This is a genomic window from Pseudovibrio sp. Alg231-02, assembly GCF_900143565.1.
Lineage (GTDB): Bacteria > Pseudomonadota > Alphaproteobacteria > Rhizobiales > Stappiaceae > Pseudovibrio.
The window spans coordinates 1-115,343 of sequence record NZ_FREX01000006.1; the positions used below are offsets into that span (position 1 = coordinate 1).

Genomic DNA, 115,343 nt, shown 5'->3' on the forward strand with positions numbered 1-115,343 from the left:
CGGTTGAAGAAGGTATGGACAGGTAACGTAAACCGGAAATCTTCAATACCGATCAGGGAAGCCAATTTACGTCGCTGACATTCATAAAAATGCTTAAAGATGCTGATGTTGCCATCTCAATGGATGGCAAGGGCGCTTGGCGGGACAATGTCTTTGTTGAGCGACTGTGGCGATCCATCAAATACGAAGAGGTCTATCTGCATGCTTATGGCAATGTCCCAGAGGCAAGAAACGGTATCAGGAGATATCTGGATTTCTACAATTCCAAGCGCCCTCATTCATCGCTTGACCGCAAGACACCGGATCAGGTCTATTTCAACCACCACCCTCAACTGAATATCGCTGCATGAAAGCAGGCCGGGTCCACTTATAAAACAGCACAGAACTGTTCAAACAAACCGAGCCACCTCTCTACTACATGTCAGAGGATCTCGAAGCCCAGATCGCTAAGTTCGTCGAGTACTACAACAATCATCGCTACTACGAGAGGCTTTGCAACGTCACACCGGCAGATGCTTACTTCGAGTGCAACAAACAGATCCTGGAACGAAGGAAAACCCTCAAACAGAAAACACTGCAAAACCGACGCTTACACTACTACGCAAAAGCCGATTAACATCAACACACAAACTGGCCAAATGCTCCACTATTCAAAAGTCAATGTTGTCTAACTTCATATGATGACGGACACCAAAATCGACCTATAGTTGAAGTCCCGCACTGGCTGCTGGCAACTAGATTTAGGTTGAACGTTCGTTGTTGGTCAGCTGGTACGTGCCAGGAATGTCTAGAAGTTTGGGCAGAGGTCTCAACAGGTGGATGCAACACTTTAATTTTTGAATAAAGATGGAGTGTTCGACATGACGTATCGCCGCCGTATTTACTATTCTGCCGCACAACGAGCACAGATTTGGGATCGATGGCAGCGGGGAGAGTCGATGAGTTCGATTGGTCGTGTGTTTGACCGGCAGTCCTCCTCGGTGTTTTCTGTCATTTCCCCGACCGGAGGCCTCCGCCCTGCCGATCGGCATCGTGGTAAGCTGGCGCTGAGTTTGAAAGAGCGTGAAGAGATATCGCGTGGTCTCAGCATCAACGCATCTTTACGATCTATAGCCCGCCAGTTGAGCCGCACTCCGTCTACGATCAGTCGCGAGGTACAGCGCAACGGAGGTCGGGTTACTTATCGCGCAGCAGCGGCTGATCAGGCTGCCTGGGACCGCGCTCTACGGCCCAAGACATGCAAACTTGCTTGTCATCCTTCATTGAGCCACGCAGTATCGGAGAAACTGTGCAGCAAGTGGTCTCCAGAACAGATTGCCGGCTGGCTCAAACGTAGCTTTCCAGGAGACGTAACCAAGCAGGTGTCCCACGAGACGATATATCGAAGCCTTTACATACAGGCTCGCGGCGTATTGAAGAAAGAACTGCTGGACCACCTGCGTGCTAAACGCACGATACGCCGATCCAGACACGCAAGCCTCAAACGAAATAGTCTAGGCCAAATTAAGGATGCCGTTTCGATCAGCAAAAGGCCCGCTTGCGTCGAAGACCGTGCAATACCGGGGCATTGGGAAGGTGATCTGATCGGAGGATCCAAGAATAGCTATATCGCCACTCTTGTTGAGCGGCAAACACGCTATGTCATGTTGATCAAGGTTGCCAACAAAGACACGAGCAGTGTTATCTCCGGGTTGATCAAACACACCCACAAATTGCCAAAAGAGCTTTACAAATCCTTGACTTGGGATCGAKGCAAGGAGATGGCAGATCATCTAAGCCTGACATTAGTAACGGATGTTGCTGTATACTTCTGCGACCCACATTCACCGTGGCAACGCGGATCAAACGAAAACACGAACCGCTTGCTGCGGCAGTATTTGCCCCGAGGCACTGACTTATCTGTACACACGCAGCCTGAACTTGATGCAATCGCAAGACAACTCAACGAACGACCACGCAAGACCTTGCAATATCAAACTCCAGCTGAGAAGTTATCACAGTGTGTTGCCGCGACCAGTTGAATCCACCACCCGTCGCTGCCATTCAGGCCGTTCAATCAAGGGCTGAGTACAGTTTAGATAAGTGTTGCGTGATCTCTGAAACGAAATTTCTTTAAAATCCGCCCTCAAAAGAACGCAATACTATCTCTACTTTTGAACGCGATCAAATATCGTGGGGATTATCCGTTCGAAGTCAGTTTGCGATATAGTTTCTATGGCGTCCAATCGCTGTTTTCTTTTAACTTCTCATAAAGAGCGGATTGTTTTTGTTGGGCTTCAGACAATTCTTGTAGTGTGAGCTTCTTCAAGACCCTATCTCGAGCACGTGCCGCTAACTCAAACCCTCTCTTGTGAGCTACCATAGAATACCAGATATATGCTTGTGAATAGTTTCTATCGATACCTACACCTTTTTCGTAACTGTCTCCGAGAGAAAATTGTGCTCTGGCATAACCTTGCTCAGAAGCAAGTTTGTACCATTTTACCGCTTCAGCATCATCTTGTGGTGCACCCATTCCTCGGGAGAGCATGACACCGAGATTATGTTGTGCCTTGGCAACGCCCTGCTCAGCGGCGAGCGTGATCAACTTCGCAGCCTCCACATAGTCTCTTGGTACGCCTTCTCCTTTGAGGTGCATGTACCCGAGATAACTCTGAGCTGCGGCATGGTCCTGCCGAGCGGCGAGCCTGTACCACTTTACTGCCTCTGCATTATTCAGTTCTACGCCTTGGCCATTGTCGTACATAGCGCCCAGATAGGTTTGAGCGGCAGCATGGCCCTGCTTGGCAGCGAGCCCGTACCATTTTACAGCCTCCGTATAATCCTTTGGTATGCCATCTCCATCACCGTGCGCACGGCCAAGTTTATATTGAGCTTCAGCGTCGCCTTTTCCAGCGGCTCGAACTATAGATTGAAAGTATTCACCACTGAGCTTTTGTTTGACAATGACTTCATCTTGTTGGGCTTGCGCTAAATCTTTCCGGTTGAGCTTCCTTGCGGCCAGATCTCTCGCTTTTTCCGCCTTCACAAACCCATTTGCGGCTGCAATAGAATACCAGACATATGCTGGTATATAGCTTTGAGCGACGCCGTAGCCCTTCGCATACATACCACCGTAATTATATTGCGCCCTTGTATGGCCTTGTTCGGCGGCGGACTGATACCATTCGATCGCCTCTTCATAATTTTGAGCAACGCCTTGTCCATTGGCGTACAGCTCTCCGAGATTATTTTGTGCCTGAGAATGGCCCAGCATAGCAGCGTGCTTGTACCATTTTGCTGCCTCTTCATAGTTTTGCACTACACCTTGCCCAATGGCATACATATATCCAAGATTATATCGCGCTGAGGTGTGACCCCGTTCAGCAGCCAGCTTGTACCATTTTGCCGCCGCCTCATAGCTTTGAGTGACGCCTCGGCCATTCTTATACAAATCTCCAAGATAATTTTGTGCTTGCCATTGCCCTTGCTCAGCGGCGAGTTTGTACCATTCAGCTGCCTTTGCATAACTCTGAGCGACCCCTTGGCCACTGGTGTAACTGACTCCGAGATTGTACTGTGCAAAGGCGTAGCCCTGCTCAGCGGCAAGTTTGTACCATTTTGCCGCTTCCGCATAATTGCGTGGTACACCTGCACCAATGACGTACATAAACCCGAGATTATATTGCGCAATGGGATCACCTTGCTCAACAGCCAGTTTGTACCATTTCAGAGCCTCAGCAAAATCCTGCTGTACGCCTTGCGCATTTTTGTGCATGTCTCCAAGATTATTTTGGGCTGTGACATGACCTTGCTCAGCGGCGACCTTAAACCACTTTAGAGCCTCCACATAACTCTGTGGCACGCCTTGCCCGGTGAAATACATAGCGCCTAGACTATTTTGCGCATCGGCATTGCCCAGTTTAGCGGCGAGCTTGTACCATTTTAGAGCTTCTACAAGATTTTGTGGTACGCCCATTCCGTTTTCATGGATGTACCCGAGATTATATTGCGCGTCGCTGTCACCTTGCTCAACTGCGGCCCTGAACCATTTCTCCGCCTCAGTGTAACTCTGTGCTACGTTGTCTCCTTCATCATAGGCGACCCCAAGTTTATACTGCGCTGCGGCATCACCTTTTTCTGCGCTTTGAGTAATAGATTGAAAATCTTCACTATAAGCAGGAAGAATCTCCGAAAATGACGTGGCCATAACAAAGGCCCATAAGCTTATTTTGGTAAACAGCGATGACATACTTTTCTTCTAAATCTAATATGGAATATACAGAACATTGATTAGTAGAGATATTTAATGCTCACAACTGTTGGAGAGTAATAAAGTCTCATACTCAGTAATAATGATTCATACTAAAGAATATAGTATCATACTGACGAGAAATTGGTGGACTTTGCTGCCATTCGCTGACTGTGTGAAATGAGGTAAGCGAGAGCTTGTTGCCAGCAACGAGGGCCACTAGCCGCCGTTGGGGCGTTTTTAGCAAGGGTTGAACCAGTTCCACCAAGAAGCTTCTTCAGTAGCTTCTGTAAACGATCTGTAACTACTCAAACGGCCCCTTTGCTGACATTCAGCCCACTTCAAAATCTACTTACTCGCCTCCCGAAAGTTGACATTGGTCGATGGCGCAGCATTTTGGGTTCGTAAGTGACTGTGAAGCGGGACAGATAGCTAACGTTCGCATCATACTTTCCAATAAGCGTTTTAGAGACCGAACGCCCCGAACAGTACGGCCTCCAATTTTCACACATTTTTGGATGTTTTCTACTTTTTAGAACTAGGGGCGGAGCCTCGGCTAACAAGGATCCGCCGGTTGGAAGATTTTATTGATCACCTGATACCCACAGCGCCAGTTTACCCTTCACATGTCCTGTCTCCAGCTTTTCATGCGCACGAACCACATCGCCCAATTCGAAAAACTCGGTATGAGGAAGGCTCAACTCGCCAGCCTCAACCAAATTAACGATTTCCCGAATTTCCGCGCCGAAACTCGCATCGTCGACAAAAGCCAAAATTTTCTCGACACCGCGTTCTTTCGCTTCAGCGATTTGAGCTTCGACATCTCCGTCATCCGTCAATGTTGCGATATTAACGAGCCGACCGCCTCGCTTTAACAAGGCCACAGGATCAGCAAGCGAGTCGGCGCTTATGGTGTCGACGATCAAATTCAAGCCATTTGGAGCCCATTTGGAAATTTCGTCGCTAATACTTTGAGTTTTGTAGTCAATCGGGAAATCGGCTCCCAGGGACTTAACATAGTCCAAATTGGCGCCACTGCAGGTGGTGGCTACCTCTGCGCCAGCCCATTTTGCCAATTGAACGGCAAAACTGCCCACACCACCGGAAGCACCATTGATGAGTATCTTCTTGCTCTCACCCTTCCTGAGCGCACCTTTTTCAGCCCCGAACAGTGCCTGCCAGGCCGTCACACCTGCAGTCGGAATGGTCGATGCAGATTCCAAGGTCATATCTGCAGGGATCAGCGCAACCCGGCACTTATCGACCACAAGGTACTCTGCATAGGACCCAGGTTTCCCCGCAGAAAACATATTGGTTGCGGAAGCAACTCTATCGCCCTCAGAGAACTCGGTGACGTTTTTGCCTGTCGCCACCACGACACCCGAAGCGTCCACCCCGAGAACCAAAGGGAACTTGGCGTTTGGCATCGCCGAGGCGAGGTGTCCTTCTCGCATTTTCCAATCTGCCGGATTGACCCCCGCGTAGGCCACTTTGATCAGCACGTCGTCGGCTTCAAGGTCTGGAATGGGGAGTTGCGCGATTTCGAACATTGCTGCACCGCCCCATTGCTTAATTACTGCTGCTGTCATTGATTTTGTCATGTGTCTCTCCGAACATTATTTATCTCGATCCCCAAGGGGATTGGTTTCAATCAACTGAATTTTCAATTGAGTCTGTGATTGCGCCAAGGGTCCGCTGGTGATCACGTCGAACTAGCGGTTCTTTCCTTGGCGCATTGTGACGGTTACCTGTCAGAACCGCATCAACCACTCGGCCAGAGCCTTGCCGATTTCATCGGGATAGTCCTCTTGAACGAAATGCCCCCCTTGGCCAAGAAACACCGTCTCAAGGTTATTCAGGTTCTTCTGCAAATACTCGGCTTGGGCCATCGGAAGTATCGCGCCTGGATCGACGTGGAACATCAATTTCGGCAGATCACTGGCCAGCAACCACGCGTTATTTGCCGTCGCCACCTCATAGACATCTGCCGGTTCGCCAGCGATTGGAATTTCGCGTGGCCAGTCCAACAATATTTTCCGGCTCTCGGCTGTTGGGTAATAGCGGTTATACTCTGCCATAACTTCATCCGAGAGCGGTCCATTCGGGCTGCCGTATCGCATAAATTGATCCAGTAAAATGTTCTGGTTCATGATCATTTCTTCGCCAACACCGGGCGTGTTCACATTGTGTACGAATTCCGCGAAATCGCCCAGTGACTCGTAGCTTTCGTAGGGAATAAAGCCCGGTGTCATCGCCTCCATAAAGGCAATTGCGGACACACGTTCGGGACGCGTGCGCGCATAGTGCCAGCCCAGACCTGACCCCCAATCATGGATCACCAACACGGCATCCTTCAAATCCAGAGCGTCAAGAAAGGTGAACATATATTCCGCGCTGTCGGCATAGGTATTTTCAAGTACTGGCTTGTCGCTATCGCCCATTCCGATCAGATCAGGTGCAATCACGCGGTGTGTGGCTGACAGGTGCGGGATGATGTTGCGCCAAAGATAAGAAGAGGCAGGGTTGCCGTGCAAAAAGACAACGGGGCGCCCTTCGCCCTCATCAACATAAGCGATCTTCTGGCCCAGCACTGTCATATAACTTTTGTCCTGCGCTTGATGAGTGTCCGCGAATGCGGGCAGCGGCATTACGGATGCGGCTGTAACCAAGGCGGCAAATTTTAGTAAGGTTCTGCGTTTCATAGATATCTCCAGTTTTCTGTTGAGCAATATCTATGTTTCAATTACCTCTTTATAAATTGCATAATTTCGAACACGGTGTTTGCCTGATGAAACATAGGGGATGCGAAATGCGGTCCATCGACTGGGAAATGATGCCTTTTTTTCTGGCTGTGGCGCGCAAGGGAAGCCTGCGCGCTGGGGCTGAGATGCTGAACGCCAATCATGTTACGGTGAACCGCAACATCAAGGTATTGGAAGCCAGCTATGGCGTTCAGCTTTTTACCCGTTCTCGCCGCGGTTTTGAGTTAACCGAAGCGGGAGAGGCTCTTTTGCCAATGGCGGAAGAAGCCGAGCAGGTATTTCTTGGAGCGCGTCGCCGGGTCGAAGGCTTGGATAGAACCGAAACTGGAACGATTAAATTTTCTCTGCCGCCTGCTATGGCCCTTGATGTCGTCGCGCCGATACTGGCGCGGTTTCATCAGGCCTATCCAGGCATCGATGTGGAACTGCGATTGACCAACGCGCAAGAGGATATCAATCAAGCGGAAACGGATGTCTCTCTTCGAGCGGCATATGAGGTAACCGATGACGTCACCGCGCGCAAACTTTACCCCATGGCAATCGGGATCTACGCCAATCAACAGTATATTGATGAGGTTTTACCCACTGCCGGACCCGAGGGTGCCGGATTGAGTTGGGTTGGTTGGACGAAATCACGTGAAAATCCGGCGTGGCTGAAGCAATCTCAATTTCCTGCCGCCGATATTCGCTACTCCTCAAGCGAAACATATATGCACATTAGCCTTCTAAGGCAGGGATGTGGAATGTCATTTCTGCCTGTTGTTTTTGAACATATTTTCCCCGATTTGCGCCAAGTGCCAAATACCGAGATTGAATTTGATCGCACCTTATTCATCTTGCTGCACTCAGAATTGCGACGAACGGTTCGGGTTCGCAGGTTCGTGGATTTTTTGGCGGATGGCCTTGGTGAACTGAAGCCCAAGATGCAAGGCGCACTTTATCAGAAGTAGACCAAGCGCTACGAACCTGAAAACGGCAATCAAATCTTTGCCAATGACCGGCCTGTACGATGGCCAAAGTGCAGCTTCGGGTAACAGGTCTCAAACCCGACCTTGGATGCGGCGTATCACTTTATGATACAGGCCCAACTGGACCGAGCGTGCACATTTAGGCGTTACGAACAACAACAAGGGAACATTGAATCTCATTCACCCAAGTTTGGTGATTTTGAACTGGTAAGATGCGGACTTTGCTGACGTTCAATGCACTGCGAAAAATCCGGCCAGTGAGAGGCCGTTGCTAGCGTCGAGGGCCAGGAGCTGCCGTTCGACGACTTCTATCTGTCCCGACCTGCATTTATAATCCGCTCGACCTGCAAACATCGCGATTTTGAGCCCGAATTAAATGCGTCTATCTGAGAGCTCAAACCCAGATTATTTGCGAATGAGCTCACGCTGTTTGCAACCAGCCTGCAATCATGAGCTCGAACCCACATTAATTGCGAACAACGAAAACAGAATTTATGATCAGTGATTTATACCTCATAGATAACCTAATTAAGCGGACTACCTTAACTGGTCCGGATTGGAAATCATCCAGAAACACGTTTTCTTCAGCACAATCTATACGATGATTTCTAAACAGGGTAAGCAGACAATATTGTTCAATGAAATCAGTGCGAATTTTCGAGTTTCCTGACCATCTGCCAAACCACCGTTTGCTATACGGTCCAAAGACAGCTCGGAGCCCATTTGGTCAGATGCCGCGCTCTCGATCAACGGCAGCTATTCGTTACGCAGTGACCTTTGTTGACGGTCTCTCTCTTAACAAGAAGGCTAACAATGCTGCCCCAACAGCCAACCAGATCGAACCGATCCAAACCAGGTTGTAGCTTGCCGTTGCGGTAAAAACGTAACCTCCGATGAACGCCCCCAATGCTCCACCAATAGCATGTCCGGCTGATATCAGGCCCATAGCCAAGCCCATCATTTTGATCCCGACATGGCTTGCCACCAAGCTGGCGGTCACAGGCACAGTCGAATAATCCACTGCCCCGAACAAAATAGCGAACAAGAACAGCATTTCGATAGACATGCCAGGAAGACCGCTGAGTAGGATAAATGTCAGCGCACGAAGGAGGTAAATAGCCGCCAGAAGCATCGAACGATTGACCTGATCCGTGAGCCAACCGGCTGCGATCATCCCGACAAGGTTGACCAGAGACAGCACACCATATGCCGTAGCACTTGGGATTGGCGGAAACCCGCAGAACGATGCAAACGGCAGCAGGTGGGTTTCGATCACGCCCGTCGTGGTGAAACCACAAATCAAAAAGCTCCAGAACAGCAGGTGAAACGCGGGTTGGCGCATAATTACCGCAAGGTCCTGGCGAAGAGTTGAGGTTTTTTCGCCCGACTCGTTCTCTCCATGTTGTGGGGTGTCCGCGCGCATACTCATTCGGATACAAGGGATCAGGGCAAGACTGCTGAGTGACAGGACACCAAAACTCCAACGCCAGCTTGCGAAGGCCAGCAAGGCGGCGATCAGTGGCACGATCAGAAACTGCCCGCCCGTCGCGCCGGACGTCCCGATCCCTGTAGCTAACCCTTGGTTTTCAGAGAAATTGCGGGTGACAGCGGTTGCTACAACATGGGTGGCAACGATGCCAAAACCCATGGCGCTGAAACCGGCAAACCCGATAACAAACATCAGCTTTCCATTCATCATGGCGACCATTGCGCAGCCAATACCCAGCAAGCCCATGCCAAGGTTGAGTGTGAATTGTGATCCGCGACGATCCACAAGACGTCCGGCAAAGGGGGCAACGATAGCCATAGTTACGAGTGCCGCCGCACCCACACCGGAGATGTAGCTGCTGCTCCAGCTAAATTCTGTTTGCCAAACCGGCATGATTAGCCCAAGGGCGGCGCGGCTTGAAAATGCCAGTGAAAGTGCCAGGAAGCCGAAGAGAACGACGGTCCAGTTTTGGCGCGATGGTGTAATGTTGGTCGTGGACATGAACGCCTCCTTGTTCTGCTGAAATGCCATGAGCACAGAGAAATGCATAACGAGAAACTGGCTAATTCACTTTAGCTGAGCTAAAGTTATTTATGGCTATTCGCATTCAGGATCTCTACACTTTTCACGTCGTCGCGCGGACGGGCGCAATGCAAGATGCAGCGCATGAACTCAGCGTCACCCCCGGCGCAATAAGTCAAAGAATACGCGCGGTTGAAGAGCGCTACGGCTTGCGGCTCTTTACCCGCAGTAAGAACGGCATCGCGCTGACCGAAGCCGGGCTTGCCCTCCAGTCGGATGTCAGTGCCGCATTTTCCCAGATCGAAAATGCGAATGAAAAGCACTTCACAAGCTGGAAAAATATTGTGCGGATCAGCTCATCTGCGACGTTTGCGCATTCCCACCTCGTCAGTTCCCTTGGGCGATTTGCAGATGCCTATTCCACAATCAAAGTATCCGTTGAGTTAGAGGATCGTCTGGTTGATCTCAAGACGGAGCCAGTCGATCTGGCAATCCGCCATGGGCTGGGCCGATATGCGGGCGTGCGTTCTGAATGGCTTTGTTCGCCAGAATTAATTCTGGTTGCCAGTCCTGCACTACTTGGCAAGCACGGTCCTCTCGATACCCCTAACGACTGCCTCCGGTACAAATTACTTCCTGAGGCGACGGGAAAAGACTGGTTGAAATGGTTTAAAGCCCATGGAGTCGATGCGAAAGGGGCTACCTATGGCACGACATACGGCAACGATTTTCTAACCGTGAAAGCGGCTGTTGAAGGTCAGGGCCTCGCCTTGCTAAACGATATTTATGTGAAGGAGGCATTGGCGACGGGCCGATTGGTTCGCGCCTTGGATAGCGCTTGGCCAACAGCCTTTGCCTACTACGCCGTCGCACTCGAGGAAACTTTTGAAAGACCATCTGTGTCAGCGCTCGTAAATTGGCTGAAACAGGAGCTAGGTTAATCGCTTACCATGTGAAGCTGCCATTGGCGCAGCCGCGGCGAAGGTCCGATTTGCCCGCTCTGCTACCGTTCGCAATTAATGTGGGTTCGGACTTATGATTGCAGGCTGGTTGCAAACAATGTGGGCTCATTCGCAAATAATATGGGTTTGAGCCCTCAGATAAAGTCATTTAATTCGGGTTCAAAATGAGGATGTTTGCAAGCCGAACGGATTATAAATGCAGGTTAGTACATCTATCAAGGGTTGCGCAAGGCTTTGCAGATGAGACTACGGTCTCTTTCTGAAGAGCTCTTCTCAGCATATGATTATGTGAAGCGCCCGATAAGATAAGGGGCATTTTGAGCCCAAAGCGGCTCTGGAATGGAGTTGTCCCCGTTGTCCCCCTCAGATATATCGTTGAGGTTTTTGCATCTATCTAGGGCAAATAGAAGCACGAAATCTGATCTCGACCATGTGTAAAAAAGTATAATGTTTTCATTGGATTAAATGCGGAACCGTATCAGTAAGAAAACACTAACCAAATGTTAACGCGCTCTTTTCAATGTATTTTTCCAATAAAAATCTATTTATAATTTGAAAACTGAAATTTTTAAATGAGACCTATTCGAATAAAATATAGTGCAATTTAACAATACTAATATCTATGGGCATATTTCTATTGGTAACGAAGTAATATTGAATACATTTATTTATTGTTATGAAAATAGTTAGCCTCTTTTAGATGATGGGTAATAGCTTCACCTTATAAATCAGGTGAATATTTCGTAAGGTAAGATTGTTGGAGGCATTATATGTAGGGGCGTATAAAATGAACTCATTGACTGTTGCACTAGAATTTATTGAATCTGTTAATAATGAAGAGACACCTGATCTTGTTTCTAAGTGTCTTGCTGAACTTGGTCAGTCTTTTGGCTTTACAAGTTTTTGCCTTGCTGCGATCCCCGAAGCTAACGCATCCTTTGATGGGGCTATTATGTTGAGTGGTTGGCAGCCTGAATGGCAACAACGTTATCTCGACCGTGATTACGTACAAAACGATCCGATTGTCGCGAAAGCGCGTACTGCTAATCGTCCATTCCTTTGGTCCAGCGTTGCTCGTGATAGCAATCTTTCTGCAGCTGCACAGCAAGTTCTGTCAGAAGCGCGCGATTACGGAATGTATGACGGAGTGTGTGTGCCAGTGCGTGGCCTGCAGAACTATCAAGGCATGCTGACTTTTGGTGGACCAGAAGTTAGACTGAATGAACGCGAAATCAGTGTTCTTCATCTGGTTGGTATTTATGCGAATAATAAAGTGCGAGAACTAGCTGGTTCAAACATCAGTCGTCCTCGTCATCGCATTACTCCTCGTGAACTTGAGTGTCTGAAGTGGGCGGCTGCAGGCAAGACAAGTTGGGAGATCAGTCAGATCCTAAACATCTCTCAGCATACTGCGGACTGGTATCTGGCTTCGGCTGCCAGAAAGTTGCATGCTTCGAACAGAACGCACGCGGTAGCTGAGGGTTTTCGGTTCGGCCTTATTCAATAAGTCTAAACGACACTTACTTATGCTCTCGGCAGGGTTCGCACCGCGCTTCCTGCTGTTTGCACTTTTACGGCATCCCGATTGTCCCAATTCAACCGATCTGTAAGGTGCAGCTACTCACGAGGCGATTAAGGCGTTGACTGTAAGCTTTTCTTTGAGTGCTTCGTAAGTGGCCGATGAAGGTTGTAAAGTAGCTCCCGCTGGTCGAGTTTTGTCTCCAGATCAACGTCCCCCTTGCAGCTGAGAAGTTTGCCGAATGTGTTGCAACGATTAGTTGAGCCCACCAGACTTTACTTCCATTCACTGCACTGCGTGAACTGAGGTAAGTGAGAGGCTGTTGCCAGCATCATGGGCCAACAGCGGACATTCGGGCGTTTCAAGCAGTGGTTGAGCTAACTCACCCAGAAGCGTCTTTAGCTATCTTCATGAAGTGCCTGCAATTCTCTAAACAGCCATTCAGGTAGCCTGCCGTTCGGCCTAATTTTCACTCCTGTCGTCGTGATCATGGGCCAAAACACTCCCTTACTCAAATCAACCGATCTGTCCATAAGGCTTCGATGGGGAACAAACTTGTATTAATCTACAATGAGAAAAGTCAATGTCTTGCAGAGTGCCTTTACGGTTAGCGGAGCCATGACTTATTAACGCTATCTCTGGAATTTTCTAGTGTAATTTAAAAGTTGATTGAAACTTCATACATAGAGTCATCATAATTTATTCAACCTTCATACAACAATACAATCTTACATTGAACTGCTTTTCATAGTTCGTTTGTATGCGAGGATTTTAACTTAACTTCGTCGGGTAGTTTAGGAACATAGGAGTGAAGGTCATTTTTTCAGCTTCATATATTGGAAAAAAAAATATCGTCGAAACAATTGATGAGTTTGAAATTGGCCTTTCTGTGCGAGATCGGGACGGTGAAACGCATATCAAGGCCTATGTCCAGCACCTAGAGGAACATTGGTGCGGCGTAGGCGTCCGCATTGTCTTTCGTGGTGGCGGTTCATGTGAATTGCAAAGTAGTTTTGGAATCGATCGCTTGGGATACGCACTTGAAACCGATTTCGGTCTGCAGTGCGAGGCAGTTAATGTAATCGGCCGCCTATTGTCAAACCATCTGCCCGCGCAAAACTTTCTTTCTGAGCTAAAGAACCGACTTGATAATAGCCTGACGCGGATTAGACACCGTTGGGCGCATAACGCTGCGAATGGGCATCGAATTGATCGCTTTTCAATCTATTTTTTCGCCTCTCCGAGACTTGTCCTAGCAGCGCCCTCTACGGCAATGGGACGATGGGACATTCTTGGTGTTAAAGAAGGAGAACAAGATCGCAAAGCATTTGAAGACTTCCATAGTCTATACGATGATCCCAAGAAACTTGGACCAGTAACCCAAGAACACTTAAAGGAAATTTCAAGCTTCAGTGGTCATGAGAAGCTCAACCTTTTGAGTGGAACAAAAACGAGCGATTACCATGCGGCATTTAACGCCTTTGAAAAGACACGAAGATACAAGACCTACGGACATACCGTGTGTTCGGGATATCCTGCGGCTAACGCAACAGCATATGCAGCTCGCTCCGATGGTAGTGATTGGCGCGGCGGCGTGTATTTCGAAAATGGCGATTACGCATCAGTTAGGTGCGGGGGCCACTATTTCGTCTTGAGATCTCGTATTCACGAAGCAAATCTCAATTTTGAGATCGATTGGTCGTCGAAACTTAACAAGTTTGTTTTTTTGGGAGGGAACAACTCGAATAGTTCCCAGGGTCTCTCTGGAGGCTTTACTAACAAAGACCGCTTTGTATCCCTCGAAAGCATGCATACAGCCTTCAGAGCACTTCTGGAAAGAGTTATTGCACTCGATCCTGACTGGCCTATCTGGCTGGAGGAGATGTTTGTTGGGCCCTTTGATCCTAAACATCCGGTCCTAGAAGGACTGGGGGTGCCCTTAAGACATCAAAACATGGTCGGAACGCTCATCGATAAAGGCTATAGCTCGCTAAAGAAAAAGACTGAGAACTTCGCAGCAAAAAAAGTAAAGATAGCAGCGGAAAAACAAGCCGCTATCGACTTGCCCAGCCAAATTGCTGACGGTGCGGTATTTGGAGATTTCAACACAGAGGGCCTGAAATTCTTCGAACAAGCTGAAATCAAAGGTAATGCCAGATTGTTTATGGCACAAACGGTTAGTAGTCGAAGTGCCAAGCGCCGCAGACGAGCGATGATCCCATACATGGGTGCAGACAACAGCCTACCTCTGACACCAAAGCATGTATCGCGTATGCTGTTATACAATAGTCCTAAGGCTCTACTCTTGATGCCGAACAACATGCTTGGTGTCGAGCGTCGGGATCTGCTTGAAGCTGCCTTTCGTACATACTTCGAATTACCAGCTGGAGCTGAGAATCCGTTTCTTAAAGGGGATGAGAGTATTCTCTATCTCGATGTTGAAGGTTGTGGAGATGAGGCCATACAGATACGTGTCACGCGAGTGGAAAAGTCTGGCGGCTACGATTTCGTGGCATTCTCCGTTGTTGAGAATAGTCATTCGCTACGCTTTTATGGCGTCAAAAGAAGCGGAGCCGGTTTATCCATACTAACCACGCCAAATGGCCGACAATCCTACTTGCGGCCTTCCTACTTCAATGGAAAAAGCGATTTGCCACCTCGGGAAAAAGCGTGGCTTGAGGCTGGTATCCGACGTGCCTTCCCTCTGAAGCCAAGTCAGGTTGATGAAGTACTTGCTATCCTTGAGAAAGAATGGATTGCCCTGTCAAAGATCTATCCGGGGTGTCCAGAAGAACAAGTACTAAGGAGTGTCTCCTAGATGGCAATCAACGCGATGACCGTAAGCGCAGGTCGTGCACTTGAGGTACTGAAATCTGCTTGGGATATGCAGCTAAATACAGGCAAAGCTTTTTCCTGGATGATGCATGGCCCCCCCGGCGTAGGAAAAACACAGGTTGCGGAAGCGCTCGCCTGCTATGTTGGCGGTAAACTTTACGATGTGCGTTTGACCCAGATCGACACGGCTGATTTGCGCGGTTTACCCTATTATGATCACCAAAGCCGCACCACCCAGTGGTACCGCCCCGAAGATCTTCCACGCTGTGAGACCCCTGCGGTGTTGTTTCTGGACGAAATCACAGCTGCGTCCCCCTTGCTCCAACCCACAGTGTATGGTCTCTTGCAGGAACGCCGCGTTGGTGTGCATGTTATCCCAGATCAAACTTTGATAATTGCCGCTGGCAACACTGTTGATGATGGTGCCATTGCCTATGAAATGGGCTCTGCAATTTCAGATCGTCTGATTCATATGATAGTACAGGCTGAACCCGAGGACTGGTTGAAGAGCTTCGCACTTAAAAGCGGACTTCACCCGGCAGTCCCCGCCTTTATTAAATCCCGTCCCGACTTACTAGAGACCCTTTCTGCCTCTATGCAAGCAGAGCATATGATAGCCGCTACACCGCGATCTTGGGAACGTGTCAGTCATATTATGACCCATGTTGCCGATCGGCAGAACCGTATGGTCATGGTAGCTGGTGCCGTGGGAACTGCCGTGGCGAGCGAGTTTCTTCGCGCCGCTGATGACATCGAAGCCAGCGTCACTATTGAAGCGCTTGTTGAGGCTCCCCGTAAATCCCGAGCACCTCTTTATCCCAACACCTTACACGGACTTAATGCGCTGATATTTGGATTGGTGGGCTACTTGAACGACAAAAACATCGACGCAGTGATCGAGTGCACTCTAGACATTGGTGAACTGCAAATACTGAACCCGAAATCTGTTGAGCTGAAAAAAATTCCTTTGCGGGAGATAGCAACAGCTGGATTTGAAATGATCATTGAGACTAGTCTACAGAAGGGGCTGGCCGACCATATTCTCTCAAATCCTGCTTATCATGATCATCAAAAAAAACGTGAAGCACAAGGGTTGGCGTGACAATGTCAACTTACCACTCCCAGCGCGCGACTGCTGCGCTTCAGAAGCTTATCGAGTTTGATCCTACCTTCGGCTCCCTGTCTCTTTGGTGCTTGCACCGGGATGCCACTGCTGAAGAAACCCTCATTGTAATGCGAGATGCTCAAGGAGAAGCATCTATCGCGTCAGTCAGGTACGAAATAGCGCCAGCCTATACAGATGGCAGGGTGATCTATTATGGCTCCCAATTCGAGAGATGGAATCTCGAAGAACAAATGGCAGTGTGCGCCCATGAGATCTTGCATATCGCTTTTCAGCATATACCACGAGCACGCAAACTCTTATCGCGCTTTGGTACTCAGTATTCCCGCCAGATCTTCAACATTGCTGCAGATGCCCTCATTAATGAGAGTCTGACACAAGCCGGTTATCGATTACCACAGCCACATGTATCATTGAATGCTATTCTGAAGGATGTTCTCCATTCTAATCAGAGAGCAGATGCGGCCCTAGCCACGCTGGATGTTGAAAGCCTCTATGTCCAGCTTTTTGATATTTCTGAAAAAGGAGGAAAGCAGGCACTCGCTCTCAATGTACTCTCATCCAGACTAGCTCCGGATGTTTCAGCTGATGGCAAACTTAGCGCTGAAGATGAGTTGTCCTCCGCCGAATGGCAGCAAAGACTTGATCGTGCTCTTAGATCGGGGGCAAGTGCAGGCAGAGGTCTTGGTTCGATCAGCACTAGGTTAGGCGATATTCCGAAATCCTTTACGCCATGGGAAGTGATCTTGCGTCGCATGGTAACAAAGATGGTAACTTACATGCCTCAATATCGCTTTGAGGCACCCACAAGGAGATGGCTTGCATTAGACGCAGAAGCCCAAAAGACCGGCCATTGGTCACCAGCTTTCGAGCCAGGTAGACGTAAAGCCCTCGCCAAACGCGGAAAGGTCACTGTTTGCGTAGATGTTTCAGGCTCAATCTCGCAATCAATACTGGCACGATTTGCCAGTGAAATTGAGGGTATTTCTCGTCGTACCGGCGCTGAAATTATTCTGATCATCTTTGACCATGGTATCCAACTGATCCATGAGCTTACAAAACACAATTTGCTTGAAGAGTTGAATGGCCTAGATTTCCATTCTGGAGGTGGCACATCCTTTAAAGAGCCGATAGAAGAAGCTCTCAAACATGATCCTTCGATCATTGTGGTTCTAACTGACCTAGTCGGTCAGTTTGGTCCTAAACCGGGACGCACTCCGGTGGTTTGGGCATGTTGTCACGGTAATACTGAAACTGTACCATTTGGACGCGTAATTTATTTGTCTCGATAAAGTGGCAACAAAGATATCTCCTCTCCACTGTTTTCAATGCGCTTCTTGGTAGTTCGATCTTTCAGCAACACAACATAGTTCGCAACCGCCCGAAACGCGTTTCGTGACTTCAATAAATGGGGATTTTACGAGTAGCGACGTTACTGCAGATCGTCCTAATTTTTTGGACGTGTTTTAGCTTTGTAAGCTTCGAACTAACACGAATGGCAGGTGAGATTGCTACGAACCAGCCTCATGTGCGGATCAACCGATCTACTCGCTAAGGTACTCAGAAGCATCTCCCAGCAGCCTACAGCAACCTATGAGTGAAACACGCGAATGTCGGGTTTTGAGCCTCTGTGTCGGTTATGAACTGCTGTTTACCGATGTTTTCGCAGTTGCAGCGAAGGTCGGCTTTGTCTGCACTGGTGCCCCTGAGTATCTGTGTCGCAACCGGCAAGGTGTTATCAGAAGGCTCCGAAGCGAAATCGACTAGCGGTTGAGAGCAAGTTGAGAAGGCTTACAATCCATATGAGCGTCAATGTCCGCAAATGGTCAGGTGTGTTGCTGATAACCCATGACCGCAACGTGGCCGCGATTGCAAACACAAATATTGAGTTGGATGACAGTGCTACTTTGGAAAACAGTTAGGATTGGATTTGAAAGAGAACCGGGCTTGCGAACCTGCGCACCTGAAGTGCGCACTTAGGCCGCGCACCCAAACCTTAAGGTTCGCACTCCCAGAGTGAGCTTTCGGAGTAAAGTATTATGATTGAAGTATTTATCTTTCAATGAGTTAAATGGCATTGTTGCGTTGCAGCGTATCTGTGCTGCTGTGTGCGAACTGCGAACCCAGAGTGCGCACCCAAAATCCAAAGGTTCGCACTTTGAATTGGTTTTCCTGACTTCTGACGTAATTTCATAAAGACTATTATTCAATAAGTTAGAGAGATAATATCGCATTGCGGTACTTCCATGGCCTTTAGGTGCGAACCGCGAACCCAAAGTGCGAACCCAAAATTTTCCTCTGTAACTGGCGATCTGGGGCGCAAAGCCCCACCGCATACGATTGCGGCTTGGAAGGACCCAAAAGCCGGGGTCGCGGATGCATGGTATGGGATTGTGCCGAGGATATTGCACGGCTTGACTGCGGCTGGAGGAGGAGGCCGCAGCGTTGCCGAGCATAGCGATAACCTGCCCGAACCAGCCTGTTTCTGTCGCGCCAGAAGTGCAGGGTCATTTGTTGGGGAGTGCGGGGCAAGGCAGCTGAACCCAGCCCAACGCGGTTACGAGACGAAAGCAGGCGGGACTGGACGACACCGGCAAGCAAGGCGCCTCTTGTTTTTAAGCATGCACCGGCCACATTCAGCATGCACCAAGATACACACGAGATTAGCGGTATGACACCTATAAGCCCTTGATTGTGCGTATGGGTATGGCTTTGTGCGGTACCGGGATAGGCGCGAGTAGGCCATGTGTAGGAGACACAAGCGACAAGAGGAGCAAGCGCCATGCACGTGAACTACATCTACACCGAACACCCCCAATGGGGGACGGAAATCCTACGCTACACAAACGAGGAAATGCGCGAGGTCTTCGGTGACAAGCTCACTGAGGAAATCTGGGCCGGCAAGATTATCCTGCACAAGGGCGGTGCCTACCTGGACATGCTGTCAGCCGTGCGCGAAAAGCTGGCAGCAGAAATCGAAGCCTAAACCACACAAGACTGGGAAGAAGACTAGCCCCGCCACAAGTGCGGGGTAGGGATCGTGAAAGATGGGCAAAGTGCCTGTCCCTAACGGAGGAAGGGCTTATGAGAACCAGTACAATCAGGATTGTAGTACAGCAGCTACCCAGAGCGGGGTTTGACGAACACAGGTCTTATGAGGCGTGCGACCCAATCGCCTCCGAGCTAGACGACAAGGCCGCTGTTAAGGCCCGAGTAAATGCAGACAGCATGACCCTAACAGTAGAAGTGAACACCGACCAGCTCCTCGACGCAGCGACCACACTTCGAGAGCTTGGTCTGATTTGAACCAACTGGTTGTCAGTGCATGGATTATAACCCCGCCTCAGCGCGGGGTTTGCTGGTTGGCAAGATTGGATTAGCCAGAAGATTCGTTTGTGGTAAAGGAGGCCAGTACACCCCTTCCCGGTCTATGGGTTTAGTTATTGTGAGCGCAGAAGTTCATCATTTTTTCACCACGAGTCATTGGGTGTGGGCTGCACTCCTCACATTATGAGCTTGTGCTCGTCTCTTGGATGTCAGTGTAAACACCAAGGAAATAGAGATGATAATGCAAAGGCTTGAACTTGCACAAAGAATAATGAGTGACTTTATTAGAACCAAATCAGAAGCTGAGCTACCGGTCTCAATGTGTTTTGTAGATACCGGGGTGCAAGAGCTGGTTATTGGCTTGGATTTGAAGCGTAAGATGAAACATGAAGAGCTTATTGCTAGGGTTCAATGTTTGATTGGGAAAACACCAATACGGTTGGAGGCAGTTTCGCCTCAGAGGATGAGCCACAATAATCAACTTCAGGTTCGTCCGGTTCAAGGTGCTCTACAAATGGAAGGTGCTGACCGAGGTATTGGAACGATTACTGCACCTTGTACAATTATTGAAGATTTTGGTTTTCTTGTTTCCGGACATGTTGCAAAGGAAGTCGATCAGGCCATTTATCAGACTGGCTCTCCTGATGAGATCGGAACAGTAGCGTTCATATCAGACTACATGAATGGCTCGTGCGATGCTGCATGGGTTCTTGCCAATGAAGCGGGTAAAGAACTTTTCAGCCAAGGTATCATTTGGAGAAAAGGTGGGACAATTGACAACCCAAACTTCTTTGCAATTGATGAAGTATGGTCTTCCGAAAAATACGAGATCGGTCAAAACGTATTTATGGCAGGGTCAAATATTGAAGATGTAAAGGAAGGAGTAGTTTTGGGGAAAGACGCGACTGTGAGATTTTCGGATGGTGGCACGCTTACCAACCAAGTGATCACTTCTTACTCGACAACTCCAGGTGATAGTGGAGCGCCGGTTTTCGTACCGCTTAGTTCAAGCCGGTCAAACAAGAAAGTCGCATTTCTTGGCATTAATGCCGGGATCACAGATCCTGATAACCCTCCTTTAGATCTAAAGAAAGGTAGCTATGGTGTATTTTCTCCCTGGGAAGCCATTCAGTATAATATAGGCATTACAGATGGTGATATCATTACTCCTTGGGAGGTATAGATATACGTCTAAAAGCTTGAGAGGCACTGCGCCTCCCAAGCCAGAATATTCCATGAGAGGCAGGACCTCTCGGTATTCCATATTTTTTAGTCTTTTGAGACTTCCAGTGCGCAAGGATCAAGCAGTTCGGAGATCCTCTCGCTACTTGCCTGCGCATTTTCTATGTGATTGCGCACAGTATCAAACAGCGTCAGCAACGCTTCATATTCCTGGGTATGCTCCATGCGCTCGCTCATCACCACGCTCATGGAATAAACTAGATTTTTGAGGTGGTTGGTCGATAGTCGAAGCTGATCCACTTCATTGCGAAGGGACGTATGGGCACTACTCTTTTTACCAGTTTCAGTCATCATAAAGCCCTCTCTACTGGGGTGTTAAATGAACCACTCAGCAGAAGGCTTGTGACAACCCACTGGTGAGCGGGAGGTTCACAACCTGGTAGAGTCAGGCGGGTTTATTCCCCCGCGAAGGGGTATTGTATTCACCGCCCTCCCGCCCATAAGCGAGAGTTTGCGTAAGGAGGGCTAACTCCAAACACAAATTGACCGCCGAAATAACGGCAGCGGTGACCGCTACTTGTGAGAGGTTTCGACGCCTCAAGATGACCATGCGATGATTGGCGCAAGGTGTCAATGCAAGGAAACCGAATTCCTCCACAAACCCATAGCATTAGCCGGTCATGAATGTAGAGGGTAGAAGTGCCGGTGACTTCACCTTCACCTGTTTATAGCGCGTTGTATGGTGAGAACTGCCGCCACAGCACGGCGATGAGCGGTAGAACGGGTCAGCCCGACTTGAATGCAGATGGGTCGCCAGCGGAAACCTTCTGCCCGCATCCAGAGTATTTTCCGGTCATCAGGCTCAGAGATGTATCGTAGCCAATCGATGGCTTCTTCCATGTGCTGAATGTCTTTGGCGCTGGGCACCGCCCGGATTTGGGTTTTGTTGTAGCCATACGCCTCATGAACATCATGGATGACTTGCGGCCAGATGTTGCCATCCCGCCGTGGTGTAGATCTTGGCGGATTTGGAAGCCGTCGTAATGTGCTGGCCGCAAGTTCAAGCCGGTCGACGATCTGGGTGGTGGTGAGCGCCATACGATCCTCTAGGTGGATGCTTTTGAGGTGACTTGCGCTTCCAATACGCTGTGCAGCACACGGATGTGGAAGTCCCGCGCTGCCATGATGAGCTCAGTAAGGGCAATCAGTTGGCCAGGTGTGGGAGCGATCGTTTTGGAACTGCGCCGCCAGGCCTGACAGGTAGCGAAGATCACATCGGTTGGATAGCTGCCCAGATCCTGGATCCAATCTTCAATCAGCTGTGTGATGGCCTCTGGTGAGAGCCGTTTTTGCGGATAGTGGTTGAGAAGCTGACCAACAGCCAGGCTCACTGGTTTTGACCCACCAGGTGCGTTGGCCTGTGTGAGTGTGCTGAGCAGTTGCTCCAGTTCCTCAATCTCTTGAGCCGTTCTTGGTGTTGGTCGTCGTTCTGGCCGGGAGACTATCAGCTGCTGTAACAGCCTCATCCCAGGCTCTCTGCCAAACATGGGAAATGGATTTTTTGCGTTTGGAGGGTTCATGGGATCGAACAGATTGCTCATGGGATTTCTCCTTGGCTGGTCTTTGAGGTTTTGCCCGATGTTGCTCACAGGTCGGGTTTTGGGGGTAAGGGGGAAAAGGTTCTTTTGATGGTTCTAAATGACGGTTCAAGGGGGCACCACGTGCCGGTTGGTGCGGCACCACGTGCCGGTTGTTGGCAGGGCCTTCCGGCACACCATGCCGCTTGTGTGTTCTCGGTTTGGTCACCTCCAGATTTTCTAGCGCAGGATGGTCATTTTGATCGGGAATGGCCCTGCGCCCGTCAAAGCCAGTAAGGACGAAAATGTCGGACCTGCGAGAGCCATTGGCACGGCGACGTTGGTAGCGGGTGATCAGACCCAGCGCTTCCAGATCATTCAGGCAATTGCGCAGCTTGCGCTCCGAGCAGCAGCAGGCCTCCTGTAGCGTGGCTTGCGAGGGCCAGCACAGACCGTACTCATCTGCAAAGTTGGCGATGGTGATGAGTATAAACTTCTCGATTGGATCGGTGATGTCGCTCCGCCCGTAGGCCCAGGTGATGGCTTGAACGCTCATAGGTTTGAAATCCTGTTCTCTCGGATTTCCTTTTGCTTGAGCCATTCAATGACAGAGGTGCGGCGATAAAACACCCGGCGCCCAGTACGCACACACGGCGGACCAATGCGCATGGTCTGCCAACGGCCCAGCGTGTCGACACAAACGCCAAGCTCTTTGGCCAGCTCAGCGCGGGTCATCCAACCATCGAGGATGGCCTTAGGTTCTGTTTGTTCAAGTTCCAGGGTAGGGACGTTGTCTTCCATGTGCTCCTCCAAAGCAGAACCGCTCGGGTTCAAACAGTTTGCGGAAAAGCTAAGCATGGAAGGCCAATAGGCGCGTAGGCGTTGATGGGCGTTCATAGGCGTTCAAACGCCTGGGCATTGCCTATTGAGGCGAAGCAGGTTTCTGAATAATGCAGCTCAACATGTGAAAAGAGGCACAAAACTCTTCTCGTTTAAATCATGAGGGTTTGGAATATCCTATAGATATCAATGGGTAGTTTTAGAGTTTCGGGTGCTGCCAAACCTTCCAGTATTTCAAAAGGTTGACGCATTGGTCAAATCAACTTTGTTGAAACAACACAATTGAGAGATTGGCCTGTTGTTAGCCGGTAAAGGTCTTAAGTTTTGCTGGAAATAGCCTGACCTAAACAGCAGGCTGAATGCGAACTACATGCGGTGATGTGTTCTTTGATGAGGCCCAATAGAAGCTGGATGCCACAAGGCAGTACTCAAACAGCAGATATTAGACGCAGGTGATTTGCCTCGCGCCTCAACTTTTCTTCTTCATGATGTCTGGGTTGCGAGAGGGGAGGGAAACCAATGACACTGCCATCAAAAGAGTATTTCACTTTAATTGAAGCCGGCGCGCGATGGGGAACTCCATTAGGCACCCTTGCAGGTTGGGCAGAAGTTGGCCGGTTTCGCATTGTCACCAGTACGCCGCATATCGCTTGCGGTGATCGGCGCGTTTTTGGCATGGTGGAGCTGTTTGGATCAGACCTGTTCAAGATGCTGAGCACGACAGGAAAGCGCTCCCGTTGTTGTTTGGTCCAGCGTGTGATCCCGTTTCATCAGGATTGTACTGAGCTGCTTTATGTGACCAAGCCAAAACAAGGCTTGAGGGTCCAGCCCGATGAGCTCTGGATTCCGGCGATTGATCTTTATCGCTTTGAAGAGAAATACGGCCTTGCCCAGCGTGCTAGCAAGGGGGGACGTGAGCCGAAGTATGATTGGGAAGGAATATGGGCGCCGCTTTGCGCGCATATCTTTGCTGAAGGCGTTCTCAAATCCATGCAGGACCTCGCAAATGAAGTGCAGGCCTGGTTTATTGAGGCGTCTCCAACGGGAGAGGCACCTGATATGAGTACCATCCGCCGCCGTATTCGCCCCATTTGGGAGGCACTGAAGAAGGAGCAGGAGAATTAGAGGGAGGTGCTGGTATGTTTGTGCGAGGGCTGGTGGTAACCTGCTGTGCCTGTTGGGATGGTTTTTGTCTTACGTATTCGGCCACCGCATTAACGCTTTCACGTAATGGAGATTCCATCAGATGGGCGTAGCGCTGGGTTGTGCCCATTTGGGTGTGACCCAAGAGCCTGCCGATTACTTCCAGTGAGGCACCACCAGAGACGAGCAGAGATGCAAACGTATGGCGTAGGTCATGAATGCGCACATCGCTGATCTCTGTTTGCTTTAAGATGCCCTGCCAATACCGACGCATTTCATGAACGGGCTTGCCAGTCCCATCTCCCGGAAACAGCCAGGGGCAGTCCTCTGGTACAGTTGTTAACCGCCGTCTCACTAGGTCAGCCACTTCTGCGGAAATAGGCAGGCGATGGGTGCGCTTCTGTTTGGTAGTTGTGGCCCGCTTAAACCACGTGAGCAGTTCAAGATTGAAGTGTTCAAAGCGAGCATGGCGAACTTCTCCAAGGCGGGCGCCAGTTAGCAAGCACAGGCGGATTACATCTGCTCCGCGCTTGTCTTCACTGTTTTCTAGCGCTTCTGAGAGACGGTTGATCTCGTCAAAGGACAGAAACCGCTCACGGGCATTTTCAGGGCGTTTGTGAAATCCTTGAGCGGGGTTATCAGAGCGCATCTTCCATTGAACTGACAGATTAAACATCTTGCGCAGGATCTCACCAAGCCGATTGGCGCGGATTGGTGTCGGGCAAGGGGCAGATCTGCGCAGTAGTTTCTTGGCAGGACGATGGCGTCCAGCAGCCATCTCACGCAAGAGCCTGTTGACGTCTGCTGGAGAAATCTCGCGCACCAACCGATTGCGCCACTGCGGCAGTACCAGTTTGGTCAGCATGGAAATCTGGTCAGAGCGGTTACGGGCGGCAAGCTTGGGCAGATGCTCGTCGATGTAGCGCTCAACCAAATCGCTTATGCGGGGCACAACACGTTCTGCTTCGCGGTTGCCCAGCGGGTCGCACTCCATCTCAATCTCACGGCGGATAGTTTTGGCGCGTTCGCGGGCTGCTACCACGCTCCAAGCGGGCCACATGCCAATGGTGTAACGGCGCTGGCGGCCATTGACACGGTAGGAAAGATTGAACGCTTTGGAACCAGATTTATAGATTACCAGCGCAAAACCCAGGACCTCAGTGTCAAACAATTGATATTGGCGCACGGTGGGTTTTGCAGCGCGTGCTATCTTTTCTGTAAGGCGTTGACGACTAGGCACAATTCACTCCCCCTCACATAACATCCAAGTAATGCGTAGTGTGCCAGCTCTTGCAAGATCGAAGTCTCCTGGTACAGCACATGTACTCGCGGGGAAGCGTAAAGGCAGCTGCCTCTAGGCGTATAGGCGTTCATGGGTGTTAATAGGTGTTGGAAGGAAAAAGTGCTAATGAAAAGAACAATCGAAGTAGCGTTAAATCATGCATGCTTTGGCAAACAGGTACTTTGTTTAAATTTCTGTTTTCACAAAGTTAACTAGTAGATAGGAATATGTAATTTTAGTTGTATTTCAGGTGATCAAATTGCGTCTAAAATGGCTTCGATTGCTGGCACAAAAGCACATTGACCTTGAGATAAGTAACTCACCGAAGCTAAGGACGCGTATTGTCGAACGACCTGGTTTATGGATGACCTCCGCAGAGCTTGGGTTGTTGCGGAATGATCTTCGCTCGATCGCAGCCAAGACGTTGGCTGCTAAAGACCTTAATTATGGTGTCTTCTCTGCAGACTTGAGTGTTTTTGAACATTTGGTCATAACGGTTGTCTACCGAATAGAAGACCATCGGCCCATTGCCTTTAACGCCTTAAGGCTAATGCCCTGCGATTTAGGAGCTGAGAAGCATGAGGTCCTGCATCTTGGATTGGTTATGGTCGACCCCGACGAGCGCAGCCACGGACTATCATGGGTGCTTTATGGGCTAACTTGCTTTCTTCTATTTTTGCGAAACCAGTTCCGTCCCCTATGGGTTTCAAATGTCACACAGGTACCAGCCGTTGTTGGTATGGTGTCTACAACGTTTTCAAAGGTCTATCCAAATCCTGCACGAAAGACCCGTCAAAGCCTGAAGCATCTTTTACTGGGCAGGGCAGTCATGAAACACTATCGCTATGCTTTTGGTGTTGATAATGAAGCAGGCTTTGATGAAATGCGGTCTGTGATTACCGACGCCTATAAAGGTGGGTCAGATAATCTCAAAAAGAGATTTGAAGAGGCTGCACCTCATCGTGATCCTATATTCAATGTCTACTGCCAGACGACACTGGACTATGAGCGCGGCGATGATGTCCTGCAGTTGGGCAAGATTGATCTGGCTGCAGCTCAGAGCTATCTCCGGCATCAGGTTCCACGTAAGTCTTTGCGCTCTCTGCTTACGGCAGTTGGTTTTATCTTGTTACAACGGCTTTTTTTGCCTGTGTTTCACTGGTTTGATACTGCGCGTAGCTGGAAGACATTAAGGCCTTTTGAGAGATGAGTTTACCCTTTTCCTATGATGAATTCACAGGTCGAAACATCGGTTTCCTTACCCCTGATCAGCAAGAGAAATTAGCTAATGCAACCGTTTTTGTTTGCGGTACAGGAGGTATGGGCGGGGCCTGCATCATGTCGCTGGTTCGGGCCGGGGTTGGCAGGCTTATCATTGCTGATCTGGATGGTTTTGAAGTTTCCAACCTGAACAGGCAGCTGTTTGCAACGCTGGATACCATTGACCAGCACAAGGCCGAGGCAACCAAAGAAGCCTGTCTGAAGATCAATCCACAGGTCAGGGTCGATATCCATCGCGAAGATTGGCCAGAGCATATCGATAGTATCATGCACAGTTGTGATGTGGCTGTTAATGGTTGTGATGATCTCGGCGGCTCGCTCCTACTTTATCGAAGTGCTCGCAACCACGGCAAAACCGTGATTGATGCTTATGCGTCCCCGCTGCCTTCTGTTTATGTCACAGCACCCAAAGACCCGATGCCGGAAGAGCGGTTGGACTATCCAACCATTGGGACTGACTGGAATGACTTGACTGATGAGCAGCGAACCCTGTCTTTTCTGCGAGAGGCAGAGCATATTGTTTTGCACTCTTCTTCCCGCAACTATGTTGATGTGAAAATGGCTGGCGAAGTTGCTTCCGGCAAACGCAGCCGCATGTCGTTTGCTCCTATGGTTATTACCACTGGCATGCTGATGAGCTACGAGGTCTTCGCTGTGCTTTTGGGACAGGTCAGTTCAACGGGTTGCAGAGGTTATTTTTTCAATCCTTACAGGGCACGTGTTGAGCATCCAAAACCCATTTGGCAAACCATATTCCTTAGGCCTTTAGTCCGCCGTTTCCTAACAAAGATGCAGGGGACCTAACATGCCTCCGGCCAACCTTCTCGTCGACAGCGTGATATCGATCTCTGCCTTTTTCGGGGCATTTGTGGTGATCATCGTATTGAAACCGCGTGGTGCCCAGGACTATCTTGTGAGCCGTTTTTTGTTTGTGCTCTATCTGGTTGCCGGACTCATGCTTGTGCGTACAATCGACTGGTATACGGGGAGTGCTTTTTTCAAAGTTGCAACACTGATTTTGGCGAGCCTTATTCCATTAAGTATCTTGCTACTTACAGAAGCTCTGTTGCGGCGACACGCACCTCTCTGGAGCAAATGGGTGACAGCTTCAGGGACTGCCCTATTGCTCATTCTCTCAGTTTTTTCGCAGACATTTGTTGGGCCTGTGTCCACTATTGCACTGTTCACGTTTCAGGCTTATGCGTTTGGCCTTGCTGCTTATCTCATTGTAACGCGTGACAAAGCTTCTTTAACGGCAGAAGAAAACAAGACCATCTCGCGCTTTGCTTTGGCTTTGGTTCTTATCCTTCCTTTGCTGATAACGGACTTCCCCCAGCTAAGTTCGCTGTTTCCTGCAAGGCTTGCGGGCATCGCTGTGCTTTTCAGCTGTTGGTTGGTCATGAATTTAAGACGGTCACAGTTCATCCGTTGTGATGCAGTGATCACCTTCGGGGTGACTTTAGCAATAACGTTCGGCGTCACTTGGTGTCTCGGTCAGGTGCTTCCACTTGATGCAAGAACACAGATGCAAGTGGCAAGCATGCTACTTGCCTTCCTGATGCTCTTTACCCTGTTGCTGGAAGCATACTGGTCGTGGACAAATAAGCGAAACCATGGGTTATTGCATCATGTGGTTGGAGGTTCGATCGCGAGCCTGGACAGCTTTTTGCGTTTCAAGCAGGACAATTCTCTATTGGGAAATGCCTTGGTATTGCAGCCGTCAGACCTTGGTGACTTCGATCTGGATTTTCTACGGGAGCTGTTTAGCAATAGCCCAGTCTTACGCAGGCCGGATAACACAACTGATGCCGAGCTGTCAGAGCGGGCCAAAGAACAGATGGACTGGCTCTTCAAGAAGTACGACGCCACCCATATCCTGCTGGTTGGAGAGAACCCATTGCGGTTGCTTGCTCTAAGCCTGCCTCAGATTACCAATTCTTCGGGTGGAGAGTTGGAGTTTGAGGTGTTCCAGCGAACGGCCTACCTGATTTCTCAAAGTGAAAATGTGAAATGATAGAGATTGTTGAGCGTAATCTGCGCTCGTTTTACGAAGTTCCCTTTAATGCGTATGCCGCTTGCAATCCCTACGTCTCACCTATGAAGAGCGATATCCATCGCTTTCTGTCAGTAGACCAAAACCCGCTGTTCGAAAGCGAGAATGATTTCACGTTTTTCACAGCGATTAAAGATGGGCAGCCCATAGGCCGGATTACAGCGCATATCCACCGTGCCTCGCACGCTCTGCACGATCCTGATTTGGCCTATTTCGGCTTTTTCGATACGGTCAATGACAGCGATATCGCAGATCAGTTGCTTTTCAGAGCAGAAAATTGGGCCCGCGGCAGGGGCTTAAAGCGTATTTGTGGCAACTTTAATCTGACAGCCATGCAGCAGATTGGCGTGCAAACACAAGGTTTTGGTAACGCTCCTTACACTGACATGATCTGCGGTCCCTCTTATCTCCCAGATTTGCTTGAGGAAAACGGATATAATCGCACCTTTCCCATGAGTACGTTTGAGCTCGACCTCACTGCCATTGAGGAGGCCCAAATGGGAAGTGCCGAAAAGCAGCAGGCGTTATTGGAGCAAGGTTTTCAGTTTGTCCCGATAACACGTCGCCATCTGACAGAGCGGCTGGAAGAGGCGCGGCAGATACTAAATGAGAGCTTTGCCGATAACCCGATGTTCGTGCCGGTAACAGCAGAAGAGTTTCAGTTTCAGGCCAAAGAGATGAAGTGGATTATTGATCCAAGAATTTCCTGCTTGCTGCATTACAAGGGCGCGCTTGCAGGTGTTGTGATTGCTATTCCTGACCTTAATCCGTTCCTAAAAGATACAAAGTCGCGATTTGGCTGGTCTACACCGTGGCATTTTCTCATGCATCGGATGAAGCGTAAGCGCGCTATCGTTATCTTGCAGGGCGTCCTTCCCCGTTTTCAAAGCATGGGCGTAAACCCGATGATGCTGGCGCATGTCATGACGCAAATGAAACGGGCAGGGTATGAGCGTGCCGGCGGCACATGGATCTCAGAAAGCAATCATGCCAGTTTGCGACAGGTGGAAAAAGCTGGTGGGCAGCCACTTCACGGTCTGCACCTGTTTCAGAAAGAGCTGATTTAGATGGAACATATTCTCACCGCAGATCAGTTCAAGGAGCTGGTTCTACAAGCAAACCTCGCACCTTCCGTTCATAACGTGCAGCCCGCCCGCTGGCGGCGTGCTCCCGGAGGTCGCATTGAAGTCATCGCTGATCTCACGCGTGCACTCCCTGCGGCTGACCCGCATAATCAGGATGTTGCGCTGTCTTGCGGCTGCGCCATTGAAGGTATGTTGATAGCGCTTTCTGCAATCGGCTTAGCTGGATGCGTTGAGAATATGGCCAATCTCTCCGCAGAACGTGGTGACCTAGCTCCTGTGGTGGCGACAATCAAAATAGTGCAGGGCGGGCGTGACTCATTATATCCTTTTATGGCGCAGCGCTACACATGGCGTAGTGCGTTTCAACCCTCACAACCCACTGAGTTGGACGCCTTGCAAAGCTGGGACCACAGGGTATCAGACGCAACTGTAACCACGGACCCGAGCGCAATTGCTATGCTTTCAGTTCTGAATGATAAGGCCAGCCTGCGCTTCATGAGTGAGCCGCGGTATCGTGCCGAGCTGGTCAGCTGGATGCGTTTGCAGAAGCGTCATTCTCGGTATGCGCTGGATGGAATGAACCTTGAAGCCCTGCATATGAGCGTGTTTGAGGGGATTGGCGCTGGGCTGGTGCTAAGCCCTTCTGTCTTCCCGTTTCTGCGTCGCCTTGGGCTTGCTTCAGGCATTGTGAGCGAAGACAAGAAAACTACTAGCGTCAGCGCCATTGCTCTTTTTCACCGGCCGAGAGAAGAAAACCGCATAGTCTCAGGGCGTGCGTTTTATCGGTTCTGGTTGAAGATAACCGAGTTGGGCTTTACGGGTTGGCCCATGGCAGCGCTTGCGGATGATGAGGCCACCAATCAAACCTGCTGCAAACACTTTGGCATTCCTGAGGATCACCAGTTCATCAATGCAATGCGATTAGGCAAGGTCTTTGAGCAACCACAGGTTCGGGCTCGCATTCCGGCAGAGCACCTCATATGGGAGAGCGAGTAAGATAGGAGCCTCTTTGCAGATTGCCCCTGTCTTACTCTGCTAAGTGAATGCTTATTCTGCGATAGCGCTGCCGCCATCCGGGCGATTGATATCGAGCAACAGCTTTTCAGTCTTCGCATCTTCTACTTTGCGGATAAGCCGCTTGGCTTCAGCATTGTCACGCAGTGTTTTGGTCAGATTAACTGTGGTCTGCAGCAGCATCACCAAACCCATAGCAAGGTAGGCTTTGACCCAGATATCAATCTCAGAAAAGATGATACCCGCAGCTGTCATGCCCAAGGCGACTGCAAAGCTGAAGTAAGAAAAATTGATCCACATTGGAGTATGTTGATTGAAATTCTCGTTCATGATTATTTTCCTGAATAGTGTTAAAGTAAATAAAGGCGGGACAGATTAAATATCTGTCTGCTTGGTTCTGGCGCGCAGGCGCTCCAATACATCCTGACCTGAGGTTTTCAAAGCAACGCCACATCCCGCAGCCGCAAGTTTCTCGGTGACATATTCCGGGCTACCTTTTTCTTCCAGGTCCTTCATCGCTTTTAGTGTGTGGTCTACATGGGATTGCCGCTCTTGCAGGCGTTTCAGCGTGGCAGTTGCATCAACCAGACTGGATGTATCGCCCTCTGGCAGCTTGTGATGCAGCTTTTGTGCGCTGTCTTTAACCTGTGCAATGCGCTGGCCTTGCTGAAGGGTGCGAAGCTGAGCCTCGGCAGCATGTAATTGCTTGCGCAGGTCCTTGATCTGCTGATCAAATTCACCAAGCAGATCATGAGACTGCTTCTTCTCATCCTCCAGAATGGCGATGCTTTCTGCACCTTCCTGAGCCAGTGTATCCTTGCCCTTTTCAAGAGCCGTTACCACCCGTTCTTCCAGACCGCCAATCTTACTGGCGAGGCCTTGATGGCGTTTGCTTTCCGTATTCGCCTGTGCCATCGCCAGTGCCAGCGCTTTACGCATGGTCTCAACTTCCGTTACCGCCTCTTTAATCTGCTGGCGCAAAAGCAAAAGCGCGTGCTGGTCCATAAAGTCTTCACTGCGCTTGTTAGCTGAGCCACGGATTAATGTCATAACTTGCTTGAACATTTCGCCTCTCCGTAATATGAACATTGTTCATGATTTGAAAATACACGAAAATGAACGTTGTTCAAGTAAAAAATGAACGCTGTTCAAAAAGTGAGAGGTTGGCATGATAGGAAAGCGGGAAGCCAAGAAAGCAGCCATGAGAGAGAAGCTGCTTTCAATCACGCGCCAGCACGTGGTTCAGCATGGCCTGGCCAATATTCGTGCGCGCGATATTACCGCAGAAGCTGGTTGTGCACTCGGCTCTCTTTATACTGCATTCGATGATCTGGACGACTTGATTATTCAGGTAAACTCACAAACATTACAAGAGCTTGGCGAGCGGATAACGCAAAGCGTTCAAGCAAAGGACACTCCTGCTGATGTACTTGTCACCGCCGCAGTTGCCTATATGGAATTCGCCTACGAGAACAGAAATCTCTGGGAAGCTTTGTTCGACCATAAAATGAAGGAAGGCATACCAGTTCCAGAATGGCATTTACAGGAGCATCTGGTGCTCTTCAAGAACATTGCTGAGCCCCTTGGAGTATTGCGTTCTGACTTGCCCCCGGAGGAACTTGCCACGCAGGCTAAGACTTTATTTGCGGCAATCCATGGGAATGTTCTGCTTAGCGTGCAGGGCCGGTTCATTGCCGTTGAGAAAGAGGCCCTCAAACTCCAGATTGTGAATCTGACGCAGATAATTATTAAGGGCATGACAAGATAGAGTCTGGATCGTGAATTGGAAGATACCCAAATACCTACGTCAACACCACGTCAACCGCTGTATTCATTTTGAGCTGTACATGACATCGTTTTATATTGTTCGGCGTCGTTGAAAGTCGCAAGAGTTGCTAAGCTGTTTCAGAAACTTGCTATCTAACCTATTGATATTATTAAATAGTAGATTTTACTAAATTAGAGGCTCATAACCTGAAGGTCGTAGGTTCAAATCCTACCCCCGCAACCAAAGATTAAAACCCGTTATCAATTCGATGACGGGTTTTTTGTTGTCTAAATTTTGAAGCACGACAACTCCGATTACCGCACCCTAGCCCTCAGCTTTAAATGACTTGTCGCTATAGATGAAGCGGGGGCCGCGGCCGTAGCTGGAGGCGGCGTCGCCGGCGTTGTAGAGCTCGCATTTGTCCAGAGACAGGCAGCCGCACCCCATACAGCCTTCCAGCTGCGCTCTCAGGTTCTCCATGCGTGCAATGCGCTCATTCAGATGAACTTTGAATTGCTGGCTTAAGCGTTGCCACTCTGCTTTGTTTGGCGCACGGTCTGGAAGAAGTGTCCCGAGTTTACTACATCTGCCGTGACTTAGTTTGATAGGTAAGAAAGGTCGGAGTTTAACATCTTCAAGCACAGGGGCAACTCCCCCTCACTTCTTCCCCCATGCCAGCAGTGGTCCGAAGGTTACCACGTAGACCACGAATGCCAGGATCCATGCTAGCGCTGACACATCGTAAAGCCTTGTTGCGAGGTCTGGGAATAGGCCTGCGGAGAAGCGGAGGAGGACTGATGTGGCCATTGCGCAGTAGAGGAAGGTGGCACCGCGGCTTGCTTTTAGCTCCTGACCAGTATGGCCGAGGGTTGCGCGGGTCATGACGGCCAAGGTCATCATACCCAAAACACCAGCCATAAGCAGGTGTTGGGCTCCGGTGATGTCCAGCAGGTCTGGCAGTAGGATGGCAAAGCCAAGTGCAAGCAGACCCAGCGGCATAAACAGATAGCTTGTATGCAGCACCAGAACCAGAGGTTCTTTGAAAGTATACTGCCCTTTCCAGCGAACCAGACGTGCAAAGTGCAGCGCTCCGGCAACGAGAAGTACCACACCTGCCAGCCAATGATCTTGCAGCGCAGTCCAGACAAGCAGTGCGATCAGGAGGGCAAGCAGTGAGATCTTGTCGAACACCTGCATTGGGCTCGCTGGCAAGTTCTTGCTGCCTTGCTTCACCAGCCAGTTACGGGTGAAGGAGGGAATAATCCGGCCACCGATCAGGCCAACCATCAGAACCATGGTGGAGATACCCAGACGCATACCATAGCCCTGCGCTGCGTACCCATCGCTCCAGGCTTCCCAATGGAACAACAGATTGGATGCAATGAGCACGCCCAGCAAACCCAGCACGATCAGATTACGCCAGTTTTTGCCTGCCATAATTTCACGCAGACACGCAATGGCCAGCACCAATGGCATTGCAACATCAAGCGCGGCAACAACGCCTGCAGGAAGATAAGCGCCGAACAGGATCGCGGCACGGCCAATCACCCAAAGGCTGAACAGGACTATGAGTGGCCTGCCCACAATAGGCATACGCCCGGTCCAGTTGGGAATAGCGGTCAGCAAGAACCCTGCAACAACGGCACTTAGATAGCCGAAAAGGAACTCATGAGCGTGCCACGAGACAGGATCAAACGCAATCGGCAGCTCGATGTGCCCGGAAACGAGTGGTATCCAGAGCAGCATAAGCACGATTGCCCAGACTGCGCTGGCGAGGAAGAACGGCCTGAACCCATAACTGAATAGTACAGGGCCTTGCCAGGATCTGACTTGTTCCATAGTGGTCGACATGAGGCGCTCTTTTGGCTTTATTGATGCGCGCGTGCACATTCAGTGATCGATGCGTTAGAGCGCGTTCCGTTTGATTGCATTCAATCAGACGACAAGAATTCGCTCCACCAAAGATGCTAGAGCGCGATGCGTAAATGAAAATGAACGCAACGTGCTCTAGCTTTTACAGTCAGCTTCATCAATCTAACTCACCATGTCCTTGACTATTATTAAGTGCATTCTGCATTTATAGCATGCTCTCGAAAAGCGGGTCCGGTTTTCGGGTGAGAATATGCCTGGTCTAGAGCGTGTTCCCGAAAAGTGGTTCCGGTTTTTGGATAAGAATACGCGCGAAATTAAAGAGTTAGAGCTTGGTGCGTGAATGCATATGAACGCAACATGCTCTAATGAGAGGAGAGTGTCTCGATACGCCAGCTCGTCCAGGATATCTCTTAGCTGGCTTATGGCCATACAAGCACTGAAACCACCACATGGCATCCCATGCAGTGTTGAACCAGAATTCCCGGAAGTCGGGATGAGCAAGGCGGTAGGCAATACCTGCGCTACTTGTTTAAAAATGTTTCTTCAGCATTGGCTACACGCCTTGCCCGGGCTTTCTTATAATGAACTACGTCGCCTCTTTTGCCTATAAGGCACGATAGCCGGTTTCCCGGAAAGAAAGTGGCTTATCCAGACACGTTTCCATGCCCAAACAGTTCCTCCGTCTTTGACAAACACATCTGCAAAAGCAGGTTTTACTGCCGGTACGTCTGCATCCGTCACCGCGTGATACCCTATAGTCCTGGGCCCTTCCCCTCAAACCATGCGGTCACGTTTGAAGTTCGGTTCACCGGACCACTGAAAGGTGCGTTACGTCTTCCAACAGCCCAACCCAACCTACGACAAACTGACGGTCGCTCCGCCAGCAGCCCGTTACGTAGGCATAGGTTCAGAGTATGGGAGGAAAACACGAGGGGGATAAGTTTACCCTTAAAACCAGTCTAGTTTTCAGGTGTTCCAACACCTGCAATCCTGTTGCCTATGTTGTACTTGCCGCGAGGCTTTCTCATGGGCAGGCGCCGCACTTCTTCCAGCGTTTGTGCATCATAAACAATGACAGCCCCATCCTCTTCCCAAACCGAAACCAGGGCGTATTTGCCATCATCTGTGAACTCCACATGGGCCGCACGGGAGCCTTTTTGAGGGCGCAGGGTCTTTACAATCTCAAGGCTCTGCTTGTCTATCACCTGGATCGCGTCTTTGTCTGGACCAAAGAAAACATCTACCCAGACATAGGGTGAGTTCTCGTGCGTCCGGGTGAAGAAGCCGGAGCCGAGCATCTCAATCTGTTTGATGGTCTCCCATGACTTCATGTCTACAATGGAAACCAGCGGTTCTCTCAGATGCGGGGTGGCCATGACGGTCCGCTCACCCATCTTCCAGGTAGAACCTGAACCCAGATGTGGCAGGCCTGCCAAGTCCAGATCAGCAATCTTGTGTCCGATAACCAAATCAACCACCTGTCCACCAATGCCACTGGGGGAAGCACCCATCACGTATTCATCGCTTGGGTCGAGATAGAAATCTTCAACCAAACTTTTGACCGTGATCTTGCGCAAAGGGAACGGGTCTTTGTTAGGCGCAGGCCCCTCAACACGCCAGTCATGGGCAAATCCGTAATGCGGCGGATTAGGGCCATAAAACACTTCCCAAATGGAGGGCGCATCCTTCAGCGCCAACACAAAGCTCTTGCGTTTGGCGGCGAGGTAAACAGCGGAGACACGGCTTGGTGTGCCGTCCTTGCCTTGAACATGCTCTAGTTTCTGCGGGCTCAAATCATCAGCGGAGAGAATGACAAAGGTGTTGGGCAGATAATTCGCCACGGCAATCCACTTGCCATCGTGGCTCAAAGCAATATTCCGGCTGTTCAGCCCGGCACGAATACGGCTCACCTCCTGTAACGCGTAAAGGTCATACTTCAGGATCCAGCCATCGCGGGACATGATGTAGACGTAGCGCCCATCAGGGGAGAACTTGGGCTGCCCGCGTGTCCCGAATGGAATCTTGAAACGCGTCAAAACCTCGAAGCTGTCGCCATCCACCAGGCTGACAGAATGGTCGAGCGTCTCCACGACCAATGTCAGGTTCATCGGGTCGGCAGACCAGACAGGCTTCACAGTCGCTTTGTAATCATCGTTGGCAATCAGGCTCGCGGAAATCTGCTCAATCGACCATGTCGGTGCAGGCTTCAATGGCGTCTTGAGAAAAGCGCTGAGTGCATCAATCTCCTGGTCGCTCAGCATATCCTGAAAGGATGGCATCTCAGTTGCATTTCGCCCACGTTTGATTGTGTCTTGCAACGCCGTGCCGCGCATACTTCCCAAAGTTTCGGGAAGCAGAGCCGGACCGATCAGGCCCAAACGGTTCTCACCGTGGCACTCTACACAATGCCTTTGGTAAAGAGCGACAGGGTCGGCAAGGCAAGCAGATGCTGAAAGAACAGCCGAACCAAGAGCAACAAGGAGCCTGATCATTGAATAAACTCGAATTAGGGGAAAGTACCTCTGAAGCGCAGTCGCACTGCTGGTTCAAAGCCACGCAAAACAAAGGCAAAGCAGTTCATGCGTTTCACCTTAAATGCGAACTGCTTTAAGGGGTGACGGTCACCATGCCTATCATCTTCTGCGTTTCCCAATGCGGTCCACACAGATATTGCTGCGATCCCGCGCTCAGGAATGTGAACTCGAAGATCTCTTCAGGAAACAATCGATCGGACTCTTTCTCACCCGCCTCATTCAAATGAACGGTGTGGCTTGTCCGCTTATCAACATTCACCCAGCGAACGGTGGTGCCAACAGGGACAGAAAGTTTCTCAGGGCAGAACCGATACTTGTACATCTTCACGATTGTAACGCCATCCGCCTCAGCTGCCGGATATCCAAACATATCGACATAACGAGCTTCTGCTTTTGCACACAGTGCAGCAGCTTTGTCATCCGCCGCAACGGCAGGTGCTACCATAAAAAGACCCAGAAGAAGTGCGGAACAGTGAAGAAATCTTGAGTACATAAAGCGCCCCCTTGCAAATGCATATCCAAAAATCAGTTACTATTATTGACAAGGATACGCTCGGAAAAACTTAGAGCAAGTTCTGCATATCTCTGAAAAGTGGAAACCGGTTTTCGGATAAAGATACGCAAAAGCAAAAGAATAAAGGAGGATCCAACCTCCAGAAAAAAAGGTGGCCAATTGCTCGGCCACCCTTTGTGTTTTCTTAGCGTCCTACCACATTGATTTGGGCAGTTTCGTCATCCAGTGCCAGACTGGTGTTCAACGTCACGTGGTGGAAACGTGCAGCTGAGAAGTCATCATGGATAGCAAAGCCAACTGTGTAGGTCTTGCCAGCTTCAAGCAGCACATCACCTGGCTTGTCGCTTGCCAACGGACGGGAGAAGACCACAGTCCACATGCCAGCAGAAAGCTTGGCAGAAGCAGTGATATCACCGTCGTTTTGGACGCGACGCTCAAGCAGGTAGCCATTGGTTGCGGAACCGTCAGCATAGACGCGCATCAGATCCATGAAGGTGCCGTCAGCCAGCAGCTGGTCGATCTCTTCAGCAGATTTCAGCTTGTTCCAACCACCTTGAGCCTTACCACGACGCCCTTTGATCTCGACCTTTGTCCGGGTCTCACTCAGGTACTTCTGGATGGACTCTTTCGCCTTCAGCATCTCAGCAACATCACCGGAAGCAGCGATTGCTTCAGGGCCCGGATCAAACGGCATGTAAGTGTTGTCTGCATGGCATGTTGCCCAGCAACCAACCTGTTCACCCATCTTGATACCGGTGCCGGAGATCATCATGGCAACCTTGATCTGGTTTTCAGGGTCCATCTTGCCACCGTCAACAAATGGTGCAGGTGCATGAGGAGCATCTGGCCACTGCAGGCGGAAGTAGACATTCTCATCATCATGAGCAGCCTGCATCGTTGCGTTGATCACACCACGCTTCCCAGGAATAGGGGTCGGCTCGGTGTTGTCAGTGCCTTTGACGATCTTGTTGCCAATGTTGTTCAGCTCTTTCGCATGACAGGTTGTGCACTGGTCACCACCTTTTGTCAGCGGACGAGCACCACCGTGCTGCTTACCGTTCTGCACAAACTCGAAGGAAGCCTGACCAGGGTAGAACAAAGTCATGTCTACGCTGTCCACTCCGCTCCAGTCGATGTTGGCACCAACAGTGTCGCCTGCATCAGCAGCAGGTGCGTCACCGGCAGCTTTTGCACGTTCTTCAGCAACGGCCGCGTCAACAGCTGCAGCAATCTGAGCCTGTGTAGCTTCCTGCTGCGCTTTCTTCGCAGTGCTTGCAGCCTCAGCTTCAGCAGCTTCTTTGGCCTCAATGCGAGCGAGGCTTTCCATGTATTCTTTTGGAATTTCGCGAACGAAGTTCTGGTTTGGTGCTTCGATCATTTCCAGATATTCGTCAGAGGCACGATCACGAACGTTGGTGTGCGCAATACCCTTGTGGCAATCAATACAGGTCTGTCCTGTCTTCATCGCATTCAGGTGCTGCTGACGAGCGCGTGGCTTCTGGAATTCCGGCATCATGGATTCAAAATCATGACAGTTGCGGCATTCACGAGAGTCAGAGGACTTCATCCGTGACCATTCGTTTTTAGCCAGATGCAGACGTTTGTTCTCGAATTTCTCACGTGTATTGATCGTGCCGACCAGCTTGCCCCAAACTTCTTTGGATGCCTTGATCTTGCGGATGATCTTATGTGTCCAGTCTTTAGGTACGTGACAGTCTGAGCAAACTGCACCAACACCTGACCGGTTTACGTCGTGGATCGTGCCCTGGTATTCCTGATAGACGAAGTCATTCATCTCGTGGCACGAGACGCAGAATTCTTTTGTGTTTGTCGCTTCCATGGCGGTGTTGAAACCACCCCAGAAGATAATGCCGACGACAAAGGCCGCCAAGAGGCCACCTACCGGCATTCCCCATAGGAAATACCTGCGCCAGATCGGCTTTTTCTTTTCCGTATCGTTGGACTGGGTCATTTCCAGGCTCCGTTTTGGATTTTCTGTCGACCCATCCTTGCCGGGTCGTGTGCGGTCGGCTTTCAAGATACGGGGAGCAAATCCGCCATCTCCGACTGGTGTCCAGCCGTTGCAGTCTCGATACCGCTGATAAAAAAGAAGGGCGGGCGTGGTGCCCGCCCCTCAAAAGGATCGTTAGATCACATTAGGTAACGTGGTTCGAACGGATATGAACGTTGAACTTACCGGTTGGAGCGTAAAGGCCCTTAATCCGGGTTTTCTCTTCAAGGGTGTCTGCGTCGTAAACAACGATTTCACCGTTTGGAGCAAGAGAGTCGCCCATATTCCAGTTGGATACCCAAACTTCAGTACCATCTGCGTTGAACTCGAAGTGAACAGCAGCATTGCCTTCTGTTTCAGTAACCTGGATTGTTTTCACAATCTCACCGGTTTCTTTCGAGATCACCTGTACAGCCTGCTGTACTTCTGGATCTGGGTGTTTGGTCTGGTCAGCCCATACGTACTTGGATTTTGGATGTGTACGGATGAACAGGCCTGGGCCGTCAGTTTCAACTTCGTAACACTTCTTCCAAGCTTCATCCGGACGTCCTGCTGGGTCGTTTGACCAAACAGAAACAGTACCAACGCCGAGGTGGGTTGTACCTGCAACCGGACCACACTTAGGATCGTTCCAGTTAGCACCCGGACCTGGGTGTGGAAGAGCAGCAACGTCGATCATAGCTTCGAGCTTGCGCTCTTTGGTGTCGACAACAACCATTTTGTTCGATGCGTTAGCAGCGATCTGGAAGTAACGGCCTGTTGGATCGAAGAAGCCGTCATGCAGGAACTTAGCGGAGTCGATTTTGTCGATACGAAGGTTGTCGATATCGGAGTAATCAACCTGCCACATCTGGCCAAGTTCTTTAACAGCAACCAGCCATGTAGGCTCATTTGGAGTTGTGTAGATAGCAGCAACGCGGCTTTCTTCTACATAATCTCCGTCCACGTTCACGCCGCGGGTTGAAACAACCTTAAGCGGTTCCATGGTCACTGCGTCAGAAATCACGAAGTGTGGAGGCCAGTAAGCACCACCAATGATGTATTTGCCATCGCCGGATACGGCAACGTCACGTGCATCATAAGCAACGGTAACTTCAGAAACGAGCATCTTGTCTGGTGTCTGCCAGAGGTCGATTTTCGTCATCTTGCCATCACGGCCCATGGTGTACCAGAAACGACCTGGATTCTCAGGCTCTGCCAGTTTGTGGTGCTCGGATGCTTTGATCACGTGCACTGCATAACCGGTAGGAATATGAACCAGAACTTCTTTGGTGTCGCCGTCGATGACTGCAACTTTACCTGCATCACGCTCGATAACAACGAAGAAGTTTTCCCAGTTGCGGCCATGCATAGGCTTGGTTGGGTAATCTTTTTCTTCGACGTAAACCTTGCGGGTTTCCTTCATCTGAGCAAGTGACATCTCAGGTGGCTTTGGCGGATCCAACATAATGTAGGTCGCCATGTCTTTGATTTCTTGCTCGCTCAGGATTTCCGAGAAGTTGTTCATGCCGCCTTCTGTGCCCCAGGCGATGATCTTCTCAAGGCGTTCCTGACCTAGCTGAAGGGTACCACCTTCAGTGACGGTGCCGTCTTTGCCTTTTTTCTTCCAATGCGGCTCAAGGTTTTTACCTGTCGCGCCCTTGCGCAAAACGCCGTGACAGCCTGCGCACTGCTCAAAATAAAGCTGCTTAGAACGTTCAAAGGCTTCTTCGCTCAGTGTTGGACCTTCAGCAAATGCAGGTGCAGCTGCACTACCAAGCAACATCGCGAAGCCGGCCGCTAAAGCGTACCCTGACCCACGTCTCTTATTTTGTAACATTCTCAATCTCCAATGCTGGTGAGACGAGGTCACAGTGAATTGAACGGCCGCTGTCCTCCTTGACTAATGTTAAGCAAGAAAACTTAGAACCCCGCCCTGAAACATCACGCCTCAAAAAACCGCCGAAAACTCCCCATTTAGCCAAACTTGCGACAGAACGTCTCAACCGGGCTTTTCATTCAGTGGACAATAACCATGCGTTGAAACAGCCTTGAGCTGGAACTCGGCATTAAAACAGATAACGTATTGAAGTAATTGACTTTAATTTTATGAGCAGCTGTCGTGTGTGGCAGTCAAGGAGAATGACGAACGATCGTTCAGCTGATTCTTGCTTTTGAGACTCCAGTTTTGCGTACTTCCAAAAACAGGCCCACAGACTCGCACATAGTTTTCAACTTCGATCGAATTAAACGTTTATATTTTGCAGCGCTCTCTGATATATCTCTGGTGTGAGTGATTCTTTGAGCGTCACTTTTTGAGAGATAGTCGTTGTATTGAGGCGTTTTGAATGTTGGAGTTGGGGACCTGTTATTATCCTGAGCAATGGCCAGAAGCCATTTGGGCTGATGATGCGTATCAGATGGTTGAGCTTGGGTTGAAATGGGTACGTATTGCTGAGTTTTCGTGGGCTTTGGTTGAACCGGAGGAGGGGAAGTTCGATTGGGCTTGGTTGGACAGAGCTGTCAACGTGCTCGGTCAAGCAGGGCTGGATGTTGTTATGTGTACACCAACCGCAGCTCCTCCCAAATGGCTCATCGATAAGCATCCAGAAATTCTTCCCGTCGATGAAAACGGAGTAACACGAAAATTTGGAGCGAGGCGCCACTACTGCTTTTCAAACCCAATTTATCTTGAGTATGCGACAAAAATTGCGGAAGCATTTGCTCAAAGATATGGTCAGAATCCGTATGTCAAAGCCTGGCAGATTGACAATGAGTACGGGGATCACGACACAATTCATAGTTATTCGCCTGCAGCAAAGCGGGCCTTTGGCGAGTGGTTAGAACACCGTTATAGCTCAATCGAGCAGCTAAACGAGGCATGGGGAACATGCTTCTGGGGTATGAAATACTCCGCATTCTCTCAGATTGAGCTGCCGAACAATCTGGTGGAGGAGCCAAGCCCAACTCATTTGTTGGATTACTATCGCTTTTCCTCTGATCAGGTCGTTAAGTTCAATCGGGCTCAAGTAGATACCCTTCGGAAATTTGTTGGAAGCTCGCCAATCACGCATAACTTTATGGGCCACAATGCGGACTATGATCATTATGCCGTTGGTGCGGATATCGACTTTGCCTCTTGGGACAGCTACCCCATGGGTGCACTTGTCTACTCGCCGAAGGAAGATGCTGAGAAAGCAAAGCTTCTGCGGGTTGGTTTGCCAGATCAACCTGCGTTTAATCATGATCTGTATCGCCATGTTGGCAAAGGTAAAGCCTGGGTGATGGAGCAGCAACCCGGACCTGTGAACTGGGCGAAGCATAACCAATCTCCTCAGGATGGCATGATCCGCCTTTGGACGTGGCTGGCTTATGCGCACGGCATTGATGTTGTCTGTTACTTCCGTTGGCGCCAATCAAAATTCGCGCAAGAGCAGTTTCATACAGGTCTTCTCTTGCCGAACAATGAGCCCGATCAGGCTTTTAGTGAAGTGGCTCAAGTGGCGAACGAGTGCAAACTGCTGCCCGAAGCCGGTGAAAAGCAAAAAACACAGGTTGCGCTTGTCCTTGATTATCCATCTCGATGGGCAGCTCGTACCTTACCTCAGGGAGCTGACTACTCCAGCGCGAAAGTTGCGATGGATTGGTACGCAACACTCTCCAGGATGGGCGCGGATGTCGATATCATTGGCCCGCACTCCGATCTCAGTGATTACAAGCTGATCATCCTCCCGGATATGATCATAGATAATCCGAAATTTACTTCGCGATTAAATGAGGCAGCCGCCAAGGTCTTTCTGGGGCCGCGCTCTGGCAGTAAAACTGAACACATGCATGTTTCGGAGCCTTTGCCACCAGGCAGCCTCAAAGAGCTCATCAACCTTGATGTTGTGCGGGTGGAGTCTTTGCCTCGTTACAATCAAGATCAGTTTGTTTTCGAGGGGGAGCATGGAAATGTTACCAACTGGCGGGAGAGCATTAAGGCCTCTGAGGAGGTCTTAGGGCACTTCAGGTCCGATTATCGCGATGGGCATCCGGCATTGGTTGGTAATCAGAAATGCATCTATGCAGCGGCACACGTTGACGATGCTTTGCAGGAAAGAATAGCAGCTTATCTTGTGAAATGGGCGGACGTTGAGTTGCATGCAGGCCTACAAGAAGGTCTCCGTATTACGTGTCGCGGACAGCTTAAGTTTGCGTTCAACTTCACCAATGAAACCAAGTATCTGAATCTGCCGGAAGCGGCGGTGATCTATGTAGGGGCAGAGCACATATCGGCCTTTGGAGTTGTAATCTGGTCAGACAGTCCGATTGAGTGAGTAAGGTGATCAAAACATAAGTAGCTTTACATATAAAATTAAACGTTTATATTTTGAGTGGCCTTGCTCAGCTTCGGGGGGAGATCCATGGCAGGCGTAGATATCAAGCAGCTTTACAAAAGCTTCGGCAAGACAGAAGTGCTCACCGGGATCGATCTGAGTATCCGGGATGGAGAGTTCGTCAGCTTCCTTGGTCCGTCTGGATGCGGAAAGACGACGCTCCTGCGTTCCATTGCAGGGCTTGAAGAGGTGTCTGGTGGCTCTGTCAGGTTGGGAGAGCGTAACATAACGCAGTTGCCGCCTGCAAAGCGGGATATTGCGATGGTGTTTCAGAACTACGCGCTCTATCCGCACATGAACGTCTACAAGAACCTGTCTTTCGGTCTTTCCTTAAATGGTGTCCCTAAAGTGGAGATTGAAGAACGAGTACAGACTGCCGCACGAATTCTGCAAATTTCCGACCTTTTGAAACGCCGCCCAAGACAGCTTTCGGGTGGACAGCGTCAGCGCGTGGCTATTGGGCGTGCCATTGTCCGTGATCCTAAATTATTCCTCTTGGATGAGCCTCTGTCCAATCTGGATGCAGGTCTTAGAGTGAGCATGCGGGTGGAACTTGCCAGTCTTCACCGCCGTCTGGGTGTGACTATGATTTACGTCACGCATGATCAGGTAGAAGCAATGACGCTTTCTAGTCGTGTCGTTGTTCTGAACAAAGGAGTGGTGGCACAGTTCGGTACACCGCTTGAGTTGTTTTATGCTCCGCAAAACCTGTTTGTTGCCGGTTTCATCGGTTCACCCAAGATGAACATGATGAAAGTAAACGCCAATGCTATCAATGAGATGAGTATCGCACTCACATCAGAAAGCATTTCTGGCTCTATTTCGTTTCAGTTAAGTGCTCCCGTGCAACAAGTCCCCGAACAGCCTCACACTTTTGGTATTCGCCCAGAAAATGTGGGGCTGGTTGAGGAAGCCGAGTCTCATATGAGCGGCAACGTGGAACTGGTCGAACGATTGGGAACAGAAAGCCAGGTTCATGTTCGTTTGGACTCTGGTCAGGGGCTCACGGCCGTCACCAGAGGAACGCATCCGGTCAATATGGGCGACAGGGTCCATCTCAATTTTCCAGCAGAGCACTGCCATCTTTTTAGTCCTGAGGGGGAGGCCTATCCACGCAAGTTGGATGGGGAAACGCGTTCATTGATTGAACGTCAGGAGACTGCAGCACTTTGCATTGCATAGAAGGAGGAGAGGAATGAAAAAGCGTCTGAAACAATTAGCGATGGTGACAGCAGTTACCTCAATGGCTTTGGGAGGAGCCAGTGCTGCATTCGCAGAAGAGGTGCTCCGCTTTGCAACATGGAACAGCAGCGAGAACCTCGCTATTCTACAGGAAATCTCAAAGCGTTTTGAAGCTGCAAATCCCGGCGTAAAAGTGCAGGTAGAATCCTACGGTGATGGTTATGACAAGAAGCTCATTGCAGCATTCGGGGCCGGAAACCCACCTGATGTTATGTACATGTGGAACTACCCTAAATACTACAAGTCTCTGATGCCTCTTGACGAGTTGATGGCGCGTGATGCTGAGAGCATGGATCTTGAGGATATTCCTGCGGGCCTAATCAATACCACGCGGATAGAAGGCAAGGCCTACGGCATTCCTGCGGGCTTCACCACTCATGTCGTCTTCTACAACAAAGATATGTTTGAAGCTGCTGGTGTTGCCGAGCCAAAAACAGGATGGACTTGGTCAGATCTGCGTGAAAAAGCCGCGCAATTCCGCGACGAGGGCAGTAAGACCTATGGTTTTGCTGTGGAAGCCAAGCCAGATCCATATGACTATGAGCAGTTCTTCTGGTCCAACGGTACGCGCTTTATTGCGGAAGATGGCAGTTCAGTTGATGGATACATGAACAGTCCGGAAGCTGTCGAAGTGCTGACCATGTTTGCTGAAATGGCGAAAAACGAAGAGGCAACGGTTCTCGGCATTGGTGATAGCACCTCTGGCTCTGCACTCTTTAAAGGTAGCAAACTGGCCATGTTCCAGAGTGCGATGTGGTCCAAGGGGGGCATTGACAAAGCAGGCATAAACTATGGTGTTGCCATGTTACCTGCGTTTGGTGACAAGCCTGTTCATTCATCAATCGGCGCCTCTGCTATGTCCGTCGCGAAGGCGACGAAAAATCCTGAGCTGGCTTGGGAATTTGTTAAATTCTACGCCTCCCCAGAGGCCGTCAAGTTGCGTGAAAACGACTTACCAATCCGCACAAGTGTCGCTGAAGAGATGAACCTTACAGCTGACCCGATCTACAAGCCATTTTTTGAAATGCTGGCCCTTTCTGATCGGGAATCCAACGCGTTTCTCAAGCACAAAAACTGGAGCAAGATCCAGACTAATCTTGAACGTGCGATTGAGGCGACCATGATCGAAAAAGGTAACGCTAAGAAACACTTGGACAGTGCTGTCGCGCGCTCTAAGCGTCACCTGAAATAAGAATTGTTGGGGGAGGGAGAGATGTCTACATTGGTCGTGCAGGATGAAGCATCTGAGGAGCGGCATCGCTTCATCGAAAAGCTAACACCATATCTATTCATCTCTCCCTGGATCTTGGGCTTCCTGTTTTTCACATTGGGGCCGCTCATCTTCTCGTTCATCATGAGCTTTTATGACTGGCCTGTGGTGGGAGAGCGTACATTTGTTGGGCTACAGAATTACGAGGTGATGCTGACAGAAGATCCGCTGTTCTGGGACAGTCTCTGGATTACCGTCAAGTTCGGTCTGTTCTTCGTGCCATTTAATGTGATCCTTGGATTGTTGCTGGCTGTACTGCTCAATCAGAAAGTCTTTGGCACAGGCGTCTTTAGAACGATCTTCTATCTGCCCTCGGTAATCTCCGGCGTTGCGCTGGTAACCATCTGGGCGTGGATCTACAGCCACGAATACGGCATCCTGAACTTTCTGCTTGGATTGGCAGGTATCGAAGGGCCGAATTGGTTGGGGGATCCAAACTGGTCGCTGCTGGCTATCGTGATTGCATCTCTTTGGGGCCTGGGCGGCACCATGCTCATATTGCTGACTGGCCTGCAATCCATCCCGAAAGAACTTTACGAGGCGGCCAAAATGTCTGGTGTGCCAGCGTGGGCACGACTTATCTATATTACCATCCCAATGCTCTCACCCATGCTGCTTTTCACTGTGATCACGTCGATCATCTCAGCCTTTCAGCAACTCACAATTGCGCTGTTGCTTACCGGTGGTGGACCATTGGAGAGCACCTATTTCTTCGCCATGTACATTTACGACAATGCCTTCAAGTATTTCGAGATGGGTTTTGCTGCTGCAAACTCATGGGTCATGTTCCTGATCATTCTTGTCCTGTCCATGTTGGTCCTGAAATCATCTTCCGCGTGGGTTTACTATGAAGGGGAGATGAAGAACTCGGAGGCAGCTGATGACTAGAGCTCTCACATATGGCGCCCTGCTGTTTCTCTCAGCAATGTTCATCATACCGTTCTATTGGACATTCATCACGGCAGTAAAAAGCATTGGCGAGCTCTATCAGTTCCCGCCAGTCTTCTGGCCCGATGAGGTTATGTGGGATAATTTTGTCACCGCTTGGTTCAAGCAACCATTCGATGTCTATCTCAAGAATTCTGTGATTGTGGTGATCCTTTCCACCATCGGGCAATTGTTTTCCTGCTCTCTGGTAGCTTTCGGTTTTGCCCGCTTCAAGTTCAGAGGCCGAGATGCCATTTTCGTCCTGTTGCTCTCCACCATGATGATCCCGTGGGATGTGAAAATGATCCCGCTTTACATGGAGTTCAACATGCTCGGCTGGATCAACACACTCAAACCACTGATCGTTCCGGCCTACTTCGCAGATGCGTTCTTCGTGTTCCTGCTGCGCCAGTACATCATGACTGTACCCATCGAGATTGACGAAGCCGCCCGCATGGATGGCGCCAACTCCTGGCAAATCTATTGGCGTATTCATCTGCCGTTGATGATGCCTGCTCTGGTGTTGGTTGGCACGTTCCACTTCATGAACGCGTGGAACGACTATCTCGGTCCGCTGATCTATCTGAACGACCAATCCAAATATACACTCACGCTGGGCCTTTCCATGTTCAAAGGTCTGCATGAAACGGACATCACGTCCATCGCGGCCATTACTGTGGTTCTTTGCATCCCGCCGCTGATCCTGTTCTTTTTTGCGCAGCGCTACATCATGGACGGCTCAATCGGCTCCTCGGTGAAAGGATAAGGCATGACGCTATTTGACTTCGACCGCGTGCCATTCTCCCGCCACCAGCGCTTTACAACGCTCTCCATGATGTGCGGTCAGGATGATGAACAACGCTGCTATCTACGCTATGTCGCTGGTGGAGATGAGCGACCAAGCCTGGGCCGCTTGTGCAAGCTGGAGTTTCTGAGCAAGGATGGCACAGTACTCACCCCTCAGTTCACGCTGTCTCCACATCGTCTGGATGTTGATCTGTTCTCAAATGAGAGAAAGCAGGGATATGTCAGCTTCTGCATTGGTGAGGGAGAACTGCTACATATCAAAGGGCAGGGCGTCTTACTGAAGTTCACCTTGGAAGGCTCCCGCTATGATTACGCTTTCCAACACCCCAACGGAGACCAATGTATCGTTGCAGCAGGTGAAAACCTGCGCCTGACACCGTTCACAACAGCTGGTGATGCCGTTGTTGAAGGCAACTGGCGCCGCGATCATGCAGACAACGTTTCCCTGATCTTTTCTGGAGAGCAGTTTGAAGGTGGTATAATCCTTCACCGCCGCCTCTGTCCTGAAGTCGAGAAACAGTCCTTCGAAGAAGCTCAGGCAACATCTCGGCAAGCCTTTTTCAACTGGCATGGCAAGCAAGACCAAAGTGAAGCGGAGCAACTCGCCACCTACCTCCTTTGGGCAAACACTGTTCCTGCAGAAGGAGCGCTAACGCATCCGTCTACCTACATGTCCAAGAACCACATGATCAATATCTGGAGCTGGGACAACGCCTTTTCTGCAATCGGGCTTGCTGGTATCGATCCTGATCTGGCATTTAGTCAGTTCGCTGCAATTTTTGACTGGCAAGATGACAGCGGACTACTGCCAGATTTTGTGCACGATGCTGGCGCTTCCTTTGCATTCACAAAACCACCCGTCCACGGTTGGGCACTCCTGCACATCTTTGAAGCCTATCGTGATTGCTTTAACTCAGAGCAGCTCGTGTATCTCAGAGACAAGATGGAACGCCAGCTCAGCTATTGGCTCACGCATACACGCGCAAGTGAACAGGAGCTTCCCAGCTACTTTCACGGCAACGACAGTGGCTGGGACAACGCCAGTTTCTTCGATCACGGCGGTCCGGTCGTTGGACCAGACCTGCCAACATTCCTATGCCTGACAGCCACCTGCATTGCGCGGCTCTACCGCACATCAGAAGACCCGAATACCGCGAGTAAGTTTGATTATGTCAGCAAACAAATGAAAGACCTGATGATAAACCAGCTATGGAACGGCAAGACCTTCGACTTCCGCAAACCTGCTCAGCCAAACTTGGTCTTGCCAGACACTAGCCTAGCGCAGTTTATGCCTCTTCTGCTTGGCAGTGATCTGCCAAGAGAGATTGCAGGCAAACTCATAGAAAGGTTCAATACTCAGGGCTTTCTCACAGAATGGGGACCTGCTACTGAAAACCCGCAGAGCACGTATTATGAAGCCGATGGGTATTGGCGTGGGCCAATATGGGCTCCAACGACACTGCTGATCTTTGACGGTTTATGCCGGCAAGGCGAAATCCGGCTGGCTCACGAGCTGGCAAAGCGGTTCATGAAAACCTGCGAGGCCTCAGGAATGGCGGAAAACTTTGATGCCTTGACTGGAGCCGGTCTTCGCGACAAAGCCTTCGCTTGGACATCTGCCGTTTATCTTCGTTTTCAGAATGTGCTTTCTAAAGCGCAACTGACCCCAGCTTGAGTACCCTATGGCGCAAAGACCGACGATCAAAACAATTGCTAAGGAAACCGGGCTTTCAACGGCAACAGTATCGAAAGCACTAAATGCCTCACCGCAGGTGCGCCCACGCACACGTGACAAAGTACTGCAAGCGGCTAAAGAGCTGGGATACGAACTTAACATCAGTGGAGTTCAACTCCGGACTGGCAAGACCTATCAGATAGCCATGATCACAGTCATTGCATCACCTGATGATGACGAATGGGCAGGTGTTGGTTACACGCAGCTGATCAGCGGAATATCCCGTGCAATTGAGCATACGCCTTACAGAGTTGTGCAGCATCAGGTTGCCAGTTTTGATGATAGCTTTGAGGTTATAAAACGCATCATTCAAAACAAAAAAGCCGATGGAATCATCATCTCCGGGACGAGAGCAAATGATCCGCGCATCAGCTTCATGCAAGAGCAGGACTTTCCGTTTGTTACCTACGGAACCAGTGACGCCAGCGCACCCCATGCGTTTGTTGATACCGATAACCGCCGTATTGTGACGATCTGTGTTGAGCGTCTGCTCTCCAAAGGTCATCGCCGCATCGCGATGATCAATGCCAGAGAAGAGTTGAACTATACTCAAAACCGTATTGAGGCTTACAAAGCCGCACTGTCAAAGGCGGGCCAGACATGCGACCCTTCACTGCTTGCTTACGGGCGCCTGACACCGGCCTTCGGGCGAGAACAGCTTTTTGAAATGTCTATGTTTGATGAGCCGCCGACTGCCTACATCTGTGCCAATGAAGCAACCGCAATGGGGGTTCTGTCAGGCTTTCAGGTGCGTGGTATGGAACATGGCCGGGATGCTGTCGTTATTGCGACAGATGACCTGAACGTGTCGCAGTATTTCTCACCGCCAATTACAACATGTTATCTTCCGATATCAAAGCCGAGCGAAACGCTGGGCAAGTTCATGCTGGACTTAATTGGCGGTGAGGATCCTATCAATCTCCAAAAGCTGTTCGTACCAGACCTCATCGAGCGCGGCGCAGATACCTGTAACTTGGAGAGACAGTAAGGGCTCTTCAGCCGCTCCCATCTGCAATCAGAGCGACATTCTTATACCCTTGCTTTGCAAGCGCCTCTGCTCCGCGCCATGCGCGCAGGCCTGTGCGGCAGCAAAGGATGATACGGTGTGCCGCGGGGAAGTCGTGCTGGCCGAGTTCATCGGGGGCAAGGCGCAGTGCGGTATTGCAGACAGGTTGGGGGGCTTCCAATGCATCTCGAAGCTCAATCACTACGTCGTCCTGCCTCAGTTCACTAACTGAGATAAAGGGTGCATGCCAGTCCGGTTCTTTGGCGTTGAGAAACGAAAAGCCACCGAACTTAAATCCCTTAAAATCCACTGTGGTGAGACGACCCAATGGGCTGGGAGAAAAGTCCAGCAGCACCGCTAAAGTCATTTGTGCCTGTATGGCTCCGATGCTGCCGACCGAAGGGCCGAGGACACCCGCACTGGCGCAATTGGCAGAGTTGGTTGGTGGGGAGGGGAAGACAGCTCGCAGTGATGGCGCACCACCACAAAAACCTCCGAGATAACCGGAGGTTCCAAGCGCAGAGGCTGAGATAAGCGGCTTGCCTTGTCGGTAGCACTCATCTGAGAGCGTGTAAGAGGCTGCAAACGTATCTGCAGCATCCACGATGATATCTGCCTGAGCAATCAGTCCGCCCGCATTCGCAGGTTCCAGAGCAATGTTAAGGGCGTGTAGCTCCACCTCTGGGTTGTATCCATGTAACCGAGCTGCTGCGGCATAGGCCTTGCTCTCCCCCACATTTGCCGGTGAATACAAAGGCTGTCGATGCAGATTACTCTCTTCAATCACATCGGGATCAACAATCGTGATAATGCCCACACCGGCACCGGTAAGATATTGCAGGACAGGGCAGCCTAAACCGCCAGCACCAACAACGAGGACATGAGCGGATAGCAACCGCTCTTGCCCTGCGGTTCCAACTTCTGGCAAGAGCATCTGGCGATCATAACGTGTCATTGCTTACAAGCCTCCACCCATTCCTGAGTTCGGGCAATCGGATCGTGTGCCTGTAAAATGTCTGTCACCACTGCAGCGCTATCAGCACCAGCTTCAAACACACCGGCAAGTCGCTCCGGCGTTAACCCACCTATGGCAACAAGAGGCGTCTCGCCCACCATCTGTTTCCAGCGGCTGACACGCTCCAAACCTTGCGGTGCCCACTTCATTTTCTTCAGCTTGGTTGGATAGACCGGGCCCAGAGCGACATACTCGAGCTTGAAGGAGAGGGCGCGATCCAACTCGGCCTCATCATGGGTGGAAAGACCAAAGCGAACACCAGCCTTCTGGAGTGCAGCAAAGTCAGCACTGTCCATGTCTTCCTGTCCGAGATGAACGAAATCACAGCCAAGCTCTAACGCCAGCTCCCAATAGTCATTGATGATCAGTTGAACGCCATGTTGACGGCAATAGTCACGAGCCTGTGCAATTTGCAGACGAACAACCTGTTCAGGTTGGTCTTTGATCCGTAGTTGAACAAGCTTCACGCCCTGGGGGACAAGCTTTTCAATCCAGTCTGCGTCTCCGGCAATCAGATAAAACCGTTCCATCAGATCAACTCCGCCATGCCAAGGGTTGGGGTAGAGGGAACCGCCATGTCGCGTGGGTCCATAGGGTCTGCGATGTATCCATTCCGCCCTGCTTCAATTGCCTGTGCCATGGCCTGCGCCATCAAAACCGGGTCACCCGCTTTGGCAACTGCGGTGTTGAGTAGAACAGCATCCATGCCAAGCTCCATTGCACGCGCGGCGTCAGAGGGGCGCCCAATACCAGCATCCACGATCAAGGGTACATCCGGAAAATGCGCCCGCATGGCCCGCAAGGCCTCAGGATTTCGCAGGCCCTGACCAGACCCGATGGGAGCCCCCCATGGCATCAGCAGTTCGCATCCGGCTTCCAACAGCTTTTCGCCAACCACAAGATCATCAGTTGTGTATGGAAACACCTTGAAACCATCTGCACAGAGAAGCCTCGCAGCTTCGACCAACCCAAACACATCGGGCTGTAAGGTGTCTGAGTTGCCGATAACCTCTAGCTTGATCCAGTCAGTTCCAAATAACTCGCGAGCCATCTGTGCAGTAACAACGGCTTCTTGCACGCTATGGCACCCAGCGGTGTTGGGCAGAATTTTACAGCCACTATCTTTCAATAGCCCCCAGAAACCAGCCCCAGAACCGTCAGCGGTTTCGCGCCGCAAAGAGACCGTGATGATCTCTGCTCTGCTGGTCTCAATTGCTTTTTGCAATACTGCAGGAGAGGGATATTGCGCTGTCCCGAGCAACAGCCGGGAACTGATGTCTGTACCATAAAGCTGCATGTTACCCTCCCTGCATAGGCGCAAGAACTTCCAATCTATCGCCTTCTGAAAGGGATGTCTTAGGGTAGTCCTCACGAGGAACAAAACGGCCGTTCAAAGCCGTCGCAACAGCGGGGCTGGTGAACTCTAGCTCCGTAAGAGCATCCTCCAACGTTTCGTTGGAGACCTCGCGTGGTTCCGCATTCACGATGATCTTCATGCGAAAGTCTCCTTCAAAAGATGTTGTGCTGCTTGCTGTGCCAGTGCTGGTGCAAGCAGAAAGCCGTGGCGGTAAAGCCCGTTGAGGTGAAGAGACCCGTCATGCTCGACCAGTCGAGGCAAGTTGTCTGGAAACGCTGGACGCAATCCCGCTCCAATTTCCACCACACTGGCCTCGGCAAAGGCAGGGTGAATGGCAAAGGCTGCACTCAGCATTTCTGTAAGGGAGCGAAGAGTAGGAGGACGGTCAGAGTTACTCTCCACCATGGTCCCGCCAATCATGAACAAACCATCAGCCCGCGGCACCAGATAAAGCGGCATACGTGGGTGTAAGAGCCGGATGACACGGGAAAGCTGAACCTCAGGACAATGCAAAATCGCCATCTCACCGCGCACAGCCCGCAAGTCAGGAAGGCTGGATGCGGTTGCTGTGCAATTGAGATTGACCCGCTCAGGCGCAGTTCTTCCATAATGGATCTCTACCCCAAGCTCCTGAACAGCCCCTGTCAGGTCAGCCAGTGCCTGCCGTGGATCAAGATGAGCTTCCTCTTTGAAAAACAGCCCGCGCTCAAAGCGTCCAGCCAATGCTGGCTCCAGATCTGAGATCGCTTGACCGTTCACCTCGCTAAAGTGTGAGGTCCGCCGTGCAAAGCGGGTCAGCTCGGCCTGATCGCGCGGCGGAGTAACCACCAGCGTTCCGTGCCGGGTCACAGGCGTTACCTGAGACCACCAATCAGCGGCCTGCACCCCACGTGTAACAACGTCTTCTTCTGCGCTTTCACGCTCGCAATACGGAGCAAGCATGCCGCCGGCAAACCGTGCGACACTGCTTTCGCCCGGTTTAGCGGATTTTTCAAAGATAGTGACGGATGCACCGCGCTTTGCCAGCTCATAGGCGGAAGCCAGCCCCGCAAGGCCAGCTCCTGCAATCGTAATCACTGCTCTGTTCCTTCAAGTGGCAGATACAGCTTGCCACCTTCCCGGAACTTGGCTGCCATGGCCTCCATACCTTCCTTCTGTGCTTCCGCACGGATGTCATGGGAGATCCGCATGGAGCAGAACTTCGGTCCGCACATAGAACAGAAATGAGCCACTTTATGCGCGTCTTTTGGCAGCGTTTCATCATGGAACTCTCGCGCAGTGTCTGGGTCGAGAGAAAGGTTGAACTGATCCTCCCAGCGGAACTCAAAGCGTGCACGGGACAAGGCATCATCCCGCCGCTGGGCACCCGGCAATCCTTTCGCAAGATCAGCCGCGTGAGCTGCAATCTTATAGGTGATCACACCGGTTTTCACATCATCCCGGTCCGGCAATCCCAGATGCTCTTTTGGTGTCACATAGCAAAGCATGGCACAGCCAAACCACCCGATCATCGCAGCACCAATGCCGGAAGTGATGTGGTCGTAGCCAGGAGCGATATCCGTGGTGAGAGGGCCAAGCGTGTAAAACGGTGCCTCATGGCAGCATTCCAGCTGCTTATCCATGTTCTCTTTGATCTTGTGCATGGCCACATGACCCGGGCCTTCAATCATCACCTGACAATCCTTGGCCCATGCAATCTTGGTCAGCTCCCCAAGCGTCTCCAGCTCGGCAAACTGGGCTTCATCATTTGCATCTGCAATGGAACCCGGACGCAATCCATCACCAAGAGAAAACGCCACATCGTACTGGCGGCAAATATCGCAGATCTCGTCAAAGTACTCATAGAGGAAGCTGTCTTTGTGATGATGCAGACACCACTTCGCCATGATGGAACCACCACGGGAGACAATCCCCGTCACGCGATTAACGGTCATCGGCACCATGTGCAGGCGCACTCCAGCATGGATGGTGAAGTAATCAACCCCTTGCTCTGCCTGCTCAATCAACGTGTCGCGGAAGATTTCCCAAGTCAGATCCTCCGCAACTCCATTCACCTTCTCAAGTGCCTGATAAAGCGGGACGGTCCCAATCGGTACAGGGCTGTTGCGGATGATCCATTCACGGGTGTTGTGAATGTTACGACCGGTAGACAGATCCATCACCGTGTCAGCGCCCCAGCGGATCGACCACACCATCTTGTCGACTTCCTCTTCCATAGAGGAGGTAACGGCAGATGTACCCATATTGGCGTTGATCTTGACCAGAAAGTTCCGCCCGATGATCATCGGCTCACTCTCAGGGTGGTTGATGTTTGACGGAATGATCGCGCGGCCAGTAGCCACCTCATCACGTACAAACTCTGGTGTTACATAATCTGGAATGCTCGCACCCCAGTCGTTGCCACACCGCTCTTCTGCAACCGCTTCCCGCAACTGGTTTTCGCGGATGGCAATGAACTCCATCTCCGGTGTGATAATGCCAGCGCGGGCATAGGCCAGCTGGGTGACGGCTTTTCCGTCCTTTCCGCGCAAGGGGCGAGGCTTCACCGGAAACTCAGGAACAAGTCGGTCGCCTTTCACAAAACCATTGTCTTCAGGCTTAATCTCACGGCCATCATACTCCTCGGTGTCACCGCGCGCCTCGATCCACTTGCGCCGTAGAGCAGGCAAACCTTCAGAAATATTCGTTGTTGCCGTAGGGTCTGTGTATGGGCCGGAACTATCATAGACTGGCAGTGGTGGTTCACCTGCTGTCGGGTGAACGCTGATTTCGCGCATGGGCACAAGCACGTCTTCGTGCAAGCTGCCACGAACATAGATTTTGCGCGCTGCTGGCAAAGCGCCTGTGGTGATGGATGGGTTCGGCGTCGTCATAATGGTGCTCCTCAAGTTCATAACTCGAAAAAGACACCAGATGAGTTTTGGCTGGGAAACGGCAGAAAGAACTTCTGCTGCTAAGATCGCGGTTGTTACACTAGCCTTACAAACAGGCCCCGCGACCCGTGCTTCCTACGCCAGTATCAACTGGGTCAGGTTCTAAGGGTCGCGTCGCCGAGCTTGCGCTCTGTCAGCCTCTCAGTCTCCTTGGTGAGACTCCCCTGCATACATGATTTTGCTAGAACGATTATGAACTAGTGTCAAGGCAGGTTCGGTTCAGGTGAGGTTCAGAAATCTTTTGTAAATTGGATTTTATGAGAGGGGAGTTGCTGACACTTATTGGATTTTGCGGTTTGCGTTCCTATCTCTCATCTAAGAATTTCACATCTGGATATCGCGAAAAATAATATCAACGAATGCCTGAAAACTATTCTCTCCCATCCGTTTTAGCTGGCCCAATCTTGCGTCGACTGGAAACCTCACGTTTAACATTCTGGCTCGCAGTGCGCGCTCCGGCGGATGTGAAACTGGATTTGCTCCCACAAGGCCGTGAGCCGCAAACCTACGAGCTGACGAAAGCGCAAACTGAGGTAAACCTGATCTCAGCAGGGGTACATCTCCATTACCTCCTGATCGATCTGCCTCTCCAAAGCCCTCTACCGCATGACACTTGGATCAGTTACCGCCTTGCTCTGCGTATGGAGGATGATGAGGAGGCTGGGTGGCAGGATCATTCCGTATGGGCTCCTGATCTCTGCTATGAAAATCAGGAACTCCCAGGCTTTCTGCTAAGCTCAAAAGTTTCCTCACTCCTGCACGGGTCTTGCCGCAAACCACATCACGAATCCGGCGATGGTCTGGTCGCAGCTGATCTGTTTCTGGCAAAGCATATCAGAGCTGAGAAGGGCACCAAAGTTGATAAGGAAAAATGGCCAGCTGCCCTCGTGATGAGTGGCGATCAGATTTACTCAGATGATGTTGCTGGCCCCATGTTGCGAGCTATCCATGTGCTCATCGAAAAACTCGGCATCACTGAGGAACAGCTGGTGGGCTTGGAAAGCAAAGTGCCTGCAAAGGCATCAGATTTCTACCAGCACGGCGACACCTACTACCGCCGCGAAAAATTTCTCCCAAGTCTGGAGAAAAACCGAAAGCTCTGGCTTGTCTTGTTCGGTGGCGTAGAAAAACCGATCTTCACTGCTGATCATGCCCATAACCATCTGATCACACTTGCTGAATTCTTGGCAATGTACCTCCTCGTCTGGTCTCCGGCGCTATGGGAACTGGTTGAGACAGATGTCCCCGAAGGACTGACACCAGAAGAAGCAGCGCTCTATGAGAGCGAACAGAAAATCCTGAAGGAGTTTGTTGCGGGTCTCAGCCAGGTGCGCCGCCTGTTTGCCCATCTTCCGGTTGCGATGATCTTTGATGACCACGATGTCACTGATGACTGGAACCTCAACCGTGATTGGGAAGAGACCGCCTACGGCCATCCGTTCTCCCGACGGATCATTGGCAATGCCTTGTGTGCCTATATGCTCAATCAGGGGTGGGGCAACCGACCTGAAGCGTTCTCAGGTGGAACACTTGAAGCGATGACGCGAGCTGTCACGGTGCCCGGCACAAATAGCTACGATGAGTTTCTGGATCATCTCTTCGCCTTTGAAAACTGGGACTATCACTGGGAACTAGACCCACCACTGCTGGTGCTGGATACGCGCACACGTCGATGGAGATCTGAGCGGGCAGGGTATCTACCCTCGGGTCTTCTGGACTGGGAAGCGGTCACAGATTTACAACGATCTCTGCGCGGAAAAGACGCCGTGCTACTCGTCTCCGCAGCTCCGATCTTTGGCGTAAAGCTGATCGAAACGCTGCAGAAGCTGCTCACGTTCATGGGCAAGCCGCTCATGGTGGATGCGGAATACTGGATGGCACATCCGGGAACGGCAGATGGCATTTTGAACGTGTTCCGCCACCGCAAAACGCCAGATCGCTTTACGATCCTTTCCGGTGATGTGCACTACTCCTTTGTTTACGATGTCGAGTTGCGCGGACACTCTCGTGGGCCTGACATCTGGCAAATCTGCAGCAGTGGCATCAAAAACGAGTTCCCGACCAAGCTGCTTGATAAACTCGACCATCTGAACCGCTGGCTCTATGCGCCTCGCTCCCCCTTGAACTGGCTCACCAGACGGCGCGGCATGAAGGTTATTCCGCGCAAACCTGTGGGCACGCATCATGGCCGACGCTTGTTGAATGCAAGTGGCATTGGATTAGTTGAGTTTGATGAACACGGTGGCCCAGATCAAATCAGCCAGTTGCTGCCTGATGGACGTCAGGTCGTCTTTGTACGCCGCGAAGAAGAAGCACGCTGGGATTGATCAAGAAAAAACTAGGTCCAAAACAATACCTGTGGCCTGCAATTGTCACAGGTAACTGCTAGAAATCTATTGGGATTACGCAAGTTGCGGGTCTTTTCTAATATATCATTGCCATATCGTGAGTTGTTGGTATGCTATTGGTATCAGGGAGAGTCTCGTGTCCAGCATATCCAAAAAAGTGGGGTTTCCAGAACATTCCAATCCGCAGGAGTGGCGTGAAACCGAGCAAAGATCTTCACGTTATGCAGGCTTGGAAACATGGGGGACTGACGAAGTCCTCAAAGCCTTGCTGGGTGGTCAAATGCAAGCCCTCAACGCTGTTTGGTCTGCGTTGGGAGAGCTGGAAGCCGCAGTTGATGCAGCTGCCCAAAGACTACAGGGAACCGAAGGTCGACTTGTGTACGTCGGCGCAGGGACCTCAGGCAGACTGGGCGTTCTGGATGGCATTGAACTCATCCCTACATTTGGCTGGCCAGAGCATCGCCTGATCTATGGTCTGGCAGGCGGTGAAGCTGGATTGTTACGCCCGCAGGAAGGCGCTGAGGACAGCGAAGAAGCAGGCCGTGCTTTCATTTTGGAGAATAATGTCAGCGCTTCTGATGTCGTTTTAGGTGTTGCAGCAAGCGGCACCACACCTTTTACCCGCTCTGCCATTCAAACCGCCAGAGGCGCGGGGGCTTTGACCATATCACTGGCGAACAATCCACAAAGCCCGTTACTGGCCGATGCTGAGCATGAAATCCTGTTAAGGACGGGTCCTGAAGTATTGGCAGGATCAACCAGACTATCCGCAGGTACCAGCCAAAAAGCGGCGCTCAACCTGTTCTCTACGGCGCTTATGGTGCGGTTGAAGAAGGTATATCGTGGCTACATGGTGGATATGCAGCTGACCAACATCAAGCTTGATCAGCGCGCCAAAGACATGGTGGTCTCACTCACCGCTTGCTCTCAGGAGAAAGCCGCTGCGGCCCTGCATGAAAGCGGAAGCCAGATTAAACTGGCTGTCTTGCTGGTGCTGGGAGCAACAAAACAACAGGCCACCAATGTATTGAATGAAACTCAGGGAGATTTGGGAGAATCTCTTCGGGTGCTTGGGTTACATCAACCTGATTGATTTATGCGCGCATTGCGATCCGCTTAGATCGTAATGCGCCAACAGGAATATTCGCCCGCTGGGGGGGGCAGGCGAGTTGCGATACCGACGGTTTTTCAAGGCGGTATTCGATTATTTGTTATGGGAGGAAATAATGAAACACTATTTGTCATCAGGCATTGCTGCATCCCTGCTTTTGGGCTCCGCATCCTTTGCTTTTGCTGCTTCAGAACTGACAATTGAGAGCTGGCGTAACGACGACTTGAGCATCTGGCAGGAAACCATTCTGCCTGCGTTTATGAAGGCGCATCCAGAGGTCAAAATCAGATTCTCGCCAACAGCTCCAACGCAATACAACGCTGCACTGAATGCAAAGCTGGAAGGTGGAACCGCTGGTGATCTGATCACATGCCGTCCGTTTGATGGGTCGCTGGATCTTTACAGCAAAGGTTACCTGAAGAACCTGCAGGGCATGGCAACCCTCGACAACTTCCCGGATTCAGCAAAAGGGGCGTGGAGCACAGATGATGGCAGCGCAACCTTCTGTGTGCCAATGGCCGCTGTGATCCACGGCTTCATCTACAACAAGGATGCTTTTGCTGAAGTCGGTGTTGAACCACCGAAAACTCAAGCAGAGTTCATTGCTGTTCTCGACAAGATCAAGGAAGACGGCAATTACATCCCAATGGCGATGGGCACGTTGGATCAGTGGGAATCCGCTGCAATGGGCTATCAGAATATTGGGCCAATGTACTGGAAAGGTGAGGAAGGTCGTAAGGCAGTCGTTGCTGGCACCGGCAAGTTGACGGATGATGGCTGGGTAAAGCCGTTTGAAGTGCTGGCAAGCTGGGGGCCGTACCTTGGGGATGGCTATGAAGCTCAATCCTATCCGGATAGCCAAACCCTGTTCACACTGGGCCGCGCTGCAATCTATCCATCAGGCTCTTGGGAAATTGCAGGCTTCAACCGCGATTCAGACTTCGAGCTTGGCGCCTTCCGTCCACCTCTGCCAGCAGAGGGTGACAGCTGCTACATCTCAGACCACACTGACATCGGCATTGGCCTGAATGCAGCCTCGTCAAATTCTGAAGCTGCCATGAAGTTCCTTGAGTGGATGGGCACCAAAGAGTTTGCAGAACTCTATTCCAACGCTGTGCCGGGCTTCTTCTCTTTGTCCAAGCATGAGATCTCGCTCACTGATCCATTGGCGGACGAGTTCATCTCCTGGCGTAAAGACTGTCAGTCCACCAACCGCTCTGCGGCACAGATCGTTTCTCGCGGTACTCCAAACCTCTGGAACGAAATGTGGGTCGTGTCTGCAAACGTCATCAATGGCAAGCAGACACCTGCGGACGCAGCGAACCAGCTTCAGAAGGGGCTGAGCGCCTGGTACGAACCTCAGATGGATTAAGCCATCTCTCTGACTGAATACAAAACAGCAGATGTGCGGACTGACCCGCGCATCTGCATTGCAATGAGAGATGATGGAATTGGAACAGGACCTTATGGTCAGTGAGCGGAAGAAGAAGCCGCTCCGCTGGCATGTACTTGTCTTTTTGGCACCGGCAGTCATCATTTACACGATGATCATGATCCTGCCGCTGGCCGAAACCCTGCGCTTTTCGTTCTTCCAAAGGGATACGACCACGCAAGTGATCTCGTTTGTCGGCTTGGAAAACTACATCAAGCTGTTCTTCGATCCGTACTGGGTCAAGCCGTTCCTCAATTCGCTTTGGAACAACTGCTATTTCTTCCTGATCCATATGCTGGTGCAAAATCCGATTGGTGTCCTGATTGCGGCTTTGCTCTCCATGGTGCATCTGCCGGGCAAGAAGTTTTATCGCACAGCCATCTTCATGCCGACCCTTCTGTCCTTCGTAGTCGTCGGGTTCGTCTGGAAGCTCATGCTCTCCCCGCTATGGGGCGTTTCCAAAGGTCTGATGAAGTCTGTCGGGGTTGGCAGTTGGTATCTACCGTTCCTTGGTAAAGAGGAAACAGCGCTGACTACACTTTCTCTCATCTCTGTCTGGCAGTTCATCGGCATTCCAATGATGCTGATTTATGCTGCGCTTCTCTCCATTCCTGATGAGGTGATTGAAGCAGCTGAATGTGATGGCGTGACCGGCATTTCCCAGTTCTTCAAGATCAAGCTGGTCCTGATCCTGCCAACCATCGGCATCATTTCCATCTTAACCTTCGTAGGCAACTTCAACGCATTTGACTTGATCTACACCACGCAGGGGCCGCTTGCGGGGCCAAACTTCTCGACAGACCTGCTGGGCACGATCTTGTATCGAACGTTCTACGGGCAACAGTTGCAACCCGGTGACCCCAACATGGGTGCCGCCATTGCGACGGTGATGTTCTTCATCATCCTGATGGGTGTTGCTGTCTATCTCTTCTTTATTCAGCGCAAGCTGACCCGCTACGAGATGTGAGGCGCAAATGGCTATTTCTCGTGCAAGACGAAACCGAATGGCAGAACTGGGAGCGCATGTAATCCTGCTCACGTTTGCAGTGATCGCGCTTTTCCCTGTTCTTCTCATTCTCATCAATTCGCTCAAAACCAAAAAAGCAATCTTCCGCAAGCCCTTGGAACTCCCAACCTCCGAAACACTGGATCTGGTTGGGTATTCAACAGTGCTGCAGCAAGGCAACTTCCCGTTATATTTCTGGAACTCGCTGTTCGTGACCGGCGCGAGCTTGTGTCTCATTCTCCTGTTTGGGGCAATGGCAGCTTTTGCGCTCAGTGAATACAAGTTCCGCGGTAATCGCCTCATGGGTCTTTATATGGCGCTGGGCATTATGATCCCAATCCGTTTGGGAACTGTCGGAATTCTCCGCCTGATGGTCGCAACAGATCTCGTGAACACGCATTGGGCACTCATACTGGTCTACACAGCGCAAGGCCTGCCACTGGCGATCTTCATTCTCTCCGAGTTCATGTCGATAGTGTCATCAGACCTCAAATCTGCTGGCCGCATTGATGGCCTTTCGGAATACTCAATCTTCTTACGCCTCGTACTGCCTCTCATCAGACCCGCAATGGCAACAGTGGCTGTTTTCTCTATGATCCCGATTTGGAATGATCTCTGGTTCCCACTCGTTCTGGCCCCCGCAGAGCACACCAAAACACTCACACTGGGCGCTCAGGTGTTCGTTGGGCAATACTCCAACAACTGGAACGCAATTCTCGCGGCTATGGCGCTGGCAGTCATTCCAGTCCTCATTCTCTACACGCTCTTTTCACGCCAACTTATTCGGGGCCTAACATCTGGAGCAGTCAAATGAGTAACAAACCTATCCGCGTGCTCGTGGCTGGCCTAGGAAACATGGGCAAGTCCCATGCTCTGGCGTATGAGACCAATTCGGGATTTGAGATCGTAGGGCTGGTCAATCGATCACCGGTGGAATTGCCTGAAGAGTTGAGTGGCTACACTATCCAATCTGATTTTGCGCAGGCTCTGGTCGAAACCAAACCCGATCTTGTGTCCATCTGCACTTATTCAGACAGCCATGCTGAATATGCAGTCATGGCGATGGAAGCAGGGGCGGATGTGTTTGTAGAAAAGCCACTGGCAACCACTCTGGAAGATGCTCAAAGTGTCGTGGAAACTGCTCGCAAGCTGGGATGTAAACTGGTGGTTGGTTATATCCTGCGCCATCACCCATCATGGACAACCCTCATAGAGCAGTCGCGTAAACTGGGCGGGCCTTACGTCTTCCGCATGAACCTCAACCAGCAGTCCAGCGGCGCAACATGGCAAACCCACAAACAACTGATGCAAACCACATCACCGATTGTCGACTGCGGCGTCCACTACATCGACGTCATGTGTCAGATCACCGACGCCAAGCCGGTCGAAGTGCGTGGCATGGGCGTGCGCCTGAGTGATGAACTGCCCGAGGATATGTACAATTACGGCCATTTGCAAGTCCAGTTCGAGGATGGCTCCGTCGGTTGGTACGAGGCAGGGTGGGGCCCGATGATGTCGGAAACTGCGTTCTTCGTAAAAGATGTCGTCTCGAAAAATGGCAGCGTCTCGATTGTTATGGAAGGCGAGGCCCGTTCGGACGATATCGATATGCACACCAAAACCTCCACCATCCGGGTTCATTACGGCGAAACGGATGCGAACGGCGAGTTTACACGCAAAGACGATGTACTCAGCATGGATGGTGAACCGGGGCATCAGGCCCTGTGTGATCGCGAGCAAGCCTTTGTGCTCACAGCTATCCGTGAAGGGCTGAATTTAGAAGATCACATGAATGCAGCGGTAAATTCTCTGGCTGTCGTATTGGCGGCAGATCAGGCTGTGCGCACAGGCACAGCTCAGAAACTGGACTTGTAATATGGCTAACTTGAAAATCTCATCCCTCTACAAGTCTTTCGGTGCTGAGAATGTGCTGGATGGTATCAACCTTGATATCCAATCCGGTGAATTCCTCGTCTTGCTCGGGCCATCCGGCTGCGGAAAATCCACACTCCTGCGCATCATGGCAGGGCTGGAAGACGAAAGCGCGGGCGATATCGCCATTGAAGGCAAGTCCATCGCACACCTACCGCCATCGAAGCGTGAGATCGCCATGGTCTTCCAGACCTACGCGCTTTATCCGCATTTGAGTGTGCGAGGAAACATGGAGCTGGTCCTAAAGCAGGCAAGGTACTCAAAGGCAGAAATCAAGGATCGCGTTGCTGAAAGTGCACGTGCGCTGGAGCTGGACGCCTTGATGGACCGAAAGCCCTCTCAGCTCTCAGGTGGACAACGCCAACGTGTTGCAATTGGCCGTGCGATTGTGAGAGATCCCAAAATTTTCCTGTTTGATGAACCTCTCTCAAATCTGGATGCAGCATTGCGTGGGCAAGTGCGGTTGGAAATCGCGCGCCTTCATCAACGCCTGTCAGCAACCATGGTGTATGTGACCCATGATCAGGTCGAGGCTATGACACTGGCAGATCGTATTGTGGTTCTGAATGACGGCAAGATCCAGCAGGTCGGCACACCGCGAGACCTTTATGAGCGTCCAGCAAACCTGTTCGTGGCCAGTTTCATCGGTTCGCCCAATATGAATTTTTTGCAGCTGGAAAAACTGAGCGAAAACAGTGCGCAGCTTAAGGATAGGACGCTACTCCCTATCTCCAACAAGGCCTCGGTCATCCCGACAAATGTCACACTCGGTATCCGTCCGTCTCACGGTATTTTGCACGATGAAGCAGGGGAGAGCTATCTGAAGGCAGAAGTCTTACTGGAAGAGTATCTGGGGGACACCACTTACGTGCATGTTGAGTTGGAAACTGGCGAGCAAATGGTTGTTCGCGAAGACCCGGAGATAACGCGCCGAACTGGTGACCAGGTCTACGTGGAGCTGACATTGTCGGGCGTACATCTCTTCAATGCTGATACGGGCAAGCGGATGGACGTCAGCATTTCTGAACAGGAAACTGCTTAGGGCTTAAACTGAGGGAACATGCAGATTTCCCTCAGCTCTCATCAATCTGCGGTTTGTAGTCAAACTCGATAAACTGCAGAAACTTGCGCAAGATATCGGTTTCATAGTTCTTTTTGTAAATTGCGCAAAGGTCTGCCGGAATGTCTTCCTTCAAGCGAATGAAACGCACATTCTTGGATTTCTGACTACGAAAACAGTCGCTAACCAAAGCAATCGCCTGACCGGAAGCAACCAGCGCCAACAAAGTACTCGGCTCCTGAACCTCAAAAGCGGCTTTGGGATAGAAGCCCTGATCCTTACATCTTGCAATCAAAAATGGTGTCGAGTTGGACATGCTTCGGTCCAAAACAGCCATTTCCTCATCTTTTAGCTCTTCCAGTCCCACCACCCTGCGATCCTTGAGAGGGTGCGTGCTAGGCACTGCCAGAGTAAGGTTTTCTCTCACCAATACTTTTGAGTTTAAAGCTGGCTCATTGAGTGTATCGCCATAGCGGCAGATACCCAGATCAATGATGCCGCCATCCAGCGCTTCCTTCTGTTGATTGGGCGCCAACTCGGTAAAATTCAGAGAACAATCTGGATGCTTGCTCTTGAAATCCGAGAGCAGGTTCGCAAATCCATCCAGAAAGGCGCTGCTCACCATCCCGATGCTGAGGGTCGAGTTTTCCGCACGTCCCTGCCGCTGGGTGTTGGTGATGGCGTAATCCAACGTATTGAAAATCTGCTCGCACTCACGTTTCAACACGCGTCCCGCAGCAGTCAGAGAAACATTTCGTGAGTCACGCTGAAAGAGAGAGAGACCCAGGGCAACCTCCAACTCTTTGATTTGTATGGACATAGGTGACTTAGAAATATGCAGCTCTTCCGCCGCACGCCCAAAGTGTCCACTTACTGACACTTGATGGAAGTAACGCAGCATTCGCAAAGTAATGCGGCCTGATGTGATTAGATCGTGCATGAACTTGTTTTGTTATTCTTATTTTGTTCTAGGTTGTAGCTCTTAAAGTTCTACTATTTTTATTCTATATGTTCTGTAAGAACTATAATCTACGAAATAATCCGTATGTGGCGTGGTTTTCTACGTAATATTTTCTAGTTTGTTTCGAACTTCGAAACGATTGATATATTTAAAAAACTTAATAATTGCCTCTTAGGCAACTAGGTTGCCCTCACCAAAGGGAATTAAATAAAAGGTGAGGCAAACTATGCAATCGGGTCAGTTCACATTCGCACCTACGCAAGGTGAGTGTACTGCGCCTGTCGTATGCCGCACGTTCACAGAGACTGATGGCTCATACTCGCGAACTCCCACCGTGTGTATATCCTCAGCACTGACAATTCCTGATGAAGCACTAGAAGGTTCTACAATCGCAGGTGTTTTGCATTGTTTTTCAATGACAAAACATTTGTTGGATGCGGGTGGCCATCTCAACTGTCCACGTGAAGGTGGGTACGGTTAGTCGCCTTCCGGCGCTTCAAATTTCTCCCCAACCATAATCAACAACTTACCTCAGAGCCTCTGGGAGGAGCTCATAATGTTCGCAACAGGTTTTCTTGGCATCGCTACACTGATTGTTATTGCTGTATTGGTTTCAACCAATCGCAAGGCGATCAATCTCCGCACCGTAGGTGGTGCGCTGGCTCTACAGATTGGTATCGGCGCTTTCGTGCTCTACGTTCCAGCTGGCCGTGCTATTCTTCATGCAATGTCAAAGGGCATTTCCGGTGTGATCGACAGTGGTCGTTCCGGCGTTAACTTCCTTTTCGGCAACCTCACCAACGGTTCACTTTCTGAAACTGTTGGCTTCGTGTTTGCCTTCAACGTGCTTTGCCTCGTTATTTTCTTCTCCGCTCTGATTGCAGTTCTGTACCACCTCGGTGTTATGCAGGTCGTCATTCGTGTCATCGGCGGTGGCATGGCAAGACTACTCGGTACATCTCAGGCAGAATCCATGTCTGCGGTTTCCAACGTTTTTGTTGGTCAGACAGAAGCTCCACTGGTTGTGAAGCCTTACATGCCTAAGATGTCTGATAGTGAGTTCTTCGCTATCATGTGCGGTGGTATGGCGTCTGTTGCTGGTACCGTTCTCGGCGGCTACGCGCTGATGGGTGTTAAGATCGAATTCCTGCTCGCTGCATCCTTCATGGCTGCACCAGGTGGTCTTCTCTTCGCAAAACTCATTATGCCTGAAACCAAAGAAGTGAACTACACAGTAGACACAAGCGCTGACTTTGGTGACGAAAAGCCAGAAAACGTGCTGGCTGCTGCTGGTCAGGGCGCAATGAATGGTCTTCAGCTTGCTGGCGCGATCGGTGCAAACCTTGTTGCAATGATCGGTCTCATCACTCTGGTGAACCTGATCCTCGGCAGTGTTGGTGATCTGGCAGGCTTCAGCTTGTCTCTGGAAATGATCCTCGGCTGGATCTTCGCTCCAATCGCTTACCTGCTGGGTGTTCCAATGGCTGACATCGGTGTTGCAGGTTCTCTGATCGGTAAAAAACTGGTCGTCAACGAATTCGTGGCGTATCTCGACCTGAAGAACTACCTCGTAGATGCCACTGCAATCGACATGGGCCTGCCTGTCATTCAGGAAAAGACCAAGGCAATCGTTTCCTTTGCTCTCTGCGGCTTCGCGAACATCTCTTCCATGGGCATTCTCATTGGTGGTCTGGGTGTTCTGGCTCCAAACCGCATGAACTTCATCGCGAAGTACGGTCCTCGCACTCTGTTGGCAGCAACCTGCTCCAACCTCATGAGCGCAGCGATCGCAGGTATCTTTATCTCCTTGGCAATGTAAGAGAGTTTTCTTCCTTAATCTCTGAATTGCCTGCGACGGGGGGAGCTTTGCTCCCCCCGTTTCTATTTGTTTTAGAAAGACAGGCCGCGCTACGTTGGGGGTGAACGCTTGCCTGCATCACAGGAATGAAGCGTTAGCTGCTAACGCCTTCTTCGATAACTTCTCGTGAGCCTTGCGGAGGCATTTCCGGGAATGCCGGAAGCTTCGGATCAATCTCATCCCACGATGGTGCTCTACTGGAATACACGTTTACCTGAGGCTCGATGACCTCCGGCTGGTCAACAGCAGATGCACGCACAAAGATCAAATCTGTCATGGCTGAGTTGAGTGAGTAAACAGCACTGCCGCAGGTTGGGCAAAAGCCCCTTGTGACCACATTTCCACTATTTGCAGGCTTGTCGAAAAATGTGAGCTCCCCAGTCACTTCAACCGCCTCTTTGGGCAGAGCTGCATGAGTGCAATGTCCTGTTCCGGACGACTTGCGACAGTCATCACAGTGACAGTGTGCGGTAATCTGTGGCTTCATTGTGGATTTCAGCTGTACATTCCCGCAAAGGCAGGACCCTGTAAAAGCGCTTTCCATGATACTATCCTTAGTCAGTGTTGAGAGATGACTTAGTGACTTGTAAATTGCAAGTCACTATTCACCATAGGAGGGATTGGCGGTATGTCAACCGAAAACCGTTCCGGCTGCCCGATCGCAAATACACTGGATATAGTGGGTGACCGTTGGAGCCTCCTGATCCTGCGCGACATGTTCAATGGAAAGAAGATCTTTTCAGAGTTCCTGAGCTCACCGGAGAAGATAACAACGAGCGTTCTGACTGTGCGCCTCAACCAGTTGGAAGCGGCTGGATTGGTGAAAAAGGAGCTCTATCAACCGAACCCAAAGCGCTACCAATATCTCTTGTCTGAGACGGGAAGGGATATTCTACCTGTGCTTCAGGAAATGTGCCGATGGGCCAACAAGCATATGCCGGAAACCTGGATCCCGCCGGAGAGCTTCATGGAAATGAACCCATGAAAAAGGCTGGACGCGATATCCAGCCTTTCCCAACTTCAAATGATGCCCTGCGATCAGAATAAGACTGACGGCAACCATGTCGCTATCTGAGGGAAGAACCAGACCAGTGCCATCCCGACAATCTGCAGCAGGATGTAAGGCAACACCCCTTTGTAGATCATGCCTGTTGTGATCTCAGGCGGAGCTGCCCCGCGCAGGTAAAACAGAGAGAATCCGAACGGCGGTGTCAGGAAGCTGGTTTGCAGGTTGATGGCTATCATTACGGAGAGCCAGATTGGATCAAAGCCCATCATCAGCAGGGTAGGGCCTACGATCGGAAGCAAGATCACCGAGATCTCAACGAAGTCCATGAAGAAGCCCAGTGCGAAGATCAAGGCCATTACAAACAGTAAGGCCCCCATTTCACCGCCTGGCATCGCAGAAATCAGCTCTTCAATACGTGTATCACCACCGAGGCCGCGGAAGATCAGCGAGAACACACTCGCACCAATAATGGTCGCAAAGATCATGGCCGAAATCGAAAGCGTATTGGTCATCACTGGCGCTAAAAGCTGAGATCGCCACATGCGCATCACGCTTTGCAGCAGACCACTGATGCCGATGATCAATAGCACAATCGCAACAAACGCCAAGCCCCAGTCCGCAGCTGTCAGCTCGCTCTTTTGCAAGCGAATAGTCGTAAAGCCTGCAAGAGTAATCACTGCCAGCAATGCGATGACGCTTGCTCCGAGCAGGAGGTTGGATTTGCCGTTGCTCAGCCGGAAACCAGCAAGCAGCAAAGCGCCAACAGCACCAACCGCGGCAGCTTCTGTTGGTGTCGCGACACCGCCCAAAATTGAGCCCAGAACAGCAATAATCAGCGCCACAGGTGGAATGAGCACAGACGCAATACGGCGCACTGAAGTTGTACCCAGCACTTGCTTGTCCATAGCAGGCGCACAGCTAGGCTGAAGATAAGCGCGGACAAGCAAATAGATGATGTAGACACCCACCAACATCAATCCGGGGATCAGCGCTGCAGCAAATGTCTGCCCAACACTGATTGTCTCAACGGTGAACTTGCCCTCAGCAAACTGAGCCTGCTGATAGGCGTTGGACATCACCTCAGAAAGAATGATCAAAAGCGTTGAAGGGGGGATAATCTGCCCCAAAGTGCCTGCTGTACAAACTGTACCAGCAGCTAGTTTCGGATCGTAACCATTACGCAGCATCGTTGGCAAAGCAATCAATGCCATCGTCACCACAGTTGCACCCACAATACCAGTGGAAGCTGCGAGCAACCCACCAACGAGCACAACGGAAATACCCAAACCGCCACGAAGAGAACCGAACAACTTGCCCATTTCTTCCAGCAGGTCTTCAGCAATGCGGCTGCGTTCAAGCACAAGCCCCATGAAGACAAAGAGCGGGATCGCAATCAGCACGTTGTTTGTCATCGTGCCAAAAATGCGCTGCGAAAGCGCACCCAGCAGGCCGGTATCAAATGTGCCAGCCAGCGCTCCAAGAATTGCGAAGAGAACGGCCACACCAGCAATTGTGAAGGCAACGGGGTAGCCCAGCAAAATCGCAAAGCACAAGCCGGCAAACATAAAGATATCGAGAAACTCAATCACAGCTTTGGCTCCTCAACATCAACACCACACAAGAAGAGGCCGTCGCGCAAAATGCCAGAAATACCCTGAATGATCAGAAGGCCACAAAATGCTGGAATAAGGCTCTTAAGCAAAAAGCTCGCAGGTATGCCGCCAACAGAGATCGGCCCCTCTAGGATCTTCCAGCTGTTGGAAACGAACGGCCAACTGATCCAGAGCAGCAGCCCGACAGTTGGCAACAGAAAGAGCAAGGCGCCAATCAGATTGATGATGGCTTTGGCCTTGGGTGAGGCCTGCCCATAGAAGATGTCAACGCGCACATGCTTGTCAGCCAGAAGCGTATAGCCCGCGCCAAGCATGAAAACGGCGGCATGCATGTAGAGCACGCCTTCGCCGAGAAAGATGTAGCTGATGCCAAACAGATAGCGCAGCAAAACAATCGCAAACTGCAAAAGCAACATAAACAACGCAAACCAACGAATGGTATGGCCAACCATTCGGTTGATAGCGTCGAGTTTCAAGACAACAGAGGTCATCGGTGGAATCCGATCAGGCCAGAGTTTTTTCTTGGCTTTCTAGAGCGCACCTTCGAAAAGTAGCTGTTGGCTTTCGGAGAAAGGAACGCACGAAGCTGAGGAAAGCAGGAGAGCAGCCGGGGTGATGTACCCCGACTGAGTATTGCGCGGAAAATTCTGACAAACCGGGAGTTAGCCAGAAGACTGCAACTTAACCGTAGTTGATGTCCAGAAGGCGCATATTCATCTGGCCATTATCTGCCAGAGGTTTGTATTCCTTCATGGATTCACGATAAGTGAGGAAGCTCTCTGTGATGCGTTTCACCAGCTCGTCATCATTCTGGCGCAGTTCGCCAATCACTTCACCAGCAGCGTTGCCCATTGCCAGAATAACGTCTTCTGGCATGTTGCGAACCATGACACCTTTTTCCGCAACCAGCATCTTCAATGCCTTAGCATGGTTGGTGGTGTATTCAGTCCAAACATCGTTGTAGAGCGAGGAACACGCAAACGCGACAACCTGCTTCAGGTCATCCGGGAGTGCATTGTAAGCCTCAGAGTTCACAGCACATTCTTCAGCTGAAGATGGCTCGCCCACACCTGGGAAGTAATAGTTCTTGGCAACCTGATAGAAGCCTAGAGCAGAGTCCGTCCAGGGACCAATAAACTCACCGGCATCCAGTGTTCCTGTCTGAAGCGCCTGGAACATGTCGCGGCCACCCATTGCCTGAACAGCCATGCCCATCTTGGTGCACATCTCAGAAGCAAGACCAGTGGTACGGAAGCGCAGTCCCTTCAGGTCTTCAGCAGAATTGATCTCAGTGCGGAACCAACCAGCAGCTTGTGGGCCAGAGTTGCCACACAGGAACGGCTTCAGGTTAAAGCGCGCATACATCTCATCATAGAGAGCTTGACCACCGCCATGCGCCATCCAGCCATATTGCTCGTCAGCGGTCAAACCAAATGGCTGAGAACCGAACAGCAGGAAGCCTTTGGACTTGGAGCCCCAGTATGCAGGGACAGAGTGGTAAAGTTCAGCAGTTCCCTCCGATACTGCATCAAACACACCACGGCCCGGAACCAGCTCACCAGCTGCATAGAGTTTCACCTCAATGCGCCCACCGGAAAGCATGGTGATGCGATCTGCAAGCATCTGCGCTGCAACGCCAGGACCCGGAAGGTTCTTTGGCCACGAGGTAACCATCTTCCATTTGATCTTGTCGGAAGCAACAGCCGGAGCTGCCAAAGCAGAAGCAGCGGTGATGCTAGTTGCAGCAACACCTGCACCCTTAAGAAAATCACGTCTTTTCATAATTTTTCCCCTCAAAAATTAGAATAACAAGGGGCCGCGAACTGCGGTCCCTCATCGGTTTTTGTTTAAAGTCTGGAGTGCCAGAATACGCGGCTAGACCAGTTTGCCCGGAAGTGGAGGAACTGACTCAATCAGGAAAGGTTTGTGCTCCCGAGTCAGTTACTTACCTAGAGATGGTAAGTTCAAACCATTCTCCTTGGCGCAATCAATTGCCAATTGGTAGCCTGCGTCCGCATGGCGCATGACACCTGTCGCTGGGTCATTCCACAGCACACGGCCAACACGCTCATCAGCTTCTTTCGTTCCGTCACAACAAATCACCATGCCGGAATGCTGAGAAAAGCCCATGCCAACACCACCGCCATGGTGCAGAGACACCCATGTTGCACCAGAAGCAGTGTTCAGCAGCGCATTAAGCAGCGGCCAGTCAGAAACAGCATCAGAGCCATCCATCATGGATTCCGTTTCACGATTTGGCGACGCAACAGAGCCGGAATCCAGATGATCACGACCAATCACAACCGGTGCCTTCAGCTCACCGTTGCGGACCATTTCGTTGAATGCAAGACCGAGACGGTGACGCTGACCCAGACCGACCCAACAGATACGTGCTGGCAACCCTTGGAAGGAAATACGCTCTCGCGCCATGTCCAGCCAGTTATGAAGGTGCGGATCATCAGGAATGAGTTCCTTCACCTTTTGGTCTGTCTTGTAGATGTCCTCTGGATCACCTGAAAGCGCTGCCCAACGGAACGGACCAACACCTTTACAGAACAACGGACGAATGTAGGCAGGGACAAAGCCCGGGAAGTCGAAGGCGTTCTCTAAGCCTTCCTCAAATGCCATCTGACGGATGTTGTTGCCGTAATCTACGGTCGGAATACCGCGTTCATGGAAGTCCAGCATCGCTTTCACATGCACTTTCATGGATGCACGTGCGGCTTTCTCAACGGCCTTCGGATCGCTCTCGCGTTTTTCTTTCCACTGCGCCATGGTCCAGCCCTGTGGCAGGTATCCATTGATCGGGTCATGAGCAGACGTCTGGTCTGTCACGATATCCGGACGAACACCACGCTCAACCAGTTCAGCAAAAATGTCAGCGGCATTGCCGAGCAAACCAACAGACTTGGCTTCACCTGCAGCCGTCCAACGCTCAATCATCTCCAGCGCTTCATCAAGCGTCTTGGCTTTCTCATCGACGTATTTGGTGCGTAGGCGGAAATCGATGCTGTCTTCGTTACACTCAACGGCCAGACAAGACGCTCCGGCCATGACTGCTGCAAGCGGCTGAGCGCCACCCATACCGCCAAGGCCACCAGTCAGGATCCATTTGCCTTTCAGATCTCCACCATAGTGCTGACGGCCTGCCTCAACGAAGGTTTCGTAAGTGCCCTGAACAATGCCCTGTGAGCCGATGTAGATCCACGAGCCCGCAGTCATCTGGCCGTACATCGCCAGACCTTTTTTATCCAGTTCGTTGAAGTGATCCCAGTTCGCCCAATGCGGCACAAGGTTGGAGTTAGCGATTAGAACACGCGGTGCATTCTCATGCGTGCGGAACACACCAACCGGCTTACCGGACTGAACCAGCAAGGTTTCATCAGCTTCCAGCTTTTTGAGGCTATCGACAATGGTGTCGAAATCTTTCCAGGTGCGCGCAGCACGGCCAATGCCACCATACACCACCAGCTCATGCGGGTTTTCAGCCACATCAGGGTGCAGGTTGTTCATGAGCATGCGCAACGGTGCTTCCGTCAGCCAGCTCTTGGCATTCAACTCTGGCCCGGTTGGTGGAAAGATATCGCGCGTATTCTTGCGAGGGTCTTGAGTGAGCGTATCGGTCATTGTCGGCTCCGTTAGCGACTTGTACTGGCGTTTGAAAATGCCCCTGCAAGGGCCTGCGCTTCTAACTGAGTAAGAATGGATTTGAGAGTGGCGCGCGTCTTGTCCGCGCGCTCTGGAGCGTAAGCCCACGGGCTCTGCTCAAACATATAGGCCCGCTGCGCTGTCTCCATCTGAATGGCATGCATGCCAGTCTCGGGCTTGCCATAATGGCGTGTAGTCCAGCCGCCTTTAAAGCGGGCATTGACCACCGTTTCCACGCTGTCATCCTGCCGGCAAGCATCAACGGTGATCTGCTCAATCATCGGAGCACAGGTCTGCCCAACATTACTGCCAATGTTGAAGACTGGTAGTTCGCCTTCAAACAGAAACGGGATGTTGGAGCGGATGGAATGGCAGTCGTAAAGAACAGCAACACCAAACTTCTGCCGCACACGCTCCAGCTCTTCGGCAATCGCCTCGTGATACGGTGCGTGGAACTTAGCGCGACGTTCTTCAACTTCATCCTCAGATGGCTCTTGCCCGTCACGGTAAATCGGGCGTCCGTCAAAGTCAGTCAGCGGGCAAAGAGTGGTCGTGTTCTGCCCCGGATAAAGCGAGACACCTGAAGGGTCGCGATTGGCATCAATCACATAACGGTGCACGGGTGTCTGGATTACACTCGCGTTTTCTAGCAGACCGTCATAAAGGCGATTGATGTGCCAGTCCGTATCGGCCAGCGCTTGTCCCACCGTGTTGAACCTGTCCCAGATGTTTAAAGGCACATCAGTGCCCCCATGCGGCTGAGCCAGCACAATCGGGCTGTCGCCTCGTTTGATCAGGGGGGAGAAGGAATAAGTCAATCAGGCCTCCTCTAACTTGAAAAACTGAGCTTTGCTGGCAGCATCAAAAATTCGACCAGAAGCAACAAGTTCAGCCGCTTTTTCCAGATCCGGCGCCATGTAGCGATCATCTTCCAATTCTTCTACCTCAGTGCGTACAGCTGCGATAACCTCCTGCAAGATTGGGCTGGTTTTGAGCGGTATACGGAACTCAATGCCCTGAGCGGCCATCAGCAGTTCAATGCCGATGATCTGAGAAAGGTTCGCATTCATATCAATCAGGCGCCGCGCCGCATGGGTTGCCATGGAAACATGGTCTTCCTGATTGGCACTGGTCGGCGTCGAATCCACAGAGCAAGGTGCCGCACGCTGTTTGTTCTCACTGTAAAGGGCAGCAGAGGTCACGTCCGCGATCATAAAGCCGGAGTTGAGGCCCGGATTTGGCGTCAGGAACGGTGGCAGACCGTAGTTGAGTGCTGGGTCAACCAGCGTAGCAATCCGGCGCTGCGAGATCGCGCCAATCTCGGCAATGGCGAGAGCGGTCTGGTCAGCAGCAAACGCAACTGGTTCAGCATGGAAATTGCCACCGGAAACAATAGAGCCGTCTTTGAAAACAAGCGGGTTATCAGTCACTGCATTAGCTTCAATCTCAAGCGTATAAGCAACCTGAGCAAGAAGCCCCAGCACAGCGCCCATCACCTGAGGTTGGCAGCGCAGGCAATACGGATCTTGCACGCGCTCATCATCTTCGCGGTGGCTTTCTCTGATCGCTGAGCCAGACATCAGCTCGCGAATGGTCGCGGCGGCAGAAATCTGGCCTTTATGACCGCGCAGCTCATGGATCTCAGGGCGGAACGGAGCGCCAGAACCCATCAACGCATCAACGGACATAGCACCGGTAATCAACGCAGTCTTCGCAAGACGATGTGCTTGGAACAGACCCGCAAGAGCAAGCGCAGTTGAAACCTGCGTGCCATTGATTAGCGCAAGGCCTTCCTTCGCTGCTAGCTGAATAGTCGGAATACCAGCCAACTGCATTGCTTCTTTGCCAGAAACACGCACACCGCCAAAGAAGGCCTCTCCTTCACCGAGCATCACAGCTGCAACGTGAGAAAGCGGAGCCAGGTCACCGGAAGCGCCGACGCTTCCCTGACCCGGAACCACGGGCACAACATTGTGCGTCAGCATCTGCTCAAGACACTCAATCAACTCCCACCGTACACCAGATGCGCCACGACCCAGCGAGGCGAGTTTTAGCACAATCACCAAACGCACAATGTTTTGCGGCAGCACATCACCAACGCCGCAGCAATGCGAAAGAATGAGGTTTCTCTGTAGGGTAGCAGTATCATCGCTAGGGATTTTGACAGAAGCAAGCTTCCCAAATCCCGTATTCACCCCATACACCGGTGTATCGCCCTGTGCCGCTGCATGCACAACAGCAGCAGCCCGTTCAACGCCCACTTTGCAAGAGCGGTCCAGTTCAACATTGGCCTCGGTGCGATAGATCTGCTGAAGCTGAGAAAGTGCAATTTCTCCCGGTTTTAAAACCAGCTTAGGTTTGGAAGAGACGGTGGGGGAACTAGTCATAAATGCCTCAGTGCTTAATTTGCTTGTGTTTTTGTGATGTCTTTGCCGAGGAAATACAGGCGGTTCAGTGGGTTGAACCCGATCCGGTAGGCCAGTTCGGCTGGCTCCTTAACATCCCAGATCGCAATGTTTGCCTGCTTGCCTGCTTCCAAAGTCCCGCAAGTTTCCGCTTGCCCCAGTGCTTGGGCTGCATTGCGAGTAATCCCGGCCAGCGCTTCCTGCGGTGTCATGCGAAACAAGGTGCACGCCATGTTCATACACAGCAGAAGCGAGGTGAGGGGAGAGGACCCCGGATTGGCATCTGTCGCCAGAGCAATCGGAACACCAGCATCGCGCAATTCCTGAAGAGGAGGATGTTGAATTTCACGCAGGAAGTAGAATGCGCCCGGCAGCAGAACGGCAACAGTTCCAGCTTCCTTCATGCTCGCAATACCGGTGGCATCCAGATACTCCAGATGATCAGCGGAAAGCGCTTTGTGGCTGGCTGCCATAGCCGTGCCACCAAGATTAGAAAGCTGCTCAGAATGAATTTTAACTGGCAGGCCAAGCTCCTGTGCCCGGTCAAATACGCGACTGACCTGCTCAGGTGAAAACGCAATCCCTTCGCAGAAAGCATCAACCGCATCAGCAAGGTTCTCGGCCTGAACAGCAGGGAGCACTTCATTGCAAACAAAGCTGATATAGGCATCACTGCGTCCTTCATACTCAGGCGGCAACGCATGTGCGCCGAGGAAGGTGGTCAGGACCTTGACTGGCCGAAGTTCACCGATCTTGCGGGCAACTCGCAGCATTTTCAGCTCGGTATTCAGATCCAGCCCATAACCGGACTTAATCTCCAGAAGTGTCACCCCCTCCGCCAGCAACGCATCAACGCGTGGCAATGCATCGGCTAACAGGTCTTCTTCACTGGCAGCGCGCGTTGCAGCAACAGTGGAACGAATACCACCACCGGCACGGGCAATCTCCTCGTAGGTCGCACCATTCAACCGCATCTCAAACTCACGAGCACGGGAACCGCCATAGACAATATGCGTGTGGCAATCAACGAGGGACGGTGTTGCAAGGCGCCCGCCAAGGTCCGTTTGCGCAGTGCCTTTCCAGTCCTCTGGCAACTCCAGCTTAGGACCAATCCAACAGATTGTGTCGTCTTCAATGGCAATCGCTGCGCTATGGATCAGGCCATAACCATCCGACTGCTCAGAAAGAGTTGCAGCTGTCAGGTTGGTGAGTACGGTTCTCCCGCTTGTCATGGACCCTCCCGAGATTCCACGTGAATTCACTTCAGTAAAAATCTACATGGAAATCGCTTAATGTCTATACATAAAAAATGTGCAGTGTGCGTAATTTTTGAGTCAATGCATCTGAGGAGACTGAATAAATAGCTAAATTCAGCCATTATTATCATTATATGGTGATATCTTAGAAGAATGGTGTGGTTGTGTGAGTTGCATTTATGTATATGCTTATTAATGTAAAAATGATCTGAGCTGATCATCGTTTCACATCAAACCTATTGAGTGAGCAATGAAAACCATCTTTGCAGGGCAGGCTTTACTTCCCACTGGTCTAACCGAAAATGTGCGCTTGCGCTTGGACGACAACGGCACAATCAAAGCCGTTGAGACTGAGGTAAAACCTGAGGGCGAAGAGGTTTCCGGCAAAAGCAGAATGATCAGTCCTGCCCCTGCCAACTTGCATTCACATGCCTTCCAACGCGCAATGGCTGGCATGACAGAAGTGCGCCAAAAGGGGAAAGACAGTTTCTGGACCTGGCGTGAGCTCATGTATCGCTTCTTGGGCCAGTTGCGCCCGGAGCAAGCTGAGGCAATCGCAGCGCTGGTCTACATGGAGATGTTAGAGGCTGGCTACGCCAGTGTGGGTGAATTCCACTACCTCCATCACCAAGCTGACGGAACGCCATACGACACCCTCACAGAAATGAGTGATCGCATCTTTGCAGCCGCCAGCCAGACAGGCATTGGCCTCACGCATCTGCCGGTGTTGTATTCCTATGGCGGAGCAGGCGAGCAGCCACTCACTGGCGGTCAACTGCGGTTTGGTAATGATCTGGAACGTCATCTGCAACTCATCGAGCAAGCGTCGAAAACGCTGGCCGCCCATCTTCCCGCTGATTGTCAGGTCGGCATTGCACCTCACTCACTGCGGGCAACCAATCCATCGCAGTTGCGTGAGATCGCGGCTACGTTTACGGGCAAGCCTGTTCACATCCACATCTCAGAGCAGATGAAGGAAGTGGAATCTGTTCAGGAGTGGCTGGGTGCACGGCCAATCGAATGGTTATTGAGCAATGTTGACGTGCAAGATAATTGGTGTTTTGTGCATGCGACCCACATGACTACAGAAGAAACAGTGGCCATGGCAAAAGCAGGTGCGGTTGCAGGTCTCTGTCCAATCACAGAGGCAAACCTCGGCGACGGCATCTTCAACGGACCAACATTTATCGAAGCTGGCGGCGTCTATGGCGTGGGCTCAGACAGTAACTTGCGCATCTCGCTCTCTGAAGAATTGCGCATTCTCGAATACAGCCAACGCCTGCGTGATCAGTCTCGCAATGTCATGTTGCGCGGAGAAGGCTCTGTCGGTACCGCCATGTATCAGGCTTCTGCAAAAGGCGGCGCACAAGCACTTGGTCGCAACACGGGAGAGCTGAAGGAAGGGCATTTGGCTGATGTGGTCGCAATCGACACCACTCGTGTTGAGTTTGCCGGCCTGAAACCCGACCAATATCTCGACTATTGGATTTTTGCAGGTGATGACCGTGTCGTGACTGATGTTTGGTCAGCTGGACGCCACATGGTGAAAGATGGGCAGCACATCCACCGCGCAGCGATCACGGCTAAATATAGAGAACAGCTTGCAGTTTTGCTGGAAGCAGCCTAACAACGCCGCAATCAATCTCATTTGAAAATGACAGGACAAGCGCTTGCGATCCTATAAGGAAATTAGAGGCATTTTGCAGGAACGGATCACCAGCCAGCAATGGCAGCCAGGTGATTTGTTGCCAAGCGAGCAAGCGCTTTCTGAGGAGTTCGGGTGCACTCGATCAACAGTCAACCGTGCCATGCGAGAACTCGCGGATGCCGGACTGGTTGAACGTCGCCGCAAAGCTGGAACCCGTGTCGTTCAGCCGAAATCCCATCCTGCAACCATTTCTATTCCAGTGATCCGGCAAGAAATCGAAAACAAAGATCAGTCTTATAAGTACTTATTACTGGAGCGCTTGGAAGCGCTGCCGCCGGAAGATGTTCGTGCCCAGCTTGGATTGGAGCAAAACGAGAAAGCTCTTTTTCTCAAAAGCCTGCATTATGGTGACGGCATTCCGCAGCAACTTGATGTGCGTTGGATCAACATTTCTGCACTGCCTGAGGCTTCGCAGGAGAGCTTCGCAGATATCGGCCCAAATGAATGGCTCTTGAAACGTGTCCCACACCCAAATATTGAACATGTCTTTCGCGCTGACAAAGCTACTGCCGAAGAGCAACGGCTTCTGCAGCTACAAGAGTGTGAGCCTGTTTTCACAATTGAGCGTCGTACGTGGATTTCGGGGCAGGGCATAACCTATGTGCGCCTTGTGCACCCTGGAAGTCGCTATCGTATGGCAACACGCAGTTCGGCAATCCCCACTTTCAACTAGAAAGACTTAGCTGGGATTCTGCTTTTCCTTTTGCACCAATTGAGCGAAGTGATCTTCCAACCGGATTTTGCCGTAGCATTTCCCGATCATATCCATTCGCATGGCACTCAGGAAAAACTGGATCGGCCCATATGTTTTCACGGAAGTGAATGTCTCCAGCGCTCGCTGCAGCGCAACGCTGATCCAATTGGGTAAATGCGTGATCTTGGCTTTCTTGCTCAAGCTCTTAAAGGCGATCTCAGCCAACTCGTTGTGCGTATACTTCACTGGTCCGCCAACCTCGGCATAGGCTTGGCCCTCTTCGATAATCTCAAAGCAAGCTGCGGCGAGGTCAGCCCCGTGGATCGGATTGATGCGGAAGTCTCCAGAACCAAACATGTAAACCCGGCCAGATTTCGCCATGCCCCAGAACTCCTCAATATCGGAGAAGTAGCCGCTTGGAGAAATAACTGTGCTTTTGATTGGCGCCGACTGAAGCACCTCAACAAAGTGCTGCTTGGCGCGTACCAGTTTCACATTCAACAGTTTGCTCGCGTTCAGCACATGGACATACGCAAAGTGAGGGACACTGTTTTCTATTGCGAGATCAAGCAGATTCTTGTTGGCGCGAAAATCTACGTCGTTGTAGCTCAAGCCGTCTTTTTGGCGGGTAATACCAAGCGCAGAGACGACAAGGTCAACATCATCCATCAGCCCGATCAAGCTGTTCGGTTGAGTGACTTCACCCTCAAAAAACTCACTGGCTTCAAGGCCCTTCGTGCGGGCAACCTGTTCATTGCGAACAAGAGCACGGACACACCAGCCCTCCCGCTGATAATAGGAGGTGAGATAAGAGCCCAGATAGCCGGTTGCGCCTGCAATTACGACGGTCTTCATTACAATTCCCTCAAACGATCAGGTGCCGCAAAAGGTCTGCTGCCAACAAAATTAAAGCGCTGAATGCCTTTTGGGTGTTTCGCCCGCAGAAGGAACTCACGTGCAATAGCAGCTCTTCAAAAGGCGATAGATTTTTAAGTTGCTGTAGGATGAGTTAGTGCAAAAAAAAAGACTGACATAGCTCTCAACCACACTCTCAAAAAATGGGAGCTTCCACGGACAAAATCAACCGCTAATTGTTCATAGTCAAGGTTTCAGGACAAAGTGGATATGCAAAAAAGGGAAGAGCCCTTCAGCTCTTCCCTTCTGGTTTTGAGTGGCCTTTGGCTGCAATCAGCCTTTGCCTTGCCATGGAATGAGCAAGCGTTCCAAATACCGCATACCAAGCTCAATGGTGTACCCGATGAGCCCGATGACCATGATCCCGATCACCACCGTATCCGTTTGTAAAAAGTTCTTTGCAATCATAATCATGGAACCAACGCCCTTGTCCGCTGCAACCAGTTCCGCGGCAACAACAGTGCCCCAGCAAACGCCCATGGCGGTTCTGAGGCCGGTGAAAATCTCTGGCAGTGCGTTTGGCAAAATCACATGAAAGAGGATCTGTGTACGAGATGCTCCAAGCGAATAAGCAGCATGCACCTTGGTGATCTTGACGCTGTTTACGCCAGATCGCGCTGCAATGGTCATGATAAACAAAGACGCCAGAAACAGCAGGAAGATCTTCGCAGTCTCATCAATACCAAACCACAGAATGATCAGTGGAATCAGAGCAAGCGGTGGGATCGGACGCATGAACTCCACGATTGGATCGAATAAACCACGCGCAATTGAGGAAAGGCCCATGGCCAGTCCAAGAGGAATGCCAACAAGTGCCCCTAACAGCACACCTCCAAGGACGCGAAACACCGAAATACCAATGTGATCCCAGAAGGCAACATTACGGAAACCTTCAGAAAGCAACTTGCCCATCCGGGTGAGAGTTGCATTGACTGACGGCCAATAGAAGCTTTCCAGCATGCCGAGTGCGCTGGCAATACCCCAGGCAGACAGCAGAATGACAACAGTCAGGATCGAATAAAATCGACCTGAATTAACCGCGCTGGCATCACCAAAGCGAACGGTCTTCTGCTGTGTGAAAACATTGTCTTTGAGCCCGAGCCAGACGGAGACTCCTGAAGGCGGTGTATGGTGTTTGCTCATGTTGGCCTCCTATGCTGGTTCAAGTTCTTGGTCATTGCCCATAATCTCTTCTTCCATACCCCAAATAAGGGACAGGATTTCTTCACGCGTCTCCACAAACTCATGGGAAGCTTTGATCTGGCGCGGGCTCTCCACCAGTCCGCGATCCGCAAACGGCAACTCGTACTCACGTAGAATACGGCCCGGACGCGGAGCCATCACGATAAGCCGCTCCCCAAGGAACAAGGCTTCTTCAACAGAGTGTGTGATGAGAATGATGGTCTTGCGCGTCTCTTTCCAAAGCTTCAGCACAAGGCTCTGCATCTTCTCGCGGGTCAAAGCATCCAGCGCGCCAAGAGGCTCATCCATCAGGATCACTTCCGGATCATTAGCAAGACAGCGGGCCAATGCGACGCGTTGCTGCATGCCGCCGGAGAGCTGATAAACTGGCTTTTTGCCAAAATCCTGCAGTCCGACAATCTGCAAAAGCTCATCCACTTTACGTTTGGTCTCCGCTGCAGGCCGCCCTGCCATTTTGGGCCCGAATGCGATGTTCTTCTCAACTGTCATCCATTCAAACAAGGCGCCCTGCTGAAACACCATTCCGCGGTCAGAACCAGGGCCAGTCACCTCCACATTCTCACGGATGATCTTACCGGAGGTAGGGCGAAGAAAGCCTGCAATGATGTTGAGAAGAGTTGTTTTACCGCATCCCGATGGACCAAGAACGGAGATGATTTCACCGTCCTTCACATTCAAATTGACGTTGTTGAGAGCATGGACTTGATCACCGTTGGGAAGGGTGAACACCATAGAGATATTGTCGGCAACTATTCCACTCAAAGCGCTTCTCCCGGTTCTTTGGAAAATGCCTGGTTCGCCCGGTCTTTTTATTGGAAGAATGGCGGGACATTGCCCGCCATTTTCAAAAGTCTTTTATTTAAGGTAACTTGCGTCGACGAACTGGGAGTAATCATCCAGCGCTTCATCAAGTCCACCAGCAGAAACCATGACATCTGCCACGCCTTTAGCTGCAGCCTGAATGCCGCCGCCGAGCCAGTTCTCACTCAACTGCTCTTCATTGGTTGGGAAGCCAAAGTTCGCGATCATCTTCTTCGCGGGCTCAATGTCCATACCCGCAGCGCGCGCAATCTTGTCATACATGGCACTAGGGTCTGTGTTGTAAGCGGTGTTCGCCTGATTGGTGACTTCCATGAACTTCTTCACCAGCTCAGGATGTTCAGCGGCAAAATCGCTGGTCACATTCACCACATCAAAGGTATTGATGCCAACGGCTTCCTGTTCCGCACCTGTCATCAACGGAGTGCCAACTGTTTTCATCCGGTCAAGCGCACCGCCAAAGGCGCAGCCCATTGCTACATCACCGCGCAAAACAGCAACTGCTGCATCTGCCGGGTTCATTTGCACAAGGTTTACCTTGTTGAGGTCAACGCCCAAATGGTCCAGCGTGCGGATCAGCTTGTAGTGGGTGACGTTACCAATTGGAGTAGCAACTTTCTTGCCTTCTAACTCCTTGGCATTTGCTTTGGTGATACCGGTGTCATTGCGCACGATGCAGAGGTCGTTCTCTGCATAAGTCACGGCGACACCGACAAGTTTGATTGGAGCACCGGAGGAAACACCAACAACGAAAGGTACGAACCCATTGCTGTACGCGATCTGCACATCGCCGGAAACCATGGCCTGCACCATTTCGTTTCCATTGCCGAACGCACGCCACTCAACTTCCAGACCCAGCGCTTCGTCATAGGTCTTATCAATTTGAGCTGCTTGGTTCGCGGTGGGCCATTCCAGAAAATAGGCTACGGTGATTTTATCAAGCGCGTGAGCAGAGCTCATACCAAGGCTCGCGACCATGCCTGCTGCAAGAGCCAGTTTTCCTGCAAGCTTCTTCAATGCCATCTCTATTCTCCCCCTGTGCGGTGCTAAGTTCTTATTCCCTCGTTATTTTTGCGCGTTCCTTATTATTGGGACTTCTTAAACCTAAGCTTTCAGCAATTGAGGACACTATGAAACCGCAAGTCCCGGTAGTGCCAGTTTGTGAATCCCGATGGAACCAGACAGTATTTCTCGATCCTCATTCATTTATAAGTGCCCAATCTGCCAATATTATTCCCAATATCTCTGCGGAAGATTAGATTGATGGCTCTCAATAACAGTGTTTCCTCTGTATAAATAAACGAAGAATCCTATGTTCATGCCGATGTATATGAGCAATCTCTACTTTTTGTGCTGCGACGCAACAATTTATCTGCGGTCTCCGATAGTAATTCTATGCCCTTTGGAATTTTATCGGCATGGATTGAAGAAAAACCAAGGCGGAAATAGTTTTTACCTTGGTTCGCATCTGCAAAGAACACGTTCCCCGGTTCAATCAATACACCCTGCTTAAGCGCCTCTTGGGCAAGAACTGTTGCATCCAGTTCAGGTGGCCCGCTCACCCAGAAGGACGATCCACCAAACGCAGAAACCTGCGCCCAGCCGGGAAAGTGCGTTTCCATAGCTTCGCTCAGTGCATTCCAGCGGCTTGAATAGGCATGGTGCAGCTTGCTGATCAACGCATCCTGTGAGCCCTGCGCCAGAAACAACGCAACACTGCGCTGGTTGTTGCCCGGCGGATGCCGCAGCATCAGTCGGCGCATGGCGCGGATTTCCTTTATCACCGGCTTGGGTGCCACAATAAACCCAATCCTCAGCCCCGGCATGATGGACTTGGAAAGGCTGCCCACATAAAGCACCCGGCCAGATGCATCGACAGACCGCAAAGCAGCGGTCGGTTGTCCGCGATAGTTGGTCTCGTACTCGTAATCATCTTCAATAATCAGAGCGTCGGACTGGGCCGCCCATTCCAGCACCTCGCGACGGCGTTTCATCGTCATCGTGGTGTTGGTGGGGAACTGATGGCTCGGCGTCACATATACCAGCTTTGCATCCCCAAGCATGTCGGCCCGTATGCCTTCCTCATCCACAGGAATGGCCCTTATGTCGGAACTCCTGAGTCGCATGATGTTTCGCACATCTGGATATCCGGGGTCTTCCACTGCAACAGGTGTGTCCGGTTTCACAAACAAATGCGCGATCAGAAACAGAGCATTTTGCGCACCCATCGTCACCAGAATCTCGTCAGATTCGGCAATCACACCACGCCGGATCAGAATGCGCCGCTGGATCTGCTCAATCAGCATCGGATCATCAGCCGTAAAGCGGTCATCCGTCCAGGCATCCAGCCATTTGATGCTCATTGTCTGGCGTACACAATCCCGCCACGCACTGATGGGAAACAGAGTTGGGTCCACCTGACCGTAGATGAACGGGTAGGGATAGCTGTGCCAATTCTCGGTTTTCAAAATATTGAATTGAGTGGACGGTGTAAGCCGCAACTTGGAAGCCCAATCCACACGATCACCGGGAACTTGTTCCTTGGGCTGGACCCGATCAGGCAGCTGTCCCAGATTCTCAATCACCTCTGGCGACACATAAAAGCCGGATCGTTCACGGGTGATCAGATACCCATCCGCCGCTAGTGCCTGATAGGCCAGCATGACCGTGTTACGCGAAACACTCAACCGTTTCGCCAACGCACGCGTTGAAGGAACCGGTGTGTTTTCAGCAAGTTGGCCGGAAAGAATAGCAGAGACGAGCATCTCCCTGATCTGGCTTTGCAGCGTCGTACTGTCATCCCGGTCAACGGAAAACAAGCTGTATCTCATGGCTGGCCCCTCCCTCCAAATCACGAGTGAAGTATCAGCATGAGTTCATCTGGCTCTATGGTCAAGAACAACTGGACCTATCTGACCTATTATTTCGGCGACAAGATATTTCTCACAGTACCTCTGGGGAACTGTTGGCGAATAACTCAGTGTTCTAGGAGAAAGATCGAGATGAGTGTCCTTGCAGAGCCGATTGAACAAGCGAAAACCAATTCTCTTGAGCAACACTGGATGCCGTTTTCCGCAAACAAAGAATTTAAAAGCGCACCGCGTCTCATCACCCGTTCAGAGGGGATGTACCTTTGGAATCAAAACGGTGACAGATTGGTCGATGGCTCTTCCGGGCTGTTCAACGTGCCTGCAGGCCATGCGCGCAAGTCGATTGCGGATGCTGTTCATGCTCAAATGATGCAGAACGGATACACAGCGCCCTTCCAGCTGGGCCAGCCGACATCCTTTGAGTTTGCGGCAAAACTCACCAAAATTATGCCAGAGCCTTTCAATCACGTGTTCTTTGTGAATTCAGGATCGGAGGCCATCGATACCGCGCTGAAAATGGTCATGGCCTATCATCGTGCAAACGGTGCTGCACAGCGCACTCGCTTTGTCTCCCGTGAACGGGCCTACCACGGCGTGAATATGGGCGGTGTCTCTTTGGCTGGTATGGTCAAAAACCGCGAAACTTTCCCGGTTGTCATGCCAAACATCGTCATGATGCGCCATACGTGGAACGAGGAAAACGCCTTCACAAGAGGCCAGCCGGAAACCGGTGTGGAACTGGCAAATGATCTGCAGCGCTTCTGCGAGACCTACGGTGGCTCCACAATCGCCGCTGTGTTCATTGAGCCTGTTGCCGGATCTACCGGAACGCTCGTCCCACCAAAGGGATACTTGGAGCGCGTGCGTCAGATCTGTGATGAACACGGTATCTTGCTGGTATTTGATGAAGTGATCACTGGCTTCGGACGTCTCGGCAAACCGTTTGCAGTGGATGCGTTCAACGTGATGCCAGACATCATAACACTGGCAAAAGCACTCACTAACGGAGCAATCCCGATGGGTGCCGTTGCAGCGTCGGATCAGGTTTATGAAACCATCACCGAAGCAGCGCCAGAAAATGCCATCGAGTTCTTCCATGGCTACACATATTCGGCGCACCCGGCAGCCTGTGCAGCAGGTTTAGCAACGCTGAAGATCTATGAGGAAGAAGGGCTGTTTGATCGGGCAGCCGAACTGAGTGATTACTTCCTTGATGCAATCTGGTCCCTGCAGGATATCCCGATTGTGAAGGATATCCGAGGCTACGGGCTTATGGGCGGTGTAGAGGTTCACCCGCTTCCCGGTAAACCGGGCATCCGCGGCAACGAGATGCAAAAGCGATTGTTCTGGAACGGCTGTCACGCCAAATGGACGGGGGACACAGCCATCCTGGCGCCAGCGTTTATTGCAGAGCGAAGTCATGTTGATGAGATCGTAGATGCAATGAGGAAAACGCTCATAGCTGAATAGATCGAAGAAAGTATTGTTTTGAGAAGAGCACATTTGTGCTCTTCTTTTGTTTTTCAAATTGGTTGAGGGGAGGCGATCAATGACGAAGTCTATTCCGCAAAATGCGCGTGTCGTGATCATTGGTGGCGGTATTGCCGGGTGTTCAGTTGCATATCATCTGGCAAAGCTTGGCTGGCAGGACATCGTGCTGCTGGAGCGCAAGCAGCTCACGTGCGGCACCACCTGGCATGCTGCAGGGCTGATCGCCCAATTACGCGCATCCAAAAACATGACGCGCCTCGCCAAATACTCGCAGGAGCTCTACGGCGAGCTGGAAGCTGAAACCGAAATCGCGACAGGTTTCCGCCGCAACGGATCAATCACAGTTGCCTTAACCAAAGAACGCCGCAGTGAAATCCTGCGATCAGCCGCAATGGCGCGGGCGTTTGGGGTGGAAGTGGAAGAGATCTCCACCTCAGAACTGTTGGACCGCTACCCTTATGTAAATGCCGAGGATGTCACAGCAGCCGTCTACCTGCCAAAGGATGGGCAGGGTGACCCGGGCAACATTGCGCTTGCTCTTGCCAAAGGCGCCCGCCAACGCGGAGCACAGGTGTTTGAAGGTGTCAAAGTCACAGGCATCGCTAAGAAAAATGGAGCGGTCTCGGGTGTCTCTTGGCAGCGAGATGGCAGTGATGAGCAAGGTCACATCGCAGCTGACTATGTGGTCAATTGTGCAGGCATGTGGGCGCATCAACTGGGCAAAATGGCTGGCGTCAACGTGCCGTTACATGCCTGTGAGCATTTCTATATGGTCACAGATAATATCGCTGGCCTCCCACAACTCCCCACGCTGCGCGTGCCGGATGAATGTGCCTACTACAAGGAAGATGCCGGCAAAATCCTGCTGGGCGCGTTTGAGCCAACCGCCAAGCCATGGGGCATGCAGGGCATCTCGGATGATTTCTGTTTTGACCAGTTGCCAGAAGATATCGAGCACTTCGAACCCATTCTGGAACAAGCGGTCAACCGTTTCCCCGAGCTGGCCGTAACTGGCATTCACACCTTCTTCAACGGCCCTGAAAGTTTCACACCGGATGATGCCTATCATCTGGGCGAAGCGCCGGAACTCAAGAACTTCTTTGTCTGCGCTGGCTTCAACTCCATCGGTATTCAATCCGCTGGTGGTGCAGGTATGGCGCTCGCCCATTGGATGGAGCATGGCCATCCACCCTTTGATATTTCCGATGTTGATATCCGGCGCATGCAGCCGTTTATGGGCAACAAAACGTTCCTCTATCAACGCTCGAAAGAAACGCTCGGCCTGCTCTATGCCGATCACTTCCCTTTCCGCCAGAAAGCCACGGCACGCGGTGTCCGTCGCTCTCCGCTGCATGAACATCTCAAACAAGCAGGCGCAGCTTTTGGTGAAGTTGCTGGTTGGGAACGCGCAAACTGGTTTGCAGAGCAGGGGCAAGACCCGACCTACGAATACTCTTGGAAACGCCAAAACTGGTTTGAGAACTCCAAGCGTGAGCACCTCGCCATCCGCAACAATGTCGGCCTCTATGACATGTCCTCTTTCGGCAAAATCCGCGTTGAAGGCCCGGATGCGGAAAGCCTGCTCAATCATATGTGCGGTGGAGATATGTCCGTGCCTGTCGGCAAAATTGTCTACACGCAGTTCCTCAATGAACGAGGTGGTATTGAAGCCGATCTCACCGTGACGCGCCTCTCGGAGACTGCTTATCTACTCGTAACTCCAGCAGCCACTGTTATCCGGGAACTCAGCTGGCTCAATAAGCACAAGGCTGGCGCCAATGTAGTCATCACCGACATCACAGCAGGCGAGGCTACACTGGTGGTGATGGGGCCAAACTCGCGAGAGCTGCTCTCCAAAGTCTCCAATCACGATTGGTCCAACGAGAACCATCCATTCGGAACCATGCAGGAGATCGAACTCGGCATGGGCCTCGCTCGTGCACACCGTGTGTCCTATGTGGGTGAACTGGGCTGGGAGCTCTATGTCTCAACCGACATGGCCGCCCATGCCTATGAGACACTCGTGGAAGCAGGCGCTGATATCGACCTGAAACTCTGCGGTCTCCACGCAATGGATTCCCTGCGCATCGAAAAAGGCTTCCGACATTTCGGACACGATATCACCGAGGAAGATCATGTTGTGGAAGCAGGTCTCGGCTTTGCTGTCAGCACCAAGAAACCATCCTTCATCGGCAGAGACGCAGTCTTGCGAAGGAAAGAAGAGGGCCTCTCATCCCGAATGCTGCAGTTCAAGCTGAAAGATTCAGAGCCACTTCTGCATCACAACGAACCTGTCCTGCGCGATGGTGAGATCGTCGGTTACCTCACCTCTGGCAACTACGGCCACACTCTGGGCGGTGCCATTGGCCTTGGCTACGTGCCATGCAAAGGCGAAACAATCAAAGACATGCTCGCCTCCAGCTACCAGATCGACGTCGAAGGCACCCTCTGCGACGCAGAAGCATCCTTCAAGCCAATGTACGACCCCAAAAGCCTCCGCATGCGGGGACTAAAGGAAGTAGAAGACGCATAACTTAAGCGAGCACCTCGCGCTGTGTGCGAGGTGCTAATCTAATCTGATGAGTTTGATGCAGCTTCTTTCACTTGCTCAGCTTTAACGCATTTGATCCAGTCGGCAATCCGTTCTGCAGCGTCTACAGCAGTCAGCTCAGTTACATCCAGCTCCATGAAGTGTTCTGCATCCTTACCGAGCAGATCTCTCGCTCTCTGGTGGTTTTGAGCTGCGTATTCAGCATCACGCGGTTTGCGCTTCAGGTCTCTATCTGAACTCTGAATGCGCCGCTGGTTTTCTTCCAGCTCACAATGCACATGCACAACAAGGAGGGGACCGCGAGATAGCGAGAGCTGTTCAAGGCCAGCCCAGTACTCTTCGCAAAATGCACTCCCAACGGTAAGAGCTTCTGTCATGACCACAGGTACACCGGCAGGCAGCTCGCATATAAGATCATCAGCAAGGCGACGAACAGCCTTAATACTCTTGTAAAAAGCAGGGGTTTTCCGTTCAGTCAGAGCGAAGGCCAGATTCCAGACGGTGTGATTATCTAAGAGACGGGCATCTATAGTGTCCGCTAACTCTCGGCCGATGCTCAGCTTCCCAACACCGGGATAGCCATTCAAAACGATAAGCATAATGAAGGTTCCAGAAGAGGTGTAGCACTAGTAGGCCGAAGAGGGAGGCGTGTGAGAAAGTGTGCTGGTGAGCCTATTCGAAGCCTGACCTTCAGGCAACCTCCGTTGGTGCGCAGACAATTTAAAAGAAAAAAGCCCGGGCAGCTTTGCACTGCGCGGGCTTTAAGGTTCATGCCCCTCTCAGAGGAGGCGAGACGGGCACTGCTGGGGGACTTACGCGAGTTCTTGTTCGCGCATATCTTCCGCGTTGATGCCAGCGACAGCAACAGGTGCTTTCATGGCGTCTCTGCGGAAAGGCTCACCAAGTTCCTGATTAAGGATCACCTCAATGAACGTGGTCTCGTTACGCTCCATCTGGCCCTCAATGGCGTCATTCAGGGTCTTGGTCAGCTCATCAGTGCCGAACACCTGAATGCCCTTCAGGCCGCAAGCTTCTGCAATCTTGGCGTATTGCACTTCTAGATTAAGTTCAGTGCCAACGAAATTATCATCGTACCACAGTGTCGTGTTGCGCTTCTCCGCGCCCCACTGATAGTTGCGGAAGATCACCATGGTGATTGGTGGCCAGTCATCACGACCACACGCGGTCATCTCGTTCATGGAGATACCAAAGGCACCGTCACCGGCAAACCCAACCACTGGCACGTCAGGACGCCCAATCTTCGCGCCCAAAATGGCGGGCAAGCCATAACCGCAAGGCCCGAACAGACCCGGAGCAAGATACTTCCGCCCCTCATCAAAACTCGGATAGGCATTGCCAATAGCGCAGTTGTTGCCAATGTCAGAGGAGATGATCGCCTCTTTCGGCAGTGCTGCCTGAATAGCCCGCCATGCCATGCGTGGAGACATTTTCTGCGGCTCGCGTGTACGGGCGCGCTCGTTCCAGCTTGTGCCCGGATCATCATCCTCGTGGTCCATGGAGGAAAGCTCCTGCAACCACGCGGACTTCGCATGATGCACCAGTGCTTCCCGGTCTTCACGTCCCTCATTACCAGCGTGATCCGCTAGCTCTTCCAAGATCTGCTCAGCCACAGCGCGAGCATCTCCCTGAATGCCGACACTTACCTTCTTGGTCAGCCCGATCCGGTCAGAATTGATGTCCACCTGAATGACCTTGGCGTCCTTCGGCCAGTAATCCATGTCGTAGCAAGGCAGGGTAGAGAACGGATTGAGCCGCGTCCCAAGAGCCAGCACCACGTCCGCTTTCGAGATCATTTCCATGCCCGCTTTTGAGCCGTTATAGCCAAGCGGACCGACGGAAAGCGGGTGATTGCCGGGGAATGCATCATTGTGCTGATAGCCACAACAGACCGGTGCACTCAGCTTCTCCGCCAAAGCAGCAGACGCCTGAATAGCGCCACTCAGCACAACACCTGCGCCGTTCAAAATGACAGGGAACTTTGCATCAGACAGCAGCTCAGCAGCCTTCTTGATGGACTGCACACCACCACGCGGCTTTTCCATGCGCACAATCTGCGGCAGCTCGATGTCGATCACCTGTGTCCAGAAATCACGCGGTATGTTGATCTGAGCTGGAGCGCACCCGCGCCAGGCTTTCTCAATCACACGGTTCAGCACTTCTGCAATACGGGAAGGATCACGAACCTCTTCCTGATAGCAAACCATATCCTCAAACAGAGCCATCTGCTCTATTTCCTGAAAGCCACCTTGTCCGATGGTCTTGTTGGCTGCCTGCGGGGTAACAAGCAGCAGGGGTGTATGGTTCCAGTAGGCTGTCTTGATCGGTGTTACAAAATTGGTAATACCCGGACCGTTCTGAGCAATCGCCATGCTCATCTTACCGGTTGCGCGGGAGTATCCATCCGCGCTCATGCCTGCGTTACACTCGTGGGCGCAATCCCAAAACTTGACACCTGCGGCAGGAAAGAGATCCGAAACTGGCATCATGGCAGAACCGATAATGCCAAAGGCGTTATCAATTCCGTGCATCTGAAGCACTTTTACAAAGGCCTCTTCGGTCGTCATTTTCATGGCACAAGTCCTCCCCATCACGTCACAGGCACGGCTGTGATCTGCACATTCTGATATGCAGTCAAACCTAGCCTGAGCCAGCGGAGGGGTTTAGGGCCAGATTCCGCTATAGCATTGGTCAGTTGTGTAGAAGGTATTGAAGATGCAGCGGAATGCCATCGCTGATCCCAAGCAGAAAAGCGCTAGCTTACGTCAGCGCTGACGGAAACAAGGCTGGCATTCATCAATCCTCGCAGGGAGTTACCAACATAGACAGCGTCTGCCGCCCGCAAATCATGCACAGTCAGATCCGTTTCCTCTGCATATCCATGTTCCAGCAAACCAGCGCGGAAAACTCCCGGCAATAACCCATGCGTAAGAGCAGGGGTGAGCAATTTGCCGTCCTTGCGGATAAACAGATTGGTGAAGCTGCCTTCAGTCAGATATCCTGCTTCATTGAGGAAAATGACCTCAGAACATCCATAGTTAGCAGCATACTCTGCGCGGGTTTGATCGTAAAATCCGCGCTGGCTGGTTTTATGGAACAGGAACCGGTCCTGTGAATGCACACGCTCGTCTGCAAGGCAGATCCGCCAGTCATCCCCGCTTGCTGCCGGCATTTCCTGCGCCGTCAGCATGAACTGTCCGTCTTCATAAAGATCAAGCCGAACCCGCATATCGCGATCAAACACTGCAGCATGGTCTGAAAGCACGCTCAACGCCTGATCCAGATTCCAGTTGAAACCGAAGTAAGACGCGCTGTCGGCCATCCGTTGCAGATGACGTTCCAGCAACGTGTAGCCTTCGTCAGGCGTCCAGCCCATAGTTTCAAACAGGGTGAAACGCTCTTCTGACGCCTTCAAGAAGTTCAGTTTCAGCAGACATTCATCATATTCTGGCGATGCACCGGAATCGAACACAACTCCCGAGCCTGTCCCCATTTCAGCAGCGCCGTCCTCGTCAATTACCAGAGTGCGGATCGCCACATTGAAGGTGAAATCACCATTGGGCTCAATCATTCCAATGGAGCCGGTGTAGATCCCACGCGGGCTCTTTTCCAGCTCATCAATGATCTCCATAGCCCAAAGCTTCGGTGCTCCGGTGATAGAACCACACGGAAACAGCTCTTCAATAATCTCGGGCAGTTCAGCTCCATCCACCAGCTCGCCAGTGGTGGTAGAGGTCATCTGGAACAGGCTACGGTATTGCTCAACCTCACAGTGAGACGGAACACAAACACTGCCTGCTTTGGTGATGCGAGAGAGGTCATTGCGCATCAGATCAAGGATCATAGTGTTCTCGGCGCGTGATTTCACATCACTTTGCAGCCAATCCCGTACACGCGCATCTTCTTCGCTCGTGCGCCCACGCTGAGCTGTGCCCTTCATCGGGCGTGTCGTCAGTTGCTTGCCCTTGCGCTCCAAAAACAGTTCCGGAGAAATCGAGAGAACTTTCTGATCACCCAGATGCAAAAGGGCAGCATATCCAACCGGTTGCTGGAACAGCAGATTGTCAAACAAGGCAGCTGCGCTTCCAGTCTGCTCAAGCTCTGCACGCATAGTCAGGTTGATCTGGTAGATGTCACCTTGCGCCAGATGCTGCTGCGTTTTGGCAAAAGCGCTCTCATAGTCGCCTTTGCTCATGTCAAACTGGTTGATGTGAATGGAAGGGGCGGCTTCATTGCCTGCAGCCTCAACCAACCATTGGGCTTCTTCATCTCGGGTCAAAAGCTGAGGCGCATCGTAGACGCCGAACCAGGCAAGAGGCACATTGCCTGTGCCCTTAAAACGCTGCTTCAGCTTCTCTTCAAACGCAAAGCCAAATTCGTAGGAGAAGAAGCCTGCCAGATGGTGGCCCGCTTTACGTTCTTGTTCCAGTTGCTGAAGAAACTGAGGGACCTCAGAGAGAGTTTGGCAGGTCAGCACGCGCTTTGGAGCTTGGAAGAGACGCGCAGGCTCATGGCTAAGCCTGTCGACAAAAAGTACTGTTCCAAACGCAAACTGCGCCATACCTGTCCATTCTTATTTGGGTTACCCTTATTAAGAATGCTCAATACCAGCCCGTCAGACCAAGGCAATCATAAAATTGTCTCCAAGTCCGTTTCTTGAGTAATTTTGCGTAAATTGTGATCAATTTCAGCCCAAAAATCCGAAAATTCCCCTCAAGGCAGCCGTTTCAGAAGAGCAGCAGCGTCGCTCAAACGCAAAACGGGCCACCAAGGTGACCCGTTTCATCAGAATTTGTAGCGCAGATTAAGCAACGTCGTGGAAGAAGCGCTCTAGCGTATCGTGAACTTCATTGAGATCACCATCAACCTTATTGGCTTTCTCAGTCACTTCGAAGACGGAGCCTGTCGCCTCGTTCATGGCTTCACTCAAGCTGGCAATGCTCTGGGAAACTGCCATGGTGCCGTCAGCTGCAGCTGCGATATTAGCTGAGATCTCATTGGTCGCATCACCCTGCTGGGTTATTGCCTCTGCAATTGCACCAGTGTGGGCATTCACGTCATCCATGGTCAACGTGATGGAGCCAATTGCGTCCACAGCTTCCCGGGTTCTGCCCTGAATTGCGGACACCTGAGACGCGATCTCTTCAGTCGCTTTAGAGGTCTGGTTGGCCAGCTCTTTCACTTCTGCGGCTACAACTGCAAAGCCTTTGCCTGCTTCTCCGGCGCGGGCAGCTTCAATGGTGGCGTTTAGGGCCAGCAGATTGGTTTGTTCAGCAATCGCCTGAATGAGCGTAACCACTTCACCAATGCGGCTTGCAGCTTCTGCAAGGCTGCCAATGGTGTCGTTGGTCTCCTGCGCACCGCGGGTTGCAGCTTCAACCATGTCGTTGGCCTGCGCAATCTGGCGTGCGATCTCGGAAATGGAGGAGGAAAGCTCTTCGGAAGCAGCAGAAACGGTCTGAACATTGCCAGATGCTGAATCAGAGGAAGAAACAACTTCAGTGGTATGACCAGAGCATTTATGCGTCGCGTTCTCCAGGCCTTTGGAAGCCGATACGATGCTATGCGTGTTTTGTGAAAGGCTCTTTAGCTGCCCATCCACCACGTCACGCAGACCGGAAATGTGTTTTTCAAAGAATGCGATACGTTCGGATTGCTCTGCAATCTTCTGTTCGTTCTCCGCAACTTCAGCTGCAATCACTGCGGCTTGAGCGGAAGCAGCATTGTCTGCCGCGTTAGAAGCTTCAGCATCGTCCTGACCGCTCAGGAAGGCCATCGTCACACCAGCAAGAAGAACCAGAATGATGAGGTTACCAGACATGGTGCTCTGATCACTCACGAGGACGTCAGGCAAAACGAACAGGCTACCAAGAAGATAAATTACGGAAATTGCAAGGAAACTGCCAAGCGCGCCGCCATTGCGAGAAGAACCCAAAACAACCAGCGGGGCAAAGAACAGGATGTTGAAGTCCACTTGCCAGCCTTCTGCATATCCACCAAGAGCAGCAGCAATGCTTGCAACCGCAGCCAAAATGGCGAGGCAAATGCCAGAAGCTAGGTCAGCTGCACCGGATTCCTTGTCTTTCAGCCACAATGCGGTTGGAATAGCAGCAAGAAGGAAAGCTGATCCCGAAAGAATGCTCATTGTGCCGGTATCACCAGCCCAGCTCATCCCAAAGCTCAGGAGAGCAAGAACCCAACCCAAGGCAATCGGCCAACTGGTTGAACCCGTGTCAGATTGGCCTACCTCTTCTTCAAATCCGACTGCAGCACTCATTTCAGGTCTTCCCTTAATTGTATTGGTGCATGACACACCCAAATACATCCACCCAATTACTAAACGCATTCCGGATTTATAACTCTCTGATAACAAAGAGGAATGCGCACAACCTCAAGCAGCCAGACAGCACAATTGCAGCCGTAACCACTTGGTTGAATGAAAGAAATAATACGCACGAAAGGGCGAAATCACACAGCAATCGCCTCTAAAAGAGGCGGCCCTCAAAATTGAATTGCGTAAATTACTCCATTCAAATCTTAGTTGTAATTTGTATAAGATTTATGCTTAAGAGAAGCTTAATGGAGCGGAAGGGAAGTGTAAAAAGCAAAGAACACCGAAGCGTTCACTCCGGTGTTTCTGCGTTGAAAATAAACTGAAATCAATAAAAAAACTAAACCAGTAAAATTAAGTCTTAGGCTGGTTCGTTCTCTTCAACCTGTTCATCTTCCATTGGATCATCGTAGCAAAAGCGTGTGCAAGCAGAGCTTTCCACGTCATTCAGGATGAACTTGAGGAGAGAGGAGAGGTTGTCCAATTGGCTCTCATCGATGTCACCGAGCAGCGCATGAGCTGCTTTACGGCGCGCCTCAGCCACTTCAACGGCCTTACGCTTACCGCGAACGGTGAGTTCTACCATAACTTCCCGGCCTCTGCGGCGAAGACGTCGGACCAACCAGTCTTTCTCAAGACGGTCAATCAGGCGCACGGTGGCGGAATGGCTTAAACGAACTTCTTTCGCAACTGTACCGATGGAGATGGCCGGAGAGCGTCGCATAATAAGAAGAGCCGCGACGGCACTTGTTGAAAGATCTCCGTAAGCATCAACACTCGCATCTTCAAGTGCTGTACTTACCGCGGAAAGTTGGTCTGCAATATGATTGGTTCTCATCATAAATTAAATCTCTAAAATACTGTCCTGACGATTCTGACTTAGCGTCATTAGAGTTAATCCTAAAACTGCAATTTAACAAATGCAAGTTTAATAAAATTGAAAATAATAAGTATTTCGAAACCATGCAACCTGCAAAATCAATAAAAACCGCCGATTTGGTCCCTGATTATTAGCAGGTTGCAATTATCCATAAATTATTTTTGATCACCTATTGCTTAGGGGATTGGGGCGAAACCGGCAATGGGCAGGTCGCACCTGTGCCCGAAAGGCCACAGTATCCATCTGGATTCTTTGCCAAATATTGTTGGTGATATTCTTCAGCGTAATAGAATACGTCGAGCGGACCGATTTCCGTGGTAATCCCTGCGTTTTTGCCGATTTCCTTAAGGGCATCCTGATAAGACTTAGCTGTTTCTTTAGCCGTCTCAATATCTGCCTCACTCGTCAAATAAAGTGCAGATCTATACTGTGTCCCCACATCGTTGCCCTGCCGCATTCCTTGCGTTGGGTCGTGACGCTCCCAAAATACCTTCAAAAGTTGTTCCAGAGAAATTTCTTCTGGATTGTAGACCACTTTTACAATTTCGGTGTGACCGGTCTGACCAGTACACGTTTCGTGGTAGGTCGGATTCTTTGTAGCGCCACCTGCAAAGCCTACAGCAGTTACATACACACCCGGCAGCTCCCAGAAGGCGCGTTCAGCACCCCAGTAACACCCCATGCCCACATAGAGCTCTTTCATCCCTTCAGGATATGGCCCATTCAGATCATGACCATTTACGAAGTGCTTTCCAGGAGTCATGATTGGTGTATCCCGGCCTGGCAGCGCTGTACCTGTATCCGGCATTTTAAACTTGTTTGAGAGCATTCTGAGAAACGACATATTCACTTACCTGTAAGAACTCTGCATCACAGCAGGGTTGTGCTGATGCGACGCCGCTTGTCGCCATACCATAGCATAATTAGTCCGAGAGGTCCGAATATAACCCACGGCGGCATCAGCAGCAGGCTTTGAATAATCGGATCCCAGAGAAGAGGGCTCACGTACCGCTGGATGGCCGCCTGGGATGCATTGAGCGTTTCTGGTGACAGATCAAACCAGATCAGTCCCAGCGGTGAAGAGGTCCAGCTGGAGGTCGCAATGCTCTTAGTGGCATCCACGACAAATGAGACCAGCGCTATGGCGACAAACCACACACCTATAAAACGCAGTAAAAATCCAACCACGTGTCTGCTTCCTTTTTCTGTCAGCTATCTTTTAAACTCGCAATGAGCCTGCGTGTATCCACAGTACCTCATGCAATCTAAGGTGCAACCTATCAGAACAAGCATGCCAGACGCTCTTAAATTCCAGTCAAAACTGCGTAATGGATTGTGATTGGTTGCCCGTAGACAGGCAGAAAAATGCCTTTGTTTTCATTCTGGTTCCACAGAGTGGGGATACATGGCAAAAAAATCGAAAAGACCTCTTGCGCCCCCCAATAGTTTTGCATATACCCCCTCTCACGCCGCCGGGCATACCCGGTGAGCGGAATGCGGAGAGGTGGCCGAGTGGTCGAAGGCGCACGCCTGGAAAGTGTGTAGGCGGGGAACCGTCTCCAGGGTTCGAATCCCTGTCTCTCCGCCATTACCATTTCTTTTCCCTTACATCTCAGTTGTTTAGTAGATGTTTTGTCCAGCTCATTTGAGTTGGTTGGACAATTATCTGTTCTCGTCTTGTGCTTTCAGGCTTCCAATTGCCTGAGTGGCTAAGCGCTGTTGATCAGCTGCCGCGGTATAGATTGTCAGCTCCTTCAAGCTTTGGTGTCCTGTCAGGGCTTTAATCACGTCTGCTGAACAACCTGCTTCTGCCAGTCTTCGTGCTGCTGCTTTGCGCAAACCATGGGGAGAGCAGTTACTCAGTCCTGCTTCTCTCGCCCTGTCTCTGAACCAGTTTCCAAAGCCTGCCACTGAGAATGGTTTTCCAAACTCGGTGACAAGGAAGGTCATGTTCGTCTTTGGTGTTTGTGAAAGTGCTTGCTGGAGGGTGCTGTGCAGAGGAATCGAGAGTGCAGTTCCTGTTTTCTGCTGTGTGACCCGCAAGTTGCTTCCTGAAATATGCTGCCATCCCATGGTCACGACGTCAGAACGCCTTTGTGCGGTGTAAAGAAGCAAAGTGAGAGCAAGGTATGCCTTGCTGCCTTCAGAGTGCTGTTTTGTGAACTGCTCTATTTCTTCCTCAGTCCAACTATGAAAGCCTTCTGTCTTCTTCCTGAAGCCCTTCACTCCACGCGCTGGATTGTTGGCGATCATTCCCAGATCCATGGCAACGTCGAGCAGGATCTTCAGGAGAGATAGAACCCGATTTGCAGCTTGTGGCCTGTCTTCCATCTCTCCGAGTAGTTTCTTGATGTGTCTGCGTTCCAGGCGGCGTATAGGAAGCTTGCCAATCCTTTCCCTGAGCTTTTCGATAACTCCTCGGTAGGTGTGCTTGGTGCTGTCTCGTAAACCGAGGAACTCAGGTGAACGATAGTAGGCAACGCAGAGAGCATCAAAGCTTCCTGGCTTCGTGCGCTCTGCTGCTATGTTGGCACTCTGTGTTTTCACCCCTTCCAGTGCGCCGTAATACTGGCGCATGAAATCGTCGCCATAGGGTGTGCCTGTCAGATAGGTTGAGAACCCTGACTTGCGGAAACGGACACGGCGGGTGCCGTGCCTGTCTTTGTTCCAGCTGCAATATTGCGGCAATCCGCTTCGGTTCCGTCTCATAGGAGGTCGTCCCAAGGATTAGGAGTATTGTCATTCACCTCTTGCTTGAGTGGCTCCATGACAATCTCTTGGGTTTCCGGTCGGATCGTGACGCGCAGCTGTTCGGGAGCAATACCAACCTTCTCAGCTGCCTTGTAAGCCCTAACAACATCAGCCTGTTTAAATGGAACTGTTTGCCGTGCCATGCCTGCTCCTATGCTGAGTAGCTGCTGAGGCGAGCGCGTACGCTTGGTTCTGCTGGGCCTGCTGCCAGCACTGCTGCACCAACTTTCAGATTGTCTGATGCAGTGGTGGTGAGACGTTTTTCAGCCTTATCCCAGTAAAGAGGCTCACCCTGTGCAACCTGCTCACTGTCGGATTTGGGAAGCTCAAATACCCCCTGCATGACAGTCTCTACTTCTTCACCAGAGGCCGCATTGGTTGCGACCACACCAAACAGAGAGCCGACTTGAAGACCTTCACCACTGGAAACGTCATGTGGTGCAGTCAATGTGATGGCAACGCCATCCTGAATGTAATTCCTCATGTGCAATCTCCGCGCCTAAGCGCCCTTGTTTGAAATAATGCGAACCCGACGAACTGTGCGACCTTGGTTTGCTGCAATCTGCCTATTGAGATCTGCAAGGGCGACGGCCATCTCGCTGTCAGATTTATAGGTGACTTCATCGCGACCAAAGCGAACGGTTTTGACACCCTTGGCTCTTGTCTTTTCCAGCTTGTCACGACGAGCAATCAGCTCTTCCAGGCTAGCCATCACTTGCCCTCGTTCATTTGCCAGCCCCGCCAGTCGCCGAAGCAGGCACCGAAGTCGAGACGGACTTTGATCTTGATGCCATCAATCTCAAATCCGGCTTTGGTTTCGGTCTGCGGTCCTGGCTCACCTTCCAGATAGGCATATTCCAAGCCGTCCATCTGGCTGTGGCTGGTTGCCAGATACCAGCGATCCGGATTGTTAAAGCGACCTTCCACCACCATTCCCAGATCAGAGAACGGGTTCACATCGTCGATGCGGTTTGGTGTGATCTCGGCAAGTAGCTTCTGTGCCAGTGTCTCCAGCTCGGCTGGAATAATCAGATGGCGAGGGGAGAGATTGAGGCGCTTGCCGGACAGGCTCACCTGGTGGCGCAGTGCCTGACGCAATACAGAGAGTGTCTCAATGGACGGCTTGCCTTTGGTTTGTGCAAGGTTGCGATGGCCTTCATGGAAAACTGGCTTATCGTCTCCCATCTTCGGCCCTTTGCCGCCATTCATCTCCAGCAACTTGATGAAGAACTCTGCTTCAAAGTCTGCTGCTGCAATGCCTAGTCTGCGCGGTAGATCGTTCAGAGCGCCAAGGTCATCGTTGATGAGTGATTGGCGGGTGACACCGATCATCCGTCCGAAGGTGTCGATTTTGAAGCTTTCTGCGCTCTCGCTCATGGTGCCGTGTTTGTATTCACCATGCTCGTTGAGCTTCTCCAAATCCGGAGCTTCAGAAAGAATAATCCGGTGCTTTGCGCGGAAGTCTTTCACGGTGGTTTGTCGTGCCAGTTTCTTCAAAGCGCTTGGCACACTCTCATAGGATTGACGCAATGTCCGCCCCACGGTGTTTCCCATGATGAGGGGAAAGTCACTGGTAGAATGCAGGGCACGGGAGACAATCGTTGCCTGGGAAAGGGCCGTGGTTGAAACATTGGCATTGCGCAGACAATCGCGAGCCATCTCCGGAATAGACATTCCGATGAAGTCGCGGGCGCTGTCCTCCGGCTTATGGGTTGGGTCAATGCGCGTCATCATGGCGTCGGCCATGCGTTCGGCGCGGGTGTGTGGGTCGGTGTGATCTGCGAGAATTTGCGCCGATTGCGTCCGGATCGGCGGTGTCGTCCGCTTCTCGGCCTCGGTAATTGCAGCGGCTCGGATCTCGTCCAGTGTGGCTGAGCTGTCGATCTGGCTGTCAGTCCATTCAGTGGTCAGGTTCAATGTCCCTGCGATAGAGCGGATCTGCTGGTTGCGTTGCGCCATGTCTGGCGTGGGTGTTTTGGGTGGTTCCTGCGAGTTGGGTTGGTTCTCCGTTGGCATTGCTCTGATCCTTGCGTCCGGGTCCGCTGGCACACTGACAAAGCTGACTTCTCTTGGTTTGAACTGGGTGATGGTGCGAATGGAGCGTCCGGTGTCCGGATCTCTGCTGTCCGCCCATTTCTCTATCTGGTAGCCGATGGAAACGCCTGTAATCATTCCCTCGCGAATGTCGGCAATCACTGGGTTGGCGCGGCTGTCAGAGGTAAACTTGATGGTGACGATGATGCAGCCGTTCTCTGTCCGTGCTGCTGTCACGGTGCCAAGCACTGCACTCAGGCTGTCCTGGCGATGGCTGTCTAAAACCGGAAGGCCGATAAAGGCTTCCGCTGTGGTGGCTGTGGGTTCCAGTCGCTCGATGTAAGCGCCACGGTCCACGCTGCCAAAGGCGGTGGCGGTTGCCTCGACGGTCCGCTGTTTTTCGTCGAGGCTGGAGGATTTGAAAGTCAGATCACGGGTGAGGAAGGCTGGGGCATTCATGCGGCTTTTCCTGAAGTTGAGGGAGCGGGGTTGGTGCCAGCGGACATCTGTTGACCAATACCCCGCTCCCTGTCTGTGTCGCGTTTGCGCTCCTCGTCGATTTCCTCGACGGAGAAGCCGCGCTGCGCGACAACCCGGGTCCGGCTGGTCAGTCCGTTTTGAATTTCAAGAATGGCGGCTTTCGCGTCTTTTTCAGGGTCTACCCAAGGCCATGCGGGTGGCAGGTACTCGGCAGCATGAAAAGCTTCCGGCTCTGCGGAGTAGGCGCCTAGATCCAGCGTGCCCCGCACGGCCAGCAATCCCACAAAGCGCTCATAGATCGGCTGTAGAAACTGTTTGACCAGAACAAGGTGCTGGACGCTCTCCACCTTGCGGCGGAACTCCAGCAGGGCGGCGCGGCTGGAGGAATAATTGGAGTTGGAATAGTCGCCTGTCAGCTGCTCGTAGGTGATGCCAAGCCCTGCTGCCATGGCTCTCAGTTGCCACTGGATGAAGGCAGGGAAGTCTTTCACGTCTGGCAGGTTGGGGAACTCGATATCCGATCCCGGTGGCAGAAAGTGCAGGGCTCCCGGTTCCATGCCAGTTTCCAGCAGGCCGTTCTTTTGCTCGCCATCGAATGGATTGGCTTGTCCGTTGACGTCTCTCACAAAGCCAGCGAACAAGGCTGCAACCCGCTGGCGTTCCAGCTGCGCGTCTTCGTAGCTGTCCAGTGATTGAGCGCGGAGCAGAACGGGGGAGAGCCATGAAAGGCCGCGCACTTGTCCTGGCTCCAGCGGAACAAACACATGCAGCATATCTTCGGCAGGGACGCGGATGTGTCCAAGGTTTTGCAGCAGGGCAGTGCCACGGCGGCGGGGCAGCACGTGGTAGGCGATGCGCTTGCCATCTGCATCAAACTCGACGCCTGCGAAAATGTGGCCTTTGCCTTCCAGCTCGCGGAACAACGTGGCGTCCACCATGTCGGCGGGGATGAGCTTTAGCTTCAGGTCTGTGCCACTCTGCACCAGCTGGATGAAGCTTTCGCCTTTTACCACGATCTCGCGCATTGCTTGGGCTTGCAGACCGTAAAAATCCTGCCGCCCTTCAAAGTCGCAAGTCTCCAGCCAGCTCTCATGGGCTTTCTGGATTGTGTCGCGGATGGTGTCTGTCGGGAATTTGGGGCGGGTGACGATGCCGGCACCGATGTAGTTGGCCACAAGGCCGGAAACGGCGGCGTGTCCCCATGGGTTGTTGGTGGAAAGCGCAACCCCGCGCTCTTGGATGGTCTTTGATCCGGCTGCGGTCGCCTCGGAAAGATTGCCGATCCCCGCGATGCCTTGCCACCTGTGCCCCCGTCCAGCAGCCTCCAGCCCGATCATCCGGGCGACGAGGTTTTGAAGGCGTTTTGCAAGTGGGCGGCGGGGCTGGATCATGAGTGCTTACTCCAGTCCGATGTTGAGGTCATCGTCTTTGGCAACTCGCTGCATCCGGCGAAAGATTGCCCCTGCATTGACGAAAGCAAGAGAGCGAACTTCTTTGTCTGTATCGGCATTGCGCTGTGCAATCTGGGCAAGAATTTGCTCAATGGTTCCGCCAAAAGCTGTCGGTGCCTGCTTGATGACTTCTGTGCCGTCGCTGTTCTGGATGGTGCATTCTTTGTAATTGCAAATCCAGACGTCTCCGGTGTCTTTGAAGATTGACCAGAGGTCAGAGAAGTAAAGCGCGTAAGCGGTGGAGATCGCGGCGGCTTCTGTACGGTCTGCTGAGGCTTGGCTCGCCAGATTATCTGCCAGTGCAAGCTGAAAGGCTGAAACAACAGAATACAGCTCATCGCTGGATTTCTTGTCCTCGGAGATGCGACGGGCAAAGCCGGGCACTTGCTCTCTGCGCTGAAGGGTTTTGAAAAGCTGGTCATCTACGCCAGCAAGCTTGAGGTAATGTCTGCGTTTAAGGGGCACTGCGCTCTCCTTGTTCGGTGTCGATTGACACTAAATATAGCGATATGGTTTTGAGTGTCAAGTGACACTTTGAAATTCACAATCTTTCAGCGCTGAGGCGATGAGGGCGTAGTCGGGGTCTAGGTGTCCGGCGACTGTCATCTCTTCTAGGAAGAGGCGGAGTTTGGTGACTATGCCGGTGAGGGTTGGGGCGGGGGTGTCGATGAGGTGGCGGTAGGTGGTGGTGACGGCGTCGCTGTAGGGGCGCAGGAGGGCGTCTTCCTCGGCGAAGCTGGCGGATTTGGGGATCTTCAGCTCGCAGTAGTGCTGGCAGGCGGTTTTGTAGCGCTGTGCCAGGTCTGGCAGGGGATCGTGTGGGGTGGCTTTGGCGCTGGGTGTTGCCACCACGGCAATGCTGGCGAGGCTTCCGGTCAGCACCGCGCGGCGGTCCGGGCTTTGGGCGCACTTCTCCCGTTCGCGAAAAAGGTCTTTCATCGCGTTCTCCATGATTGATTGCTAACTATACACTATTGATGTAACCTTACATGAAATAAGTCAACACTAAAAATGTAAGGTGACATTAAAAATGACGATTACGCCAGCGCAGTGTCGAGCCGGACGAGCATTGATTGGTTGGTCGCAGGGGGATTTGGAAGAAAAATCGAAAGTTGCGAAGAAAACTATAGCCGACTTTGAGAGAGATGTGCGCAACCCTTATGCGCGTACACTTGCTGATTTACAATCTGCAATGGAATCTGCTGGTGTAGCGTTCATACCAGAGAACGGTGGTGGTGCTGGTGTCCGATTATCCAAGAAATCGGGGTGACTGCTACCAAAACATATCGATGGAAGTTGTGTTATGAAATCTGAAAATGAGCAGTTCAGTGAAGCCCTACGGATAGTAGAAATTCTAGAAAATAATACAACGATCCTCCAGACTGACAATCCTCAACTTCTAAACTTTGCTAATAAAGTTAGATACTTAAATTGGTCCCTTCAAAAATCTGAACCTAATCTCTTTTCAGAGGCTGAAGTTAGATTTCTATTAAAGGGACTCGATAACCTTTACTCTGTAAGTGAAACACTTCTGAAAAGCCCGCAGTCAGTAGTTTTGTCCGACTATGACAATCCAATTAATGAGTTGCTTCTGAAATTTAGCCCGCCTCGAAATATTATCGTAGAAAATGATGATGTTGATCAAATCATAAACCGGGCTCGTATTAATACAAAAGAAATAACAGAAGGCTTTGAAAAAGAAGCGCAGCACTTAAAGTCACAGTTGGCTACCTCTAAAAGGAGACAAGCGACGTTAGACAAACAAATCAGTGACTTGCAATTGTTGCTCTCCGAACAAAAAGGGCAAATATCTAACTTGTCAGGTGTCTTCAAGACTGAATTCAGCGGAGTGATTGATCAAGTTCGGGCAGAAAATAAGGTTCAACGAGATGATTTTGAAGTGAGGTTCACGAAAATCTCAAATGATATAGAGCAAAATCATTCAAGTTTCATCCAAGAACGTCGCTCTGTCTTGGAAGAACAGATAAGCGAGTTGATAGATGGAGTTACTGATGCAAGACAGAAGTCAGAGGAGCTCGTAAAAGAGATAAATGGTCTCTATGGAATTGCAGGCTCAAATGTGATGTCAGGTGATTTGCTTAAACAAGCCAAAGATGAAAGAGAGGAATATAAATTTTTCTCGAAAGTTGCAATTTGGCTCTATATTGCCTCTCCGCTTTCATTGATTCTTCTAGTATTTTTTAATGATATTGACCTTAATGACTATATGTCATTGATAAAAAGACTTCCTGTTGCAGCTCTGTTTTTGCTTCCAGCTTTTTTTGTGAGTGGCATCGCGAGCCGACATAGGCGAGTCGAGATTGATTTACGATCGCTCGGTCTGAGATTGGCTGCATTTGAGCCATATTTGGCCCAACTGTCAGAAGAACAACAGTCAAATTTAAGAACTGAAATGGCAGAAAAATTCTTTAATTATAAGATTTCAAATGAAAAGCATGGAGATCTTAATTCTAAACAGCTTGGGAAACAGCTTGAAGGGTTAATAAGTCCAATCGACAGTTTAATGGAAATGCTCAAAAAGCACACCAAAGTGTCTTAGCCAAGCCAGCTTGACTGGACAGTCTGCCTTCGTTGAGGACGCCGGTTTGCTGCGGAGTTCTCCTGTTTGTTAGGACTGCGCAACTTTGTGCAGTCCTCTTTCCTCATGGCCTTCTCTCCCAATGCCTTCACAGCCTGCTCCACCCGAACACCGCTCGCCGCCAATCCATGTAGCGCCGCACTGGCATAAATCCGGCAATCCAGTGGCTCATTCCTGACCCCGCTGTCGGCCACCCATTTGATTTTGGCAACACCGCCTTTGTAGACCCGAACGGGCTTTTCGGCGGTGATGCCTCGGAAGTAGTCCAGATCCCGCCCCTCAGGAAAGTGACAGTAGCCCGCGCTGGCGGCTTCTATGCGCAGTCGTGAAATCAGCGTGTGTTTGAGGCTGTCTACGCCGACAATGTAAAGCGGGGCCAGCTGACCTGCCTTGAGCTTTGGCGGGCGTTTGGGCCATGCGGGAATGCCCGGACCACCACGCCCTTTGATCGCCCACACACGGCGGTTCTGGCGTGGCTGCACATACTCCATAACATTGGGCGTTCTGTGCCCGCCGCTGTCGATCGCTACTGCTGAAATGGGGAGAGGGGGCACGTCTCGTACGTGTGGGTAGCGCTTCAACAGCACAGCATCCAGCTGCTTCCACACCTCCGGAAACGCCGGATCACCCCAGAGCACCTGATAGTCCAGGCTCCAGCTTTCCTCCCCTTTGCCCCAGCCGACAATCTCCAGTTCCAGCCGGTCGTCCTGCGTATCCACGCCCGCCGTGATCAACGCCACCTCATCCGGTAAGATCTCGCCAAACGGCTCACAGCGGCTCAACAGGCGCTCTGCTTCAATTGGCGCGGTGTCGCGGTCCTCATAGGCTTCTCCCAGCCGCGTGTTGACGAAGGTTTGCAGCCGTGGCGGATCGCTTTTGACGGTGAGAAACTCCGCCGCCATCTCGCCCCACGTCTCAAACGGAGAATACAGCCCCGGCAACCAAAACCCCGCCGTGCGGCCATCCCCATCTTTCGTCGCCTGCCATTGGCCTTGCGCCAGCATCTTCAGCTTGTGGCGTTCCTCAATCGGCTCCCCGCAATGCTCGCAGGTCATGGTTGCCTTCAGCGGCTCACCCTCCGGCCACTTGATCCGCGCCCAGGCGATGACTTGCAGAGCGCCGCAATGGGGGCAAGGCACAAAAAACTTGCGCTGATCGGATTCCGCATAGGCTTTTTCGATGCGCGACACACCGGAAAGGGTTGGCGTGGAACAGAGATAAATCTTCTTCTTGCCCGCATATGTCGCCGTGCGCCGGATCGCCAGTTCCACCGGATCGCCCTCACCATCCGCATCCACCGGATAGCCGTCCACCTCATCCAGAAAGATGTAGCGCACGGGCGTTGAGCGCAGACCTGTTGGGGCGTTGGCGCCCGTCATCACCAGCTCACCACCCACAAAGCTTTTCATGGCGATGGTGTTGCCCTTCTCGCGGGTTTTTGGTGCGGCCACTTTGGCCTTGAGAGCTGGCGTGTCGTTGATGAGCGGATCTATGCGCGTGCGGCTGTTGCGCTTGAGCATATCCAGCGAAGGCATCACCAGCAGCATCATTCCTGGCGCGTGGTCGATGACGTATCCGATCCAGTTCAGCCCTGCCTCCGTCTTGCCCACCTGAGCGCCCGCCATGAACACCACCCGCTCCACCTGAGAGGCAGTGGACAGGCAATCCATGATCTCGCCCAGATACGGCACGCGCTCGGTTTTCCATCGCCCTGGCTCGGCGCTGGTGGGTGGCAGCTGGCGATAGGCGTTCGCCCACTGGCTGACGGTGAGCTGTCGCTCCGGTGCCAATGCCTCGCGCCAGATGGCGTCTGCCCATGAGGCGGTGGTGGTGGCGAGGTCAGACATTGGCAAGATCCTTCAGCGGTGTTTCTGCAAGGTCGGCGAGGTGATCACGGACGATGCGGTCGAGGATGGCGTAGGTTTCTCGCGGATCGCTGCCCAGCTCGGCGGAGAGGGTGGAGGCAGCGCGGCTCGCCCAGCCCATCCATGCATCGCGCTCGCCTCTGGCCCGCTCAAAGATCGCCTTTTGGGCGGCGTGCTTGTCGATGATGTTGCCAAGCTCCCGTTCCAGCTCCAGCTTTGCCAGCTCCGCCTTGATGCGCTCCAGCTCGCCCTTTGGGGTGAGGGGAGGTGCATCAACCAGCGACTTGCGTTTGGCGGCGCTGGTGTTGGCGATGTACCAGGCTTTGCCCAGCTTGATATCAATCCGCCCGTTGCCAAGCGTTGGCAGGCCTTCCTTGATGAGCTGGGACACGCGACCCCGGGACATTCCCAGAATGTCCGCGAATTGTGCCTTGGTTGCGGTGCGTTGCTCTGGCTCGGCAACTTGCCCGAAAATGCTGATTTGTTGCTCGCCCGAGCTATGCGCTGAATGCATGGTTTAGCCCTAAATTCCTCTCTAAACTGCTGTTTCGTTTAGGCAATTTCAAAACGATCTGTGACCAAAGCGTGGGATGTCGCATACCCGTATTGAGCATTGGTGGGAAGGACCCGGACAGCGCCGCAAAGGCGATGGGGTTGTCGGACACCGGACACCCCCCTACGGGGTGTCCGGTGTCCGCCCCCTGAGCGGGACACATCGGGACATTGCGGGACATGTCCCGGTATGTCCTGTCTGTCACGGTATCCATACATACGGGTCATAAACACCTATTCTCCCTTTCAATTGCAGGCCTTGGAATGCACGGTTGAATGCCTTGCGGCGTGCCTCTGATGATCCTGTTGGGCTGATGCCCATTTGATAAGCTTGCTGACGCCAACACTCGATGGTGATGGTGTTCACGTCCTTGGGGATCTCTTCCGGAGTGATTGGAGGTTTTTGGCCGTGAACACACACGGCTTCCTGAAGCGCCCGCATGGCAATCTCCTGAGAAGCAGGCAGCCTCGGTTTTTGCCCTCTTTCTGTCTCGCCCGTATCCGCAGGCTCAATGACACATGACGTTATTTCATCGCCATCTTCATCAAGGCCGAGAACCGTTTGCGAGAGCGTGAAGCGGAAGGTCTGACCGTCTTCGCCGTCTTTCTGCTTGTCGATTGTCGCGAGGCAGGTTTCGCTTTCTCCAATACGTTCCAGTTCAATCACAGTGTCCGCGCAATCTCTCAGGGTGGACGCGCCACGCATGCCGCGCTCTTTGTCCTTTCCGGTGTGGTGGACGATGAGAATGTGAGCATTGGTTTTCTTTCTGAGTTCTTCGACATTGACGATGAATGCCGCCATGTCGCGTGGGTCTGCATCCGTGCCGCCCGCCATCATGCGGGAGAGCGTGTCGATGATGATGAGAGAGACGGGAGCGCCTGCCATCTCACCAATGCTGGCAATGTCATTCGCCAACTGGGAGACGGGGCTTTCCGGTGTGCGCATGTCCAAGGCTGTCGGGATCATGGCGAACGGGATGCGCTCTGTGATGCCGTGCCGCTCGCGCCATGCCTTGAGGCGCTGTCTGGCTCCAGTCGCGCCTTCTCCTGCGATGTAGGCGACTGTGCCAGTCTTCACACGGTTGTCGAACCACTCCATGTCTGCGGCAATGCGCAGGCCGAGGTCAATTGCCATGAAGCTCTTGCCAACGCCTGAGGGGCCAAACAGGACGGACATTTCGCCTGAGGCCAGAATGTTCTTGATGAGCCATGAGCGGGGAGGCGCGTTGTCTTCCTCTCCAAACCAGATGGTTGGAAAGTGTGTTCTGGTTGGTCGCCATGTTTCTGCGGTTTCGGTGGCTGTGTTGAAAGCCTCTACGGTGCCGCCCTGATCAAGCCAGTCGGAAACATCTCCCTTGGCTTGCAGGTTTGGCAGGCGCACCACGGCCACGCGCTCGGCAACCTCGCGGAGGTTCTTGGCGACGATGTCCCGGTGTTCGCTGCCAGCTTCGTCATTGTCCGGCAGGATGAAAACGCGGGCGCCTTTGAAATAGTCTGCGAAATGGTTCGGCCACTTCTTCGCGCCGCCCGGGTTGCAGGTTGCGACGATGCCGAGGCTGGCAAGGCGGTCTACATCCTTCTCGCCTTCGACGATGTATACGGGCCGCTCCAGTGCGAGAGCTTCGGTTAATTCTGTGAGACGGTAGGGGATGAGGCGTGTGCCTTTGACCTTCCACTCCCATCCGCCATTGGGGAGAGGGCGGCGCTGTCTGAAGGTCTTTGGCTCCATGCGCACGACCTGGTAAAGCAGCTCTCCGGCCTCATTGCGGTAATCGTACTCGGCGACAACCTTTCCCTTGCTGCTGACATGGGGCTGTCCGGCAAAGTCACCAAACTCTGACTTGAGCCAGTTTACTGCTTCTTCTTTGGAGCCGCCGTTGACGTGCTTCACCAGATCGATGACGCCTCCGCCTGTGTCCGCTTCAAAGTCTTTCCATGTGCCTTTGGCTTCACCTGCAATGTTTACTTTCAAGCTGCCATTGGTTCCAAAGCGCAGCTCGCGACTAGAGGCGCTGGTTGCTTCTCCGAGAAGCCGCTTTGCTGTTGGTTCTATGAAGCTCGAAAAGTCTGTCACTGCACAAGCTCCAGCACTTTGGCGAGCTTCAGCAGGCGTTCGCTGGCTTCTTCTTTCTCGACTAGAAACGTCTCTGGATTTGATCTGCGGCGAGTGCCGATCCTGCGCACTTCATAGGCGATGGCCTTCAGCTCTTGCGGGACATTCAGGGAGGCTGTTTGCAGACTGTTCATGGCCGCTTCCTCCCCTCTGAGAAGGGAGAAAAAGGGGCTGGTCGTTTTGAGAAAAAGCCCAATAGTTTCAGTGGGGGTGTTGCCGAGGCTGGGCAAACTAAAGCATTGATTTTAAGTCGACAGGTTAATCCCTGTCTCTCCGCCATTAATTCCCCTGAAAATCAGAATAACTCGATGCCATCTGGCGATTTTTCTGCGTTTTTCTTTCCAATCTTCCCGATATCACATCTTATTGCTGAGTTAGTCCATCGCAGGCAGTTCTCATGCTGCTGATGTTTCTCATTTTCAGATGCTCTCAGCGCTCACACATAATGTTGAATTCAATTTTAAGTTGATGTAATTGCCATGAGCAATTATGAGTGAGGATTAAATGATAGATTTTGATGTCCATAGCGAATTCTCGTTGTCATCAGATGACAGCTTTGCAGAGCTGGTGCCAGGGCTGCTGATTGAGGGGGAAGAAGTTTTAGGTTCTTATTCAACTGGTCGGGATGGCGTTGTTTTTACAAACTTACGGGTTATGCCAATCGACGTGCAGGGCTTTACCGGCAAGAAGCGTGACTTCACATCGCTCCCTTATAAGAAGGTGACGGCGTATTCTGTCGAGACAGCTGGCACGCTGGACGCAGATGTTGAGCTCGACCTCGTTATATCTGGGCTTGGGAAGGTGAAGTTCAGGTTCTACAACCTGGAGGAGATGGTTGAGATCTCCCGTCACATCGCGAAGGCCATCCTTTAAGCAATCGGCCGATTACAAAGCTCACCTGCGGGCTGAAGAGATAGACCGCAGGTATGCAGCGCACTCACACCGCGCCAGCACCCCGCCCGCGATGCTGTTCAATCACCTGGACGATCCGGTCGGTCATCATCCGCACCTCGGGCAGGTGCCTCCGGTCATCATGCATTGTCACCCACTGGTGTTTCGTCAGGTCCTCAATCACTGGTCCGCATCGCCGTAAGTGAGGCGACGTATCCCCCAGAAAGCTTGGCAGAATGGAAGCGCCAGCGCCTGCGCACAGCAGGTCCAGCAGGGTGTGTTGAGAGCTCACTTGCATCACCATCTCACTGCCATGCTGCTCCAGCAACCAGCGTGAGGATTTTGTCGTGGCGTACTCCGGCGCGATGCCGAGCCACCGCTGTTCCACCGCCGCATCAGCTCCCACTGCTACATAGGGCGCGAACTCCACGGGTGGCAGACGCTTGCTCGCCAGCCCGATCTCTGCAGGCGCTGAGCTGCGCAGGCCAATGTCGATCTCGCGTTTTTTGATGTTCAGCCGGTCCTCACTGGTAATGAACACCACCTCAAACCCGTCCTCCGGCTTGCACAGAGCACCAATATGCATGCTGAGAAACTTCATGGTCCAGCTTCCGGCAGAAACCCGAACTTGCGGCCTGCGAGACTTCGCGCTCAGCCACTGCTCAAACCCGGCATAGGCGCACTGAAACGGCTCCAGCTGCTCCAGCACATCCCGCCCGTCCTCGGTCAGTACATACCCGGCCTGCACCCGATCAAACAGCTTCAGCCCCACATCCTCTTCCAGCTGCTGCATGCGGCGGCTCAGCGTCGCCGGACTACACGCCAGCCTCTGCGCGGCTTCACTCAGCGTACCGCAAGCCGCAAGCACGAGGAATGCATTGAGATTATCCAGCAATCGAACCTTCATTTTTGAAAACTGCTTTTGAAATTTGGCCGCTATCCGGCAGAAAGAACACAAGGAAAGATAGGCTTAGTTCTCCTCAAAGAAAAGAAGCCAGAATGTTGATTTTCCCACTTCGTGAACCTGATAGACACCCACCAAACCCAACGCCGCGGCAGTTGGAAGACTATTACACCAACTACGCCAGCGCCTGCGCGCGGCCCTATTACATCGCGCTGGCCTCTATCATGGCGGTCGTCTTCATACTGTTCTGCATTTTTACGCCATAACACCAGCACAAAGCTCTGGCCTGCGGAGCGCGTTACTCACCGCAGACCAGCAGGGTGCATGCGCTTGCGAATGCCGGTCGCGGGCAAACAACAAACGAGAGGGCGGCAGACAAAGGGTGGTGAGGCTCCGCCCACGGCGAAACGCCACTTTGCACCGGCACAGTGAAAGGCACACCTCATACATCGAGTAGAATGACGAGAAGAGGCGCTAACGCAGCCGAACAGGGCAGGGGGCTCAGCGCCCCGCGCCCAACCCGTTACTCAAGAAGCGTCAATGTTGTACTGATCGGTTGTGGGTCGACGACCTGCTGTAGAACCCCACAGGTCTTTCTCAACGCTTCTATGCGGTCTGGCAAGGCATAATGCAAAGTGAACAAAGCATCCCGCTCACTGCTCTGGTTCATCCGCTCACTCAGCACAAGCTGCTGAAAATAAGCAAGATTTTCAAGATCAGAAACAGCGATGAGAACTTCATCTAACTCATTATCGATAGTATTTGTGGCGCTGTCCGCGCATGCAGAATCGTCCATTCCAATCCCCTTACTGACTAGGGTGTTGAAGATCCGCAACGCCAAAAAAGCTTCCTAGGGCTCGCTGGCGAGCGGGAGGCTAGAAACCTGAGTCAGACAGGCGAGCTTATTCCCCCCCGAAGGAGGTGTTGTATTCACCGCCCTCCCGCTCATAGCAAAGGGTCTGCGCACTATAGATAGGCACAAAAAAACCGCTAGACTACGGGAGCGGGTACCGCTGACGTGAGGTTTCTAGGCCTCACATATGAGTGTGAAACACAACCCCACAACCTGTCAACGCCCAAACCCAAAACCTCCCCCACTCATGCATTATTGCAACGGTCAGAGAGGGACTTCCCTCAACGGTTTGAAGGCGCCGCCCCTACGGTGTCATCCCGGGCGAAGCGCAGCGAAGACCCGGGACCCATTCCACCTCACCACCAACGCCACACTCGCCAATCAACAAAGCCCTCACCACAAACACCCGAAAGCTCTCCAACCATAGTGCTCGCGATAAAACGCAAAGCAGCCCCCACGGTGTCTTCCCGGGCGAAGACCCGGGACCCATACCCCCGGTATCAATGGGGCACACCAAGAGGCAGCAACAGAGCACAATCTTCGTCAGCTTTCACCTCAACAAACACCTTCAGCCATCAAATGAAGCTTGCATTGGCACAGGGAGGAGCAATTCGGGGAGGCCTCGTCTCCCTCCCTGCATAAATCAGCACCGCAAGTGGTTATAGATCCCGGCTCAATGGCCGGGAAGACATTGGAGGCGAACGCTCTGCTCATCAGTTCCACTGCAAAGCCAGCCCATCTCAAACCACAGTGCCCTCACACCCCATGCTTCCCCTCAGAGCCCACAACCCTGAAGCCCCACATCCCCTCCTGGTGTCATCCCGGGCGAAGACCCGGGACCCATACCCCCGGTATCAATGGGGCACACCAAGAGGCAGCAACAGAGCACAATCTTCCTCTGCTTTCGCCTCAATAAACACCTTCAGTCATCAAATGAAGCTCGCACTGTCACAGGGAGAAGCAATTCGGGGAAGCCGTGTCTCCCTCCCTGCATACATCAGCACTGCAAGTGGTTATAGATCCCGGCTCAATGGCCGGGATGACACCAGAGGCGACTACTCTGCTCATCATTTTCACTGGGAAACCAGCCCTATCTCATACCACAACGCCCTCGCACCAATGCCTCCACTCAGAGCCGCACCCTTTAAACCCCCACGTCCCCTCGGTGTCATCCCGGGCGAAGACCC

At 51.7% G+C, this 115,343-nt stretch carries 102 protein-coding genes, 1 tRNA gene, 2 pseudogenes and 1 riboswitch; of the genes and pseudogenes, 45 read left to right on the forward strand and 60 right to left on the reverse strand.

Annotated features, from left to right (window positions below; translation table 11 throughout):
* Positions 1-29: 29 nt before the first annotated feature.
* From DHN43_RS16075 to DHN43_RS16085, 3 genes and pseudogenes are all read left to right on the forward strand, one after another.
* A pseudogene (locus tag DHN43_RS16075) lies at positions 30-350 on the forward strand (transposase); the annotation flags it as partial.
* 68 nt (positions 351-418) lie between these two features.
* Positions 419-616: a hypothetical protein gene (locus tag DHN43_RS16080; protein WP_108819272.1), complete on the forward strand. Its 198-nt coding sequence runs from the start codon at positions 419-421 to the stop codon at positions 614-616.
* 244 nt (positions 617-860) lie between these two features.
* Positions 861-2,021, forward strand: a complete 1,161-nt coding sequence (locus tag DHN43_RS16085; protein WP_108819273.1) for an IS30 family transposase — start codon at positions 861-863, stop codon at positions 2,019-2,021.
* A gap of 191 nt (positions 2,022-2,212) precedes the next feature.
* Here DHN43_RS16085 and DHN43_RS16090 read toward each other — a convergent pair whose 3' ends face one another.
* The 3 genes from DHN43_RS16090 to DHN43_RS16100 all read right to left on the reverse strand — a co-directional run bounded on the left by DHN43_RS16090 (position 2,213) and on the right by DHN43_RS16100 (position 6,933).
* Positions 2,213-4,231 (reverse strand): tetratricopeptide repeat protein, encoded by a 2,019-nt coding sequence (locus tag DHN43_RS16090; protein ID WP_108819274.1) that lies wholly within the window; start codon positions 4,229-4,231, stop codon positions 2,213-2,215.
* A gap of 584 nt (positions 4,232-4,815) precedes the next feature.
* Complete coding sequence (locus tag DHN43_RS16095; RefSeq protein ID WP_108819275.1) at positions 4,816-5,832, reverse strand: NADP-dependent oxidoreductase; 1,017 nt, start codon at positions 5,830-5,832, stop codon at positions 4,816-4,818.
* A 150-nt stretch (positions 5,833-5,982) separates the two neighbouring features.
* Entirely contained in the window at positions 5,983-6,933 is a 951-nt protein-coding gene (locus DHN43_RS16100; protein WP_108819276.1) for a haloalkane dehalogenase, read from the reverse strand.
* 107 nt (positions 6,934-7,040) lie between these two features.
* Between DHN43_RS16100 and DHN43_RS16105 the strand changes: the two genes are divergently transcribed.
* Positions 7,041-7,943 carry a LysR family transcriptional regulator gene (locus tag DHN43_RS16105; protein WP_108819277.1) on the forward strand — a complete coding sequence of 301 codons (903 nt, stop codon included), beginning with the start codon at positions 7,041-7,043 and terminating at the stop codon, positions 7,941-7,943.
* 781 nt (positions 7,944-8,724) lie between these two features.
* Here DHN43_RS16105 and DHN43_RS16110 read toward each other — a convergent pair.
* Complete coding sequence (locus DHN43_RS16110; protein WP_108819479.1) at positions 8,725-9,951, reverse strand: MFS transporter; 1,227 nt, start codon at positions 9,949-9,951, stop codon at positions 8,725-8,727.
* Positions 9,952-10,043: 92 nt separating this feature from the next.
* On the opposite strand from DHN43_RS16110, the gene DHN43_RS16115 reads away from it, so the two are divergent.
* The 9 genes from DHN43_RS16115 (at position 10,044) to DHN43_RS16150 (ending at position 20,921) form a co-directional block, all read left to right on the forward strand.
* Positions 10,044-10,913, forward strand: a complete 870-nt coding sequence (locus DHN43_RS16115) for a LysR substrate-binding domain-containing protein (protein WP_108819278.1) — start codon at positions 10,044-10,046, stop codon at positions 10,911-10,913.
* Positions 10,914-11,721: 808 nt separating this feature from the next.
* Positions 11,722-12,441 carry a LuxR family transcriptional regulator gene (locus DHN43_RS16120; protein ID WP_108819279.1) on the forward strand — a complete coding sequence of 240 codons (720 nt, stop codon included), beginning with the start codon at positions 11,722-11,724 and terminating at the stop codon, positions 12,439-12,441.
* 820 nt (positions 12,442-13,261) lie between these two features.
* A complete protein-coding gene (locus DHN43_RS16125) occupies positions 13,262-15,271 on the forward strand; it encodes a hypothetical protein (protein WP_108819280.1) in 2,010 nt (669 codons plus the stop codon).
* Positions 15,272-16,390: an ATP-binding protein gene (locus tag DHN43_RS16130; protein WP_108819281.1), complete on the forward strand. Its 1,119-nt coding sequence runs from the start codon at positions 15,272-15,274 to the stop codon at positions 16,388-16,390.
* A 2-nt stretch (positions 16,391-16,392) separates the two neighbouring features.
* Entirely contained in the window at positions 16,393-17,703 is a 1,311-nt protein-coding gene (locus DHN43_RS16135) for a vWA domain-containing protein (RefSeq protein ID WP_108819282.1), read from the forward strand.
* Between the two features lie 489 nt (positions 17,704-18,192).
* A complete protein-coding gene (locus tag DHN43_RS27065) occupies positions 18,193-18,333 on the forward strand; it encodes a hypothetical protein (protein ID WP_159096884.1) in 141 nt (46 codons plus the stop codon).
* Positions 18,334-19,193: 860 nt separating this feature from the next.
* Complete coding sequence (locus DHN43_RS16140; RefSeq protein ID WP_063317698.1) at positions 19,194-19,397, forward strand: hypothetical protein; 204 nt, start codon at positions 19,194-19,196, stop codon at positions 19,395-19,397.
* Positions 19,398-19,495: 98 nt separating this feature from the next.
* Complete coding sequence (locus tag DHN43_RS16145; protein ID WP_108819283.1) at positions 19,496-19,717, forward strand: hypothetical protein; 222 nt, start codon at positions 19,496-19,498, stop codon at positions 19,715-19,717.
* 262 nt (positions 19,718-19,979) lie between these two features.
* Positions 19,980-20,921 carry a hypothetical protein gene (locus tag DHN43_RS16150; protein WP_159096886.1) on the forward strand — a complete coding sequence of 314 codons (942 nt, stop codon included), beginning with the start codon at positions 19,980-19,982 and terminating at the stop codon, positions 20,919-20,921.
* An 86-nt stretch (positions 20,922-21,007) separates the two neighbouring features.
* Here DHN43_RS16150 and DHN43_RS16155 read toward each other — a convergent pair whose 3' ends face one another.
* From DHN43_RS16155 to DHN43_RS16175, 5 genes are all read right to left on the reverse strand, one after another.
* Entirely contained in the window at positions 21,008-21,274 is a 267-nt protein-coding gene (locus DHN43_RS16155) for a hypothetical protein (RefSeq protein WP_208981971.1), read from the reverse strand.
* Positions 21,275-21,637: 363 nt separating this feature from the next.
* On the reverse strand, positions 21,638-22,018 hold the full coding sequence (locus DHN43_RS16160) for a DUF6362 family protein (protein ID WP_108819285.1): 381 nt from the start codon (positions 22,016-22,018) through the stop codon (positions 21,638-21,640).
* Between the two features lie 8 nt (positions 22,019-22,026).
* Entirely contained in the window at positions 22,027-22,446 is a 420-nt protein-coding gene (locus DHN43_RS16165) for a hypothetical protein (protein ID WP_159096888.1), read from the reverse strand.
* Positions 22,373-23,053, reverse strand: a complete 681-nt coding sequence (locus tag DHN43_RS16170) for a helix-turn-helix domain-containing protein (protein WP_159096890.1) — start codon at positions 23,051-23,053, stop codon at positions 22,373-22,375. Before DHN43_RS16170 ends, DHN43_RS16165 begins: the two co-directional genes overlap by 74 nt.
* On the reverse strand, positions 23,050-23,298 hold the full coding sequence (locus DHN43_RS16175; protein WP_108819480.1) for a helix-turn-helix domain-containing protein: 249 nt from the start codon (positions 23,296-23,298) through the stop codon (positions 23,050-23,052). Before DHN43_RS16175 ends, DHN43_RS16170 begins: the two co-directional genes overlap by 4 nt.
* Positions 23,299-23,856: 558 nt before the next feature.
* Between DHN43_RS16175 and DHN43_RS16180 the strand changes: the two genes are divergently transcribed.
* Positions 23,857-24,462: a hypothetical protein gene (locus DHN43_RS16180; protein ID WP_108819288.1), complete on the forward strand. Its 606-nt coding sequence runs from the start codon at positions 23,857-23,859 to the stop codon at positions 24,460-24,462.
* On the opposite strand, the gene DHN43_RS16185 is transcribed toward DHN43_RS16180, so the two are convergent.
* Entirely contained in the window at positions 24,362-25,720 is a 1,359-nt protein-coding gene (locus DHN43_RS16185) for a tyrosine-type recombinase/integrase (RefSeq protein ID WP_108819289.1), read from the reverse strand. The genes DHN43_RS16180 and DHN43_RS16185 overlap by 101 nt on opposite strands.
* A gap of 292 nt (positions 25,721-26,012) precedes the next feature.
* Here DHN43_RS16185 and DHN43_RS16190 point away from each other — a divergent pair, with 292 nt between their 5' ends.
* From DHN43_RS16190 to DHN43_RS16210, 5 genes are read left to right on the forward strand one after another with little or no spacing between them, the layout of a single operon-like run.
* Positions 26,013-26,972, forward strand: coding sequence for a hypothetical protein (locus DHN43_RS16190; protein ID WP_199914824.1), 960 nt, complete (start codon positions 26,013-26,015; stop codon positions 26,970-26,972).
* Positions 26,969-27,847 carry a ThiF family adenylyltransferase gene (locus DHN43_RS16195; RefSeq protein ID WP_108819291.1) on the forward strand — a complete coding sequence of 293 codons (879 nt, stop codon included), beginning with the start codon at positions 26,969-26,971 and terminating at the stop codon, positions 27,845-27,847. Before DHN43_RS16190 ends, DHN43_RS16195 begins: the two co-directional genes overlap by 4 nt.
* A 1-nt stretch (position 27,848) precedes the next feature.
* Positions 27,849-29,057, forward strand: a complete 1,209-nt coding sequence (locus tag DHN43_RS16200; protein WP_108819292.1) for a hypothetical protein — start codon at positions 27,849-27,851, stop codon at positions 29,055-29,057.
* On the forward strand, positions 29,054-30,163 hold the full coding sequence (locus DHN43_RS16205; RefSeq protein ID WP_108819293.1) for a GNAT family N-acetyltransferase: 1,110 nt from the start codon (positions 29,054-29,056) through the stop codon (positions 30,161-30,163). The genes DHN43_RS16200 and DHN43_RS16205 overlap by 4 nt, the downstream gene beginning before the upstream one ends.
* On the forward strand, positions 30,164-31,177 hold the full coding sequence (locus DHN43_RS16210) for a hypothetical protein (RefSeq protein WP_108819294.1): 1,014 nt from the start codon (positions 30,164-30,166) through the stop codon (positions 31,175-31,177).
* Positions 31,178-31,228: 51 nt separating this feature from the next.
* Here the strand turns inward: DHN43_RS16210 and DHN43_RS16215 are convergent, their stop codons facing one another.
* On the reverse strand, positions 31,229-31,525 hold the full coding sequence (locus DHN43_RS16215) for a YiaA/YiaB family inner membrane protein (protein WP_108819295.1): 297 nt from the start codon (positions 31,523-31,525) through the stop codon (positions 31,229-31,231).
* A gap of 45 nt (positions 31,526-31,570) precedes the next feature.
* Entirely contained in the window at positions 31,571-32,260 is a 690-nt protein-coding gene (locus DHN43_RS16220; protein ID WP_159096892.1) for a PspA/IM30 family protein, read from the reverse strand.
* A gap of 103 nt (positions 32,261-32,363) precedes the next feature.
* Between DHN43_RS16220 and DHN43_RS16225 the strand changes: the two genes are divergently transcribed.
* The gene (locus DHN43_RS16225) at positions 32,364-32,963 is read left to right on the forward strand and encodes a TetR/AcrR family transcriptional regulator (RefSeq protein WP_108819297.1); all 600 of its coding nucleotides are present in this window, start codon (positions 32,364-32,366) and stop codon (positions 32,961-32,963) included.
* Between the two features lie 324 nt (positions 32,964-33,287).
* Here the strand turns inward: DHN43_RS16225 and DHN43_RS16230 are convergent, their stop codons facing one another.
* The 7 genes and pseudogenes from DHN43_RS16230 to DHN43_RS16255 all read right to left on the reverse strand — a co-directional run bounded on the left by DHN43_RS16230 (position 33,288) and on the right by DHN43_RS16255 (position 41,713).
* Positions 33,288-33,605, reverse strand: coding sequence for a hypothetical protein (locus DHN43_RS16230; RefSeq protein WP_208995453.1), 318 nt, complete (start codon positions 33,603-33,605; stop codon positions 33,288-33,290).
* A 15-nt stretch (positions 33,606-33,620) separates the two neighbouring features.
* Positions 33,621-34,814 (reverse strand): NnrS family protein, encoded by a 1,194-nt coding sequence (locus tag DHN43_RS16235; protein ID WP_108819481.1) that lies wholly within the window; start codon positions 34,812-34,814, stop codon positions 33,621-33,623.
* Positions 34,815-35,794: 980 nt separating this feature from the next.
* Positions 35,795-37,327, reverse strand: coding sequence for a nitrite reductase (locus DHN43_RS16240; protein ID WP_108819298.1), 1,533 nt, complete (start codon positions 37,325-37,327; stop codon positions 35,795-35,797).
* Between the two features lie 115 nt (positions 37,328-37,442).
* Positions 37,443-37,814 (reverse strand): cupredoxin domain-containing protein, encoded by a 372-nt coding sequence (locus tag DHN43_RS16245; protein ID WP_208995454.1) that lies wholly within the window; start codon positions 37,812-37,814, stop codon positions 37,443-37,445.
* Positions 37,815-38,067: 253 nt separating this feature from the next.
* The gene (locus DHN43_RS27430) at positions 38,068-39,261 is read right to left on the reverse strand and encodes an ethylbenzene dehydrogenase-related protein (protein ID WP_306418674.1); all 1,194 of its coding nucleotides are present in this window, start codon (positions 39,259-39,261) and stop codon (positions 38,068-38,070) included.
* A 39-nt stretch (positions 39,262-39,300) separates the two neighbouring features.
* Positions 39,301-39,792: pseudogene (locus tag DHN43_RS27435) on the reverse strand (NapC/NirT family cytochrome c); the annotation flags it as partial.
* 247 nt (positions 39,793-40,039) lie between these two features.
* The gene (locus DHN43_RS16255; RefSeq protein WP_208995455.1) at positions 40,040-41,713 is read right to left on the reverse strand and encodes a cytochrome D1 domain-containing protein; all 1,674 of its coding nucleotides are present in this window, start codon (positions 41,711-41,713) and stop codon (positions 40,040-40,042) included.
* Between the two features lie 508 nt (positions 41,714-42,221).
* Here DHN43_RS16255 and DHN43_RS16260 point away from each other — a divergent pair.
* The 7 genes from DHN43_RS16260 to DHN43_RS16290 all read left to right on the forward strand — a co-directional run bounded on the left by DHN43_RS16260 (position 42,222) and on the right by DHN43_RS16290 (position 51,221).
* Complete coding sequence (locus DHN43_RS16260) at positions 42,222-44,192, forward strand: beta-galactosidase (RefSeq protein ID WP_108819302.1); 1,971 nt, start codon at positions 42,222-42,224, stop codon at positions 44,190-44,192.
* An 87-nt stretch (positions 44,193-44,279) separates the two neighbouring features.
* Entirely contained in the window at positions 44,280-45,434 is a 1,155-nt protein-coding gene (locus DHN43_RS16265; RefSeq protein WP_108819303.1) for an ABC transporter ATP-binding protein, read from the forward strand.
* Positions 45,435-45,447: 13 nt separating this feature from the next.
* Positions 45,448-46,686, forward strand: a complete 1,239-nt coding sequence (locus DHN43_RS16270; protein WP_108819304.1) for an ABC transporter substrate-binding protein — start codon at positions 45,448-45,450, stop codon at positions 46,684-46,686.
* A 21-nt stretch (positions 46,687-46,707) separates the two neighbouring features.
* A complete protein-coding gene (locus DHN43_RS16275; RefSeq protein ID WP_063306235.1) occupies positions 46,708-47,652 on the forward strand; it encodes a carbohydrate ABC transporter permease in 945 nt (314 codons plus the stop codon).
* Positions 47,645-48,457: a carbohydrate ABC transporter permease gene (locus DHN43_RS16280; protein WP_057464118.1), complete on the forward strand. Its 813-nt coding sequence runs from the start codon at positions 47,645-47,647 to the stop codon at positions 48,455-48,457. The genes DHN43_RS16275 and DHN43_RS16280 overlap by 8 nt, the downstream gene beginning before the upstream one ends.
* Before the next feature lie 3 nt (positions 48,458-48,460).
* Positions 48,461-50,173 (forward strand): amylo-alpha-1,6-glucosidase, encoded by a 1,713-nt coding sequence (locus DHN43_RS16285; RefSeq protein ID WP_108819305.1) that lies wholly within the window; start codon positions 48,461-48,463, stop codon positions 50,171-50,173.
* A gap of 7 nt (positions 50,174-50,180) precedes the next feature.
* On the forward strand, positions 50,181-51,221 hold the full coding sequence (locus DHN43_RS16290; protein ID WP_108819306.1) for a LacI family transcriptional regulator: 1,041 nt from the start codon (positions 50,181-50,183) through the stop codon (positions 51,219-51,221).
* Between the two features lie 7 nt (positions 51,222-51,228).
* On the opposite strand, the gene DHN43_RS16295 is transcribed toward DHN43_RS16290, so the two are convergent.
* Genes DHN43_RS16295 through thiC form a run of 6 tightly spaced genes read right to left on the reverse strand, consistent with a single transcriptional unit; the run spans position 51,229 to position 56,484 of the window.
* On the reverse strand, positions 51,229-52,194 hold the full coding sequence (locus tag DHN43_RS16295; RefSeq protein ID WP_108819307.1) for a HesA/MoeB/ThiF family protein: 966 nt from the start codon (positions 52,192-52,194) through the stop codon (positions 51,229-51,231).
* Positions 52,191-52,784 (reverse strand): thiamine phosphate synthase, encoded by a 594-nt coding sequence (locus DHN43_RS16300; protein WP_108819308.1) that lies wholly within the window; start codon positions 52,782-52,784, stop codon positions 52,191-52,193. The genes DHN43_RS16295 and DHN43_RS16300 overlap by 4 nt, the downstream gene beginning before the upstream one ends.
* Positions 52,784-53,551, reverse strand: coding sequence for a thiazole synthase (locus tag DHN43_RS16305; protein ID WP_108819309.1), 768 nt, complete (start codon positions 53,549-53,551; stop codon positions 52,784-52,786). Before DHN43_RS16305 ends, DHN43_RS16300 begins: the two co-directional genes overlap by 1 nt.
* A 1-nt stretch (position 53,552) precedes the next feature.
* The gene (thiS, locus tag DHN43_RS16310; protein ID WP_108819310.1) at positions 53,553-53,750 is read right to left on the reverse strand and encodes a sulfur carrier protein ThiS; all 198 of its coding nucleotides are present in this window, start codon (positions 53,748-53,750) and stop codon (positions 53,553-53,555) included.
* Positions 53,747-54,688, reverse strand: a complete 942-nt coding sequence (locus tag DHN43_RS16315; protein WP_108819311.1) for an FAD-dependent oxidoreductase — start codon at positions 54,686-54,688, stop codon at positions 53,747-53,749. The genes thiS and DHN43_RS16315 overlap by 4 nt, the downstream gene beginning before the upstream one ends.
* On the reverse strand, positions 54,685-56,484 hold the full coding sequence (thiC, locus tag DHN43_RS16320; RefSeq protein WP_108819312.1) for a phosphomethylpyrimidine synthase ThiC: 1,800 nt from the start codon (positions 56,482-56,484) through the stop codon (positions 54,685-54,687). Before thiC ends, DHN43_RS16315 begins: the two co-directional genes overlap by 4 nt.
* A gap of 115 nt (positions 56,485-56,599) precedes the next feature.
* A riboswitch (TPP riboswitch) is annotated at positions 56,600-56,720 on the reverse strand.
* A gap of 183 nt (positions 56,721-56,903) precedes the next feature.
* Between thiC and DHN43_RS16325 the strand changes: the two genes are divergently transcribed.
* From DHN43_RS16325 to DHN43_RS16355, 7 genes are all read left to right on the forward strand, one after another.
* Positions 56,904-58,871, forward strand: a complete 1,968-nt coding sequence (locus tag DHN43_RS16325) for a hypothetical protein (protein WP_108819313.1) — start codon at positions 56,904-56,906, stop codon at positions 58,869-58,871.
* A gap of 166 nt (positions 58,872-59,037) precedes the next feature.
* Entirely contained in the window at positions 59,038-59,985 is a 948-nt protein-coding gene (locus tag DHN43_RS16330; RefSeq protein ID WP_244306809.1) for an N-acetylmuramic acid 6-phosphate etherase, read from the forward strand.
* A gap of 133 nt (positions 59,986-60,118) precedes the next feature.
* The gene (locus DHN43_RS16335) at positions 60,119-61,375 is read left to right on the forward strand and encodes an ABC transporter substrate-binding protein (RefSeq protein WP_108819315.1); all 1,257 of its coding nucleotides are present in this window, start codon (positions 60,119-60,121) and stop codon (positions 61,373-61,375) included.
* Positions 61,376-61,448: 73 nt separating this feature from the next.
* A complete protein-coding gene (locus DHN43_RS16340) occupies positions 61,449-62,402 on the forward strand; it encodes a carbohydrate ABC transporter permease (protein ID WP_244306780.1) in 954 nt (317 codons plus the stop codon).
* A gap of 7 nt (positions 62,403-62,409) precedes the next feature.
* Positions 62,410-63,255, forward strand: a complete 846-nt coding sequence (locus DHN43_RS16345) for a carbohydrate ABC transporter permease (protein WP_199914825.1) — start codon at positions 62,410-62,412, stop codon at positions 63,253-63,255.
* On the forward strand, positions 63,252-64,316 hold the full coding sequence (locus tag DHN43_RS16350) for a Gfo/Idh/MocA family oxidoreductase (RefSeq protein WP_108819317.1): 1,065 nt from the start codon (positions 63,252-63,254) through the stop codon (positions 64,314-64,316). Before DHN43_RS16345 ends, DHN43_RS16350 begins: the two co-directional genes overlap by 4 nt.
* Before the next feature lies 1 nt (position 64,317).
* On the forward strand, positions 64,318-65,415 hold the full coding sequence (locus tag DHN43_RS16355; RefSeq protein ID WP_108819318.1) for an ABC transporter ATP-binding protein: 1,098 nt from the start codon (positions 64,318-64,320) through the stop codon (positions 65,413-65,415).
* Between the two features lie 31 nt (positions 65,416-65,446).
* On the opposite strand, the gene DHN43_RS16360 is transcribed toward DHN43_RS16355, so the two are convergent.
* Positions 65,447-66,373 (reverse strand): LysR substrate-binding domain-containing protein, encoded by a 927-nt coding sequence (locus DHN43_RS16360; RefSeq protein WP_063305476.1) that lies wholly within the window; start codon positions 66,371-66,373, stop codon positions 65,447-65,449.
* A gap of 577 nt (positions 66,374-66,950) precedes the next feature.
* Between DHN43_RS16360 and DHN43_RS16365 the strand changes: the two genes are divergently transcribed.
* Positions 66,951-68,213, forward strand: coding sequence for a NupC/NupG family nucleoside CNT transporter (locus DHN43_RS16365; RefSeq protein WP_057464104.1), 1,263 nt, complete (start codon positions 66,951-66,953; stop codon positions 68,211-68,213).
* Between the two features lie 133 nt (positions 68,214-68,346).
* On the opposite strand, the gene DHN43_RS16370 is transcribed toward DHN43_RS16365, so the two are convergent.
* Positions 68,347-68,796, reverse strand: coding sequence for a GFA family protein (locus DHN43_RS16370; RefSeq protein ID WP_063286673.1), 450 nt, complete (start codon positions 68,794-68,796; stop codon positions 68,347-68,349).
* A gap of 84 nt (positions 68,797-68,880) precedes the next feature.
* On the opposite strand from DHN43_RS16370, the gene DHN43_RS16375 reads away from it, so the two are divergent.
* Positions 68,881-69,237: a winged helix-turn-helix transcriptional regulator gene (locus tag DHN43_RS16375; RefSeq protein WP_057464141.1), complete on the forward strand. Its 357-nt coding sequence runs from the start codon at positions 68,881-68,883 to the stop codon at positions 69,235-69,237.
* 53 nt (positions 69,238-69,290) lie between these two features.
* Here DHN43_RS16375 and DHN43_RS16380 read toward each other — a convergent pair whose 3' ends face one another.
* The 7 genes from DHN43_RS16380 to hutI form a co-directional block, all read right to left on the reverse strand.
* Positions 69,291-70,850 (reverse strand): TRAP transporter large permease, encoded by a 1,560-nt coding sequence (locus tag DHN43_RS16380; protein WP_108819319.1) that lies wholly within the window; start codon positions 70,848-70,850, stop codon positions 69,291-69,293.
* Complete coding sequence (locus DHN43_RS16385) at positions 70,847-71,365, reverse strand: TRAP transporter small permease subunit (protein WP_063286674.1); 519 nt, start codon at positions 71,363-71,365, stop codon at positions 70,847-70,849. The genes DHN43_RS16380 and DHN43_RS16385 overlap by 4 nt, the downstream gene beginning before the upstream one ends.
* Positions 71,366-71,555: 190 nt before the next feature.
* Positions 71,556-72,656, reverse strand: coding sequence for a TRAP transporter substrate-binding protein (locus DHN43_RS16390; RefSeq protein WP_108819320.1), 1,101 nt, complete (start codon positions 72,654-72,656; stop codon positions 71,556-71,558).
* Between the two features lie 159 nt (positions 72,657-72,815).
* Complete coding sequence (gene hutU, locus DHN43_RS16395) at positions 72,816-74,501, reverse strand: urocanate hydratase (protein WP_108819321.1); 1,686 nt, start codon at positions 74,499-74,501, stop codon at positions 72,816-72,818.
* Between the two features lie 11 nt (positions 74,502-74,512).
* Positions 74,513-75,340, reverse strand: coding sequence for an N-formylglutamate deformylase (gene hutG, locus DHN43_RS16400; protein WP_108819322.1), 828 nt, complete (start codon positions 75,338-75,340; stop codon positions 74,513-74,515).
* Positions 75,341-76,909 carry a histidine ammonia-lyase gene (gene hutH, locus DHN43_RS16405; RefSeq protein WP_108819323.1) on the reverse strand — a complete coding sequence of 523 codons (1,569 nt, stop codon included), beginning with the start codon at positions 76,907-76,909 and terminating at the stop codon, positions 75,341-75,343. It abuts the gene before it with no gap.
* A gap of 14 nt (positions 76,910-76,923) precedes the next feature.
* A complete protein-coding gene (gene hutI, locus DHN43_RS16410) occupies positions 76,924-78,159 on the reverse strand; it encodes an imidazolonepropionase (RefSeq protein ID WP_108819324.1) in 1,236 nt (411 codons plus the stop codon).
* Between the two features lie 274 nt (positions 78,160-78,433).
* Here hutI and DHN43_RS16415 point away from each other — a divergent pair, with 274 nt between their 5' ends.
* Both DHN43_RS16415 and DHN43_RS16420 read left to right on the forward strand, forming a co-directional pair.
* Positions 78,434-79,810, forward strand: coding sequence for a formimidoylglutamate deiminase (locus DHN43_RS16415; protein ID WP_108819325.1), 1,377 nt, complete (start codon positions 78,434-78,436; stop codon positions 79,808-79,810).
* 43 nt (positions 79,811-79,853) lie between these two features.
* Positions 79,854-80,564, forward strand: coding sequence for a UTRA domain-containing protein (locus tag DHN43_RS16420; RefSeq protein WP_108819326.1), 711 nt, complete (start codon positions 79,854-79,856; stop codon positions 80,562-80,564).
* 6 nt (positions 80,565-80,570) lie between these two features.
* Here the strand turns inward: DHN43_RS16420 and DHN43_RS16425 are convergent, their stop codons facing one another.
* The 5 genes from DHN43_RS16425 to pdxR form a co-directional block, all read right to left on the reverse strand.
* A complete protein-coding gene (locus tag DHN43_RS16425) occupies positions 80,571-81,440 on the reverse strand; it encodes an SDR family oxidoreductase (protein ID WP_108819327.1) in 870 nt (289 codons plus the stop codon).
* Positions 81,441-81,773: 333 nt separating this feature from the next.
* Complete coding sequence (locus tag DHN43_RS16430; protein WP_057464094.1) at positions 81,774-82,643, reverse strand: ABC transporter permease; 870 nt, start codon at positions 82,641-82,643, stop codon at positions 81,774-81,776.
* 9 nt (positions 82,644-82,652) lie between these two features.
* Positions 82,653-83,435, reverse strand: coding sequence for a taurine ABC transporter ATP-binding protein (locus DHN43_RS16435; protein ID WP_093519057.1), 783 nt, complete (start codon positions 83,433-83,435; stop codon positions 82,653-82,655).
* A 123-nt stretch (positions 83,436-83,558) separates the two neighbouring features.
* A complete protein-coding gene (locus tag DHN43_RS16440) occupies positions 83,559-84,545 on the reverse strand; it encodes a taurine ABC transporter substrate-binding protein (protein ID WP_108819328.1) in 987 nt (328 codons plus the stop codon).
* Between the two features lie 293 nt (positions 84,546-84,838).
* Positions 84,839-86,353 (reverse strand): MocR-like pyridoxine biosynthesis transcription factor PdxR, encoded by a 1,515-nt coding sequence (pdxR, locus tag DHN43_RS16445; protein ID WP_108819329.1) that lies wholly within the window; start codon positions 86,351-86,353, stop codon positions 84,839-84,841.
* 171 nt (positions 86,354-86,524) lie between these two features.
* Here pdxR and DHN43_RS16450 point away from each other — a divergent pair, with 171 nt between their 5' ends.
* Both DHN43_RS16450 and DHN43_RS16455 read left to right on the forward strand, forming a co-directional pair.
* Positions 86,525-87,862 carry an aminotransferase class III-fold pyridoxal phosphate-dependent enzyme gene (locus DHN43_RS16450; RefSeq protein ID WP_108819330.1) on the forward strand — a complete coding sequence of 446 codons (1,338 nt, stop codon included), beginning with the start codon at positions 86,525-86,527 and terminating at the stop codon, positions 87,860-87,862.
* 79 nt (positions 87,863-87,941) lie between these two features.
* The gene (locus tag DHN43_RS16455; protein WP_108819331.1) at positions 87,942-90,416 is read left to right on the forward strand and encodes a GcvT family protein; all 2,475 of its coding nucleotides are present in this window, start codon (positions 87,942-87,944) and stop codon (positions 90,414-90,416) included.
* 38 nt (positions 90,417-90,454) lie between these two features.
* Here DHN43_RS16455 and DHN43_RS16460 read toward each other — a convergent pair whose 3' ends face one another.
* The 7 genes from DHN43_RS16460 to DHN43_RS16490 form a co-directional block, all read right to left on the reverse strand.
* Positions 90,455-91,033 (reverse strand): AAA family ATPase, encoded by a 579-nt coding sequence (locus DHN43_RS16460; RefSeq protein WP_108819332.1) that lies wholly within the window; start codon positions 91,031-91,033, stop codon positions 90,455-90,457.
* A 213-nt stretch (positions 91,034-91,246) separates the two neighbouring features.
* Complete coding sequence (gene xsc, locus DHN43_RS16465) at positions 91,247-93,025, reverse strand: sulfoacetaldehyde acetyltransferase (RefSeq protein ID WP_063286688.1); 1,779 nt, start codon at positions 93,023-93,025, stop codon at positions 91,247-91,249.
* A gap of 182 nt (positions 93,026-93,207) precedes the next feature.
* Positions 93,208-95,013 (reverse strand): aminodeoxychorismate synthase component I, encoded by a 1,806-nt coding sequence (pabB, locus tag DHN43_RS16470; RefSeq protein WP_108819333.1) that lies wholly within the window; start codon positions 95,011-95,013, stop codon positions 93,208-93,210.
* A 243-nt stretch (positions 95,014-95,256) separates the two neighbouring features.
* Entirely contained in the window at positions 95,257-96,729 is a 1,473-nt protein-coding gene (locus tag DHN43_RS16475; RefSeq protein ID WP_208995457.1) for a methyl-accepting chemotaxis protein, read from the reverse strand.
* A gap of 415 nt (positions 96,730-97,144) precedes the next feature.
* Positions 97,145-97,624: a MarR family winged helix-turn-helix transcriptional regulator gene (locus DHN43_RS16480; RefSeq protein ID WP_063286691.1), complete on the reverse strand. Its 480-nt coding sequence runs from the start codon at positions 97,622-97,624 to the stop codon at positions 97,145-97,147.
* Between the two features lie 208 nt (positions 97,625-97,832).
* Positions 97,833-98,507 carry a peptide-methionine (S)-S-oxide reductase MsrA gene (gene msrA / locus DHN43_RS16485; RefSeq protein ID WP_063296235.1) on the reverse strand — a complete coding sequence of 225 codons (675 nt, stop codon included), beginning with the start codon at positions 98,505-98,507 and terminating at the stop codon, positions 97,833-97,835.
* 26 nt (positions 98,508-98,533) lie between these two features.
* Positions 98,534-98,851: a hypothetical protein gene (locus DHN43_RS16490; protein WP_208860253.1), complete on the reverse strand. Its 318-nt coding sequence runs from the start codon at positions 98,849-98,851 to the stop codon at positions 98,534-98,536.
* A 310-nt stretch (positions 98,852-99,161) separates the two neighbouring features.
* Between DHN43_RS16490 and DHN43_RS16495 the strand changes: the two genes are divergently transcribed.
* A tRNA-Ser gene (locus tag DHN43_RS16495) sits at positions 99,162-99,251 on the forward strand.
* A 74-nt stretch (positions 99,252-99,325) separates the two neighbouring features.
* Here DHN43_RS16495 and DHN43_RS16500 read toward each other — a convergent pair.
* From DHN43_RS16500 to DHN43_RS16535, 8 genes are read right to left on the reverse strand one after another with little or no spacing between them, the layout of a single operon-like run.
* A complete protein-coding gene (locus DHN43_RS16500) occupies positions 99,326-100,372 on the reverse strand; it encodes a site-specific integrase (protein WP_108819336.1) in 1,047 nt (348 codons plus the stop codon).
* Positions 100,369-100,557 (reverse strand): hypothetical protein, encoded by a 189-nt coding sequence (locus tag DHN43_RS16505; RefSeq protein WP_057462193.1) that lies wholly within the window; start codon positions 100,555-100,557, stop codon positions 100,369-100,371. The genes DHN43_RS16500 and DHN43_RS16505 overlap by 4 nt, the downstream gene beginning before the upstream one ends.
* Positions 100,558-100,565: 8 nt before the next feature.
* The gene (locus DHN43_RS16510; protein WP_108819337.1) at positions 100,566-100,898 is read right to left on the reverse strand and encodes a DUF2190 family protein; all 333 of its coding nucleotides are present in this window, start codon (positions 100,896-100,898) and stop codon (positions 100,566-100,568) included.
* A 15-nt stretch (positions 100,899-100,913) separates the two neighbouring features.
* Positions 100,914-101,126 carry a phage head-tail joining protein gene (locus DHN43_RS16515; protein ID WP_108819338.1) on the reverse strand — a complete coding sequence of 71 codons (213 nt, stop codon included), beginning with the start codon at positions 101,124-101,126 and terminating at the stop codon, positions 100,914-100,916.
* Positions 101,126-102,907 (reverse strand): prohead protease/major capsid protein fusion protein, encoded by a 1,782-nt coding sequence (locus DHN43_RS16520; protein WP_108819339.1) that lies wholly within the window; start codon positions 102,905-102,907, stop codon positions 101,126-101,128. The genes DHN43_RS16515 and DHN43_RS16520 overlap by 1 nt, the downstream gene beginning before the upstream one ends.
* Positions 102,904-104,319: a phage portal protein gene (locus tag DHN43_RS16525; protein WP_108819340.1), complete on the reverse strand. Its 1,416-nt coding sequence runs from the start codon at positions 104,317-104,319 to the stop codon at positions 102,904-102,906. The genes DHN43_RS16520 and DHN43_RS16525 overlap by 4 nt, the downstream gene beginning before the upstream one ends.
* Before the next feature lie 6 nt (positions 104,320-104,325).
* Entirely contained in the window at positions 104,326-104,844 is a 519-nt protein-coding gene (locus tag DHN43_RS16530; protein WP_108819341.1) for a hypothetical protein, read from the reverse strand.
* Between the two features lie 57 nt (positions 104,845-104,901).
* Entirely contained in the window at positions 104,902-105,318 is a 417-nt protein-coding gene (locus tag DHN43_RS16535) for a hypothetical protein (protein WP_108819342.1), read from the reverse strand.
* Between the two features lie 91 nt (positions 105,319-105,409).
* On the opposite strand from DHN43_RS16535, the gene DHN43_RS16540 reads away from it, so the two are divergent.
* Both DHN43_RS16540 and DHN43_RS16545 read left to right on the forward strand, forming a co-directional pair.
* Complete coding sequence (locus DHN43_RS16540; RefSeq protein ID WP_108819343.1) at positions 105,410-105,649, forward strand: helix-turn-helix domain-containing protein; 240 nt, start codon at positions 105,410-105,412, stop codon at positions 105,647-105,649.
* A 33-nt stretch (positions 105,650-105,682) separates the two neighbouring features.
* The gene (locus DHN43_RS16545) at positions 105,683-106,939 is read left to right on the forward strand and encodes a hypothetical protein (protein ID WP_108819344.1); all 1,257 of its coding nucleotides are present in this window, start codon (positions 105,683-105,685) and stop codon (positions 106,937-106,939) included.
* On the opposite strand, the gene DHN43_RS16550 is transcribed toward DHN43_RS16545, so the two are convergent.
* The 4 genes from DHN43_RS16550 to DHN43_RS27070 form a co-directional block, all read right to left on the reverse strand.
* Positions 106,936-108,825, reverse strand: a complete 1,890-nt coding sequence (locus tag DHN43_RS16550) for a phage terminase large subunit family protein (protein ID WP_108819345.1) — start codon at positions 108,823-108,825, stop codon at positions 106,936-106,938. The genes DHN43_RS16545 and DHN43_RS16550 overlap by 4 nt on opposite strands.
* Positions 108,818-109,357 carry a hypothetical protein gene (locus DHN43_RS16555; RefSeq protein WP_108819346.1) on the reverse strand — a complete coding sequence of 180 codons (540 nt, stop codon included), beginning with the start codon at positions 109,355-109,357 and terminating at the stop codon, positions 108,818-108,820. Before DHN43_RS16555 ends, DHN43_RS16550 begins: the two co-directional genes overlap by 8 nt.
* Positions 109,358-109,597: 240 nt before the next feature.
* The gene (locus DHN43_RS16560) at positions 109,598-111,469 is read right to left on the reverse strand and encodes an AAA family ATPase (RefSeq protein ID WP_108819347.1); all 1,872 of its coding nucleotides are present in this window, start codon (positions 111,467-111,469) and stop codon (positions 109,598-109,600) included.
* Positions 111,466-111,642 carry a hypothetical protein gene (locus tag DHN43_RS27070; protein ID WP_159096894.1) on the reverse strand — a complete coding sequence of 59 codons (177 nt, stop codon included), beginning with the start codon at positions 111,640-111,642 and terminating at the stop codon, positions 111,466-111,468. Before DHN43_RS27070 ends, DHN43_RS16560 begins: the two co-directional genes overlap by 4 nt.
* Positions 111,643-112,012: 370 nt before the next feature.
* Between DHN43_RS27070 and DHN43_RS16565 the strand changes: the two genes are divergently transcribed.
* Positions 112,013-112,381, forward strand: a complete 369-nt coding sequence (locus tag DHN43_RS16565; protein WP_108819348.1) for a PH domain-containing protein — start codon at positions 112,013-112,015, stop codon at positions 112,379-112,381.
* 64 nt (positions 112,382-112,445) lie between these two features.
* On the opposite strand, the gene DHN43_RS16570 is transcribed toward DHN43_RS16565, so the two are convergent.
* Entirely contained in the window at positions 112,446-113,306 is an 861-nt protein-coding gene (locus DHN43_RS16570) for a LysR family transcriptional regulator (RefSeq protein WP_108819349.1), read from the reverse strand.
* A 92-nt stretch (positions 113,307-113,398) separates the two neighbouring features.
* Between DHN43_RS16570 and DHN43_RS27230 the strand changes: the two genes are divergently transcribed.
* Positions 113,399-113,569 carry a hypothetical protein gene (locus tag DHN43_RS27230; protein ID WP_193777025.1) on the forward strand — a complete coding sequence of 57 codons (171 nt, stop codon included), beginning with the start codon at positions 113,399-113,401 and terminating at the stop codon, positions 113,567-113,569.
* A 257-nt stretch (positions 113,570-113,826) separates the two neighbouring features.
* On the opposite strand, the gene DHN43_RS16575 is transcribed toward DHN43_RS27230, so the two are convergent.
* Positions 113,827-114,099, reverse strand: coding sequence for a hypothetical protein (locus tag DHN43_RS16575; protein ID WP_108819350.1), 273 nt, complete (start codon positions 114,097-114,099; stop codon positions 113,827-113,829).
* Positions 114,100-115,343 lie beyond the last annotated feature (1,244 nt).

What these genes read in the sequence shown, in the direction of transcription:
- DHN43_RS27430 (WP_306418674.1), bottom strand. Translation starts at nt 39,261, where the DNA reads ATGATCGAAGCACCAAACCAGAACTTCGTTCGCGAAATTCCAAAAGAA.
- DHN43_RS16300 (WP_108819308.1), bottom strand. Translation starts at nt 52,784, where the DNA reads ATGGAACGGTTTTATCTGATTGCCGGAGACGCAGACTGGATTGAAAAG.
- DHN43_RS16570 (WP_108819349.1), bottom strand. Translation starts at nt 113,306, where the DNA reads ATGAAGGTTCGATTGCTGGATAATCTCAATGCATTCCTCGTGCTTGCG.
- DHN43_RS16290 (WP_108819306.1), top strand. Translation starts at nt 50,181, where the DNA reads ATGGCGCAAAGACCGACGATCAAAACAATTGCTAAGGAAACCGGGCTT.
- DHN43_RS16155 (WP_208981971.1), bottom strand. Translation starts at nt 21,274, where the DNA reads ATGATGACTGAAACTGGTAAAAAGAGTAGTGCCCATACGTCCCTTCGC.
- DHN43_RS16165 (WP_159096888.1), bottom strand. Translation starts at nt 22,446, where the DNA reads ATGAGGCTGTTACAGCAGCTGATAGTCTCCCGGCCAGAACGACGACCA.
- DHN43_RS16335 (WP_108819315.1), top strand. Translation starts at nt 60,119, where the DNA reads ATGAAACACTATTTGTCATCAGGCATTGCTGCATCCCTGCTTTTGGGC.
- DHN43_RS16285 (WP_108819305.1), top strand. Translation starts at nt 48,461, where the DNA reads ATGACGCTATTTGACTTCGACCGCGTGCCATTCTCCCGCCACCAGCGC.
- DHN43_RS16510 (WP_108819337.1), bottom strand. Translation starts at nt 100,898, where the DNA reads ATGAGGAATTACATTCAGGATGGCGTTGCCATCACATTGACTGCACCA.
- DHN43_RS16520 (WP_108819339.1), bottom strand. Translation starts at nt 102,907, where the DNA reads ATGAATGCCCCAGCCTTCCTCACCCGTGATCTGACTTTCAAATCCTCC.
- DHN43_RS16505 (WP_057462193.1), bottom strand. Translation starts at nt 100,557, where the DNA reads ATGGCACGGCAAACAGTTCCATTTAAACAGGCTGATGTTGTTAGGGCT.
- DHN43_RS16545 (WP_108819344.1), top strand. Translation starts at nt 105,683, where the DNA reads ATGAAATCTGAAAATGAGCAGTTCAGTGAAGCCCTACGGATAGTAGAA.
- DHN43_RS16135 (WP_108819282.1), top strand. Translation starts at nt 16,393, where the DNA reads ATGTCAACTTACCACTCCCAGCGCGCGACTGCTGCGCTTCAGAAGCTT.
- DHN43_RS16475 (WP_208995457.1), bottom strand. Translation starts at nt 96,729, where the DNA reads ATGAGTGCTGCAGTCGGATTTGAAGAAGAGGTAGGCCAATCTGACACG.
- DHN43_RS16525 (WP_108819340.1), bottom strand. Translation starts at nt 104,319, where the DNA reads ATGATCCAGCCCCGCCGCCCACTTGCAAAACGCCTTCAAAACCTCGTC.
- DHN43_RS16195 (WP_108819291.1), top strand. Translation starts at nt 26,969, where the DNA reads ATGAGTTTACCCTTTTCCTATGATGAATTCACAGGTCGAAACATCGGT.
- DHN43_RS16175 (WP_108819480.1), bottom strand. Translation starts at nt 23,298, where the DNA reads ATGGAAGACAACGTCCCTACCCTGGAACTTGAACAAACAGAACCTAAG.
- pabB (WP_108819333.1), bottom strand. Translation starts at nt 95,013, where the DNA reads ATGGCGCAGTTTGCGTTTGGAACAGTACTTTTTGTCGACAGGCTTAGC.
- DHN43_RS16145 (WP_108819283.1), top strand. Translation starts at nt 19,496, where the DNA reads ATGAGAACCAGTACAATCAGGATTGTAGTACAGCAGCTACCCAGAGCG.
- DHN43_RS16500 (WP_108819336.1), bottom strand. Translation starts at nt 100,372, where the DNA reads ATGAGACGGAACCGAAGCGGATTGCCGCAATATTGCAGCTGGAACAAA.
- DHN43_RS16535 (WP_108819342.1), bottom strand. Translation starts at nt 105,318, where the DNA reads ATGAAAGACCTTTTTCGCGAACGGGAGAAGTGCGCCCAAAGCCCGGAC.
- DHN43_RS16435 (WP_093519057.1), bottom strand. Translation starts at nt 83,435, where the DNA reads ATGGTGTTCACCCTTCCCAACGGTGATCAAGTCCATGCTCTCAACAAC.
- hutU (WP_108819321.1), bottom strand. Translation starts at nt 74,501, where the DNA reads ATGACCGATACGCTCACTCAAGACCCTCGCAAGAATACGCGCGATATC.
- DHN43_RS16455 (WP_108819331.1), top strand. Translation starts at nt 87,942, where the DNA reads ATGACGAAGTCTATTCCGCAAAATGCGCGTGTCGTGATCATTGGTGGC.
- DHN43_RS16100 (WP_108819276.1), bottom strand. Translation starts at nt 6,933, where the DNA reads ATGAAACGCAGAACCTTACTAAAATTTGCCGCCTTGGTTACAGCCGCA.
- DHN43_RS16345 (WP_199914825.1), top strand. Translation starts at nt 62,410, where the DNA reads ATGGCTATTTCTCGTGCAAGACGAAACCGAATGGCAGAACTGGGAGCG.
- DHN43_RS16370 (WP_063286673.1), bottom strand. Translation starts at nt 68,796, where the DNA reads ATGGAAAGCGCTTTTACAGGGTCCTGCCTTTGCGGGAATGTACAGCTG.
- DHN43_RS16090 (WP_108819274.1), bottom strand. Translation starts at nt 4,231, where the DNA reads ATGTCATCGCTGTTTACCAAAATAAGCTTATGGGCCTTTGTTATGGCC.
- DHN43_RS16270 (WP_108819304.1), top strand. Translation starts at nt 45,448, where the DNA reads ATGAAAAAGCGTCTGAAACAATTAGCGATGGTGACAGCAGTTACCTCA.
- DHN43_RS16325 (WP_108819313.1), top strand. Translation starts at nt 56,904, where the DNA reads ATGCCTGAAAACTATTCTCTCCCATCCGTTTTAGCTGGCCCAATCTTG.
- DHN43_RS16105 (WP_108819277.1), top strand. Translation starts at nt 7,041, where the DNA reads ATGCGGTCCATCGACTGGGAAATGATGCCTTTTTTTCTGGCTGTGGCG.
- DHN43_RS16110 (WP_108819479.1), bottom strand. Translation starts at nt 9,951, where the DNA reads ATGTCCACGACCAACATTACACCATCGCGCCAAAACTGGACCGTCGTT.
- hutI (WP_108819324.1), bottom strand. Translation starts at nt 78,159, where the DNA reads ATGACAAGCGGGAGAACCGTACTCACCAACCTGACAGCTGCAACTCTT.
- hutH (WP_108819323.1), bottom strand. Translation starts at nt 76,909, where the DNA reads ATGACTAGTTCCCCCACCGTCTCTTCCAAACCTAAGCTGGTTTTAAAA.
- DHN43_RS16080 (WP_108819272.1), top strand. Translation starts at nt 419, where the DNA reads ATGTCAGAGGATCTCGAAGCCCAGATCGCTAAGTTCGTCGAGTACTAC.
- DHN43_RS16220 (WP_159096892.1), bottom strand. Translation starts at nt 32,260, where the DNA reads ATGTTCAAGCAAGTTATGACATTAATCCGTGGCTCAGCTAACAAGCGC.
- DHN43_RS16480 (WP_063286691.1), bottom strand. Translation starts at nt 97,624, where the DNA reads ATGATGAGAACCAATCATATTGCAGACCAACTTTCCGCGGTAAGTACA.
- DHN43_RS16550 (WP_108819345.1), bottom strand. Translation starts at nt 108,825, where the DNA reads ATGTCTGACCTCGCCACCACCACCGCCTCATGGGCAGACGCCATCTGG.
- thiC (WP_108819312.1), bottom strand. Translation starts at nt 56,484, where the DNA reads ATGACGACGCCGAACCCATCCATCACCACAGGCGCTTTGCCAGCAGCG.
- DHN43_RS16415 (WP_108819325.1), top strand. Translation starts at nt 78,434, where the DNA reads ATGAAAACCATCTTTGCAGGGCAGGCTTTACTTCCCACTGGTCTAACC.
- DHN43_RS16305 (WP_108819309.1), bottom strand. Translation starts at nt 53,551, where the DNA reads ATGCAGCTTTATGGTACAGACATCAGTTCCCGGCTGTTGCTCGGGACA.
- xsc (WP_063286688.1), bottom strand. Translation starts at nt 93,025, where the DNA reads ATGAAAATGACGACCGAAGAGGCCTTTGTAAAAGTGCTTCAGATGCAC.
- DHN43_RS16340 (WP_244306780.1), top strand. Translation starts at nt 61,449, where the DNA reads ATGGAATTGGAACAGGACCTTATGGTCAGTGAGCGGAAGAAGAAGCCG.
- DHN43_RS16555 (WP_108819346.1), bottom strand. Translation starts at nt 109,357, where the DNA reads ATGCATTCAGCGCATAGCTCGGGCGAGCAACAAATCAGCATTTTCGGG.
- DHN43_RS16260 (WP_108819302.1), top strand. Translation starts at nt 42,222, where the DNA reads ATGTTGGAGTTGGGGACCTGTTATTATCCTGAGCAATGGCCAGAAGCC.
- DHN43_RS16095 (WP_108819275.1), bottom strand. Translation starts at nt 5,832, where the DNA reads ATGACAAAATCAATGACAGCAGCAGTAATTAAGCAATGGGGCGGTGCA.
- DHN43_RS27230 (WP_193777025.1), top strand. Translation starts at nt 113,399, where the DNA reads ATGTTGATTTTCCCACTTCGTGAACCTGATAGACACCCACCAAACCCA.
- DHN43_RS16160 (WP_108819285.1), bottom strand. Translation starts at nt 22,018, where the DNA reads ATGGCGCTCACCACCACCCAGATCGTCGACCGGCTTGAACTTGCGGCC.
- DHN43_RS16360 (WP_063305476.1), bottom strand. Translation starts at nt 66,373, where the DNA reads ATGCACGATCTAATCACATCAGGCCGCATTACTTTGCGAATGCTGCGT.
- DHN43_RS16240 (WP_108819298.1), bottom strand. Translation starts at nt 37,327, where the DNA reads ATGATCAGGCTCCTTGTTGCTCTTGGTTCGGCTGTTCTTTCAGCATCT.
- DHN43_RS16350 (WP_108819317.1), top strand. Translation starts at nt 63,252, where the DNA reads ATGAGTAACAAACCTATCCGCGTGCTCGTGGCTGGCCTAGGAAACATG.
- DHN43_RS16215 (WP_108819295.1), bottom strand. Translation starts at nt 31,525, where the DNA reads ATGAACGAGAATTTCAATCAACATACTCCAATGTGGATCAATTTTTCT.
- DHN43_RS16355 (WP_108819318.1), top strand. Translation starts at nt 64,318, where the DNA reads ATGGCTAACTTGAAAATCTCATCCCTCTACAAGTCTTTCGGTGCTGAG.
- DHN43_RS16295 (WP_108819307.1), bottom strand. Translation starts at nt 52,194, where the DNA reads ATGACACGTTATGATCGCCAGATGCTCTTGCCAGAAGTTGGAACCGCA.
- DHN43_RS16385 (WP_063286674.1), bottom strand. Translation starts at nt 71,365, where the DNA reads ATGACCTCTGTTGTCTTGAAACTCGACGCTATCAACCGAATGGTTGGC.
- DHN43_RS16575 (WP_108819350.1), bottom strand. Translation starts at nt 114,099, where the DNA reads ATGGACGATTCTGCATGCGCGGACAGCGCCACAAATACTATCGATAAT.
- DHN43_RS16425 (WP_108819327.1), bottom strand. Translation starts at nt 81,440, where the DNA reads ATGAAGACCGTCGTAATTGCAGGCGCAACCGGCTATCTGGGCTCTTAT.
- DHN43_RS16265 (WP_108819303.1), top strand. Translation starts at nt 44,280, where the DNA reads ATGGCAGGCGTAGATATCAAGCAGCTTTACAAAAGCTTCGGCAAGACA.
- DHN43_RS16375 (WP_057464141.1), top strand. Translation starts at nt 68,881, where the DNA reads ATGTCAACCGAAAACCGTTCCGGCTGCCCGATCGCAAATACACTGGAT.
- DHN43_RS16440 (WP_108819328.1), bottom strand. Translation starts at nt 84,545, where the DNA reads ATGGCATTGAAGAAGCTTGCAGGAAAACTGGCTCTTGCAGCAGGCATG.
- DHN43_RS27070 (WP_159096894.1), bottom strand. Translation starts at nt 111,642, where the DNA reads ATGAACAGTCTGCAAACAGCCTCCCTGAATGTCCCGCAAGAGCTGAAG.
- DHN43_RS16130 (WP_108819281.1), top strand. Translation starts at nt 15,272, where the DNA reads ATGGCAATCAACGCGATGACCGTAAGCGCAGGTCGTGCACTTGAGGTA.
- DHN43_RS16565 (WP_108819348.1), top strand. Translation starts at nt 112,013, where the DNA reads ATGATAGATTTTGATGTCCATAGCGAATTCTCGTTGTCATCAGATGAC.
- pdxR (WP_108819329.1), bottom strand. Translation starts at nt 86,353, where the DNA reads ATGAGATACAGCTTGTTTTCCGTTGACCGGGATGACAGTACGACGCTG.
- DHN43_RS16200 (WP_108819292.1), top strand. Translation starts at nt 27,849, where the DNA reads ATGCCTCCGGCCAACCTTCTCGTCGACAGCGTGATATCGATCTCTGCC.
- DHN43_RS16390 (WP_108819320.1), bottom strand. Translation starts at nt 72,656, where the DNA reads ATGAAAAGACGTGATTTTCTTAAGGGTGCAGGTGTTGCTGCAACTAGC.
- DHN43_RS16225 (WP_108819297.1), top strand. Translation starts at nt 32,364, where the DNA reads ATGATAGGAAAGCGGGAAGCCAAGAAAGCAGCCATGAGAGAGAAGCTG.
- DHN43_RS16115 (WP_108819278.1), top strand. Translation starts at nt 10,044, where the DNA reads ATGGCTATTCGCATTCAGGATCTCTACACTTTTCACGTCGTCGCGCGG.
- DHN43_RS16450 (WP_108819330.1), top strand. Translation starts at nt 86,525, where the DNA reads ATGAGTGTCCTTGCAGAGCCGATTGAACAAGCGAAAACCAATTCTCTT.
- DHN43_RS16280 (WP_057464118.1), top strand. Translation starts at nt 47,645, where the DNA reads ATGACTAGAGCTCTCACATATGGCGCCCTGCTGTTTCTCTCAGCAATG.
- DHN43_RS16245 (WP_208995454.1), bottom strand. Translation starts at nt 37,814, where the DNA reads ATGGTAGCACCTGCCGTTGCGGCGGATGACAAAGCTGCTGCACTGTGT.
- DHN43_RS16515 (WP_108819338.1), bottom strand. Translation starts at nt 101,126, where the DNA reads ATGGCTAGCCTGGAAGAGCTGATTGCTCGTCGTGACAAGCTGGAAAAG.
- DHN43_RS16460 (WP_108819332.1), bottom strand. Translation starts at nt 91,033, where the DNA reads ATGCTTATCGTTTTGAATGGCTATCCCGGTGTTGGGAAGCTGAGCATC.
- DHN43_RS16365 (WP_057464104.1), top strand. Translation starts at nt 66,951, where the DNA reads ATGTTCGCAACAGGTTTTCTTGGCATCGCTACACTGATTGTTATTGCT.
- msrA (WP_063296235.1), bottom strand. Translation starts at nt 98,507, where the DNA reads ATGTCGTTTCTCAGAATGCTCTCAAACAAGTTTAAAATGCCGGATACA.
- DHN43_RS16540 (WP_108819343.1), top strand. Translation starts at nt 105,410, where the DNA reads ATGACGATTACGCCAGCGCAGTGTCGAGCCGGACGAGCATTGATTGGT.
- DHN43_RS16430 (WP_057464094.1), bottom strand. Translation starts at nt 82,643, where the DNA reads ATGAGCAAACACCATACACCGCCTTCAGGAGTCTCCGTCTGGCTCGGG.
- DHN43_RS16120 (WP_108819279.1), top strand. Translation starts at nt 11,722, where the DNA reads ATGAACTCATTGACTGTTGCACTAGAATTTATTGAATCTGTTAATAAT.
- DHN43_RS16205 (WP_108819293.1), top strand. Translation starts at nt 29,054, where the DNA reads ATGATAGAGATTGTTGAGCGTAATCTGCGCTCGTTTTACGAAGTTCCC.
- DHN43_RS16255 (WP_208995455.1), bottom strand. Translation starts at nt 41,713, where the DNA reads ATGTTACAAAATAAGAGACGTGGGTCAGGGTACGCTTTAGCGGCCGGC.
- DHN43_RS16210 (WP_108819294.1), top strand. Translation starts at nt 30,164, where the DNA reads ATGGAACATATTCTCACCGCAGATCAGTTCAAGGAGCTGGTTCTACAA.
- DHN43_RS16150 (WP_159096886.1), top strand. Translation starts at nt 19,980, where the DNA reads ATGCAAAGGCTTGAACTTGCACAAAGAATAATGAGTGACTTTATTAGA.
- DHN43_RS16275 (WP_063306235.1), top strand. Translation starts at nt 46,708, where the DNA reads ATGTCTACATTGGTCGTGCAGGATGAAGCATCTGAGGAGCGGCATCGC.
- thiS (WP_108819310.1), bottom strand. Translation starts at nt 53,750, where the DNA reads ATGAAGATCATCGTGAATGCGGAACCACGCGAGGTCTCCAACGAAACG.
- DHN43_RS16140 (WP_063317698.1), top strand. Translation starts at nt 19,194, where the DNA reads ATGCACGTGAACTACATCTACACCGAACACCCCCAATGGGGGACGGAA.
- DHN43_RS16235 (WP_108819481.1), bottom strand. Translation starts at nt 34,814, where the DNA reads ATGTCGACCACTATGGAACAAGTCAGATCCTGGCAAGGCCCTGTACTA.
- DHN43_RS16170 (WP_159096890.1), bottom strand. Translation starts at nt 23,053, where the DNA reads ATGAGCGTTCAAGCCATCACCTGGGCCTACGGGCGGAGCGACATCACC.
- DHN43_RS16180 (WP_108819288.1), top strand. Translation starts at nt 23,857, where the DNA reads ATGACACTGCCATCAAAAGAGTATTTCACTTTAATTGAAGCCGGCGCG.